The 115,343-nt window shown below is 71.9% G+C and carries 88 protein-coding genes, 1 tRNA gene, 1 rRNA gene, 2 pseudogenes and 1 riboswitch; of the genes and pseudogenes, 31 read left to right on the top strand and 61 right to left on the bottom strand.

Going from position 1 to position 115,343, the window contains the following annotated elements; genetic code table 11:
- Positions 1 to 171: 171 nt before the first annotated feature.
- The 3 genes from AC07FV_RS23865 to AC07FV_RS23855 all read right to left on the bottom strand — a co-directional run bounded on the left by AC07FV_RS23865 (position 172) and on the right by AC07FV_RS23855 (position 4,039).
- The gene (locus AC07FV_RS23865) at positions 172 to 936 is read right to left on the bottom strand and encodes a M23 family metallopeptidase (RefSeq protein WP_479089331.1); all 765 of its coding nucleotides are present in this window, start codon (positions 934 to 936) and stop codon (positions 172 to 174) included.
- A gap of 12 nt (positions 937 to 948) precedes the next feature.
- A riboswitch (cyclic di-AMP (ydaO/yuaA leader) is annotated at positions 949 to 1,113 on the bottom strand.
- A 188-nt stretch (positions 1,114 to 1,301) separates the two neighbouring features.
- On the bottom strand, positions 1,302 to 2,690 hold the full coding sequence (locus AC07FV_RS23860) for a M16 family metallopeptidase (RefSeq protein ID WP_479089330.1): 1,389 nt from the start codon (positions 2,688 to 2,690) through the stop codon (positions 1,302 to 1,304).
- Positions 2,687 to 4,039, bottom strand: a complete 1,353-nt coding sequence (locus tag AC07FV_RS23855) for a M16 family metallopeptidase (protein ID WP_479089329.1) — start codon at positions 4,037 to 4,039, stop codon at positions 2,687 to 2,689. Before AC07FV_RS23855 ends, AC07FV_RS23860 begins: the two co-directional genes overlap by 4 nt.
- 286 nt (positions 4,040 to 4,325) lie before the next feature.
- Here AC07FV_RS23855 and AC07FV_RS23850 point away from each other — a divergent pair, with 286 nt between their 5' ends.
- Positions 4,326 to 6,782 (top strand): DNA gyrase/topoisomerase IV subunit A, encoded by a 2,457-nt coding sequence (locus AC07FV_RS23850; protein ID WP_479089328.1) that lies wholly within the window; start codon positions 4,326 to 4,328, stop codon positions 6,780 to 6,782.
- Here the strand turns inward: AC07FV_RS23850 and AC07FV_RS23845 are convergent.
- Entirely contained in the window at positions 6,779 to 7,951 is a 1,173-nt protein-coding gene (locus tag AC07FV_RS23845) for a CobW family GTP-binding protein (protein WP_479089327.1), read from the bottom strand. The genes AC07FV_RS23850 and AC07FV_RS23845 overlap by 4 nt on opposite strands.
- Before the next feature lie 320 nt (positions 7,952 to 8,271).
- Between AC07FV_RS23845 and AC07FV_RS23840 the strand changes: the two genes are divergently transcribed.
- From AC07FV_RS23840 to AC07FV_RS23820, 5 genes are all read left to right on the top strand, one after another.
- Positions 8,272 to 8,823: a DUF6082 family protein gene (locus AC07FV_RS23840; RefSeq protein WP_479089326.1), complete on the top strand. Its 552-nt coding sequence runs from the start codon at positions 8,272 to 8,274 to the stop codon at positions 8,821 to 8,823.
- A gap of 544 nt (positions 8,824 to 9,367) precedes the next feature.
- Entirely contained in the window at positions 9,368 to 9,604 is a 237-nt protein-coding gene (locus tag AC07FV_RS23835; RefSeq protein WP_356611190.1) for a hypothetical protein, read from the top strand.
- Between the two features lie 315 nt (positions 9,605 to 9,919).
- Positions 9,920 to 10,864 (top strand): sucrase ferredoxin, encoded by a 945-nt coding sequence (locus AC07FV_RS23830; protein WP_479089325.1) that lies wholly within the window; start codon positions 9,920 to 9,922, stop codon positions 10,862 to 10,864.
- A 140-nt stretch (positions 10,865 to 11,004) separates the two neighbouring features.
- The gene (locus tag AC07FV_RS23825) at positions 11,005 to 12,702 is read left to right on the top strand and encodes an ATP-binding protein (RefSeq protein ID WP_479089324.1); all 1,698 of its coding nucleotides are present in this window, start codon (positions 11,005 to 11,007) and stop codon (positions 12,700 to 12,702) included.
- Positions 12,699 to 13,379, top strand: coding sequence for a response regulator (locus AC07FV_RS23820; protein ID WP_479089323.1), 681 nt, complete (start codon positions 12,699 to 12,701; stop codon positions 13,377 to 13,379). The genes AC07FV_RS23825 and AC07FV_RS23820 overlap by 4 nt, the downstream gene beginning before the upstream one ends.
- 25 nt (positions 13,380 to 13,404) lie before the next feature.
- Here AC07FV_RS23820 and AC07FV_RS23815 read toward each other — a convergent pair whose 3' ends face one another.
- The 3 genes from AC07FV_RS23815 to AC07FV_RS23805 form a co-directional block, all read right to left on the bottom strand.
- Entirely contained in the window at positions 13,405 to 14,997 is a 1,593-nt protein-coding gene (locus AC07FV_RS23815) for a solute symporter family protein (RefSeq protein WP_479089322.1), read from the bottom strand.
- A complete protein-coding gene (locus tag AC07FV_RS23810) occupies positions 14,994 to 15,557 on the bottom strand; it encodes a DUF485 domain-containing protein (protein ID WP_479089321.1) in 564 nt (187 codons plus the stop codon). Before AC07FV_RS23810 ends, AC07FV_RS23815 begins: the two co-directional genes overlap by 4 nt.
- Before the next feature lie 280 nt (positions 15,558 to 15,837).
- Positions 15,838 to 17,961 carry a DNA gyrase/topoisomerase IV subunit B gene (locus tag AC07FV_RS23805; protein WP_479089320.1) on the bottom strand — a complete coding sequence of 708 codons (2,124 nt, stop codon included), beginning with the start codon at positions 17,959 to 17,961 and terminating at the stop codon, positions 15,838 to 15,840.
- 440 nt (positions 17,962 to 18,401) lie between these two features.
- On the opposite strand from AC07FV_RS23805, the gene AC07FV_RS23800 reads away from it, so the two are divergent.
- On the top strand, positions 18,402 to 18,632 hold the full coding sequence (locus AC07FV_RS23800) for a DUF7455 domain-containing protein (protein WP_031035360.1): 231 nt from the start codon (positions 18,402 to 18,404) through the stop codon (positions 18,630 to 18,632).
- A gap of 108 nt (positions 18,633 to 18,740) precedes the next feature.
- On the opposite strand, the gene AC07FV_RS23795 is transcribed toward AC07FV_RS23800, so the two are convergent.
- From AC07FV_RS23795 to AC07FV_RS23765, 7 genes are all read right to left on the bottom strand, one after another.
- The gene (locus AC07FV_RS23795) at positions 18,741 to 19,595 is read right to left on the bottom strand and encodes a S1 family peptidase (RefSeq protein ID WP_479089319.1); all 855 of its coding nucleotides are present in this window, start codon (positions 19,593 to 19,595) and stop codon (positions 18,741 to 18,743) included.
- A gap of 134 nt (positions 19,596 to 19,729) precedes the next feature.
- On the bottom strand, positions 19,730 to 21,262 hold the full coding sequence (locus AC07FV_RS23790) for an RNA polymerase sigma factor (RefSeq protein WP_479089318.1): 1,533 nt from the start codon (positions 21,260 to 21,262) through the stop codon (positions 19,730 to 19,732).
- A 425-nt stretch (positions 21,263 to 21,687) separates the two neighbouring features.
- Complete coding sequence (locus AC07FV_RS23785; RefSeq protein ID WP_479089317.1) at positions 21,688 to 22,575, bottom strand: FadR/GntR family transcriptional regulator; 888 nt, start codon at positions 22,573 to 22,575, stop codon at positions 21,688 to 21,690.
- Between the two features lie 160 nt (positions 22,576 to 22,735).
- A complete protein-coding gene (locus tag AC07FV_RS23780) occupies positions 22,736 to 25,018 on the bottom strand; it encodes an ABC transporter ATP-binding protein (protein ID WP_479089316.1) in 2,283 nt (760 codons plus the stop codon).
- 118 nt (positions 25,019 to 25,136) lie between these two features.
- A complete protein-coding gene (locus AC07FV_RS23775; RefSeq protein ID WP_479089315.1) occupies positions 25,137 to 25,895 on the bottom strand; it encodes an NUDIX hydrolase in 759 nt (252 codons plus the stop codon).
- A gap of 141 nt (positions 25,896 to 26,036) precedes the next feature.
- Entirely contained in the window at positions 26,037 to 27,956 is a 1,920-nt protein-coding gene (locus AC07FV_RS23770) for a glycogen debranching N-terminal domain-containing protein (protein ID WP_479089314.1), read from the bottom strand.
- A gap of 785 nt (positions 27,957 to 28,741) precedes the next feature.
- On the bottom strand, positions 28,742 to 30,289 hold the full coding sequence (locus AC07FV_RS23765; protein ID WP_479089313.1) for a DUF4192 domain-containing protein: 1,548 nt from the start codon (positions 30,287 to 30,289) through the stop codon (positions 28,742 to 28,744).
- A 142-nt stretch (positions 30,290 to 30,431) separates the two neighbouring features.
- Here AC07FV_RS23765 and AC07FV_RS23760 point away from each other — a divergent pair, with 142 nt between their 5' ends.
- Complete coding sequence (locus AC07FV_RS23760) at positions 30,432 to 32,597, top strand: RecQ family ATP-dependent DNA helicase (protein WP_479089312.1); 2,166 nt, start codon at positions 30,432 to 30,434, stop codon at positions 32,595 to 32,597.
- Between the two features lie 282 nt (positions 32,598 to 32,879).
- Complete coding sequence (locus AC07FV_RS23755; RefSeq protein WP_479089311.1) at positions 32,880 to 33,494, top strand: hypothetical protein; 615 nt, start codon at positions 32,880 to 32,882, stop codon at positions 33,492 to 33,494.
- 233 nt (positions 33,495 to 33,727) lie between these two features.
- On the opposite strand, the gene AC07FV_RS23750 is transcribed toward AC07FV_RS23755, so the two are convergent.
- From AC07FV_RS23750 to AC07FV_RS23740, 3 genes are all read right to left on the bottom strand, one after another.
- Positions 33,728 to 34,360, bottom strand: a complete 633-nt coding sequence (locus AC07FV_RS23750) for a hypothetical protein (protein WP_479089310.1) — start codon at positions 34,358 to 34,360, stop codon at positions 33,728 to 33,730.
- Positions 34,361 to 34,428: 68 nt separating this feature from the next.
- The gene (locus AC07FV_RS23745; RefSeq protein WP_479089309.1) at positions 34,429 to 35,130 is read right to left on the bottom strand and encodes a ribonuclease HII; all 702 of its coding nucleotides are present in this window, start codon (positions 35,128 to 35,130) and stop codon (positions 34,429 to 34,431) included.
- Between the two features lie 92 nt (positions 35,131 to 35,222).
- On the bottom strand, positions 35,223 to 35,843 hold the full coding sequence (locus AC07FV_RS23740; protein ID WP_479089308.1) for a TetR/AcrR family transcriptional regulator: 621 nt from the start codon (positions 35,841 to 35,843) through the stop codon (positions 35,223 to 35,225).
- A gap of 181 nt (positions 35,844 to 36,024) precedes the next feature.
- Here AC07FV_RS23740 and AC07FV_RS23735 point away from each other — a divergent pair, with 181 nt between their 5' ends.
- The gene (locus AC07FV_RS23735; protein ID WP_479089307.1) at positions 36,025 to 37,572 is read left to right on the top strand and encodes an MFS transporter; all 1,548 of its coding nucleotides are present in this window, start codon (positions 36,025 to 36,027) and stop codon (positions 37,570 to 37,572) included.
- Between the two features lie 414 nt (positions 37,573 to 37,986).
- Here AC07FV_RS23735 and AC07FV_RS23730 read toward each other — a convergent pair whose 3' ends face one another.
- The 3 genes from AC07FV_RS23730 to AC07FV_RS23720 all read right to left on the bottom strand — a co-directional run bounded on the left by AC07FV_RS23730 (position 37,987) and on the right by AC07FV_RS23720 (position 40,287).
- Positions 37,987 to 38,892, bottom strand: a complete 906-nt coding sequence (locus AC07FV_RS23730) for an ADP-ribosylglycohydrolase family protein (RefSeq protein WP_479089306.1) — start codon at positions 38,890 to 38,892, stop codon at positions 37,987 to 37,989.
- Positions 38,893 to 38,904: 12 nt separating this feature from the next.
- Positions 38,905 to 39,564, bottom strand: coding sequence for a histidine phosphatase family protein (locus AC07FV_RS23725; protein ID WP_479089305.1), 660 nt, complete (start codon positions 39,562 to 39,564; stop codon positions 38,905 to 38,907).
- A gap of 117 nt (positions 39,565 to 39,681) precedes the next feature.
- Positions 39,682 to 40,287 (bottom strand): YdbC family protein, encoded by a 606-nt coding sequence (locus AC07FV_RS23720; RefSeq protein ID WP_361014786.1) that lies wholly within the window; start codon positions 40,285 to 40,287, stop codon positions 39,682 to 39,684.
- A 157-nt stretch (positions 40,288 to 40,444) separates the two neighbouring features.
- Between AC07FV_RS23720 and AC07FV_RS23715 the strand changes: the two genes are divergently transcribed.
- Positions 40,445 to 40,978 carry a TerD family protein gene (locus AC07FV_RS23715; RefSeq protein ID WP_479089304.1) on the top strand — a complete coding sequence of 178 codons (534 nt, stop codon included), beginning with the start codon at positions 40,445 to 40,447 and terminating at the stop codon, positions 40,976 to 40,978.
- A gap of 111 nt (positions 40,979 to 41,089) precedes the next feature.
- Here AC07FV_RS23715 and AC07FV_RS23710 read toward each other — a convergent pair whose 3' ends face one another.
- Together AC07FV_RS23710 and nrdR are read right to left on the bottom strand one after the other, a co-directional pair.
- Positions 41,090 to 43,993 carry a vitamin B12-dependent ribonucleotide reductase gene (locus AC07FV_RS23710; protein WP_479089303.1) on the bottom strand — a complete coding sequence of 968 codons (2,904 nt, stop codon included), beginning with the start codon at positions 43,991 to 43,993 and terminating at the stop codon, positions 41,090 to 41,092.
- 160 nt (positions 43,994 to 44,153) lie between these two features.
- The gene (gene nrdR / locus AC07FV_RS23705) at positions 44,154 to 44,705 is read right to left on the bottom strand and encodes a transcriptional regulator NrdR (RefSeq protein ID WP_479089302.1); all 552 of its coding nucleotides are present in this window, start codon (positions 44,703 to 44,705) and stop codon (positions 44,154 to 44,156) included.
- A 595-nt stretch (positions 44,706 to 45,300) separates the two neighbouring features.
- Here nrdR and lexA point away from each other — a divergent pair.
- Positions 45,301 to 46,080: a transcriptional repressor LexA gene (gene lexA / locus AC07FV_RS23700; RefSeq protein ID WP_356611239.1), complete on the top strand. Its 780-nt coding sequence runs from the start codon at positions 45,301 to 45,303 to the stop codon at positions 46,078 to 46,080.
- A gap of 358 nt (positions 46,081 to 46,438) precedes the next feature.
- Here the strand turns inward: lexA and AC07FV_RS23695 are convergent, their stop codons facing one another.
- The 4 genes from AC07FV_RS23695 to AC07FV_RS23680 form a co-directional block, all read right to left on the bottom strand.
- Positions 46,439 to 48,415 (bottom strand): ATP-dependent DNA helicase, encoded by a 1,977-nt coding sequence (locus AC07FV_RS23695; RefSeq protein WP_356611241.1) that lies wholly within the window; start codon positions 48,413 to 48,415, stop codon positions 46,439 to 46,441.
- A gap of 159 nt (positions 48,416 to 48,574) precedes the next feature.
- The gene (locus tag AC07FV_RS23690) at positions 48,575 to 49,264 is read right to left on the bottom strand and encodes a GNAT family N-acetyltransferase (RefSeq protein WP_479089301.1); all 690 of its coding nucleotides are present in this window, start codon (positions 49,262 to 49,264) and stop codon (positions 48,575 to 48,577) included.
- Positions 49,265 to 49,369: 105 nt separating this feature from the next.
- Complete coding sequence (locus AC07FV_RS23685; protein ID WP_479089300.1) at positions 49,370 to 51,553, bottom strand: IucA/IucC family protein; 2,184 nt, start codon at positions 51,551 to 51,553, stop codon at positions 49,370 to 49,372.
- Between the two features lie 40 nt (positions 51,554 to 51,593).
- Positions 51,594 to 52,886, bottom strand: a complete 1,293-nt coding sequence (locus tag AC07FV_RS23680) for an aminotransferase class III-fold pyridoxal phosphate-dependent enzyme (RefSeq protein WP_479089299.1) — start codon at positions 52,884 to 52,886, stop codon at positions 51,594 to 51,596.
- Between the two features lie 462 nt (positions 52,887 to 53,348).
- On the opposite strand from AC07FV_RS23680, the gene AC07FV_RS23675 reads away from it, so the two are divergent.
- Entirely contained in the window at positions 53,349 to 54,584 is a 1,236-nt protein-coding gene (locus AC07FV_RS23675; protein ID WP_479089298.1) for a trypsin-like serine peptidase, read from the top strand.
- Between the two features lie 143 nt (positions 54,585 to 54,727).
- A pseudogene (locus AC07FV_RS23670) lies at positions 54,728 to 55,054 on the top strand (hypothetical protein); the annotation flags it as partial.
- A gap of 66 nt (positions 55,055 to 55,120) precedes the next feature.
- Here AC07FV_RS23670 and hflX read toward each other — a convergent pair.
- From hflX to miaA, 6 genes are all read right to left on the bottom strand, one after another.
- Positions 55,121 to 56,614 carry a GTPase HflX gene (gene hflX / locus AC07FV_RS23665; protein ID WP_383645337.1) on the bottom strand — a complete coding sequence of 498 codons (1,494 nt, stop codon included), beginning with the start codon at positions 56,612 to 56,614 and terminating at the stop codon, positions 55,121 to 55,123.
- A gap of 36 nt (positions 56,615 to 56,650) precedes the next feature.
- Positions 56,651 to 58,291 carry a M1 family metallopeptidase gene (locus tag AC07FV_RS23660; protein ID WP_479089297.1) on the bottom strand — a complete coding sequence of 547 codons (1,641 nt, stop codon included), beginning with the start codon at positions 58,289 to 58,291 and terminating at the stop codon, positions 56,651 to 56,653.
- A gap of 203 nt (positions 58,292 to 58,494) precedes the next feature.
- Positions 58,495 to 60,705 (bottom strand): RelA/SpoT family protein, encoded by a 2,211-nt coding sequence (locus AC07FV_RS23655; protein WP_479089296.1) that lies wholly within the window; start codon positions 60,703 to 60,705, stop codon positions 58,495 to 58,497.
- A 216-nt stretch (positions 60,706 to 60,921) separates the two neighbouring features.
- On the bottom strand, positions 60,922 to 61,791 hold the full coding sequence (gene dapF / locus AC07FV_RS23650; protein WP_479089295.1) for a diaminopimelate epimerase: 870 nt from the start codon (positions 61,789 to 61,791) through the stop codon (positions 60,922 to 60,924).
- A gap of 127 nt (positions 61,792 to 61,918) precedes the next feature.
- Positions 61,919 to 62,419 carry a hypothetical protein gene (locus AC07FV_RS23645; protein WP_479089488.1) on the bottom strand — a complete coding sequence of 167 codons (501 nt, stop codon included), beginning with the start codon at positions 62,417 to 62,419 and terminating at the stop codon, positions 61,919 to 61,921.
- Positions 62,420 to 62,526: 107 nt separating this feature from the next.
- Positions 62,527 to 63,465: a tRNA (adenosine(37)-N6)-dimethylallyltransferase MiaA gene (gene miaA / locus AC07FV_RS23640; RefSeq protein WP_479089294.1), complete on the bottom strand. Its 939-nt coding sequence runs from the start codon at positions 63,463 to 63,465 to the stop codon at positions 62,527 to 62,529.
- A 182-nt stretch (positions 63,466 to 63,647) separates the two neighbouring features.
- Here miaA and AC07FV_RS23635 point away from each other — a divergent pair, with 182 nt between their 5' ends.
- Both AC07FV_RS23635 and AC07FV_RS23630 read left to right on the top strand, forming a co-directional pair.
- Positions 63,648 to 63,914, top strand: a complete 267-nt coding sequence (locus AC07FV_RS23635; protein ID WP_479089293.1) for a hypothetical protein — start codon at positions 63,648 to 63,650, stop codon at positions 63,912 to 63,914.
- A 25-nt stretch (positions 63,915 to 63,939) separates the two neighbouring features.
- On the top strand, positions 63,940 to 64,230 hold the full coding sequence (locus AC07FV_RS23630; protein ID WP_479089292.1) for an antitoxin: 291 nt from the start codon (positions 63,940 to 63,942) through the stop codon (positions 64,228 to 64,230).
- Between the two features lie 204 nt (positions 64,231 to 64,434).
- On the opposite strand, the gene AC07FV_RS23625 is transcribed toward AC07FV_RS23630, so the two are convergent.
- The 4 genes from AC07FV_RS23625 to AC07FV_RS23610 form a co-directional block, all read right to left on the bottom strand.
- The gene (locus tag AC07FV_RS23625; protein ID WP_479089291.1) at positions 64,435 to 65,157 is read right to left on the bottom strand and encodes a class III extradiol dioxygenase subunit B-like domain-containing protein; all 723 of its coding nucleotides are present in this window, start codon (positions 65,155 to 65,157) and stop codon (positions 64,435 to 64,437) included.
- A gap of 70 nt (positions 65,158 to 65,227) precedes the next feature.
- Complete coding sequence (gene miaB / locus AC07FV_RS23620; RefSeq protein WP_384700632.1) at positions 65,228 to 66,745, bottom strand: tRNA (N6-isopentenyl adenosine(37)-C2)-methylthiotransferase MiaB; 1,518 nt, start codon at positions 66,743 to 66,745, stop codon at positions 65,228 to 65,230.
- Positions 66,746 to 66,880: 135 nt separating this feature from the next.
- Entirely contained in the window at positions 66,881 to 67,540 is a 660-nt protein-coding gene (locus AC07FV_RS23615) for a response regulator (protein WP_479089290.1), read from the bottom strand.
- On the bottom strand, positions 67,540 to 68,589 hold the full coding sequence (locus AC07FV_RS23610) for a sensor histidine kinase (RefSeq protein ID WP_479089289.1): 1,050 nt from the start codon (positions 68,587 to 68,589) through the stop codon (positions 67,540 to 67,542). Before AC07FV_RS23610 ends, AC07FV_RS23615 begins: the two co-directional genes overlap by 1 nt.
- 198 nt (positions 68,590 to 68,787) lie before the next feature.
- On the opposite strand from AC07FV_RS23610, the gene AC07FV_RS23605 reads away from it, so the two are divergent.
- Positions 68,788 to 69,273: a cation:proton antiporter regulatory subunit gene (locus AC07FV_RS23605; protein WP_479089288.1), complete on the top strand. Its 486-nt coding sequence runs from the start codon at positions 68,788 to 68,790 to the stop codon at positions 69,271 to 69,273.
- A 4-nt stretch (positions 69,274 to 69,277) separates the two neighbouring features.
- Positions 69,278 to 70,522, top strand: coding sequence for a cation:proton antiporter (locus AC07FV_RS23600; protein WP_479089287.1), 1,245 nt, complete (start codon positions 69,278 to 69,280; stop codon positions 70,520 to 70,522).
- Between the two features lie 119 nt (positions 70,523 to 70,641).
- Here the strand turns inward: AC07FV_RS23600 and AC07FV_RS23595 are convergent, their stop codons facing one another.
- Positions 70,642 to 71,061, bottom strand: a complete 420-nt coding sequence (locus tag AC07FV_RS23595; RefSeq protein ID WP_479089286.1) for a pyrophosphohydrolase domain-containing protein — start codon at positions 71,059 to 71,061, stop codon at positions 70,642 to 70,644.
- 107 nt (positions 71,062 to 71,168) lie between these two features.
- Between AC07FV_RS23595 and AC07FV_RS23590 the strand changes: the two genes are divergently transcribed.
- Complete coding sequence (locus AC07FV_RS23590) at positions 71,169 to 72,164, top strand: TAXI family TRAP transporter solute-binding subunit (RefSeq protein WP_479089285.1); 996 nt, start codon at positions 71,169 to 71,171, stop codon at positions 72,162 to 72,164.
- Here AC07FV_RS23590 and AC07FV_RS23585 read toward each other — a convergent pair.
- Positions 72,143 to 73,585: a sensor histidine kinase gene (locus AC07FV_RS23585; RefSeq protein WP_479089284.1), complete on the bottom strand. Its 1,443-nt coding sequence runs from the start codon at positions 73,583 to 73,585 to the stop codon at positions 72,143 to 72,145. The genes AC07FV_RS23590 and AC07FV_RS23585 overlap by 22 nt on opposite strands.
- A 9-nt stretch (positions 73,586 to 73,594) precedes the next feature.
- A complete protein-coding gene (locus AC07FV_RS23580) occupies positions 73,595 to 74,281 on the bottom strand; it encodes a response regulator transcription factor (RefSeq protein ID WP_356611279.1) in 687 nt (228 codons plus the stop codon).
- Positions 74,282 to 74,569: 288 nt separating this feature from the next.
- Here AC07FV_RS23580 and AC07FV_RS23575 point away from each other — a divergent pair, with 288 nt between their 5' ends.
- From AC07FV_RS23575 to AC07FV_RS23545, 7 genes are all read left to right on the top strand, one after another.
- Entirely contained in the window at positions 74,570 to 75,346 is a 777-nt protein-coding gene (locus AC07FV_RS23575; protein ID WP_356611281.1) for an amino acid ABC transporter ATP-binding protein, read from the top strand.
- 104 nt (positions 75,347 to 75,450) lie between these two features.
- Positions 75,451 to 76,284 (top strand): glutamate ABC transporter substrate-binding protein, encoded by an 834-nt coding sequence (locus AC07FV_RS23570; protein ID WP_479089283.1) that lies wholly within the window; start codon positions 75,451 to 75,453, stop codon positions 76,282 to 76,284.
- 84 nt (positions 76,285 to 76,368) lie between these two features.
- A complete protein-coding gene (locus AC07FV_RS23565) occupies positions 76,369 to 77,034 on the top strand; it encodes an amino acid ABC transporter permease (RefSeq protein WP_383645287.1) in 666 nt (221 codons plus the stop codon).
- Positions 77,031 to 77,927, top strand: a complete 897-nt coding sequence (locus AC07FV_RS23560; protein ID WP_384700613.1) for an amino acid ABC transporter permease — start codon at positions 77,031 to 77,033, stop codon at positions 77,925 to 77,927. Before AC07FV_RS23565 ends, AC07FV_RS23560 begins: the two co-directional genes overlap by 4 nt.
- A gap of 175 nt (positions 77,928 to 78,102) precedes the next feature.
- Positions 78,103 to 79,719, top strand: a complete 1,617-nt coding sequence (locus tag AC07FV_RS23555) for an FAD-dependent monooxygenase (RefSeq protein WP_479089282.1) — start codon at positions 78,103 to 78,105, stop codon at positions 79,717 to 79,719.
- Between the two features lie 308 nt (positions 79,720 to 80,027).
- On the top strand, positions 80,028 to 80,666 hold the full coding sequence (locus tag AC07FV_RS23550) for a cupin domain-containing protein (protein WP_479089281.1): 639 nt from the start codon (positions 80,028 to 80,030) through the stop codon (positions 80,664 to 80,666).
- A complete protein-coding gene (locus AC07FV_RS23545) occupies positions 80,663 to 81,055 on the top strand; it encodes a rhodanese-like domain-containing protein (RefSeq protein WP_479089280.1) in 393 nt (130 codons plus the stop codon). The genes AC07FV_RS23550 and AC07FV_RS23545 overlap by 4 nt, the downstream gene beginning before the upstream one ends.
- A gap of 722 nt (positions 81,056 to 81,777) precedes the next feature.
- Here AC07FV_RS23545 and recX read toward each other — a convergent pair.
- On the bottom strand, positions 81,778 to 82,671 hold the full coding sequence (gene recX, locus AC07FV_RS23540; RefSeq protein WP_479089279.1) for a recombination regulator RecX: 894 nt from the start codon (positions 82,669 to 82,671) through the stop codon (positions 81,778 to 81,780).
- Between the two features lie 3 nt (positions 82,672 to 82,674).
- Positions 82,675 to 83,793, bottom strand: a complete 1,119-nt coding sequence (gene recA, locus AC07FV_RS23535; RefSeq protein ID WP_384700601.1) for a recombinase RecA — start codon at positions 83,791 to 83,793, stop codon at positions 82,675 to 82,677.
- A 278-nt stretch (positions 83,794 to 84,071) separates the two neighbouring features.
- Between recA and AC07FV_RS23530 the strand changes: the two are divergent.
- Positions 84,072 to 84,269, top strand: a pseudogene (locus tag AC07FV_RS23530) (DUF2191 domain-containing protein); the annotation flags it as partial.
- 22 nt (positions 84,270 to 84,291) lie between these two features.
- Here the strand turns inward: AC07FV_RS23530 and AC07FV_RS23525 are convergent.
- Complete coding sequence (locus tag AC07FV_RS23525; RefSeq protein ID WP_479089278.1) at positions 84,292 to 85,587, bottom strand: AI-2E family transporter; 1,296 nt, start codon at positions 85,585 to 85,587, stop codon at positions 84,292 to 84,294.
- A gap of 60 nt (positions 85,588 to 85,647) precedes the next feature.
- A complete protein-coding gene (locus AC07FV_RS23520; protein WP_361014821.1) occupies positions 85,648 to 85,842 on the bottom strand; it encodes a DUF3046 domain-containing protein in 195 nt (64 codons plus the stop codon).
- Positions 85,843 to 85,922: 80 nt separating this feature from the next.
- Between AC07FV_RS23520 and AC07FV_RS23515 the strand changes: the two genes are divergently transcribed.
- Positions 85,923 to 86,876, top strand: coding sequence for a hypothetical protein (locus AC07FV_RS23515; protein WP_479089277.1), 954 nt, complete (start codon positions 85,923 to 85,925; stop codon positions 86,874 to 86,876).
- Positions 86,877 to 86,882: 6 nt separating this feature from the next.
- Here the strand turns inward: AC07FV_RS23515 and AC07FV_RS23510 are convergent, their stop codons facing one another.
- From AC07FV_RS23510 to AC07FV_RS23500, 3 genes are read right to left on the bottom strand one after another with little or no spacing between them, the layout of a single operon-like run.
- Positions 86,883 to 87,191: an AzlD domain-containing protein gene (locus tag AC07FV_RS23510; RefSeq protein ID WP_479025151.1), complete on the bottom strand. Its 309-nt coding sequence runs from the start codon at positions 87,189 to 87,191 to the stop codon at positions 86,883 to 86,885.
- Complete coding sequence (locus AC07FV_RS23505; RefSeq protein ID WP_479089276.1) at positions 87,188 to 87,934, bottom strand: AzlC family ABC transporter permease; 747 nt, start codon at positions 87,932 to 87,934, stop codon at positions 87,188 to 87,190. Before AC07FV_RS23505 ends, AC07FV_RS23510 begins: the two co-directional genes overlap by 4 nt.
- Positions 87,931 to 88,797 carry an AraC family transcriptional regulator gene (locus tag AC07FV_RS23500; protein WP_479089275.1) on the bottom strand — a complete coding sequence of 289 codons (867 nt, stop codon included), beginning with the start codon at positions 88,795 to 88,797 and terminating at the stop codon, positions 87,931 to 87,933. Before AC07FV_RS23500 ends, AC07FV_RS23505 begins: the two co-directional genes overlap by 4 nt.
- Positions 88,798 to 88,980: 183 nt before the next feature.
- On the opposite strand from AC07FV_RS23500, the gene AC07FV_RS23495 reads away from it, so the two are divergent.
- Together AC07FV_RS23495 and AC07FV_RS23490 are read left to right on the top strand one after the other, a co-directional pair.
- The gene (locus tag AC07FV_RS23495) at positions 88,981 to 94,080 is read left to right on the top strand and encodes an ATP-dependent helicase (protein WP_479089274.1); all 5,100 of its coding nucleotides are present in this window, start codon (positions 88,981 to 88,983) and stop codon (positions 94,078 to 94,080) included.
- 18 nt (positions 94,081 to 94,098) lie between these two features.
- The gene (locus AC07FV_RS23490; RefSeq protein WP_479089273.1) at positions 94,099 to 94,938 is read left to right on the top strand and encodes an Fpg/Nei family DNA glycosylase; all 840 of its coding nucleotides are present in this window, start codon (positions 94,099 to 94,101) and stop codon (positions 94,936 to 94,938) included.
- A 110-nt stretch (positions 94,939 to 95,048) separates the two neighbouring features.
- On the opposite strand, the gene AC07FV_RS23485 is transcribed toward AC07FV_RS23490, so the two are convergent.
- The 12 genes from AC07FV_RS23485 to AC07FV_RS23430 all read right to left on the bottom strand — a co-directional run bounded on the left by AC07FV_RS23485 (position 95,049) and on the right by AC07FV_RS23430 (position 111,120).
- A complete protein-coding gene (locus AC07FV_RS23485) occupies positions 95,049 to 95,534 on the bottom strand; it encodes an SRPBCC family protein (RefSeq protein WP_479089272.1) in 486 nt (161 codons plus the stop codon).
- Positions 95,534 to 95,875, bottom strand: a complete 342-nt coding sequence (locus AC07FV_RS23480) for an ArsR/SmtB family transcription factor (protein ID WP_479089271.1) — start codon at positions 95,873 to 95,875, stop codon at positions 95,534 to 95,536. Before AC07FV_RS23480 ends, AC07FV_RS23485 begins: the two co-directional genes overlap by 1 nt.
- A gap of 111 nt (positions 95,876 to 95,986) precedes the next feature.
- Positions 95,987 to 96,283, bottom strand: coding sequence for a hypothetical protein (locus AC07FV_RS23475; RefSeq protein ID WP_479089270.1), 297 nt, complete (start codon positions 96,281 to 96,283; stop codon positions 95,987 to 95,989).
- 7 nt (positions 96,284 to 96,290) lie between these two features.
- Entirely contained in the window at positions 96,291 to 96,761 is a 471-nt protein-coding gene (locus tag AC07FV_RS23470) for a Dps family protein (RefSeq protein WP_479089269.1), read from the bottom strand.
- Positions 96,762 to 96,999: 238 nt separating this feature from the next.
- The gene (locus AC07FV_RS23465) at positions 97,000 to 97,380 is read right to left on the bottom strand and encodes a helix-turn-helix domain-containing protein (protein ID WP_053137999.1); all 381 of its coding nucleotides are present in this window, start codon (positions 97,378 to 97,380) and stop codon (positions 97,000 to 97,002) included.
- A gap of 109 nt (positions 97,381 to 97,489) precedes the next feature.
- The gene (locus AC07FV_RS23460) at positions 97,490 to 98,035 is read right to left on the bottom strand and encodes a CinA family protein (RefSeq protein WP_479089268.1); all 546 of its coding nucleotides are present in this window, start codon (positions 98,033 to 98,035) and stop codon (positions 97,490 to 97,492) included.
- Positions 98,032 to 98,883: a CDP-diacylglycerol--glycerol-3-phosphate 3-phosphatidyltransferase gene (gene pgsA / locus AC07FV_RS23455; RefSeq protein WP_479089267.1), complete on the bottom strand. Its 852-nt coding sequence runs from the start codon at positions 98,881 to 98,883 to the stop codon at positions 98,032 to 98,034. Before pgsA ends, AC07FV_RS23460 begins: the two co-directional genes overlap by 4 nt.
- On the bottom strand, positions 98,880 to 100,367 hold the full coding sequence (gene rimO / locus AC07FV_RS23450; RefSeq protein WP_479089266.1) for a 30S ribosomal protein S12 methylthiotransferase RimO: 1,488 nt from the start codon (positions 100,365 to 100,367) through the stop codon (positions 98,880 to 98,882). The genes pgsA and rimO overlap by 4 nt, the downstream gene beginning before the upstream one ends.
- Before the next feature lie 91 nt (positions 100,368 to 100,458).
- The gene (locus AC07FV_RS23445; protein WP_479089265.1) at positions 100,459 to 101,322 is read right to left on the bottom strand and encodes a helix-turn-helix domain-containing protein; all 864 of its coding nucleotides are present in this window, start codon (positions 101,320 to 101,322) and stop codon (positions 100,459 to 100,461) included.
- 261 nt (positions 101,323 to 101,583) lie between these two features.
- The gene (locus AC07FV_RS23440; protein WP_479089264.1) at positions 101,584 to 104,334 is read right to left on the bottom strand and encodes a DNA translocase FtsK; all 2,751 of its coding nucleotides are present in this window, start codon (positions 104,332 to 104,334) and stop codon (positions 101,584 to 101,586) included.
- A 155-nt stretch (positions 104,335 to 104,489) separates the two neighbouring features.
- Positions 104,490 to 105,167, bottom strand: a complete 678-nt coding sequence (locus AC07FV_RS23435; protein ID WP_383645231.1) for a response regulator — start codon at positions 105,165 to 105,167, stop codon at positions 104,490 to 104,492.
- A 436-nt stretch (positions 105,168 to 105,603) separates the two neighbouring features.
- Complete coding sequence (locus AC07FV_RS23430) at positions 105,604 to 111,120, bottom strand: HAMP domain-containing protein (protein WP_479089263.1); 5,517 nt, start codon at positions 111,118 to 111,120, stop codon at positions 105,604 to 105,606.
- A gap of 392 nt (positions 111,121 to 111,512) precedes the next feature.
- Here AC07FV_RS23430 and AC07FV_RS23425 point away from each other — a divergent pair, with 392 nt between their 5' ends.
- Positions 111,513 to 114,266: a SpoIIE family protein phosphatase gene (locus AC07FV_RS23425; protein ID WP_479089262.1), complete on the top strand. Its 2,754-nt coding sequence runs from the start codon at positions 111,513 to 111,515 to the stop codon at positions 114,264 to 114,266.
- Between the two features lie 58 nt (positions 114,267 to 114,324).
- On the opposite strand, the gene AC07FV_RS23420 is transcribed toward AC07FV_RS23425, so the two are convergent.
- The 3 genes from AC07FV_RS23420 to rrf all read right to left on the bottom strand — a co-directional run.
- Positions 114,325 to 114,400, bottom strand: a tRNA-Thr gene (locus tag AC07FV_RS23420).
- A 77-nt stretch (positions 114,401 to 114,477) separates the two neighbouring features.
- Positions 114,478 to 115,140: a DegT/DnrJ/EryC1/StrS family aminotransferase gene (locus tag AC07FV_RS23415; protein WP_479089487.1), complete on the bottom strand. Its 663-nt coding sequence runs from the start codon at positions 115,138 to 115,140 to the stop codon at positions 114,478 to 114,480.
- A gap of 115 nt (positions 115,141 to 115,255) precedes the next feature.
- A 5S ribosomal RNA gene (gene rrf, locus AC07FV_RS23410) occupies positions 115,256 to 115,343 on the bottom strand; the annotation flags it as partial.

Here is a 115,343-nt window from a genome sequence, read left to right as displayed (position 1 = left end):
GACACTTTTTGGACAACGGCCACACCGGGAACACTCCGGAAATGCGAAAGCCCCGACTCGGGGAGCCGGGGCTTTCGCGTACCGTTCGTCCGTCGTCGGACGTTCACGTCGTCGTCGGACGTTCCCGACGTCCTCAGACGTTCAGGTCGTCGTCAGACGTTCACGCCGTCCTCAGACGTTAACGCCGTGGGAGCGGAGGTAGGCGACGGGGTCCATGTCCGAGCCGTACTCGGGGCTCGTACGGGCCTCGAAGTGCAGGTGCGGTCCGGTGACGTTGCCGGTGGCGCCGGACAGGCCGATCTGCTGTCCCGCGTCGACCGACTGGCCCACCGAGACACCGATGGACGACAGGTGGCCGTACTGCGTGTACGTGCCGTCGTGCATCTTGAGCACGACCTGGTTGCCGTACGCCCCGCCCCAGCCGGCCTCGACGACGGTGCCGACGCCGACCGCGTGCACGGAGGTGCCGGTGGAGGCGTGGAAGTCGATGCCGGTGTGGCTGCCGGAGGACCACAGGGAGCTGCCGGCCTGGTAGGCGGTGGAGACGTAGGAGGCGGTGATCGGCGTGACGAAGGTGTTGAGACGCTTGCGCTCCGCCTCCCGCGCGGCGCGCTCCTTGGCCTCGCGCGCCTCCTGGGCGGCCTGGGCGGCCCGCTCGCGCGCGGCCTCCTGCGCCGCCTCACGGGCGGCGGCGTCCAGGGCGGCCTGCTTCTGCGCGGCGGCCTGGGCGTCGATCTCGTCGGCCAGGGAGTCGCCGATGCTGATGACCGGGGTGAGCCCGCTCTGCTCGACCTGGGGCTCGGCGGCGAGCGCCGGAGCCGCGAGGGTGCCTACGACGCCGGTGGTGGCGAGGGCCGCGACACCCGCCGCGCGGGCGGTGGTGCGGTGCATCCGGCCGGGACGGCGGTGCTTGCCGGCGGCGCGCGTGAACGCCATGTAGTGGCTGGTCCTTTCCTTCCCTCTCGCCTACCGGGTTAGCTGACGGGTTCGGAGGTGGAAGGTCTCCTACGGACCCCCTCGCGGCACGCGCGGGCGTCCGATTCACCCCAGGGACTACGGTGGGTCCCCGGCTCCCCTGGCTCGCGCCGTACGGGGACTCGGCGATGACTGTCCGGTGCCGCGGGTGCGGCGCACTGCCTGACGAACAGCCCGGAAGACGCTAAACGCGGTTGTCTTCAATCCTCAAACGCAACCGGCTTTTTGTAGCGCATGCCACAGCGCAGACAGGCAGCCTCTCCCTCAATTCGGACAAACGGCGGCCCTGGTGACACTCCGGTCACCAGGGCCCCACGCGCGTACCGCTACTCGGCCGCCACCACGGTGACTTCACCGATGCCGAGCGCCTCGACCGGCTCCTTGATCTGTGCCGCGTCGCCGACGAGGACCGTCACCAGACGGTCCACCGGGAAGGCGTTCACGACCGCCGCCGTGGCCTCCACGGTGCCCGTGGCGGCGAGTTGGCGGTAGAGCGTCGCCTGGTAGTCGTCGGGCAGGTGCTGCTCGACCTGGTCGGCCAGCGTGCTCGCGACGGCGGCCGCCGTCTCGTACTTCAGCGGCGCCACGCCCACCAGGTTCTGCACGGCGACGTCACGCTCGGCGTCGGTGAGCCCGCCCTCGGCGAGCTTGCGCAGCACCGTCCACAGGTCCTCCAGGGCCGGACCGGTGTTGGGGGTGTCGACGGAGCCGCTGATGGCCAGCATGGCGGCGCCGGTCCCGTCGGGCGCGGAGCGCAGGACCTGCCCGAAAGCCCGGACTCCGTAGGTGTAGCCCTTCTCCTCGCGCAGGACGCGGTCCAGGCGCGAGGTGAGGGTGCCGCCGAGGCAGTACGTGCCGAGCACCTGCGCGGGCCACACGCGGTCGTGCCGGTCGGAGCCGGTGCGGCCGATGAGCAGCTGCGTCTGGACGGCGCCGGGGCGGTCCACGATGACGACCCGGCCCCGGTCGTCGGCGGTCACCGGCGGCACCGGACGGGGCTCAGCGGCGGAACCGGTCCACGCGCCCAGCGTCTCCACGAGCAGCGCGTCGAGGTCCACGCCGGTGAGGTCTCCGACGACCACGGCGGTGGCCGTGGCGGGCCGGACGTGCTTCTCGTAGAAGGCGCGTACGGCGGCGGAGTCGATGCTCGCGACGGTCTCCTCGGTGCCCTGGCGGGGGCGCGACATGCGCGTCCCGGCCGGGAACAGCTCCTTGGAGAGCTCCTTGGCGGCCCGGCGGGCTGGGTTGGCCAGCTCGTGCGGGATCTCGTCGAGGCGGTTGCGGACCAGCCGTTCGACCTCGCCGTCCGCGAACGCGGGCGCCCTCAGGGCGTCGGCGACCAGGCCGAGGGCCTTGGCGAGGCGCGAGACGGGCACCTCCAGGCTCAGCCGGACGCCGGGGTGGTCGGCGTGCGCGTCGAGGGTGGCCCCGCAGCGCTCCAGCTCGGCGGCGAAGTCCTCGGCGGAGTGCTTGTCGGTGCCCTCCGAGAAGGCCCGCGCCATGATGGTGGCGACGCCGTCGAGACCGGTGGGCTCGGCGTCCAGGGGCGCGTCGAGCAGGACCTCCACGGCGACGACCTGCTGGCCGGGACGGTGGCAGCGCAGCACGGTCAGGCCGTTGTCGAGGCTGCCGCGCTCCGGTGCCGGGAACGCCCACGGCCTGGGCTCGCCGGCCTGCGGCTGCTGGTGGAATTCCATGGTGGCGAGCTCGGTCACTTGGCCGCCTCCTCGTTCTCGTCGGTGGCGTCGTTCACGTCGGCGGGGGCGGTGGGCTCGTAGACGAGCACCGCGCGGTTGTCGGGGCGCAGGCGGGCCTTGGCGACCTCCTGCACCTCCTCCGCCGTGACCTCGAGCACCCGCTGCACGGCGGTGAGGGCGAGCTGCGGGTCGCCGAACAGGACCGCGTAGCGGCACAGTTCGTCGGCGCGGCCCGCGACGGTGCCCAGGCGGTCCAGCCACTCGCGCTCCAGCTGGGCCTGGGCGCGCTCCATCTCCTCGGCGGTCGGGCCCTCCTGGGCGAACCGGGCGAGCTCCTCGTCGATGGCGGTCTCGATGACCGGCACCTCCACGTCGCCGGACGTCTTCACGTCCAGCCACCCCAGGGAGGGTGCTCCCGCGAGCCGCAGCAGACCGAAGCCGGCGGCGACGGCCGTGCGGTCGCGGCGCACCAGCCGGTTGTACAGCCGGGACGACTCGCCGCCGCCCAGGACGGTGAGGGCGAGGTCGGCCGCGTCGCACGCGCGCGTGCCGTCCTCCGGCAGGCGGTAGGCCGCCATCAGGGCGCGGGCCGGGACCTCCTCCTCGACGACCTCGCGCACCTCCCCGCCCATGACGTCGGGCAGCGAGCCGTCCCGGGGCGGCTGCTTGCCGTCGTGCGAGGCGATGGAGCCGAAGTACTTCTCGACCCAGGCGAGGGTCTGCTCGGGGTCGATGTCGCCGACGACCGAGAGCACCGCGTTGTTCGGCGCGTAGTACGTGCGGAAGAACGCGCGCGCGTCCTCCAGCGTCGCCGCGTCCAGGTCGGCCATCGAGCCGATCGGCGTGTGGTGGTAGGGGTGGCCCTCCGGGTAGGCGAGGGCGGTCAGCTTCTCGAACGCGGTGCCGTAGGGGACGTTGTCGTAGCGCTGGCGGCGCTCGTTCTTGACGACGTCCCGCTGGTTCTCCATCGACTCCTCGTCGAGGGCGGCGAGCAGCGAGCCCATGCGGTCGGCCTCCAGCCAGAGGGCGAGCTCCAGCTGGTGGGCGGGCATGGTCTCGAAGTAGTTGGTGCGCTCGAAGCTGGTGGTGCCGTTGAGCGAGCCACCGGCGCCCTGCACCAGTTCGAAGTGACCGTTGCCCTTGACCTGGGCGGAGCCCTGGAACATCAGGTGCTCGAAGAGGTGAGCCAGGCCGGTGCGCCCCTTGACCTCGTGGCGCGAGCCGACGTCGTACCAGAGGCACACCGCCGCGACCGGGGTCAGGTGGTCCTCGGAGAGCACCACGCGCAGGCCGTTGGCCAGGCGGTGCTCGGTCGCTGTCAGGCCGCCGGAGTCTGCCTGGGCTGTGGCCGTGTGACCCATGGGCATGTACGTCCCTTCGCTCGCGGAATCTCGGTGGATTCATGGGGCGGAACTGCGGAATTCCGCCGGTCCCGCCACTGTATGCAAGCGTGCGGGCCACCGGTGAAGTTCCCGCACCTCCTACGCCGAGAGCGAGAACGGGGTTGGCGGTCCGCCGGGGACGAGGGCGTACCCTGCGGGCAGCGCCGGGCCGGGCAGCCCGTGACGGGTCCTGGTCGGTCGCTGTCAGTGCCGCGGTCCACAATGGACCGCGTCAGATCACCGTTCACGCTTCAGCAAGGAGCCGGCAGCGATGGCCCGCCGTAGCACGAAGACCCCGCCGCCCGACGACGCGTACGAGGAGAGGATCCTCGACATCGACGTCGTCGACGAGATGCAGGGCTCCTTCCTCGAGTACGCGTACTCGGTCATCTACTCCCGTGCGCTCCCGGACGCCCGCGACGGCCTCAAGCCGGTGCACCGCCGCATCGTGTACCAGATGAACGAGATGGGTCTGCGGCCCGAGCGCGGCTACGTGAAGTGCGCCCGTGTCGTCGGCGAGGTCATGGGCAAGCTGCACCCCCACGGCGACGCGTCCATCTACGACGCCCTGGTGCGCATGGCCCAGTCCTTCTCCATGCGCGTGCCCCTGGTGGACGGCCACGGCAACTTCGGCTCGCTGGGCAACGACGACCCGCCGGCCGCCATGCGGTACACCGAGTGCCGGATGGCCGAGGCGACCAGCCTCATGACGGAGTCCATCGACGAGGACACCGTCGACTTCGGTCCCAACTACGACGGCCAGGAGCAGGAGCCGGTGGCGCTGCCCGCCGCCTTCCCGAACCTGCTGGTCAACGGCGCCTCCGGCATCGCGGTCGGCATGGCCACGAACATGCCGCCGCACAACCTGCGCGAGGTGATCGCGGCCGCCCGGCACCTGATCCGGTACCCGAACGCCGACCTCGAAGCCCTGATGAAGCACGTGCCGGGCCCCGACCTGCCGACCGGCGGGCGGATCGTCGGCCTGCCCGGCATCCGGGACGCCTACGAGACGGGCCGCGGCACGTTCAAGATCCGCGCGACGGTGTCCGTGGAGACCGTGACGGCCCGCCGCAAGGGCCTGGTCGTCACCGAGCTGCCCTTCGCGGTCGGCCCCGAGAAGGTCATCGCCAAGATCAAGGACCTGGTCGGTTCGAAGAAGCTCCAGGGCATCGCGGACGTCAAGGACCTCACGGACCGCGAGCACGGGCTGCGCCTGGTCATCGAGATCAAGAACGGCTTCGTGCCCGAGGCGGTCCTGGAGCAGCTCTACAAGCTGACGCCGATGGAGGAGTCCTTCGGCATCAACAACGTCGCCCTGGTGGACGGCCAGCCCCTCACCCTCGGCCTCAAGGAGCTGCTGGAGGTCTATCTCGACCACCGCTTCACCGTCGTCCGGCGCCGCAGCGAGTTCCGCCGCACCAAGCGCCGCGACCGCCTGCACCTGGTCGAGGGTCTGCTCACCGCCCTGGTCGACATCGACGAGGTCATCCGGCTCATCCGCTCCAGCGAGAACTCCGCGCAGGCCAAGCAGCGCCTGATGGAGCGGTTCTCGCTGAGCGACATCCAGACGCAGTACATCCTGGACACGCCGCTGCGCCGGCTCACCAAGTTCGACCGCATCGAGCTGGAGTCGGAGAAGGACCGGCTGAACGCGGAGATCGAGGAACTGACCCGGATCCTCGACTCCGACGCCGAGCTGCGCAAGCTGGTCTCCGCCGAACTGGCGGCGGTGTCGAAGAAGTTCGGCACCGACCGGCGTACGGTCCTGCTGGAGTCGTCCGGCGCCCCGGTGGCCGCGGTGCCGCTCCAGGTGGCGGACGACCCGTGCCGGGTGCTGATGTCGTCGACGGGGCTGATCGCCCGTACCGCGAACGACGAGCCCCTGGTCACGGAGGCGGGTGCGAAGCGCGTCAAGCACGACCTGATCGTCTCGGCGGTGGCGGCCACGGCCCGCGGCGAGGTGGGCGTGGTGACGTCCGCGGGCCGCCTCCTGCGGGTGAACGTCGTCGACCTCCCCCAGCTCCCGGAGCCCATGCCCACGCCGAACCTGTCCGGCGGTGCGCCGCTGGCGGAGTTCGTCTCCCTGGAGGACGACGAGACGGTCGTCTGTCTGACCACGCTGGACGAGTCGTCGCCCGGTCTCGCGCTCGGCACCGAGCAGGGTGTCGTCAAGCGAGTCGTGCCGGACTATCCGTCGCACAAAGACGAGTTGGAGGTCATCTCCCTCAAGGAGGGTGACCGGATCGTGGGCGGCGTCGAGTTGCGCACCGGTGACGAGGACCTGGTCTTCATCACGGACGACGCGCAACTGCTGCGCTACCAGGCCGCGCAGGTCCGCCCGCAGGGCCGTCCCGCGGGCGGTGTGGCGGGAGTCAAGCTCGCCGACGGCGCCAAGGTCATCTCCTTCACGGCGGTGGACCCCGCCGCGGAGGCGGTGGTCTTCACCGTCGCCGGTTCACGCGGCACGCTCGACGACTCCGTGCAGACCACGGCCAAGCTCACCCCGTTCGACCAGTACCCGCGCAAGGGGCGTGCCACGGGTGGCGTGCGCTGCCAGCGGTTCCTGAAGGGCGAGGACTGCCTGGCCTTCGCCTGGGCCGGCGCCACCCCGGCGCTCGCCGCGCAGCGCAACGGCTCGCCGGCCCAGCTCCCGGACATGGACCCGCGCCGCGACGGCTCGGGCGTGTCCTTGCCGAAGACGGTGTCCGTGGTGGCGGGACCGGCCTAAACCTCGCCCCGGGGGGCGGGCGGCGGCTGCACTCCGCCCGGCTCCTCGGTCTCGGGGTCTTCGGCCTCGGAGTCTTCGGGCTCGGGGTCTTCGGGCTCGAAGTCCTCAGGCTCGAAGTCCTCGGCGTCGGGGTCCGGTACGTAGCGCAGGACGCCCCACATGCCGTGCTCGTCGGCGGGCGGGGCGTCGGCGGCCCGGCGGCACGCGTCGAGTTCCGCACGGAGGGCGGGCGCGTCGATGCCGGAGCCGATGAGCACCAGCTGGGTGCGGCGGGCGTCGCCGGCCGGCCAGGGCTCCGGGTAGAAGCGCAGGAAGCGCCCGACGGCATGGACGGCGTACCTGTTCCGCGTGTCGTACGGCCCGAAGTCGATGTAGCCCTTGATCCGGTAGAGGCCCTCGGGCCGGCTGTCGAGGAAAGTCATGAGTCGGCGCGGGTCGAGCGGAGCACCCGAGACGAAGGACAGGCTGTCGTAGGCGGCGTGCAGGTGCTCGGCGTGTGCGCTGCCGCCCCCCGAGTGGTCGTGCAGGTCGTCGAAGGACAGCTGCCCCACACGTTCCTCGCCGGGCCGGCAGTCGTAGAGGAACTCCGGGTCGATACGGCCGTAGGTCGCGGGCACGACGGCCGCGCGGTCGCCGAGCGAGCGGACGAGGGAGAGCACCCGCTCGGCGTCCGGCGCCCGGTCCGTCTTGTTGACCACGATCAGGTCGGCGAGCGCCAGGTGCCTGTCGATCTCGGGGTGCCTGAGACGCGTGGCGTCGAACTCGGCGGCGTCGACCACCTCGACCAGTCCGCCGTAGACGACGCCGGGCTGTTCGCTGGCGAGGAGCATCCGCACGAGTTCCTGCGGCTCGGCGAGACCGCTTGCCTCGATGACGATGACGTCGATGCCCGCCTCGGGGCGGGCCAACCGCTCCAGGTACCCGTCCAGTTCACTGGCGTCGACGGCACAGCACAGGCACCCGTTGCCGAGCGAGACGGTCGAGTCGCCGAGCGCGCCGGCGACCGCCATCGCGTCGATCTCGATCGAGCCGAAGTCGTTGACGATGGCACCGATCCGGCTGCCTCCACTGCGGTGCAGGAGGTGGTTGAGCAGGGTGGTCTTTCCTGAGCCGAGGAATCCGGCGAGTACGACGACCGGAATCTGCTGCGGAATCGGGCGTTGCCCCACCGTGCGACCTCTCTCTCACCCACGCGTACGCCGGTCCGCACCAGCGCTTACACCCCTGTACGGAATTGCCTGATCAGGATACGAGCCGGTGCGGTCGACACGGAGTGAACGATTGTCAGCAGCGCTCGCGGGGCAGACGTTGGACAAGGCGCCGGACCGTGCGACCCTCGCTTCCCTCCGTGCGCCTCCTCTCCGCCTCCCCGCCGGTCAGCGCCGCTCGGCACTCTGGAGGCGGCAAGCGCCGCCCCTTGCTCGCCGGTCCCCGTCAGCCGACCCGCACTCGACGACCGGCGGCGGGGCCGCCTGATTCGGGGGTTGACATGGCCACACGGAAGAACGCCACGGGGAGGTTCGGCTCCGCCGCGGCGGGCATGCTGCTCGCCACGGCCGGGGTGACGCTGGCCGTACTTCAGCGCGCTCTGGAAGCGGAACGACTGCGGACACGGCGGCTCGAACTCGAGGAGACCGCCTCCCGCCGCCGGGCGCTGGCACACCAGCAGCGCATGCATTGGGAACTGCTGTCCAGGGCGATCGACGACCCGTCACTGGCCTCGGTGATCGACACGTACGACCCCGCCATCCCGGCGGAGAAACGCCGCCAGTACTTCTACGCCAACGCCTGGTACGTCAACCTCTACCACCTCTACCGCGCGGGTCTCCTGGACCGGGAGGAGCTGTACGGGCACGCCCGGGAACTCTTCCAGAACCCCCTGATGCGGGAGTACTGGGACGCGTCGAGGGGACAGCGGGCGACGCTCAAGCAGTCGTCCGACGAAGCGCGGATCGGGCTCCTGGTCGACGCCCTCATCAACGACCTGGACGAAGCCGACACGGACGAGTGGTGGGTGGTGGGCACGCCTCCGACACCGTGACCCGCCTGGTCCTCCGGTGAAGGGCCCGGCCTTGGCAATTCAACGGCGACGCACTGGTCTCCGTCGATGATTCGCACGGTGCGGGCACCAATACACAGTAAGTTCCCCGGCAGCCGCTGCGCCTGGAACAGCGCACGGTCGCCGACCTGTCCACCGCACCCATTCCACTGACGGCCAGGCGGCAGGGCCAGGAGGTCGTCCATGACTTTGGAAGCCATCGTCTTTCTCGCCGTAGCGGCGGCCGTCGGCTCCTTGGTGTACCGGCGCGAGGGAATCGGGGCGGGCGTAACGGCAGCAGCAGCCGTCATAGGCGTCCTCTGCCTGCTGACGTGGGGCAGCCCGTCATCGCCGCCTACCCCACCCGCCGCCCCGGAGGGAATCCACAGCAGCCCCGCCACGCCCCCCGCACGGACGTGATCGCGCGGTGAACATCGATACCGGGCAGGTATGAGTAGTCTCTCGCCTTGCAGCCACCGCGGGCGAGGAGTCGGCGGTGCGCTGCCTTCACCGAGAGCCCAGATCCGATGTAAGGACCGGTACTACCTTGAAAATCGTGCGCCGTATCGGTGTGCCGCCAAGCGCCCGTGGCAGTGCTTCAGGAGCCAACTGCCCGGACCTGTTCGAACTGAGTGACGGCAACTTCGCCGTCATCGGCACCGAGGCCACCGAGGCGCTGGAGCGCGAACTGCCCGCCGACGCCTCCCGCGCCGACTACGAACGCATCGTGGTCATCAGCCGGGAAACCCTGATCCGCGCCAAGGCGGACATCCCCGACGCCTGACCTCCCGCGGGGCGCCCGCCCACCGGGACCCGCCCCGCCGCACCGGCCCGGCCGCACACGACCTGCCACCGCGCCGGACCGATCGCCCGTCGAGCCCCCGGCACCCCGTCCGCTCGACGACCCCACCGATGAGGCCTGGCGCCGGAACGGCACCAGGCCGCACGGACGCACGTCCCAGGACGCACCTCCCAGGGCTTACCTCCCAAGCCCCGCCACCCGAACTCCGGCGAGACCGACGCACGCCGGACACGACCGGAGTAGCGCTCAGGCACCACTGAAGGTCACCGCGAGCGAAGTCAGGTTAGGCTCACCTCTGTGAGTACGTGCTCAACCGTCTCCAGGGACCTCGACGAACCCGTTGCGGGCACCGCGCCCGTGGCGAGGACCTGGTTGCTGCTCGAACAGCCCGGCCCGTGGGGGGCCAAGGCGCTCACTTCGAGCCACCTGGATCCCGCGCTCGGCCGCGCCCTGGAGACCGCCGCGAAGGGCACGGGCGTTCGCATCGCCCTCATCCGTCGGCCCGGACGCCATGCCGACCGCGGCACCCCGGACGCGCGCCGGGTGTACGCGGCCCACACAGTGCCGGGCCATGTGTGGCTGCACCACACCACGCTCACGGACCCCCGCCGGTTGCTCGACCTCGATCTCGCCGCACTCGGAAGGGGCGACGCCCGCGCCTTCGACTCCGCCCTCGGAGCCGCCCCGCATCGCGGGGAGCCGCTGGCCCTGGTGTGCACCAACGGCAAGCGCGACCGGTGCTGCGCGCTCCTCGGCCGACCGCTGGCCGCCGAGCTCGCCGCCTCCGGAGCGGGCGACGTCTGGGAGGTCACCCATCTGGGTGGCCACCGCTTCTCCCCCACCGTCCTCGTGCTGCCCCACGGATACGTGTACGGACGGGTCCAGGCGCACACCGTCAAGGAGATCATCGGCAGCGCCCGGGAGGGCCGGATCGCCACGGGGGGGTGCCGCGGGAACTCGGCGTGGGAGCGGCCCGGACAGGCGGCCGAGCTGGCCGTGCGCGCGGCCGTCGGCGAGGACGCGGCCGAGGCCCTGCGGGTCGTTCGGACGGAGGGCACCGCGCCGCGCTGGGAGGTGACCCTGGCCCACGGCGACGGGCGGCAGTGGCGGGTCACCGTGGCGCAGGGGCCGTCGGCGCCCCCGCGTCCGGAGAGCTGCGGGGCGTCGGTGCTGGGGTCGCCGGCGCGCATGGAGGTCACGGCGGTACGGGAACTGTCGGTGACGGCGGCGCTCGCCGGCTGAGCGGCGCCCCGGCGCACCCGGCCCCGCCCCGCCCCGCCCCGCCGACGGCAACGGCAACGGCAACGGCAACGGCAACGATCAGATGATCCGCGCCACACCCCTCTACGGCATGCCACCGCCTCCCACGTACCGTCATGGGTATGAGCCCCACTCCCCCCGCACGCCGCCTGCGCCTCGGCCTGCCGCGGCGGGTCTTCTCCCAGGTGCTGCTGATGCAGCTGGCGATCGCCGCGGGAGTAGCCGTCCTCGCGACCGGGTTGTTCCTGGCGCCGCTCGGCGACCAGCTGGACGACCAGGCGATGCGCCGGGCGCTCGCCATCGCGCAGACCACGGCGCAGCAGCCGCGGGTGGCCCAGGAGCTGCGGACCACGCGCCCGGCTCCGGACGGCCCGGTGCAGCGCGAGACGGAACGCATCCGGAAGGCCACGAAGGCGGAGTACGTCGTCGTGATGGACCGGGAGGGCGTGCGCTGGTCGCACACCGACCCGGAGCGGATCGGCGAGGTGGTCTCCACCGATCCCGGGGAGGCTCTGGCGGGCCGCGAGGTGATGGAGATCGACGACGGCACTCTGGGCCGTTCCGCGCGCGGCAAGGTGCCGCTGCGCGACGGGGACGGTTCGGTCGTCGGCGCGGTGTCGGTCGGCATCGCCTACGACAGCGTCCGCGCTCGGCTGGTCCACGCGATTCCCGGTCTGTTCGCGTACGCCGGCGGCGCACTGGCCGTGGGCGCGCTGGCCGCCTGGCTCATCTCGCGCCGGGTGCAGCGGCAGACCCGGGACCTGGCCTTCTCGGACATCGCGGGACTGCTCGCGGAGCGCGAGGCCATGCTGCACGGCATCCGGGAGGGGGTCGTCGCCCTGGACCGCGGCGGTCTGGTCCGGCTGCTCAACGACGAGGCGCAGCGCCTGCTGGGCATCGGCGCCGATGCCGTCGGCCGCTCGCCCGAGGAGGCGCTCGGCGCGGGGCGTACGGCCGATGTCCTGGCCGGCCGGGTGACCGGCACCGACCTGCTCACCGTCCGCGGTCAGCGGGTCCTGGTCGCCAACCGGATGCCGACCGACGACGGCGGTGCCGTGGCCACGCTGCGGGACCGCACCGAGCTGGAGCAGCTCGGCCGGGAACTGGACTCGACGCGCGGCCTGATCGACGCCCTGCGCGCACAGGACCACGAGCACGCCAACCGCATGCACACCCTGCTCGGGCTGCTGGAACTGGAGATGTACGACGACGCCGTGGAGTTCGTCGGCGAGGTGGTGGGCGATCACCGGGTGACCGCGGAACAGATCACCGAGCGGATCGAGGACCCGCTGCTGGCCGCCCTGCTCGTCGGCAAGGCGACCGTCGCGGCGGAACGGGGAGTCGCCCTGTGGGTGTCGGACCGTACGCGGCTTCCGGACCGCCTGGTCGACCCGAGGGGACTCGTGACCGTCGTCGGCAACCTGGTCGACAACGCGCTGGACGCCGCCGCCGGCTCGCCGCACGCGCGCGTGGAGGTCGAGTTGCGGGCGCGGGGGCGCGCCGTCACGCTCACGGTGCGCGACACGGGGCCCGGCGTCCCGGCGGACCGGCGGGAGCTGGTGTTCGCGGCGGGATGGTCGACGAAGGAACGGCCCGCGCACCGGCAGCGCGGCATCGGCCTGTCGCTGGTCCGCAGGCTGGCCGAGCGGCAGGGCGGCAGCGCGACCGTCGAGGCGGCGTACGGCGGCGGTGCGGAGTTCGTCGTCGTCCTGCCCGAGGCACTGACCGGGGCCGAACCGGAACCGGTGCTCACCGCGCCCGCGGCACCCACCGCCCTCGCCCCGATGAACACCACCGCCGTCGAGGAGGAGACCCGATGATCGAGGTCCTGGTCGTGGACGACGACACCCGGGTCGCTCGGGTCAACGCCGCCTACGTCGAGAAGGTGCCGGGCTTCCACGTGGCGGGCCAGGCGCACAGCGCGCTGGAGGCACTGCGCACCGTGGAGGCGCTCCCGCGCGTGGATCTGGTCCTGCTGGACCACTACCTGCCCGACCGGACCGGTCTGGACGTGGTCCAGGAGATGCGGCGACGCGGCCACCAGACCGACGTGATCATGGTGACCGCGGCGCGGGACGTGTCGACCGTCCAGGCGGCGATGCGCCAGGGCGCCCTTCAGTACCTGGTCAAGCCGTTCGCCTTCGCGGGGCTGCGCGCCAAGCTGGAGGCGTACGCGGAGCTGCGGCGCACCCTCGACGGCGGGGGTGAGGCCGAGCAGGCGGAGGTCGACCGGATGTTCGGCGCCCTGTCGGCTCCGTCGGAGCCCGGGCTGCCCAAGGGGCACTCCCCCACCACGGCAGAGCTGGTGCGCCAGTGCCTGATGAAGGCCGACGGCGCACTGTCCGCACAGGAGATCGCCGACCTGACCGGGGTGAGCCGGCAGACCGCTCAGCGCTACCTCAAGCTGCTGGAGCGCACGGGACGGGCCAGGCTGACCCTCAAGTACGGCGACGCGGGCCGCCCGGAGCACCGCTACGCATGGGCGACCCGCACCTGAGCGACCGCGTCGACGGGGCCGCCGCCTACACCGCCCCCGCGCCGGTCAGCGACCGCACCTCCGTCTCGGCGTGCTTGGCCTCGTCCGGCACCTCGGGCGAGGTGACGGTGCCCAGCCAGCCCGCGAGGAAGCCCAGCGGGATGGAGACCAGGCCGGGGTTCTGCAGCGGGAAGAACTGGAAGTCGGCGCCCGGGAACAGCGACTGCGGGCTGCCCGACACCACCGGGGACAGCAGCACGAGGACCACGGCGGGGACGAGGCCGCCGTAGACGGCCCACACGGCGCCGCGCGTGGTGAATCCGCGCCAGAACAGCGAGTAGAGCAGCACGGGCAGGTTTGCGGACGCCGCGACGGCAAAGGCGAGGCCCACGAGGAAGGCCACGTTGAGGTCCCGCGCGAGCAGGCCGAGAGCGATGGCGACGGCGCCGGTCACGACGGCGGCGACACGGGCCACGGCGACCTCACTGCGCGGTGCGGCGTCACGGCGCCGCAGGGACGCGTACAGGTCGTGGGCCACGGACGCGGAGGACGCCAGGGTGATGCCGGCCACCACCGCCAGGATGGTGGCGAACGCCACGGCGGCGACGACCGCGAACAGCACCGTCCCCCCGGTGGAACCCGCGCCGCCGCCCAGGTCGAGGGCGAGGAGCGGGACCGCCGTGTTCCCGGCCGCGTTCGACGCTCGCACGGCATCGGGTCCGACCAGGGCCGCGGCGCCGAACCCGAGCACGATCGTCATCAGGTAGAAGCCGCCGATGAGGCCGATCGCCCAGACGACGGACCGTCTCGCCGCCCGGGCGGTGGGCACGGTGTAGAAGCGGGACAGGATGTGTGGCAGTCCGGCCGTGCCCAGCACCAGGGCGAGTCCCAGGCTGATGAAGTCGAAGCGCGAGATCCAGTCCCCTCCGTAGGCCAGACCGGGTGCCAGGAACGCCTCGCCGTGACCGCTGCGTTCGGCCGCCGTACGCAGCAGCCGGTCGAAGTCCCCGTGGAAGCGCACCAGGACGAGCGTGGTCAACGCGACGGTCCCGCCGATCAGCAGCACCGCCTTCACGATCTGGATCCAGGTGGTGGCCCGCATGCCGCCCAGCGACACGTAGATCACCATGAGGGCGCCGACGCCGATGACCGTCCAGGTGCGCGCCGCCTCGGTGGTGCCGCCGAGCAGCAGCGCGACCAGGCTGCCCGCACCCACCATCTGCGCCACCAGGTACAGGACGGAGACGGTGACCGACGAGGTGCCCGCGGCGATCCGCACCGGCCGCTCACGCATCCGTGCCGCCACGACGTCGGCGAGGGTGAACCGTCCGCAGTTGCGCACCAGTTCGGCGACGAGGAACAGGACGACGAGCCAGGCGACCAGGAAGCCCACCGAGTAGAGCATGCCGTCGTAGCCGTAGAGCGCGATGAGCCCCGAGATGCCGAGGAAGGAGGCGGCCGACATGTAGTCACCGGCGATGGCAAAACCATTCTCCATCGGGGAGAAGAGCCGCCCGCCCGCGTAGAACTCCTCCGCCGAGCCCTGCCGGTGGCGACTCACCCAGGTGGTGATGGCCAGCGTGACGGCGACGAACGCGCTGAACAGGAGCAGCGCCAGGGTCTGGTGGTCGCCCGTCACGACGCTCCCCCTCGCGCTCCGCGGGTCAGTTCCTGGGTGTCCCAGCGCAGTTCCAGTGCGGCCCGGTCCCTGCGCAGCCGCGCGTGCCGGGCGTAGGCCCAGGTGAGCAGGAACGTGCTGAGGAACTGCCCGAGCCCGGCGAGCATCGCCACGTTCACCGCTCCGGCCACGGGCCGGGCCATCAGCGCGGGCGCCGCGGTGGCGGCCACCACGTAGGCGGCGTACCAGCCCAGGAAGGCGACGACCGCCGGCACCACGAACCGTCGGTACCTGCCGCGGACCTCCTGGAAGGCCGCGCTGCGCTGGACCTCCAGGTACACGTCGGCCGCGATCCGGTCCGGGTCCCGCACCCCTTCCCGGCGCGTCGAGGGCAACGCCCCCTCGGTGCCCCGGGGGACGGGCGACTCGCCCCAGCCGGAGGCCAGTGCGTCGTACCAGGGGTCGTCGTATCCCGGATGCGGAGCGCCCTGCGCGGAGGGCGGGTACGGGGCACCGCGGTGATCCACCGCGCTCTCGGGACCGCCTCCGGCACCGTGAAGGCGATCATTGCTTGACTGCATGCCCAAGGATGGACAGAACGGGAAGATCCCCGACTCTTGTTCCCCTCGCGCTTCACCCCATCAGGTGACTGTGCCGGTGCGAGGCCCCACCGTCCCCTTCCCGTACACGTCGTGACCCGGAGGTAGGTGCCAGGTGCGGGCGGCGGGCTCTTCGCTTCCCCCGGGGGACGGACTCCTCACGCGCGTGCGCGTGACGGCCTGCCCCGGAGGCGCCGGCCGGGGGCGTCCGGGGCCGGGCCCCGGTGCGGAGGCCCGGGCCCGGCGGGCCGGCGGCGCGGGGTCAGGCGTCGATGCGCGACCGGTCCAGCGTCGCCGCCGAACTGGAGATGAACTCCTTGCGGGGTGCGACGTCATTGCCCATCAGCAGGTCGAAGACCTGCTCGGCCGATTCCAGGTCGGTCAGGTTGATCCGGCGCAGGGTCCGGTGCCGGGGGTCCATGGTCGTCTCCGCCAGCTGGTCCGCGTCCATCTCACCCAGACCCTTGTAGCGCTGGATGGAGTCCTTGTAGCGCACGCCCTGGCTCTGGAAGTCCATGAGCTTGTCTCGCAGCTCCCGGTCCGAGTACGTGTACACGTACTTGTCCTGGCCCTTCTTCGGCTGCACCAGCTCGATGCGGTGCAGCGGCGGCACCGCCGCGAAGACCCGGCCCGCCTCCACCATGGGCCGCATGTAGCGGTGGAACAGGGTCAGCAGCAGGGTGCGGATGTGGGAGCCGTCCACATCGGCGTCCGTCATCATGATGATCTTGCCGTACCGGGCCGCGTCGATGTCGAAGGTACGGCCGGACCCGGCCCCTATGACCTGGATGATCGCGCCGCACTCGGCGTTCTTGAGCATGTCGGTCACGGAGGACTTCTGGACGTTGAGGATCTTGCCGCGGATCGGCAGCAGCGCCTGGAACTCGGAGTTCCGGGCGAGCTTGGCCGTACCCAGGGCGGAGTCTCCCTCGACGATGAACAGCTCGCTGCGGTCCACGTCGTCGCTGCGGCAGTCGGCGAGCTTCGCGGGCAGCGAGGAGGACTCCAGGGCCGTCTTGCGGCGCTGGGCGTCCTTGTGCTGGCGGGCGGCGATGCGGGTGCGCGCCGCGGCGACAGCCTTCTCCATGACCACGCGGGCCTGCTGGGCGGCGTCGCGCTTGGTGGAGGTGAGGAACGCCTTGAGTTCCTTGCTGATGACGTTGTTCACGATCCGGCGAGCCGCCGAGGTGCCGAGGACCTCCTTGGTCTGGCCCTCGAACTGCGGCTCGGCGAGACGGACGGTCACGACCGCCGTGAGCCCCTCCAGGGCGTCGTCCTTGACGATGTCGTCCTCGGCGACGCGCAGCATCTTCTTGGCCCGCAGCGCCTCGTTCATGGTCTTGGCCACGGCCTGCTCGAAGCCCGCAACGTGGGTGCCGCCCTTGGGCGTGGCGATGATGTTGACGAAGGACTTGAGGGTGGTGTCGTACCCCGTGCCCCACCGCATCGCGACGTCGACCCCGAGGTCGCGGGTGACCTCGGTGGGCGTCATCTGGCCGTGCTCGTCGAGCACGGGGACCGTCTCCTTGAAGCTGCCCTGTCCACTGAAGCGCAGGACGTCGCAGACGGGCCGGTCGGAGGCCAGGAACTCACAGAACTCACTGATGCCGCCGTCGAAGCGGAAGGACTCCTCGCCCTTGCTGCCGCCGTCGCCGAGTCCGAACTCGTCGCGGACGACGATGGTCAGCCCGGGGACCAGGAACGCGGTCTGGCGGGCGCGCTGGTGCAGCGTGTCCAGGGAGAGCTTGGCGTCCTTGAGGAAGATCTGGCGGTCGGCCCAGTACCGCACGCGCGTGCCGTTGCGGCCCTTGGGGATCTTCTTGGCCTTGCGCAGCCCGCTCCTGGCCTCGAACTTCGCGTCCGACCCCGCGCCCGTGAAGGCACCCGGTACTCCGCGCCGGAAGCTGATGGCGTGCGTGTGCCCGCCGCGGTCCACCTCGATGTCCAGCCGGCTGGACAGGGCGTTCACCACGGAGGCGCCCACGCCGTGCAGACCGCCCGAGGCGGCGTACGAGCCGCCGCCGAACTTGCCGCCGGCGTGCAGCTTGGTCATGACGACCTCGACCCCGGACAGGCCGGTCTTGGGTTCGACGTCGACCGGGATGCCCCGGCCGTTGTCGCGGACCTCCACCGAGGCGTCGTCGTGGAGGATCACCTCGATGTGGTCGCAGTAGCCACCGAGGGCCTCGTCGACGGAGTTGTCGATGATCTCCCACAGGCAGTGCATCAGGCCACGGCTGTCGGTCGATCCGATGTACATGCCCGGACGCTTGCGTACGGCCTCGAGCCCTTCGAGGACGAGCAGGTGCCGCGCGGTGTAGTTGGATCCGTCCCGGTCTGCTCCTGCCAGCAGCGCAGTGGACGGCACGGATGTCTCGGCGGTCACGCGGTTCGCTCCTCGCTGAATTTCAGATGGGGCCCCGCTGGGTAAGGGCGCGGCTCGGTTCACCGGTCTGAGGGTACCGAGGCCTGGTAGAGCCGTTGTCACGCCACCCTCGTCGAGGACACACCCTAGTCCAGCCTCGTATAACTGTTCGATCCCTCGATGGGGTGAAGTACACATCACGTTCCCTTCGAGGCATGAACCATTTAGGCTCCGGGCACGTCCTCATGAACAAACCGGCAACCCAGCCGGCGGGACCGACACTGACCGACAGCGCGAACCCGTACGACACAGAGACACGCAATACGGCACATTCGCCGCCAACCGGCAACAGCCGGCCCCTCGGAAAGTTTTTTCGAGGAAAAGCCACGAGCGGGAACGTTTTGGGGCTGGTTGGATGTTGACCCTGGTACGACAGCTCGTCGAGCTAGAGAAGAGGCGACGTGACTACTGTTCTGACTTCCGCAAGCCCGCTGACGGCCGCTGATCGCTGCGACCGCTGCGGCGCCCAGGCATACCTGCGCGTCGTCCTGCTGAGCGGCGGAGAACTGCTCTTCTGCGCCCACCACGGGCGCAAGTTCGAGCCGGAACTCAAGAAGATCGCCGCTGAGATACAGGACGAGACGGAGCGGCTGACGGCCGTTCCCGAATCTTCCGCCGAGGAAGAGCGCTGACGCTACGCGCCCGACGACGAGCCGACTCGGCACAGGCCGAACAACGGGCGGCCGCCTCCGCAACCCGGAGGCGGCCGCCCGTGCTCGTCCACAGGCTCTCAGGGGCCGTCAGGCGCCCCCGCGCGAGCGCGCGGCAATGTCCCATCCCAGCGTCCGCAGAACGGCGGAGACGCGCGTGTAGACCCCCGGGCTCCCCGGGCGCCCGCAGCCGCTCCCCCACGACACGAGCCCGATGAGCCTCCCCTGGGCGACCAGCGGCCCTCCGCTGTCCCCCTGGCAGGCGTCGCGGCCCCCGGCGGTCTCGCCGGCGCAGAGCATGGTGGCGGCGAGATAGCGACCGTCGTCACTGCCCGAATACGCCCGTTGACACTTCGGGTCGGACTGCACCCGCACGCGGGCCGCACGCAGGCCGTTCGCGTAGTCACCCGCCCCCGAGGTGTCTCCCCATCCGTAGACGAGCGCGCTCGTCTCCGGCTCGTACGCGGGGTCGCCCTCGGCCGCCATCCCCAGGGCCGAACCGGCGGGCAGGGCTTCGGAGAGGGTGATCACGGCGAAGTCGCCGGTGTTGTTGGCGTCGTCGTGCCCGGGGTTCACCCAGACGTCGCGGACGGGGATCTCGCGACCCTCGTCCGAGAGCAGGTCCGTGCGGCCCGCGATGACCCTCAGGTCGCGCACCTCCTCGGGCGGCGACCCGAGAACCTCCTCCGTGAGGCAGTGCGCCGCGGTGAGCACGGTGGTGCGGCCGACGGCCACGCCCCCGCAGAACTGTCCCGCCCGGGTACCTCCGAACCGGTCACGACTGGACAGGGCGACGGTCCACGGACTGTCGGACACTTCGACCGGAAAGCCGCCGACGACGATGCTGTCGGCGGACGCGGGGGCGGCGGACACCAGCGGTATCGCGGTCGCCGCGGCCGCCAGGACCAGCGGCCGGACCAGTGCCCGGGCAAAGAGGCGACGCATGCAGACTCCTCACTCTGGGTGTTCATGGAACACCCAGAGTGATCCAGCACGCCGTGCCGCGCACCCGCTGATCAACGCGAAGGCCCGGTTCCCCACCTGGTGGAACCGGGCCCTGTCGCTCGTACGACCGCGATCTAGTCGAGGTAGTCGCGCAGCACCTGGGAGCGCGAGGGGTGGCGCAGCTTCGACATGGTCTTCGACTCGATCTGGCGAATGCGCTCGCGCGTGACGCCGTACACCTTGCCGATCTCGTCGAGGGTCTTCGGCTGACCGTCGGTGAGACCGAAGCGCATGGAGACGACGCCGGCCTCGCGCTCGGACAGGGTGTCGAGGACGGAGTGCAGCTGCTCCTGGAGGAGCGTGAAGCTGACCGCGTCGGCCGGGACGACCGCCTCGGAGTCCTCGATGAGGTCACCGAACTCGCTGTCGCCGTCCTCGCCCAGCGGGGTGTGCAGCGAGATGGGCTCGCGGCCGTACTTCTGGACCTCGATGACCTTCTCCGGGGTCATGTCGAGTTCCTTGGCCAGCTCCTCCGGGGTGGGCTCGCGGCCCAGGTCCTGGAGCATCTGGCGCTGCACACGTGCGAGCTTGTTGATGACCTCGACCATGTGCACCGGGATACGGATGGTGCGGGCCTGGTCGGCCATCGCGCGGGTGATCGCCTGACGGATCCACCAGGTGGCGTACGTGGAGAACTTGTAGCCCTTGGTGTAGTCGAACTTCTCCACCGCGCGGATCAGACCGAGGTTGCCCTCCTGGATCAGGTCCAGGAAGAGCATGCCGCGGCCGGTGTAGCGCTTGGCCAGGGAGACCACCAGGCGGAGGTTGGCCTCCAGCAGGTGGTTCTTGGCGCGGCGGCCGTCCTCGGCGATGATCTCCAGCTCGCGCTTGAGCTTGGGGGCGAGCTTGTCGGCGTTGGCCAGCTTGTCCTCGGCGAACAGACCGGCCTCGATGCGCTTGGCGAGCTCGACCTCCTGCTCGGCGTTGAGCAGGGGGACCTTGCCGATCTGCTTCAGGTAGTCCTTGACCGGGTCCGCGGTGGCACCGGCCGCGGCGACCTGCTGGGCCGGGGCGTCGTCCTCGTCCTCGTCGGACAGCACGAAGCCCGCGTTCTCGGTGCCCTCGGGCTCCTCCGTCGCGGCCTTCGGCTCCTCGATCGCCTCGTCCTCGAGAAGCTCGCCGTCCTCCTTCTTGGAGGTGGTCTTCTTGGCGGCCGTCTTCTTGGCGGTGGTCTTCTTTGCAGTCGTCTTCTTGGCGGTCGTCTTCTTGGCCGCCGCCTTCTTGGCGGGCGCCTCTTCCTCGACCGCCGGGTCGGCGGCGGGCGCCGCCGGGGTGGCGGGGGCGGTGGCCTTCCTGCTGGTCACCGTCTTGGCCGCGACCGTCTTGGTGGCGGTGCGCTTGGCGGGACTCTTCGCTGCGACGCTCTTACGGGTGCGCTTCGGCTCCGCGGCACTGACCATCAGCGTCACACCCTCTTCCTCGAGGATCTGGTTGAGGCTGCGCAGTACGTTCTTCCACTGAGTGGCCGGAATCTGGTCAGCTTCGAAGGCCCGACGCACGTCGTCGCCGGCGATCTGCCCCTCAGCCTTTCCCCGCTCAATGAGAGCCATGACAGAGACGGACTCGGCGATCTCCGGCGGGAGCGTACGGGATGTGCTGGCCGACACGAACAACCTCTCGGAACGTTGGAAAACGGCTTCCGGCTCCGTCCGTGACGGACGGGAGCCGACCACCGGCTTGGAATGGGCCGACGGCGCGGACGGGCCGGGAGAGGCACAGCGCCGTGTACGGCGTCCGTATTCCCTCCGCGGCTGTCACCTCTTAGGTCATCGCGTTGCTCCCACGAGCGTTACGCCCAATCCGCGTGGCCCGAGTCACACCCCGTAAGCGTTCAAAACCGGTCAGAACCGTATGAATGAGGTCACCGGTGAACGCAACCCGCCCACATCGGAGGTCTCACCCTCTCATCACACCGCCGGACCCCGTGGAATCACCGCGATTCCACGGGGTCCGGCGGCGACGGCGCACCGGCCGACCACTGCCGCAGGAGGGGTTCGGCGTGCCCGGCCCGCGCCGTTCCGGTGGGGCGCGATCAGTGCTCGCGAGGGGCGGGCACCACGCGCTCCACCTCGGGGTGGACGGTCAGAAGTTGGCGCATGGCCGCCTCGGCCGCCGCTCCGTCCCCCGTGGCGAGGGCGTCGACGATCCTGCCGTGCTGCGCCAGTGTGACGTCGTTCGGCCGGTCACAGGACGTGACCGGGCCGCCGGAGACGTGCAGGGCGGCGGAGACGATTCCGGAGAGGTGGTCCAGCATGCGATTGCCGGCGACCTGGATGAGGAGCCCGTGGAACTCGGCGTCGGCGCGGGCGAAGGTGAGCGCGTCACCCTGCCCCATGGCGTGGCCCATGATCCCGATCATGTCGGACAGCCGCTGCTGGACCTCCTCGCGCCCGTGCCCGGCGGCGAGGCGCGCGGCGAGCGGCTCGATCGTCCAGCGCAGCTCACTGAGCTCGCGGCGCTGATCGTCACGCTGCGGTCCGAAGGCACGCCATTCGATGATGTCCGGGTCGAGGAGGTTCCAGTCACTGACCGGGCGCACCCGGGTCCCGACGTTCGGGCGGGCGCTGACCAGCCCCTTGGCCTCCAGGACCCGCAGGGACTCGCGGACCACGGTGCGGGACACCTCGAAACGCTGCCCGATCTCCTCGGGCACCAGCGGGCGGTCTGCGCCCAGGTCACCGGAAACGATCATCTGGCCCAGCTGCTGGACGAGTTGTCCGTGCAGTCCCCGGCCCCGGCTGCCCCCGGTGCGCCTGCCCACGCGGCCCAGCTCGGGTTCGGCGCCTTCCCAGGCGGGCATCGCGACGCGGTCGACGGCGGGCGTCTCGGCGAAGGGGTAGCGGTCGAGTTCGCCCGGGTTCGTGAGGCCGGAGTCGGCGGAACGGGCGGCGGTCATCATGGAGTGCGCAAGGGTAGTCACGCATCATTTGTCGGCGCCCTCACCAACTCCCTTGAGGTCTTTGGTGAAAAGCACACGAAAGGGTGATCGCTCACCCCGTCGCAATTGACGCCTTATCGGAAAGAAATGGGCTTTCGACGGGGAGTTGCGCACGCGATCGACCGGAAGGGCACGGCGGACGTCACCGGACCCGGCTACGGAGGGTCATGAGCGCATAGGCGCAGAGCAGAGTGGTCAGGGACAACGTCAGGGCGCCGCCCACGGGTTGGACGATCACGCGCAGCGCCTCGGCCACGTACCGCTCCCCACCGAACGGCCACGTCGTCAGGAGAGCCTCGCGGATCCTCATGGGCAGGTCGGCGGCGGTCCGCACGGACGGCCCCTCCCAGAGCTTCTGTACGAGTGGTACGAGCAGGACGGGAACGGCGAGCACGGCGGCGAGCCCGGCCGTGGTGGACCGGAAGACTCCCGCGGCCAGCAGGCCGGACCAGGCACAGCCGACGACGAGCCCGAGCCAAGCCGCGCCCAGTGCGGGCCAGTCGGCGGGGACCCCCGCGAGTTCCCGTCCGTAGAGGAGGCGGAGCACTTCGGCGTCGCAGGCCACCGTCAGGACGGCCAGCACCGACGCGGTGGCCGCGGAGACCAGGAGTTTGGCGGCCAGCAGCCCCATCCGACGGGGCACGGTGCCGCGGTCCGCCGCCAGGGCGGGGTGGCGGAACTCGTCACCGAAGGCGAGCGCCCCGAGCAGCCCCGCACCGAGGGCCGCGGGCGGCAGCGGCAGTTCCCGCGGCCAGGCGGCCAGGAGGCGCGGCTGCGGGGTGTGCCCGATGCGGGCCAGGACCACGGCGGTGACGGCGGACGCGACGAGCACGACGGCGCCGGTGACGAACGCCGTCCCGATGCCCACCACGCGCCGGAGTTCGTACCTGAGGGGGCGGAGGGGACTGGGGGCGGTACGAACGGTGACGGGAGGCGGCAGCGGGGGCACCGCGCTTCGGGCGGCGGCGGGGGTGAGCGTGGCCCAGGGGCGAGGCAGGGGCCGGGAGGCGGCTTGCGCCGGTGGCGGCTCGCGCCGGGCGCCCGGGGCGGGAGGGTTGCACGGCGCGGCGGCGCCCTCGTCCACGGCCGGCGTGCGCCCGGCAGGGCTGAAGGGCGGCAGGGGGTCGGCGGGGGCGGGGGCGCGGGAGGCCTCGACGAGCGACCGGGGGCCGTCCAAAGCCTGGCGGGGGCCGTCGGAGGCCTGCGGGCGGGGACTGTCCGAGGCCGGCGGCTGTGGGCCGGCGACGGTCAGTGGGTGAGGGGCTTCGGCGGTCGGCGACTGAGGGCTTACGAAGGCACGGCGGGGGGCGCTGGTCGGCCCCGGGGCTTCCGTCGAGGGCTCGGCGTCGGTGTGCGAGGGTCCCGCGTCACGGGTCGCGGACAGCTGCCCGGTGGCCGTTCCGGGTCGCTCCTCGACCGGCCGTGCGGGTGGGGTGGCGGCAGGAAGGGGCGACGGTCCTCCGGCGGCGGTCCCGGCGCCGGAGGACCGTGACGGAGCGCCTGCGGCGAGGTACCCGGCGTTCGTGGCGAGCGGCGCCAGGTCCGCACCCGGTCCCATGTCGCCGACCTCGTCGGCCAGTTGATGTACGAGGATGCCGTGCCGGAAAGCGGTGTCCCCGATGTCGGCGCACGTACTGCCGTACACCGCGAGGCGGTTGCCGCCCTCTCGTACGACCTCGACGGAACGACGCGCCGTGCGTGCCTCCTTGATCAGGAGAGCGGCGAGGCGGGCGGCGTGCGGGGTGCGGACGGCGACGCGCGGCCGCAGTCGGGTACGGGAGAAGTCCGCTGCCACCTGGTCGGCCACGACCCGGCCCCGGTCCAGCGTGACGACGTGGTCGGCGCCGCGCGCGGCTTCCTTCGGGTCCGCGGTGCTGAACAGGACGGTGCCCCCCTGGGCGGCGTGCGCACGCAGCGTTCCGTGGAGCCACCGGGCGTCGCGGACGGACAGCGCGCGGGCGGGGTCGTCGAGCACCAGGGTGTGCGGGTCGGGAAGCAGCGCGCAGGCCAGTCCGAGGCGTCGGTCCATGCCGCGGGAGAGGATCCCCAGATGTTCGTCGCGCAGGCCCACGAGGCCGACCGCCTCCATGACTTCGTCGGCTCGCCGGGCGGGGACCCCGGCCGCCGCGCACAGCATGCGGAGATGGCCCCGGACCGTGCGGGCCGGGTGCCCCGGCACGTCTCCGAGCAGGACGCCGACCTCGCGTGAGGGGTGGGCGATGCGGTGGAGGGGGCGGCCTCTGAAGTACGTGAGACCACGGCCCCGTTGGAGTTCGAGCATGAGTCTGAGCGCCGTCGTCTTGCCGGCGCCCGACGCTCCGAGCAGTGCGGTGACACGCCCCGCGCCTGCCTCGAAGGAGACGTCGTCGACAGCGGGCGGAAGGTCCTTGCGGGGGGTGCTGGTCAGTCCGAAGGCCTGGATCACCGCAGCAAGATAGCCTGTTATGACCGATTTTTCGGGTACCGCTGGGCTTCCTGGTGCGGGCGAGGGGCCCGTCGGCTCCTTGTTCGTCGTCCGGTCCGGGGCCTGTCCGGGCTCGGCCTCACACCTCGGGACGCAGCATCGGCGGATTGAGCAGAGTGGCGCCGCCCGCCCGGAAGAGCTGGGCGGGACGGCCGCCCTGGCGGGTGGTCGTGCCGCCGGTGGGGACGAGGAAGCCCGGCGTGCCGGTCACCTTGCGGTGGAAGTTGCGCGGGTCGAGGGCCACGCCCCACACCGCCTCGTAGACGCGGCGCAACTCACCGACGGTGAACTCGGGCGGGCAGAACGCGGTGGCCAGCGACGAGTACTCGATCTTGGAACGGGCTCGTTCCACCCCGTCCGCGAGGATCTGGGTGTGGTCGAAGGCGAGCGGCGCCACCGGCTCGCCGTCACGGCCGTATCCAGCTTGCTCCAGCAGTTCCTCGACCGGCGCCCAGCGGGCGTTGCTGGCGTCACCGCCCGCCCGTGGTGCGGGCAGGTCGGGAGCGAGCGCGAGGTGGGCGACACTGACCACGCGCATCCGGGGGTCCCGCTCCGGATCTCCGTAGGTCGCGAGCTGCTCCAGGTGAGCGCCGTTGTCCTGAGGGGGCGTGGCGGGGTCGTGGACGCACAGGCCCGTCTCCTCGGCCAGCTCCCGCGCCGCCGCCTGCGCCAGATTCTCGTCGGCCCGCACGAACCCGCCGGGCAGGGCCCAGCGCCCCTGGAACGGCGACTCGCCCCTGCGCACCGCCAGCGCGCACAGGGAGTGGCGACGCACGGTCAGCACGACCAGGTCCACAGTCACGGCGAAGGGCGGAAAGGCTGACGGGTCGTAGGGCATGCGGCGATCATAGTCGTCTGCCTGACGATAAACACTCCCTTCACCGACCGACACCGACGGCTGGTCCACTTCGGCCGGAGCCGTGTCTCCCGTTCCCCTCCGCCCGCTCCCGAGCACCGTGCGGGAGCACGTCGGGCCAGGTCAGGTCCTCAGTTGCAGCCCGTCGGCGGCCTCTTCGACCATGGCCATGCCCAGTCGGCTGACCCGCACGGAGAAGGGCTCTCCGGCGACCCGCAGCCCGGTCAGGCCGATCTCTCCCAGAGGGGCGCTGCGCAGGGGACGCAGGGTGACGCTCCCGGCCGGGGCGTCGGGGTGGATCCCCGCCAGTGTGGTCAGCAGGAGGACCCCGGCGGCGGCCGCGGTGGCGGCGGGACGGCAGGCCGCCGGGTGCGGCAGGGGCGTACTCCCGTCGGTGCGCTGCTCCCCCGCGTACATCTCGGGCAGACGGTGGCCGAAGGCGCCGGCGGCGGCCAGTACGCCGCGCAGCAGCGAGCCCGCCTCGTTCTCGTGGCCGGCGGCGGCCAGACCCGCCACCGCGGTCGCCGTCTCCTGGACGCGTACCGCTCCGGCGCGATGCCCGAAGGGGGTGTATCCGGCTTCCTTCACGCCCAGGCCGCGCAGTCCCCACCCCGAGTCCATGAGCGGGTTGCCCAGCAGCCGGGCGAGCCGGGCGGTCTGCACCGGGTCGAGCAGCCCCGGGGCGGTGGTGCCTCCGCCGAGCAGTCCGGTGTCGAGGAGGTGGGCGGTGGCCGCGGTGAGCGACGGCACCAGGTGTCCGTCCGGGGTGCGGGCCGCCGCGGGTCTCCCTCCCGCCGGGTCGTGGATCCAGAAGTCCCGCCGGAAGGCCTCGCGCAGCTCCCGGGCCCACTGGCGCAGTGCGTCGCCGCCCGGTCTGCCGAAGGCGTCGAGCAGTTCGGCGCCGAGCAGGGCGGCGCGGTGCGCGTGGGCCTGCGTCTCGCAGCGGACGGGGCCGCCGGGGTGCGGGTCGGAGACGTACGTGCCGTCCCCCACGGCTGCCCGCAGCCAGCCCAGGCACCCCTCGGCCGCGGGCAGCAGCTCCCGCGTCTCGCGATCCCCGAGGCCCCAACGGCGGGCTTCCGCGAGGAGCACGGGGAAGAGCAAGGTCGCCTCCGTACCGGTACAGCCCGGTGGCAGGTGGGGGCCGGTGTCGCGGCTCGGTCCGGGAATCATGCCGTGCCCCGGCCCGGGACGGCGCTGTTGCGAGCGGGCGAGAACGCGCAAGGTGCCGGCGGCGAGCCGGGTGCCGAGGGGCAGCGTCATCCGGGCGGCGGCGAGGGCCTCGGCGGGCGCCGGACCGCAGCGCCAGGGGACGCCGGCCGCGAGATGGACGTCGGTGGGGTGCGCCGGATCGCGCAGCAGAAGGGCACGCAGGTCCTCGATGCTGGTCCGCAGAAGGGCGGGGGCTCCTGGGTCGTCACCGGTGGCGTCGGCGGCTGCCAGCGGGTCCGCCGCCGTGCGGGCCACCGCCCGGACCGGGCCCGCTCCGTCGGGCCGCACACGCAGCTCGATGCTCGTGCTGCCACCCGGCGGCACCACGCACTCCCACCGCAGCAGACCGGCGGAGGCGAGGGCATCGCCCGGCGGTGGTACGGCCGTGACCGACGCGGTCCCCGCGGCGCTGGACCACCGCAGCCCCGAGGCGTGAACGCCGGCCAGCAGGTCGGGGCCGGCGCTGCCCGCGGCGATCGACCCGAGGTCGGCCAGGTCCGTGCCGAGCGCCACCTCCACCGGCAGGCGCAGTGGACGGGTCGTCCCGTTGCGCAGAGTGATCCGCTCCGTGCCGTCGGCGTGCCGCATCCGCTCGACCATGACGTCCGGGTCCGGTCCCGGGGCGGACGGCGTCCGGAGCACGCCCACGAAGACGGTTCGGTCGGCTCCTGTCATCCGGGCCTGCAAGGGAAGCGGTTCGCACCCGGACACAAAGAGGCGGCACCGGGAGAGCAGGCGCCGGCCCGCTCGGTAGAACCCCTCCAGCCCCATACCGGTCAGCTGCGCTTGCTCCGTGGAGATCACGAGGCCGGGGAGGGCCACTGCGATCATCGTCCCGTGGTTCGGGGGCAGGTCGCCGGACCGGCGGGCGGACACTGCGGGTGGCGCGCTCCGCGAAGCGCCCGGCTCTCTCCCGGATCGCGTCGACGGCAGGGCGTACGCCGGCCCGGGCCGGACCATCGGCGGGCCGAGGCTCCGGCTTTGCCCGGAGCTGCGCCGCTGGACCGGCGCCATGGGCTCGGCTCGGTACGGCGGAGCGGCCCGCCCGCCGTAGGCGGCGGCACCCGGCGCGGCGGTGGACGAAGTCGGTTGGTGCATGGAGGGCTCCCCCTCTGTACTCGGTGCGCCTCGGAGCTACTCGGTGCGCTTCGGACGGAACTGCTCCGTGCGGTGCTTCGACCGGGCGGATGTGGTGCGGTGCGACGTCGCCGCCGGACGGGTGCGGCGCGGAGCGGTGTCCCGGCCGGCCCGGGCGTTCCGCCACTCAGGTGAACGGAGCGGATGTCCTGCGGGTCACGCCCGCGGTGTCCGGGGGGCCGTGACCTGACGGCGCGGGGCCCGGAACGCGAACCACATCACGAGCTCTGCTCACCGGGCCCCCTCGGCCCGGCCTCGCGCTCGGGTGGCGGCCGCTTCCCGGCCCGGAGCGGCTCGCGTCGGTCAGGCAACGCGCGGTCACGGCGACGCGTTCCGTCCGCGCCTGCGTCTGCGCCCGCGTCCTCCCCCGCACCCTGACCCGCATCTGCGTCGCATCTGCATCTGCATCTGCATCCGTATCCGTATCCGCCCGGTGTCGCCGGCCTCGTGGCTGCCGATGAGCCCCCCAGCCCGCCTCTTCAGACGCCCTCGGTCCTGCCTTCCGTCCCGCTCGTCCCCTTGCGCGCCCCACCCGGACAGGCCTCCTTCCGGCTCGCACTCGGCTTCGCCGAGGCGCGCGGAGGCGTGGAGCCCGTCCGCGGAGCGCCACCGGCGGCCGGGGTACGGGGACGCGTCTGGTTCCCGCCCGGTGCACGGCCCTGCCACCTCTCCCGGCGGCGGACACCGTCGGGCGGGACGACGGAGCGGGTGCGGCGCCGACGGCCGGATGCGGCCGGCACGGTGGCCGAGGACCCGTCCCCTTCCCGCTGCGCAGCCCCGTCCGCCTTTCCGCCCCCGTCCGGAGCGCCGTCTCCCGCGTCCCCCTGGTTCTCTCGTTCCGCGCGCAGGCACCGGCGGACCGACTCGGGGTCGAGGCCCTCGTTGCACGCCTGGTGCAGAAGCCGTGCGAAGAGGTAGTCGGGGTCTGCGCCCAGAGCCATGGCCAAGGCCTCGCGGGCCTCCAGCTCGTCGCCGGTGGACCAGGCGACCCACCCCGCCAGCGTGAGGGGCGCGGCCGCGTGCTCGCCGTAGGAACCGACGCAGCGACGGGCCAGGGCGCGCCAGAGACGCAGTGCGGGAAGAGCCTCGTCACCCTCCATCCACTGGGCCGCGCGGTCGCGTGTCGTACGGTCCTGGAGGCCGAGGATCAGCGCCGCCGCCTCGTCGTTCGCCAGCAGTTGGTCGTCGCGCAGGTCCTCGGCGGGGAGGCCCGACACGGGCCGGGCGCGCGCGAGGCGTCGCATGATCCGCTGTGCCAGGTCCAGCGTTTCCCCGGCCACCTCCGAACGACCGGTGTCGTCGAGGATCCGGGAGACCAAAGGCAACGCGGCCGCGTCCAGGGCGACCTCCTGTTCACCGGCCACGGCGCCCTCCCGGGGGAGCAGCCGCGCCCGCAGGTCGCTCAGCGAGCCGCGTACCTGGATGCCGGCGTAGGTCGCCGCCGCGGCCAGCACCGACGTACCCGGCAGCCCCATGGGGACACCCTCGGGCGGGCAACAGGCCGTGTCGTCGCAGCAGTACGACCAAAAGCGCCCGGCGGAGATGCACAGCGCCTCGACCACCGGAACGTCGAGCCGGCCGCACTCCACTCGCAGCCGCTGCGCCAGAGGCCTCAGTCGCTCCATCACCTGCCGTCCGGTCTCTCCCCGCCCCGGTTCCTGACAGAGATAGGCGACCATCTGCTCGGGGCGCACACCGCGGCGCTCGCTGCCGGTGACCAGGCCTCGCGTCAGCTGTCCGGCCGCACCCGGCCAGTCCTCCGCGTGGGCGGGGATGCCGAGCCGAGCGCGGCCGCCGAAGCGTCCCCGGCCGTTCCTGTCGCGGAGGGCGACCAGGACGATGCTGTCCTCGGGGCGGTACCCGAGGAGGTAGGGCAGGGCATCGGCCAGTTCGGCCGGGGTGCGCAGGGTGACCTGGTGCTCGTCACCAGGACCGTCGCACGGAGTGCGAGCCGCCCGGTTCGGGGGCACGGGGCCCGGGATGTCGCTGTTGTCGGAGGATCCAGTCGTTTCGCTGTGGTTCGTCATGGCCCGACGATCTCGCGGATCGCAAGACTCCGCTTTGCCCTGTGGATAACTTGAATCAGGGCCACGTCAATCCCGAGAGGCGAGGACCACGCCGTCCCGCCCCGCCGCCCGGCTGTCAGTCCCGTCCTGTTGTATGGAACGCATGGAGCACACGAGCAACGCGGATCTCCGGACAGCGGCCGACGCGGTCCTCGCCCGTCTCGTCGGGGACCCGTCCGGCACCGCCCGACTGCGGGACGACCAGTGGCGGGCGATCGAGGCGCTGGTCGCCGACCGGCGCCGGGCCCTCGTCGTCCAGCGCACGGGATGGGGAAAGTCCGCCGTCTACTTCGTGGCGACCGCGCTGCAACGCGAACGCGGCGCCGGTCCCACGGTGATCGTCTCCCCACTGCTTGCCCTCATGCGCAACCAGGTGGAGGCCGCGGCGCGGGCAGGCATCCGCGCCCGGACCATCAACTCCTCCAACACCGAGGAGTGGGAGGCGGTCCAGGACGAGATCACCGCCGGCGAGGTCGACGTGCTGCTGGTGAGCCCCGAGCGGCTCAACAACCCGGACTTCCGCGACCAGGTCCTGCCCAGGCTCTCCGCGGCTACCGGGCTGCTCGTGGTGGACGAGGCGCACTGCATCTCCGACTGGGGGCACGACTTCCGTCCGGACTACCGGCGGCTGCGCACGATGCTCACGGATCTCCCGCCCGGTGTGCCCGTCCTGGCGACCACCGCCACCGCCAACGCGCGCGTGACCGCCGACGTGGCGGAGCAGCTCGGCACCGGAGGCACATCGGACGCGCTGGTGCTGCGGGGACCGCTGGACCGGGAGAGCCTCAGTCTGGGGGTGCTGCGGCTGTCCGACGCGGCGCACCGGATGGCCTGGCTCGCCGACCACCTCGACCGGCTGCCGGGCTCCGGGATCATCTACACGCTCACGGTGGCCGCCGCGGAGGAGGTGACCGCTTTTCTGCGGCAGCGTGGCCACACGGTCGCCTCCTACACCGGAAAGACCGAGAACGCGGACCGCCAGCAGGCCGAGAACGACCTGCTCGCCAACCGGGTCAAGGCGCTGGTCGCCACTTCGGCGCTGGGCATGGGCTTCGACAAGCCCGACCTGGGCTTCGTGGTGCATCTCGGCTCGCCGTCCTCCCCCATCGCCTACTACCAGCAGGTCGGCCGCGCGGGGCGCGGTGTCGAGCACGCCGAGGTGCTCCTCCTGCCGGGCAAGGAGGACGAGGCGATCTGGGAGTACTTCGCTTCTCTGGCCTTCCCTCCGGAGGAGCTGGTCCGCCGCACGCTCGACATCCTGGCCCGCTCGGAGCGGCCCCTCTCCCTGCCCGCTCTGGAGCCGCTGGTGGAGCTGCGCCGCTCCCGCCTGGAGACCATGCTCAAGGTCCTCGACGTGGACGGTGCGGTGAAGCGGGTCAAGGGCGGCTGGATCGCGACGGGGCAGCCGTGGACGTACGACGCGGAGCGCTACGCCTGGGTCGCACGGCAGCGCAAGGCCGAGCAGCAGGCGATGCGCGACTACGCCTCGACGACGGACTGCCGGATGGAGTTCCTGCAACGGCAGCTGGACGACGAGGGGGCCAAGCCCTGCGGCCACTGCGACAACTGCGCGGGCCCGCGCTTCACCGCGGACACCTCGTCCGACGCCCTCGACGCGGCCCGGGTCGACCTGGGCCGGGCCGGGGTCGAGGTGGAGCCGCGGCGGATGTGGCCGACCGGACTCCCGGCGATCGGCGTCGACCTGAAGGGACGCATCCCGGCCGGGGACCAGGCGGGCCCGGGGCGGGCGTTGGGCCGGCTCTCCGACATCGGCTGGGGCAACCGGCTGCGGCCGATGCTCTCACCGCAGGCTCCGGACGGCCCGGTGCCCGACGACGTCGCCAAGGCCGTCGTGGGAGTGCTGGCCGACTGGGCGAAGGGGCCCGACGGCTGGGCCTCGGGGGCGACCGACGCCCCACCGCGTCCCGTCGGCGTGGTGACCGTCGCCTCCCACACCCGGCCCCAGTTGGTCCAGTCCCTCGGGGCGCGCATCGCCGAGGTCGGTCGGCTGCCGCTGCTCGGCTCCGTCGAGTACACGGGCGAGGCGCCCAAGGCGTCCCGCAGCAACAGCGCACAGCGGCTCAAGGCGCTCGACGGCGCCCTGACCGTGCCCCCCGCCCTCGCCGCCGCACTCACCGACCTCGCGGGGCCGGTTCTCCTCGTGGACGACTGCACCGAGACCGGCTGGACCCTCGCCGTGGCGGCCCGACTGCTCCGACGTGCCGGCGCTCAAGGAGTGTTCCCACTGGTCCTGGCCGTGCAGGGGTGATCGACGGCCACGAGCACGCAACACCGCAGCCTGCCCTCGCGAGGCTGTGTCCGGCACGCCCCGTGCGTCACCCGGTCGTCCTCTGGGTAGGGATATAGGACGCGCTTCATCCGATAACGGTCGTCGGCCCCAATTGCTCGTTGCCGCATCCAAGTTCGACAGGAAGAATCGAAGTCCGCTCCCCGCACGGCTCGTCCGTGATCCGGCAGGGCTTCACTGCGGTGCGCGCTCCCCCGAATCCGACCCCGCCCCCAGTGTGGGCGCGTAGCCGAAGGGAGGAACGTGACCTTCGGATTCGCTCCGTCCTCGGCGGCGTCATTGTCATCGTCCGCCGCTTCCGCCACTCGCATGCTCGAACCGGCGGAGTGGGCCGCCGCCGGAATCCCCTTGCTGCGCAATCCGCGGGAGGTGGTCAGCGGGCTGCACGCGAGGCACCACCCGAAGCCGGCGACCGCGATCGTGGCCGTACTCGACGCGGACGAACGACTGCGCGCCAGCGCCTCGTTCACGAGTCGGCCAACCCCGGCCGACGGATGGATGTTCCGCAACGCGCTGCTCTCGCAGCTGCGCCGCGTCATCCCCCACGATCTACGGCGCCGCACTCCGGTGCGTACCGCTGTGCTGGTCTACTGCCGTGAGGGCGACGCGCGTTGGACGGAGGAGGACGGCGCGTGGATGTGGGGGCTGCGGGACGCGTGCACGTTGCACGGGTTGCGCTGTGGCGCCTACATCACCCTGACCAAGGACGGCTGGCAGGTCCTCGGCGAGGGCCGCGGCGGGCGCCGGCCCAACGCGGCGTCGGCGCCCGAGCCGTTCGCCACGTCCGAGGCACCGCTTCCGCCACCGCGCACCGGCGGCGTCGCCTCGGACGTGCTGCGCCGCGCGGCGGCTCGCTGAGCACCGTCCCGCTCCCGCGCCTCGCGGACACCGCCGTGACGACCGGTGCCGACCTGCGTGGACCGATGCCGACCGGTGCCGACCGGTGCCGACGTGCGGCTTACGCGACAGCGTCGATGCCCTGCCGCGCCCCGGAGCGTGCGCCCCGGGGCATGCCGAGCCGACCACCGTGCGGAGCCGGTCCCACGGCCCCCTGGGTCACAGCGACGACCGCCGCACGCGGCGGTACGGGCTCAGACGCCCGCGCCAAGCAGTGAGTTGACGCGCTGCGGGTCACCGCAGACGATCAGCAGGGTGCCGGCCCGGGAGCGGGCTGCGGACAGGGCCGTGACAGCGGCGGCTTCGGGGCCGCCGTTGAGCGCGACCACGACCACGGCCCGTGACACGGCACGGTCGGCGACGGCGGCGTCCGTGTAGAAGACGTCGTCGCCCGCGTCGTGCTGCGCCCAGTAGGCGGCATCGCCGAAGGACAGTTCGTGGGCGGCCCACGGGTGCGGCTCACCAGTGGTGATCACCAACACGTCGCCGGGGGTGCGCCCCGCGTCCAGGAGCAGGTCCACGGCCTCTTCGGCGGCGTCGAGCGCGCCTTCGGGCGAGGCCGGGATCAGCTGGATCTGCGGGGCGGCCGGGGCGGCGGCCGGAGCAGCCGGACGCGACGGGCCGGGGGTGGTTACGGCCGAGTCGCGCGACGCACGCTGCGTCGGCGGCGCCGGCCGCACGGGGCCGGGGCGACCGGGGCGCGGTGGAGCCGCGGGACGGGGGCCGGGTACGGGGCGGGGGGTCGGCGCGGTACGGCCGCTGGCCGGAGTGGCGCGGGGACCCTGGGCCTTCTCGTGAATCTGAGGCTCCTCGGGAATGAGAGGCATGAGCTGATGTTTATCAAACGTTGGTGCGGCTCGCGTCGGCGGGTGGCACATGCCTGCGAGCGGAACTGTCAGAAATCGAAGCCGAGCTGACCCTCGATTTCCGGAACGCTTCCGTCCACCCCGCTGCGGACCTTCTTGAGGTGCTGCCACTGGGGCAGCGCATCAAGATACGCCCACGACAACCGGTGGTGCGGGGTGGGGCCCCGCTCCGCCAGTGCGGCCCTGTGCACGGGCGACGGATACCCGGCGTTGTCCGCGAAGGCGAAGTCTGCATGGTCGATGCCCAGTTCGGCCATCATTTTGTCGCGCTGGACCTTGGCGAGCACCGAGGCCGCCGCGACCGCCACGCAGGACTGGTCGCCCTTGATCACCGTACGAACCCGCCAGGGCGCCCCGAGATAGTCGTGTTTGCCGTCGAGGATGACGGCGTCGGGACGGACCGGCAGAGACTCGAGGGCACGCACGGCCGCAAGCCGCAGGGCCGCCGTCATGCCCAGGGCGTCGATCTCCTCGGGAGAGGCGTGGCCCAGGGCGTAGGAGGTCACCCACGTCCGCAGTTCCTCGGCGAGTTCGGTGCGGCGCTTGAGGGTGAGCAGCTTGGAGTCGGTGAGGCCGACAGGAGCCCGGCGCAGTCCGGTGATCGCGGCGCAGACGGAGACCGGGCCGGCCCACGCACCCCGCCCCACCTCGTCGACACCGGCAATGATCTTCGCTCCGGTCGTGGCGCGGAGAGAGCGCTCGACGGTGTGAGTAGGCGGTTCGTACGGCATGACGCCCTTAGCGTACGCCGCCCCGATCCGTCGGCGACACCCGGTTCCCCCCTATCGGATCGGCACCGCATCGGCGTCCGTACGGGCCGCTGTCAGACGGGGTCGGGGCGCAGCAGCGGGACCATCAGCTGGTCGATCAGTTCCTCGACCTCCTGGTCCGTCCATTCACTTCCGCGAATTTTTGACCGATACATCATCATCGCGGGGACGGCGTCGAAGACGCACCAGTGCATCGCGTCAGATCGCACCTCACCCCGCTCTATCCCGCGGTTGATGACCTCACGAAGCAGGGCGAGGGTCGGCTCGACCACTCCTTTGACAATCACCGAATGGAAGCGCTCCGCCTGCGCGCTGTCGCATTCGTGAATCACTGAGCGCACAGCATGCCCAGGGCGGGAGTACATCGCGTCCCGCGCCCTGAGGCACAGCGCCAGGAGGTCGTCGCGCACGTTCCCGAGATCCGGCGCCGCGTCGAAGCTCGGGAGGCCGGACAGCAGGGCGTCCGCGACGAGGTCCTCCTTGGACGGCCAGCGGCGGTACACCGCGGCCTTGCCGGTCTGGGCGCCGGCGGCCACCCCCTCCATCGTCAGGCCGTTCCAGCCGACGGTGCCGAGTTGGTCGAGGGCGGCCTCGAGGATCGCGCGTTCCAGGACGACGCCTCGTCGGCGCGAGGGCGTCTGGGCGGACGCGGCCGCCCAGTGCGAAGCAACCATGTCGGGGATCTCCAGTGAGCGGGATGTCGGGTGTCGGGCAGGGTGCGCCAGGCGGCCACAACGGGGGACGGACCACACGGCGGCACGGAAAGTGAACGCTTGCGTTCACTGTCTGGGTGTCACTACCGTTGAAGCAACAGTGAACGCAAGCGTTCACTAAGTCATGCGTGGGGGACACATAGTGACAACCTCTTCCTTGGTCAAAGATCGGAAGCCGGGAGCTGCCCGCCGGGAGGGCCATCCCGGCATCGCGCTCACCGTCATCGCGGCCTGCCAACTCATGGTGGTACTCGACGCGACGATTGTGAACATCGCGCTCCCGCACATCCAAGAGGCGCTCAGCTTCAGCACCACCGACCTCACATGGGTCGTGAGCGCCTACACGCTCACCTTCGGCGGCCTGCTCCTGCTCGGCGGCCGAGCCGGAGACATCCTGGGCCGGCGCCGGGTCTTCATGACCGGGATCCTGCTGTTCACCTTCGCCTCCCTGCTCGGCGGCTTCGCCCAGGAACCCTGGCAGCTGCTGGCTGCCCGCGTGCTCCAGGGCGTCGGAGGCGCGATCGCCTCGCCCACCTCGCTGGCGCTGATCACGACGACCTTCCCCGAAGGCCCCGAACGCAACCGGGCCTTCGGCGTCTTCGCCGCGGTGTCGGCCGGCGGCGGCGCCATCGGACTGCTGGCGGGCGGCATGCTCACCGAATGGCTCGACTGGCGCTGGGTGCTCTTCGTCAACGTGCCGATCGGTGTTCTGATCGCCGTGCTCACCCCGTTGTACATCAGCGAGTCGGAACGGCATTCCGGGCGCTTCGACATCGCCGGGGCGGTGACCTCGACGGCGGGCATGGCGTCTCTCGTCTACGGCTTCATACGCGCCGCCGATGAAGGCTGGCGGGACAGTCTGACCATCGGTTCCTTCGCGGCCGCGGTGGTCCTGCTGCTCTCCTTCACCCTCATCGAGTCGCGGGCCAAGGAGCCGATCACCCCACTGAAGATGTTCGCGGACCGGAACCGCTCCGGCACGTATGTGATCATGCTGAGCCTGGCCGCCGCGATGTTCGGCATGTTCTTCTACATCGTGCTGTTCGTCCAGAACGTGCTGGGCTACACGCCCATCCAGGCCGGTCTGGCTTTCCTGCCGGTCACGGTGGTGATCGCCCTCGGTGCGGGGCTCTCGCAGCGGTTCCTGCCCGTCTTCGGCCCGAAGCCGTTCATGGTGGTGGGCTCGGCGCTCGCCGCGCTCGGGCTCGGCTGGCAGGCCCTCATCAGCTCGGACAGCTCCTACGTCGGCGGCGTCCTCGGTCCGATGCTGATCTTCGGCTTCGGCATGGGGCTGAACTTCGTCACGCTGACGCTCACCGCCGTCTCGGGGGTCGCCCAGCACGAGGCGGGCGCGGCGTCCGGCCTGCTCAACGCGATGCAGCAGGTGGGCGGGTCGATCGGGCTCGCCATCCTGACGACGGTGTTCGGCACGGCCAGCAAGGACGAGGCGGAGAAGCAGGTGCAGGACTTCCTCGCCAACGGCTCGGCGGAGCAGAAGGCGGAGTTCGCACAGACGCACCAGCTGCCCGCGCCCTGGGCGCACGACGTACTGGCACAGGGCATATCGGCGGCCTTCATCCCGGCCGCCGCCATGGCCGTACTCGCCCTGGCCACGGCGTGGCTCGTGATCCGGGTACGCAAGAGCGACCTGGAGGCCCTGTCCGGCTCGGCGGGGCCGGGGATCGGCTGAGACCGCGCCGTCGCGGGCCGGGCGAGGGGAGCCGACGGGCGTCACGGAGGCCCGCCGGTCCCCCTCGTGTCGGCCCAGGGTCGACGGGAAGCCCGGGATCGGCACGAGCAGGACCAGGAACAGCCCCACGCCGACCAGCGCGAACAGCGCGCCCACACTCCACCCCCTCGTGACAGTCCCGCCACCGGGCAGGGCCCGGGCGCACACGGCAACACGTCACGACAACGCGCGGGCGGTCACTCGGAGTTCCCGCCGCACACGGAGAGTTCCGACCGTCACATCCGAATAACACCGCACGCGAAGAGCGCCGAACGCCGAGAACGCAGAACGCGGAAGGTGCGGAACCCGGAGGGGGCCGAACACGAAGAGTGCCGAACCCCGTCCCGGCGCGTCGGCCGGCCGGGGGCGAGTCCGCTAGACGGACGCCGCCATCCACTCGGGCAGGACCTCGACCCGCGCCGTCCACTCGGCCGGCGGCGCTCCAGCCCTCTCGGCGGCGACCACTCCGCCCACGATGGCGCAGGTCGTGTCCACGTCCCCGCCGACCTGGGCGGTCGTCCAGAACGCGCGCTCGTAGTCCCCGAGCGCGCGGGCGGCTGACCACAGGGCGAAGGGCACGGTGTCGTGGGCGGTCGTCCGCCTGCCACAGCCCAGTACGGCCGCGACCGTGGCGGCGTCGCCGTAATCCAGCATGTCCCGGGCGCGTCGCAGTCCGGCGCCCACCGCGCTCTTGGGCACCAACGCGATCACCCCGTCGAGAAGCGCGTGCGGGGTCGGCGGACCGCCGGGGTCCGCGGCCAGGGCGGCGGCCGCGGCGACCGCCATGGCTCCCACCACCGCCTCGCGGTGCTGATGCGTGGGGTAGGCCGAGATCTCCGCCTGGTGGGTCGCCTGCTCCGGGTCGTCCGCGTACCAGGCGCCCAGCGGTGCGATGCGCATCGCGGCCCCGTTGCCCCAGGAACCCTGGCCGTTGAAGAGCGCGGCGGCCAGCTCGCGCCAGTCACCGCCCTCCCGGACCAGGCGCAGCAGCCGGTTGACCGCGGGCCCGTAACCCCGGTCGAAGTCGTGGTGGTGGGCGAAGGAGAGCGCCAGGGCGTCCTGGTCCGCACGACCGTGAGAGGCGAGGACGGAGACGACGGAACAGGCCATCTCCGTGTCGTCCGTCCACTGCCAGGTGCCGGGAGGCAGCTCGCGGCGCTTCAGCAGCGGGTAGTTCTCGGGCACGAAGAACTGTGAGCCCAGCGCGTCCCCCACCGACAGTCCGCGCAGGCTGGACAGCGCCCGGTCCAGGCGCTCGTCAGGAGATGAATGAGCGGTCATCGCCCTGCCACTCTATCCGGTGATCCCGAACGGTTCCGGATCTCGCCAGCGTTCGAAGGGACGGTCGAGGGTGTACTTGCCGTCCGAGCCGAGAACGAGCATCCGGACCTCGCCGTTCCCGGGATTCGACAGCGACTCGAATTCCGCGACCGTCCAGTGGAACCACCGCATGCAGAACAACCGCATCGCCAGACCGTGCGTCACCAGGAGCACGTTCGGCGGGTGGTCGGGGTCCTCGAAGCTGCGGAAAAGGCTCTCCAGGAAACCGCCGACCCGGTCGTACACGTCGGCCCCGGACTCGCCCTGGGCGAAGCGGTAGAAGAAGTGGCCGTAGGCGTCCCGGTAGGCCTTCTGCAGGCGCACGTCGTCGCGGTCCTGCCAGTTGCCCCAGTCCTGCTCGCGCAGCCGGGGCTCCTCCCGTATCCGTATGAGCTCGGGATCGAGGTGGAAGCCGCGCAACGTCTCGTGCGTCCGGCGGTACGGGGAGACGTACACGCTGACCCGCTCCGGACCGAACACCTCGCGCAGCCTCTTGCCCGTCTCCTCCGCCTGGGCCCAGCCCTGCTCGGTCAGGGCGAGCGCGTGGTCGGGCTCCCGCTCGTACACGGAGTCGTCGGCATTGCCGATCGACTCTCCGTGCCGGACAAGAACGATGCGCCGTGGTCGTGCCATGTCAGAACCCTAGATCGAGACGGGCGGAACCAAGCACTCGAACCGGCCCCATACGGCGTACCTCACACAGTCCCGCCATCACGGGCGTCGCCCGGCGGCACGGGGTCGGGCCGGATCTCAGACCGTCCAGGACGGCTCCAGCTGCACGATGTCCCCGGTCAGCGCCGCGATGTCGGCCTCCGTCTGGGCGCGCAGGGCGAGGCGCTCCACCCGCTCGGTGCGGTACTTCCCGTGCTCTGCGGCCGACCGCCACATGGACAGGACCAGGTACTCGTGCCCGGGCGCCTCGCCGAACAGCCCGCGCACCATGCCCGGCGAACCGGCCATCGCGGGGTTCCACACCTTCTCCTGCATGAGGACGTAGTGCTCGGCCCGCTCCTCGTGCACGCGGCAGAGAGCCACCCGCAGCAGGTCGGCGTCGGTGAAGCGCGGCTCGAAACCCGTCTTCACGTCGAACCGGTAGTCGAAGAGCCTGACCTGGGCGTCCTTGAAGGTGCCCACCTGGGCCGAGGCGAGGCGGTCGTGGGAGCGGGCCATGAAGGAGTCGTAGAAGGCGCGGCTCTCCCAGAACGCGAAGACGTGCGCCACGTCCTGCCGCCCCCGGCTCCAGCCGCCCCCCTGCCCCCGGAAACCCGGCTCTCCCGGAAGCCCCGCCCACTTCCGCTGCCCCCGCTCGAAACCGCGGCGGTCTACCACGGTGCAGCGAATCCACTTGACCAGCACCGCGCCATGGTAAGGCCAGGAGCGTGGCACCGGTCACTCCCGGGACGACCACTTGCCCGCACCGGCGTCGCTGTGCGTGGCAGGATGGGCAACCGGCCGTCATCGCTCGGCAGTTGTCGCAGCCGGGCGGGGCGGGGGACGTGGGAAGGGGAAGGCTGTGAACGGCCTCAGCAAGGGCGTGGGCAAGGTCGAGGTCGCGCTGCGGTGGGATCCGAGTCCGGCGGGGCAGCCACCCGCCGATCTGGACCTGGTCGCCGGGACGTACACGGTGGACGATCCGTACGGCGATCCCTCTTATGTGGTGCACTTCGACAGCCGCTCCCCCGACGGCACCATCTATCTCAACCGGGACAGCCAGGACGGCAAGGGCTTCGGTTTCGACGAGGTCATGACGCTGGAGCTGGAGCGGCTGGCCCCCCGGTACACGCGCGTGGTGGTGGGCGTCGCCATACAGCAGCGCGCCGAGGACCGCTCGTTCGCCGACGTGTCCAGCCCGGGTCTGCGCATCCGGGAGGGGTACACCGACCTGGCCACGGACGACTTCAGCGGCGTTCAGGGCGCCACGGCGGCCACGGTCGCGGAGTTCGTGCGCGACGAGGCGGGGGCGTGGGAGTTCCGGGCCGGCGTGCACGGCTTCGAGGGCGATCCCGCGGCTTTCACCGCCACCATGGGCGCGGCACGCAGGCCGTGACGACGCGGACGCCGACGCGTGAGTAAGGACGCGTGAACAGGGACGCGTGAGTAAGGGGCGCCCGCCATTGCGGGCGCCCCTTACTCACGGGTTACTACCGGGAGCTACTCGTCAGCTGCAACCGCTGGTCGAGCCGCAGCCCTCGCAGATGTAGCAGGAACCGGCTCGCTGCATCTTCGTGCCACAGGAGAAGCACAGCGGGGCGTCGGCCTGGATGCCCAGCTGCATCTCCACCAGCTCGGCACTGGTGTGCGCCTGCTGCGGAGCGGGCTTGGCCGCCTCGACCTCGGCCTTCGGCGTGGCGACGGCCTTCAGTTCCTGGGCGCGCGGCGCCGACTGGGCCAGGCCCTCGACGTCCAGCTCGTCGTCGGACGGCTCGTACGAGCCGGTCTCCAGGTGGCGCTGACGCTCCTCGGCGGAGTGGATGCCGAGCGCGGAGCGCGTCTCGAAGGGCAGGAAGTCGAGCGCCAGGCGACGGAAGATGTAGTCGACGATCGACTGCGCCATCCGCACGTCCGGGTCGTCCGTCATGCCGGCCGGCTCGAAGCGCATGTTGGTGAACTTCGAGACGTACGTCTCCAGCGGCACGCCGTACTGGAGGCCGACGGAGACCGCGATGGAGAAGGCGTCCATCATGCCCGCGAGGGTCGAACCCTGCTTGGACATCTTCAGGAAGACCTCACCGAGACCGTCGTCCGGGTAGGAGTTGGCCGTCATGTAGCCCTCGGCGCCGCCGACCGTGAAGGAGGTGGTGATGCCGGGACGACCCTTCGGGAGGCGCTTGCGCACGGGGCGGTACTCGACGACCTTCTCGACCGTCTCGCGGATGGCCGCCTCGGTCTTCTCGGTGACCGCCGTCTTCTCCGCCTCCTTGACCGACTTGGTCTTCGCGGAGAGGGGCTGGCCCACCTTGCAGTTGTCGCGGTAGATGGCGAGCGCCTTGACGCCCATCTTCCAGGCCTCGAAGTAGACCTCCTCGACGTCCTCCACGGACGCCGACTCCGGCAGGTTCACCGTCTTGGAGAGGGCACCGGAGATCCACGGCTGGATCGCGGCCATCATGCGGACGTGACCCATGGCGGAGATGGAGCGCTCACCCATGGCGCAGTCGAACACCTCGTAGTGCTCGTGCGCCAGGCCGGGAGCGTCGATCACGTTGCCGTTCTCGGCGATGTGGGCGACGATCGCCTCGATCTGCTCCTCCTGGTAGCCCAGGCGGCGCAGGGCCTGCGGAACGGTGCCGTTGACGATCTGCATCGAGCCGCCGCCGACCAGCTTCTTGAACTTGACCAGGGCGAGGTCGGGCTCGAGGCCGGTGGTGTCGCAGGACATCGCCAGACCGATGGTGCCGGTCGGGGCGATGACGGACGCCTGGGCGTTACGGAAACCGTTCTTCTCGCCGAGGCGCAGCACGTCCTGCCAGGCCTCGGTGGCGGCGGCCCAGATCGGCGTGTCCAGGTCGTCCATGCGGACGGCCTTGGCGTTCTCGTCGGAGTGCTGCTTCATGACCCTGAGGTGCGGCTGCTCGTTGCGGGCGTAGCCGTCGTAGGGGCCGACGATCGCGGCGAGCTCGGCGGAGCGGCGGTACGACGTGCCGGTCATCAGGGAGGTGATGGCACCGGCCAGGGCGCGGCCGCCGTCGGAGTCGTAGGCGTGGCCGGTCGCCATCAGCAGGGCGCCGAGGTTGGCGTAGCCGATGCCGAGCTGGCGGAAGGCGCGGGTGTTCTCGCCGATCTTCTGGGTCGGGAAGTCCGCGAAGCAGATGGAGATGTCCATCGCGGTGATGACGAGCTCCACGACCTTGGCGAAGCGCTCGGAGTCGAAGGACTGGTTGCCCTTGCCGTCGTCCTTGAGGAACTTCATCAGGTTCAGCGAGGCGAGGTTGCAGGACGTGTTGTCCAGGTGCATGTACTCGCTGCAGGGGTTCGAGCCGTTGATGCGGCCGGACTCCGGGCAGGTGTGCCAGTTGTTGATGGTGTCGTCGTACTGGATGCCCGGGTCGGCGCAGGCCCAGGCGGCCTCGGCCATCTTGCGGAAGAGCGCCTTGGCGTCGACCTCCTCGATGACCTCGCCGGTCATCCGGGACGTCAGGCCGAACTTGCCGCCGTCCTGGACGGCCTTCATGAACGTGTCGTTCACGCGGACCGAGTTGTTGGCGTTCTGGTACTGGACGGACGTGATGTCGTCGCCGCCCAGGTCCATGTCGAAGCCCGCGTCACGCAGGGCGCGGATCTTCTCCTCTTCCTTGACCTTGGTCTCGATGAAGCCCTCGATGTCGGGGTGGTCGACGTCGAGGATGACCATCTTGGCGGCCCGGCGCGTGGCGCCACCGGACTTGATCGTGCCGGCGGAGGCGTCGGCGCCGCGCATGAAGGAGACCGGGCCGGAGGCGTTGCCGCCGGAGGACAGCAGCTCCTTGGAGGAGCGGATACGGGAGAGGTTCAGGCCGGCGCCCGAGCCTCCCTTGAAGATCATGCCCTCTTCCTTGTACCACTCGAGGATCGACTCCATGGAGTCGTCGACGGACAGGATGAAGCAGGCGGAGACCTGCTGCGGCTGGGGCGTGCCGACGTTGAACCAGACCGGGCTGTTGAAGCTGAAGATCTGGTGCAGGAGGGCGTAGGCCAGCTCGTGCTCGAAGATCTCGGCGTCGGCGGGCGAGGCGAAGTACCTGTGGTCCTCACCGGCCTTCCGGTACGTCTTCACGATGCGGTCGATCAGCTGCTTGAGGCCGGTCTCGCGCTGCGGGGTGCCCACGGCGCCCCGGAAGTACTTGCTGGTGACGATGTTGACCGCGTTCACCGACCAGAAGTCGGGGAACTCGACGCCGCGCTGCTCGAAGTTGACCGAGCCGTCGCGCCAGTTGGTCATGACGACGTCACGACGCTCCCAGGCCACCTCGTCGTAGGGGTGGACGCCGGGAGTGGTGTGGACGCGCTCGACCCGGAGGCCCTTGCCCGCCTTGGGGCCCTTGGCGCGGGAACTCCGTGCCGGACCGCTCGCCGTCTCTGTCATGCCGCCTCCCTGTACGGGCGAAAACGCCCTGAAGTGCCCCGATTGTTCCCGTGGCACGATGTTCTGTCTGGTGTTGCGGACGTCTCTCGCTCCGCCCGCAACAGGTCTTCCTCACTCGCCGCCGTGCGGCCGGGCCCGGGCACCGGGTCCGGCCCGCCGGTCAGTCGGCGGCGCCCGCGGGCTCGGGGACCTGTGCCGCCCCCGTGGACCCGCGGTCGTTCTCGTGGTTCCCCGCGCCGGCCTCGTCGCCGTCCGGGCCGGGGGGCCTCGTCGCCTCCCTGAGTTCCGCGATCGCGGCCTCGAAGTCTTCGAGCGAGTCGAAAGCCCGATAGACGGAGGCGAACCGCAGATAGGCGACGAGGTCGAGTTCCTGCAACGGGCCGAGGATGGCCAGCCCCACGTCGTGGGTGGTCAGCTCGGCACTTCCGGTGGCCCGCACCGCCTCCTCGACCCGCTGGCCCAGCTGGGCGAGCGCGTCCTCGGTGACGGGGCGGCCCTGGCAGGCCTTGCGCACACCGTTGATGATCTTGGTGCGACTGAACGGTTCGGTGACCCCGGACCGCTTCACCACCATGAGCGAGCACGTCTCCACCGTCGTGAAGCGACGGGAGCAGTCAGGGCACTGGCGGCGGCGGCGGATCGACGTGCCGTCGTCCGTCGTACGACTGTCGACGACACGGCTGTCGGGGTGCCTGCAGAAGGGGCAGTGCATGAACTCCGAACCCTCCTCACAGCAGAATCAACAGCCCCGAAAGGCCACTCGGGCCCCTCGAAGCAGCCCCCAGCATAGGCGATCGCGACGGGCCCGAAGACCCGGGGGACCACAACTTGTGGGCTGTTGATGCAATCCAACCACTAGATATGGGGATTGGCTCTTACATTCACACCCTGCACGCGTGTCGCACCCGTGCGTACACGTGACACCCCCGCGTACGGCCACCCGTGCCGCGGCGGCACGCGCCGACGCGGGGCGGGGGACTCACCCGCACGGCCGTACCACCCCGGAGCATGCGGAGATAGCGTGGGCGCCGCGGGGAGGGGGCGTGGCACTACCGCACAGATGGCGGGACCCGCCCGGTCGAACGGGATGCCGGATGGCAGACTGGAGCGACATCCCCGAGGTTGTCACCACGGCGGTGAAGAGTACAGCAATGAGCCCTTTTGTCCGTCGGGCGCCACGGTAGCCATACACCCATACATGCGTTCCGGACGAGCGATTCGCCTTTTTTCACTCGAACGTGTGTTTGGCGCAACCTTTCGAAAGCTACTACCGTTGTGCAGCAGGGAGACCATCGAGAGGGGCCGACGTGACCACCACCGCCGACAGTGCCATCATCACTGCCCAGGACCGCCCCCAGGGCCGACCTGAGCCGGTGCACGCGATGAGCGACGCCACGAACCCAGAGGGGCACAAGCGCTCCTTGCCGGGCCGACCTCCCGGCATCCGGGCGGACAGCTCGGGGCTCACCGATCGGCAGCGCCGGGTGATCGAGGTCATCCGCGACTCAGTGCAGCGGCGGGGGTACCCGCCGTCGATGCGGGAGATCGGTCAGGCCGTCGGCCTCTCCAGCACCTCCTCCGTCGCTCACCAGCTGATGGCACTGGAGCGCAAGGGCTTCCTGCGCCGCGATCCGCACCGTCCGCGCGCCTACGAGGTGCGCGGCTCCGACCAGGCTTCGTCCGTCCAGCCCACGGACACCGCCGGCAAGCCGGCCGCGTCGTACGTGCCGCTCGTGGGGCGCATCGCCGCCGGTGGGCCGATCCTCGCCGAGGAGTCCGTCGAGGACGTCTTCCCCCTGCCCCGGCAGCTGGTCGGTGACGGCGAGCTGTTCGTCCTGAAGGTCGTCGGCGACTCGATGATCGAGGCCGCCATCTGCGACGGCGACTGGGTCACGGTCCGCCGCCAGCCGGTCGCCGAGAACGGCGACATCGTGGCCGCGATGCTCGACGGCGAGGCGACCGTGAAGCGCTTCAAGCGCGAGGACGGCCACGTCTGGCTCCTCCCGCACAACGCGGCCTACGAGCCGATCCCCGGTGACGACGCGACCATCCTCGGCAAGGTGGTGGCCGTACTGCGCCGCGTCTGAGCGCCACGGCGGACGGGCGCGCCGAGACGGCAGCGCCCCGCCGACCCGACCGGGCCCCGGAACCTCTGCGCCGGTTCCGGGGCCCAGCTCTGTCCCGGGCGGGCCGTTGCAGGGCATCGGGCGGTCGAGGCCCGTGACCGGCGACGGGCGTGCGGGCTCAACGCCCCCGGGTGACGGGCATGGAGTCCCGCGAAAGCACCGGGTGGCGGATGTGGGGCCTGCGAGTCCTACGAGCCGATACGGGGCGTGCGGTCACGTCGGCCGGCCCCCGGTATCGGTGGACGGCCGACGGGCCCCGGTGACGGGTCGTCGGCGGGCCCCGGTGGCCGGTGGCGGGGCCCGGTGGCGGGGCCCGCGGTCAGTCGCCTTCCGTCTGACGGGCCGCCGCGTCGATCGCGGCGAGTGATCTGCGGACCTGATTGCGGTCCGTGGTGAACCAGAAGTCGGGCAGCGACGCCTTCAGGTAGCTCCCGTACCGGGCCGTGGCCAGTCGCTGATCCAGCACGGCGACCACCCCGCGATCGCCCGACGCCCGTACGAGACGGCCCGCGCCCTGGGCCATCAGCAGCGCGGCGTGCGTGGCGGCGACCGCCATGAAGCCGTTGCCGCCCGCCTCCTCGACGGCCTTCTGGCGGGCGCTCATCAGGGGGTCGTCGGGGCGCGGGAACGGGATCTTGTCCATGACGACCAGCTGACAGCTCGGCCCCGGGACGTCGACGCCCTGCCAGAGCGACAGCGTGCCGAAGAGGCAGGTCCGCGGATCGGCGGCGAAGTTCTTGATCAGTTCGCCGAGCGTCTCCTCGCCCTGGAGCAGGATCGGGAACTCCGGGATGCGGGAACGCAGCTCCTCGGCGGCGAGCTGAGCCGCCCGCATCGAGGAGAACAGTCCCAGCGTACGGCCGCCCGCCGCCTGGATCAGCTCCGTGAGTTCGTCGAGCATGTCGCCCCGGTCGCCGTCCCGCGCGGGGCGCGCCAGGTGCTTGGCGACGTACAGGATGCCCTGCTTCGGGTAGTCGAAGGGCGAGCCGACGTCGACGCCCTTCCACTGCGGCAGGTCGTCGCCCTCGGTGCCCTCCGGGGCGAGGCCCAGCGAGGCTCCCACCCCGTTGAAGTCGCCTCCCAGTTTCAGGGTCGCGGAGGTCAGGACGACCGAGCGGTCCGTGAAGAGCTTCTCGCGCAGCAGACCGGAGACCGACATGGGGGCGACGCGCAGGGAGGCACCGAAGCGGTCGTGGCGCTCGTACCAGACGACGTCCCACTCGGAGCCGTTCGTGATCCGCTCCGCCACGTCGTGCACCGACTCCACGGAGGCCAGCGCCTGCTTCCGGATCGCGTCCTCGTCCTGCACGGACTTGTCGCGGGTCGCGCCGATAGCCGAGATGACCGTGCGGCAGGCGTCGCGCAGCGCCATCAGGGCGTAGCCGAGGTCCTCCGGGATCTCCTCCAAGCGGCCCGGCAGCGCCAGCTCCATCAGCCGTTCGAAGCCCTCGGCGGCCGTTTGCAGCTGGTCGGCGGCCTTCTCGTTCACGAGCTTCGCGGCCCGCCGCACCGCACGGTTGACCTGCCCGGGAGTGAGCTCTCCCGTCGCCACCCCGGTGACCCGGGACACCAGCTCGTGCGCCTCGTCCACGATCAGCACCTCGTGCGGCGGCAGCACCGGGGCGCCCTCGATGGCGTCGATCGCCAACAGCGCGTGGTTGGTGACGACGACCTCGGACAGTTTGGCGCGCTCGCGGGCCATCTCGGCGAAGCACTCGGCGCCGTACGCGCACTTCGAGGCGCCCAGACACTCCCGCGAGGACACCGACACCTGGGACCACGCCCGGTCGGAGACACCGGGCGTGAGATCGTCCCGGTCGCCGGTCTCGGTCTCGTCCGCCCAGTCGCGCATGCGCAGCAGGTCCTGGCCCAGCTTGCTGGTGGGGGCGGCGGCCTCGAACTGGTCGAACAGGCCTTCCTCCTCGTCCTGCGGCATCCCCTCGTGGAGCCGGTGCAGGCACAGGTAGTTGGACCTGCCCTTGAGCATCGCGAACTCCGGGCGGCGGCGCAGCTGCGGATGGAGCGCGTCGACCGTCCGCGGCAGGTCCCGCTCCACCAGCTGGCGCTGGAGGGCCAGGGTCGCGGTCGCCACGACGACCCGCTCCCCGTGCGCCAGCGCGGGCACCAGGTAGCCGAGCGACTTGCCGGTGCCGGTGCCGGCCTGGACCAGCAGATGGGAGCCGCCGTCGATGGCTTCCTCGACGGCTTCGGCCATGGCCACCTGGCCGGGACGCTCCGTGCCGCCGACGGCGGTGACGGCGGCGTGCAGGAGTTCGGGGAGTGAGGGCTTCGTCATAGCGCGACCACCCTACGGCCCAGGACTGACAGACGGGTCGGCAAGGCGGACACGTGGGGCCGGTGGGGCCGTGGGTACAGCGGTGGCACGGGGGCTCCTGGGCGGCGGGGCCGATGGGCGGGGACGGTGTGGCGGGGCCGGGCTTGCACGGCGGGCGCGCTACGGCAGTGCACCGGAGGACCGTTCCCGGATCATGAGGGCGGCACGCTTGGCGGGCAGGTCGACCTCGCTGGAGAACCGGTACCCGGCGCCGAGGAACGCGGCGACCGAGGGCGTGTTGCGGACGTCCGGTTCGGCGAGCACACGCGTGCAGGCGGGCCGCCGGGCGAGGACGAGGTCGGTGACGGCCCTCAGCAGCGTCGTGCCGAGGCCCTGCCCGCGGTCGGCGGAGTCGCCGATCAGCAGGTGGAGGCCGGTGTCGTGCGGGCGGACGGGGCAGTACCGGGCCAGCGGGTCGAGGTCGGCCCGGTAGACCTCCCAGTAGCTCATCGGCACGCCCTCCAGCACGCCGACGCAGGGGACGCTGCGTCCGTCGCCCGCGAGCTGGGCCCGTACGTGGTCATCGGTCACGTTCGGCGGGCCGGTCAGCTCCCAGAACGCGGCGACGGCGGGGTCGTTCATCCAGCGGGCGATCAGCGGGACGTCCCGTTCGACGTGGACGGGCACCAGCTGGAACCCGCCTTCGGGGGTCGCGGCCGGCCCCCAGTCGGCGATGCGGTCGAGCAGGTCCTCGCGGGTCGCCGCGTCCGCTTCCGCCCGGTCGCGGCGCTCCTGCCCGAGCAGGGCGACGAACTCCTCGGGCAGCTGGAGGTCCAGGGTGTCTTCGGTGCTCGCATCGGTGGAGGTCACGGTGTCGCTCCTTCGGCGGAGGAAGATCGGGAGAGGGGTCGGGGCGGGGTCGGGCGGGGACTCGGTTCCCGAGTCGGAGGAGGGACGCCACGGGCGGCGGCCCGCTCATGCGCGCAGCGGGTTGGGGATCGTGACGTAGACGGACTGGGTGTCCACCGGGCCGGTGAGTTCGTCGAGGCCGTGCAGCCGGGTCAGCAGGTTGGCCTTGCACCGCAGGACGGACGAGTCGAGGAGACGCTCGGCCGGCGGGCAGCGCAGGGGGTCGGCACCCGAGGCCAGGTCACGGAGGAATCCCCGGAAGGCCGCCAGCAGCAGCCCTTCGTCGGCCAGGCGCTGGGAGCCGAGGGCGCCGATCAGGCCGAAGACGTTGTTGACGGCGAGGTAGTACGTGAGGCGCTCGTCGGTGACCTCGTCGGACACGAACGTGTCGCTGTGCTCGCCGATGCCGGGCAGGCGTGCGTCGAGTTCCGCGCGGCGGGACTCGCGGAAGTAGTAGCCCTGGTTGTCCCGGTAGCGGCCGCCGACCGGCCAGCCGCCGGAATCCAGCAGGACGAGGGTGTTCTGCTGGTGCGCCTCCAGGGCGATACCGGCGCGGGCGTCCAGCCACAGGACGGGGCGTACGACGTGCCGCAGGTAGCGCAGGAACCACTCGACGGTCACGGCTGTGCGTGGGCGACCGCTCCGGCCGGCGAGTCGGGTGAGGATCTCGGCCAGCCGGGAGCGCGGGACGCGGGCGGTGTTCCGGCCCGTGCCGTCCGTCCGCCCGTACGGACGCGGCGCGACGAGGCCGGCGACGCAGGAGACGTCGTCCGAGGGCCGGAACGGGTTGTGCCGGATGACGACGTCGAGCCCGCGCACGGGTCCGCCGTCGGACCCGTCGACGCCGAGCCAGGCCGGATCGCGGACGATGTCGAAGTCCGGGTGGGCGGCCCGCCACTGGCGGGACAGGCCCTTGCGCAGCAGACGGTGGACCTCGACTCCGCGGTGGAGCTCCTTGCGGAGGTTCTCCCGGCGGGAGTTGGTGATGTGCAGGGCCAGCGAGAGCTTGAGCATGGCGGCGGCGCCGGGTCGGTGGACGGTCCGCAGGGAGGAGGTGGGGTGCCAGTCGCCGCCCCCGACGCCGAGGTCCCTGAGCAGTCCCGCGTCCAGCAGGGCCGCGGTGCCCGGCCGGTGCCGTACCGCGCGGAACTGCCAAGGATGCAGGGGCAGTAGCGCGTAGCCGTCCGGCGGCACCGTGCCGTCGCCGGCGAGGCGGGCGGTGAGCCCGGGCGCCGTGACCGGTCGGCCGCGCTCGGTCCAGGCCGAGTCGGTGGCGAGGACGGAGGGGGCGACGGCCAGCCAGTGCAGGGGGAAGGAGCCGCGCAGCTCGGGTGAGTACCGGCGTGCCTCGGCCTCGGTGAGACCCTCCCTGCTCTTCGGGGTGGGATGCAGCGGATGCCCGAGGAGGAGTGCCTGCTCGGCGGTGAGGAAGAGGTCGGGGCCTTCGGTGTCGGGGTGGCTGCGATCGCGGCCTACCCCGCGGTCGTCGCGCTCGTCCCGGCCCTCATCCCGGCCATCCTTCCGGTCATCGCCGCCGCGGACGCCTCCGCACTCAGGCTCGCGCTCCCGCTCGCGTTCGCGTTCGTGGAGGAACACGGCCGTGCGGCGTACGGAGTCGGCGACGCGCGCGACGAGATCGGCTCCGTCGGGACCGGGACCGCCGGCCGTCTCCCGGACGAGCAGCGCGGCGAGCGCGACGGCGTCCACCGGGGGCGTGGCGGCGGGAGCGTCCGCCAGGCGGGGGCGGCCGAAGCGGTGGCAGCCTGTCGGCGACCAGTAGCGGACGGGCACGGTCAGGGAGGTCCCGCTGGCCGGCAGCGGCACACGGAGGCTGCCGCTCCCGGGGGCGGACGCACCGGTCTCGCGGGCCCAGCAGCGCAGCAGGTTCTCCACAGCGGCGGTCTGGGCCTCGGCGTAGGGGCCGGGGCCGGGGTAGGCGCCGGGGGCGAGCCCGAGGTCGGACGCAAGGTCGTCCCGGGCATCGGCCCGTGGCGGGGTCTCGGATGCCGCCGCCGAGGAAAGCACAGGAACTGGCGCAGGATGGGCGGCGGAGGCCTGACCTGGAAGTACGGGCCCAGCGGCGGCCCGGCCGGAGACGCCGGGGTCGGCGGAAGCCTGCCGGGGAAGCGCGGGACCATCGGTGGAGGCCGGCGCGGACCGGGCGAGGTGCCGGTCCGGAGCCGCGGCGGCGGCCGAGGGCGGTTCGGCGAGGTCGGCGGGCGCCCGTTCGGGCAGCGGGTTGGTGTGCAACGCGAGTCCTCATGACGAGCGGGAAGCTGGACGGCGGAGTTCAACGTGCGGCGCGCGCCGCGCCCGGTAAGGCGTGGTCGCCGTGACCGCGCTCGACCGCTTCCAGGGCGTCGGCCAGGCGCTCCAGTACCGCCGACGTCTGCTCCTCCGTGATGATCAGCGGCGGCAGCAGTCGCACGACGTCACGGGCCGGGCCCGCGAGGCCGACGATCAACCCGCGACGCAGGCATTCCCGTTGCACGGCGGCGGCGACCGTGGCGGCGGAACCGAGCGCACGACCCGCACCCGCACCACCCCTCCCGCCACCCGCACCACCCCTCCCCCCGTCACCCGCACCACCGAACGCCCCACCGCCCACGACGTCCCACGCCTCCCCCGTACCGCCGCCGGGCGTCTCGCGCGCGCCCTCGGCCTGCGCCACCAGCTCGATCCCGATCATCAGCCCCCGCCCGCGCACCACGCCGACGCACCGGAACTCCTGGGCCAGGCCGCGCAGTCGGGCAAGCGCCCGGGCTCCCAACGTGGCGGCGTGTTCGGCGAGGCGGTGTTCGCGGACGTGGGCCAGGGTGGCCGCGCCCGCCGCCAGGGCGAGTTGGTTGCCGCGGAAGGTGCCGGCGCCGGGCCCTCCGGTGTGCAGGTCGTCGGCGTACACCACGGCCGCCAGCGGCAGGCTGCCGCCGATCGCGTGGGAGAGGACCAGGACGTCGGGGGTGACGGCACCGTGCTCGACCGCCCAGAAGGCACCGGTCCACCCGACGCCGGTCTCGGTCTCGTCGGCGATCAGCGGGACGGACCGTTCGGCCGTGACGCGGCGCAGGTCCTTCATCCAGACCTCCGGGGCGGGCAGCACACCGGCCGCGCCGCGGACCGGCGCGAAGATCACCCCCGCCGGCCGTCGCGCGGCGCCGGCGGGACCCAGGAGGTCGGTGGTCGCGGCGTGGTCGGACTCGGTGAGGGTGACGATCCGGGTCCGTCCGGTGGCGGCACGGACCAGGGCCGCTGCGGTGGCGATCGGCTCGGCACCGGCCGGTCCGCAGAACCGCACGCGCGGGGGGTGGCCCGGCCGGGCCGGCAGGGTGCGCAGCAGCTCGGTGACGAAGGCGTCCTCCACCGGAGTGGTGAGTCCCCCGGCCTGCAAGGGGGCCCCGGAGTCGAGGACCCTGCGGATCGCCTCCCGCACGACCGGGTGGTTGTGCCCCAGGGGCAGGGTCCCGGCGCCCGATACGCAGTCCAGGTAGCGGCGGCCGTCAGCGCCCTCGATGGTGAGCCCCCGAGCCCGGACCGGCACGAGCGGGAGGGCTTGCGCGTGCGTGCGGGCCGAGGGCTCACGCACCGGGCCGCTCCTGCGCGGAGCGGGGGCTCGCGCGGCAACCTCTGCCGCCGGCCCCGCCGGCCCCGCTCCGGCGTCCCGATCCCCGAACGCAGCCCCGCCGGACACAGCTCCCCCGAACGCAGCTCCCCCGTACGCGGATTCCGCCACGGCTCCCGACCTCCCGGCTGTCCGGAGACGCGCCACCGTGTCGGGGGGCCCACGGCACGAGGGACCGCGTCCGGACAGCGGGCCCCACCGCTACCAACCGCCGCCCGTCGGCCGGGTTACGGGTTGCCCGGAGATCCGTCGGGGACGCCGCCGGCCCGCCGGGTGTCTCCGGACGGGGCGCCCACCGCTGGGCGCGACAGGCCAGGTCAGACGGCTTGTATCCGAACCGTTGCCGTTCCGTCGGAACTCCCCCACAGCGAACCAATAGTGTGTGGTGCCGTTCCAGTGCAGTTCACAGCAGGGGGAGTCAACACCATGCGATCCATACGGCCGTCCTTCACCGGGCGCGGACACAGGCGCGGGCGCGGGCGGCGCAGCACCTCCCCCGTGCCGGTCACCGTGGCGCTCGTCTCGGCTCTCGCCCTCACCGCCACGGCGTGTGATTCCGGTGGCGCCGAGGCGGGCGGCGACGCCTCCGCCTCCGCGACCGCCGCGGACGGTGGCAACGGCGAGATCCGCATCCCGGAGCACATCAAGGACAAGCTCAAGGAACACGGGATCGACGTCGACGAGTGGAAGGACGGCGCCTGGAAGAACTGGAACAAGGACGACTGGCTGCGTGAGGCGCAGGACTTCGTCAACCCGATCATCGAGGACCTGTGGAACCCGGACCGGATGCGGGAGGCCGAGCAGCCGGACCAGCAGGTCGACGACAGCGACCTCTCGGGTGACCAGGGCGTCACCGATCCGGAGCCGGTGCCGGTCGAGGCGCAGGCCGTGCCGCCCAAGTACCACGACAGTGCCGCGACGGCCGGGAAGCTGCTCTTCGATTCCCCCGAGGGCTCGATGGTCTGCTCGGCGACCGTCGTGGAGGACCCCGCCAACCCCGGCAAGTCCAACCTGGTGTGGACGGCGGGCCACTGTGTGCACGCCGGCAAGAAGGGCGGCTGGTACCGCAACATCGCCTTCGTGCCGTCGTACAACGACGCCGGCAAGTCGAACGAGGAACTCCAGAACGCCACCAAGGACGACGTCGCCCCGTACGGCGTCTGGTGGGGTGACTGGGCGCAGACCTCGGACCAGTGGATCGAGCAGGGCGGAGCGACGGGCGGCGACGGCGCCCCGCACGACTACGCCGTCATCCACGTGACGCCGGAGAAGGGCAGCGACGGCAAGTCCCTGGAGGAGACGGTCGGTTCGGCGATCCCGGTGGACTTCGACGCGCCCGCCGTGCCGCAGGTCGAGAACATCAAGGCGATCGGCTACCCGGCCGCGCCGCCCTACGACGGCCAGAAGCTCTTCCAGTGCGAGGACAAGCCCGGGCGGCTGTCGATCAACGCCACCGACCCGACGATGTACCGCATCGGCTGCACCATGACCGGAGGTTCGTCCGGCGGCGGTTGGATCGCGGCCGGTTCCGACGGCAAGCCCGCGCTGGTGTCCAACACCTCGATCGGCCCGGTGACGGCCGGCTGGCTGGCCGGTCCGCGGCTGGGCAAGGAGGCCAAGGGCGTGTTCGACGCGGTGAGCGGCAAGTTCGCCGGCCAGTGATCACGCGCTGAGACACGGCACCGCATGTGGTGAGCGGTGGGGAGCGCAGGGCGAGCGCCCCGCACCGCCACCGCGTGTGCCCACACACCCGTACGTCCGCCCTCACGGGTAGGTCAACGGGGGTCCCCTCACCATGCGTTCTCTCCGCGACGGAGATCGCCGGCATGGGCGCCTGGGGCTGTCCCGCCGCCTCGCACTACAACGGCCTGACCATGTTCAAGTGCGCCGACCGGCCCGGCCGGCTGTCGCTCGGCCCGTCGCTGCCGACGATGTACCGCATCGGCTGCACCATGACCGAGGGCTCGTCCGGCGACGGCTGGTTCCGTGTGGTGGACGGCGAGACGGTGCTGGTCTCGAACACCTCGACCGGTCCCCAGGAGAACACCTGGCTGGCGGGCCCGCAGCTCGGCCGGGAGGCGGAGGCGGAGGCGATGTACCAGATCATGCGCCGGACGTACGGCGGTCAGTGATCCGCACGGGCGAGGGCCCGCTCCCCCGTCGTGGGGAAGCGGGCCCTCGCCCCTGCCGTTCGTGCCTCAGCCGAGCGGCGCCGGAGCGTACGGCGTCAGCTCCGCCGCCAGCTCCTCGTGCACCCGCACCTTGAGGAGGGTGCCCTCCGGGGTGTGCTCCTCGGACAGCACCTCGCCCTCGTCGTGCGCGCGGGCGACCAGCCCACCCCGGGTGTACGGCACGAGCGCCTCGATCTCGACCGACGGACGCGGCAGCTCGTTGTCGACCAGGGCGAGCAGCTCGGCGATGCCCTGGCCGGTGCGGGCCGAGACGGCGATCGATCGCTTCTCCACCCGCAGCAGCCGCTGGAGGACCACCGGGTCCGCCATGTCGGCCTTGTTGATCACGACGATCTCGGGCACGTCGGTGGCGCCGACGTCCCTGATCACCTCGCGCACGGCGGCCAGCTGCTCCTCCGGAGCCGGATGCGAACCGTCCACCACGTGCAGGATCAGGTCGGAGTCGCCGACCTCCTCCATCGTGGAGCGGAACGCCTCGACCAGGTGGTGCGGCAGGTGCCGGACGAAGCCGACGGTGTCCGCCAGCGTGTACAGCCGGCCGCTCGGCGTCTCGGCCCGGCGCACCGTCGGGTCGAGGGTCGCGAACAGCGCGTTCTCGACCAGCACGCCCGCGCCGGTGAGACGGTTGAGCAGCGAGGACTTGCCCGCGTTGGTGTAGCCCGCGATGGCGACGGACGGCACCTTGTGGCGCTTGCGCTCCTGGCGCTTGATCTCGCGGCCGGTCTTCATCTCCGCGATCTCCCGGCGCATCTTCGCCATCTTCTCGCGGATCCGGCGCCGGTCCGTCTCGATCTTGGTCTCACCGGGGCCACGGGTGGCGAGGCCGCCGCCCTTGCCGCCGCCCATCTGACGGGACAGCGACTGACCCCAGCCGCGCAGCCTCGGCAGCATGTACTGCATCTGCGCGAGCGCCACCTGCGCCTTGCCCTCTCGGGACTTGGCGTGCTGGGCGAAGATGTCCAGGATCAGGGCCGTACGGTCGATGACCTTGACCTTGACGACGTCCTCGAGGTGGATCAACTGGCCCGGGCTCAGCTCACCGTCGCAGATGACGGTGTCCGCGCCCGTGTCGAGGACGACGTCCCGCAGCTCCTCGGCCTTGCCGGAGCCGATGTAGGTGGCGGCGTCGGGCTTGTCGCGGCGCTGGACGACACCGTCGAGCACGAGCGCGCCCGCGGTCTCCGCGAGGGCGGCGAGCTCGGCGAGCGAGTTCTCGGCGTCCTGCACCGTGCCCGAGGTCCACACGCCGACGAGGACGACCCGTTCCAGACGGAGCTGGCGGTACTCGACCTCGGTGACGTCCTCGAGCTCCGTGGAGAGGCCCGCCACCCGGCGCAGGGCCGCGCGGTCGGCGCGGTCGAGCTGCTCGCCGTCCCACTCGGACGCGATGTCGTGGCTCCAGGCGACGTCCTCTTCCATCAGGGCATCGGCCCGGAGGCCCTCGGGATAGGTCTGCGCGAGACGCTTGGTGTCCTGGGAGGGGGAAGAAGAGGAGGTCATTGGATCCTTACGTAGCTGGAGTGTGGCGTGCGGCACTCATGCCGCATCACTGTGCACAACGCACGAGCCACCGGGGAGATTCCCGCGGCCCGCACCGTGTCGCCGCGAAGATGGTCGCACGGCACGGGCCGTCTCGTCACCGGCATATTCCCCGTGCGCCCCGGCCGCGACCGGTGCCGATGCCGGCGCCTGGTCGGTCGCGGTGGGCTTCCAGTCCGGGTGGCCGGGCATCGGCGGGGTCTTCTGGCCGTACAGCCATCCCTGGAGGAAGGTGCCCAGGTCACGGCCGGAGACCTCGGAGGCGAGCCGGACGAAGTCGGCGGTGGTCGCGGTACCGTCCCGGTGGCGGGCGACCCAGGTCCGTTCGAGGCGCTCGAAGGCGGTGCGGCCGATCTCCTGGCGCAGGGCGTAGAGCACGAGGGCCGCGCCGTCGTAGACGTTGGCCCGGAAGATGCCGGTCTTGCTGCCGGACGTGGGCGGTTTCGGGGCAGCCGGCGGTCCGCCCTTCGCACGCCAGCGGTCGGAGGCGCCGTAGGCGGCCTTCATACGCGCCTCCATGGGCCTGTCGGCGGTCTCCTCCGCGTAGAGCGCCTCGTACCAGGTGGCGTGGCCCTCGTTGAGCCAGAGGTCGGACCAGGTGGCGGGGCCGACGCTGTTGCCGAACCACTGGTGGGCCAGTTCGTGCACCATGATCGACTCGACGTACCACTCGGGGTAACCGGGCTCGGTGAACAACTCCCGTTCGAAGAGGGAGAGCGTCTGGGTCTCCAGCTCGAATCCGGTGGTGGCGTCGGCCATGAGCAGGCCGTACGTCTCGAAGGGGTAGTGCCCGACCTTGTCCTCCATCCACGTGATCTGGTCAGGGGTCTTCGCCAGCCACGGTTCGAGCGCCGCGCGGTGCCCGGTCGGCACTACGTCCCTCAGGGGCAGTCCGTGCGGGCCGGTGCGGCGCAGCACGGTGGAGCGGCCGATGGACACCTGGGCCAGCTCGGTGGCCATGGGGTGGTCGTGCCGGTACGTCCAGGTGGTCGCTCCGCCGTCGCTCTCCACACTCGCCGGCAGGCCGTTCGCGACGGCCGTGAGTCCGTCGGGGGCGGTGACGCGGATGGTGAAGCGCGCCTTGTCGGAGGGGTGGTCGTTGCAGGGGAACACCAGGTGGGCGACGTCCGCCTGGTTGGCCATGGCGAGGCCGTCGGCGGTGCGCACCCAGCCGCCCTCGCGGTCCTCGGAGTAGACGGGGTCGCTGGTGTGCCGGACGGTGATGCGCGTCCACTCGCCTTCGTCGAGCGCGTCCTCGGGCGTGACGACGAGGTCCTCGCCGGCCGTCGCGAATCCGGCGGGCTCGCCGTCGACCTGGACGGAGTCGACCGTGCCGTGGGCGAAGTCGAGGTTGACCCGGTCCAGGTCGGCCGTGGTCCGGGCGTCGATGGTGGTGACGGCCTTGAGCGGCTCGCTGTTGCTGCCGGTGTAGGTGAAGGACAGGTCGTACGCCGCCACGTCGTAGCCGGGGTTGCCCAGGTGCGGGAAGAGGCGGTCGCCCACGCCGAGGGGGACCGGCGGGGCGCTCGCGGCGACCAGGCAGACGGAGACGGCCGAGGCGAGCAGCGCGGCGAGCCTGAGCCGGCGGCGGGCCCGGCCGGGGCGGCGCGGAGTCGGGGTGTGCGGGGTGTGCGGCATCCCTCACGGCTATCAACGCGCGCGTGCGTCGCGGCGACGGCGCGCGCCCGGGACACCCGAACGTGTAGGTCCGGGCCGCCGGGGCCGGCCCTGCCCGGTGCGGCTCAGCCCTCTGACGACTCGGACCGGTGCGGCTCAGCCTCCTGACGACTCGGCCCCGTGCGGCCCGCCCTGCTCGTGGCTCGGCCCCGGTGGGGTACGGCTCAGACGCCCGTGGTCTGCGGCTGGGCCCGGCTCACGTCGTAGACGCCGGCCACGTCGCGCATGGCGCGCATGAGGGCGGGCAGCCGGGCCGCGTCCGGGAGCAGGACGGTGTAGCTGTGGCGTACGCGCTGCCGGTCGGGGGGCTCGACGGTCGCGGAGACGATCTCGGCGCCTTCGAGGGCCATGGCCTCGGTGAGGTCGGCGAGGAGGTGCGGGCGGCCGAACGATTCGGCGAGCAGGGTGACCCGGCACTGGGTGCTCTCGCCCCAGCCCACGCCGACCTCCGGGCGCCCCGCGCTCTTCATCCGCGCGACCACGGCGCACTCCGCGCGGTGCACGGTCACCACTCCCCCGCGCACGGCGAAGCCGGTGATCTCGTCGGGCGGCACGGGGGTGCAGCAGCCGGCCAGCCGTACGGTCGCCCCCGGCAGGTCCACCAGGACGTCGGCGGACGCGGGGCGGAGGGCCGGCCCGTCGACCGCGGGGCGCGCGGCGGGCGCGTCGCCGGAGAGGGAGCCTTCGGAGCCCTCGGAGTTCTCGGGGTTCTCGGAGGCCCGCTCCGCTTCGGCGGCCGACACCGGCTCCGGCTCCGGCTCCGGGTGGGAGGCGAGCCGGCGCTGGATGGCGATCCGCGCGGCGGGCGTGTGGGCGTGCTCCAGCCACTCCCGGGAAGGTTGCGAGGCCGGGTCCTGGCCCATCAGGAGCTGCACGGTGTCACCGTCCCGGAGCACCGTGCTCATCGTCGCCAGACGGCCGTTGACCCGGGCGCCCATGGAGGCGTGCGCGTCCTCTCCGTACTGGGCGTACGCGGCGTCGACGCAGGTCGCGCCCTCGGGGAGGCCCAGGGCCCGGCCGTCGGGGCGGAAGACGGTGATCTCGCGGTCCTGGGCGAGGTCCTCGCGGAGGGTGGACCAGAAGGTGTCGGGGTCGGGGGCGCCCCGCTGCCAGTCGAGCAGCCGGGACAGCCAGCCGGGCCGGGTCGGGTCGATCCGCTCGCCGTCGCCCGTGGTCTGCTCCTCCGGCGGCTGGGCGTAGGGGTTGCCGAGGGCGACGACGCCGGCCTCCGCGACCTTGTGCATCTGGTGGGTGCGGATGAGGACTTCGACGACCTGTCCGTCGTGCGCGCGGGCCACCGCGGTGTGCAGCGACTGGTACAGGTTGAACTTGGGAACGGCGATGAAGTCCTTGAACTCCGAGACGACGGGCGTCATACAGGTGTGCAGCTCGCCGAGGACGGCGTAGCAGTCGGCATCCTCCTGCACGAGCACCAGGAGACGGCCGAAGTCGGCGCCGCCCAGCGGACCGCGTTTGCGGGAGACGCGGTGGACGGAGACGAAGTGGCGGGGCCGGATGAGGACTTCGGCGGTGATGTCGGCCTCGCGCAGCACCTTGCGCACCTCGTCGGCGACCGATGCCAGGGGGTCGTCCGCGCGGGCGGCGTTCTCATCGACCAGTTTCCGCGTGTGCTCGTACTCCTCGGGGTGCATGACCGCGAAGACGAGGTCCTCCAGCTCGGACTTGAGCGCCTGCACGCCGAGCCGTTCGGCGAGCGGGATGAGCACGTCCCGGGTGACCTTGGCGATGCGCTCCTGTTTCTCGCGGCGCATGACGCCGAGGGTGCGCATGTTGTGCAGCCGGTCGGCGAGTTTGATCGACATCACGCGGACGTCGTTGCCGGTGGCGAGGAGCATCTTGCGGAAGGTCTCGGGCTCGGCGGCGGCGCCGTAGTCGACCTTCTCCAGTTTGGTGACGCCGTCGACGAGATAGCGGACCTCGGCGCCGAACTCCTCGCCCACCTGGTCGAGGGTCACCTCGGTGTCCTCGACCGTGTCGTGGAGGAGGGAGGCGGTCAACGTGGTGGTCTCCGCGCCCAGTTCCGCGAGGATCAAAGTCACGGCGAGGGGGTGCGTGATGTAGGGCTCGCCGCTCTTGCGCATCTGGCCGCGGTGCGAGGACTCGGCCAGGACGTAGGCGCGACGGAGCGGGTCCAGGTCGGCGTCGGGGTGGTGGGCTCGGTGGGCCTCGACGACGTGGCCGATGGCGTCGGGCAGCCGGCCGCGGGCGGTGGAGCCGAGCAGTGCGGCGCGGCCCAGGCGGCGCAGGTCGATCCGGGGGCGGGACTTCCGGCGGGGCGCGGACGGCGCGACGCCGCCGGCGACCGCGGGCGTCATCGGGCCTGGGCTCGCTGGATTCACGGCCTCCGCATTCATGGGCACCTCCGGCTGCGCGGACCGGCGGACGGGGTATCCCAGGGCGGACACGGCTCAGGGGATGGTGTCGGTCCCCCGTCCGGGCCGGTGCTTGATGCTATCGAGCCCATCACGTGCGGCTGACCGCCTCTCGCCGAGCGTGAAACGGATCACCCATTCGAGCGATGGACCAAGGGTTTACGTTTTCGCACTGAGTGTCTTGGACCGGGCTGTGGTTCAGCCGAGTACCCCTTCCATCCAGTCTGCGTCGAACTCGCCCTCGGCGACGATCACCGCGGGGCCCGTCATCTCGATCTCGCCGTCGGGGTGCTCGGTGATCACCAGGGTGCCACCGGGTACGTCGACGGTGTAGGTCACCGGGGTGCCGGTGACGGCCGGGTCGGCGCCGTCCCTGCGGGCGGTGGCGACGGCGACGGCGCAGGCGCCGGTGCCGCAGGAGCGGGTCTCCCCGGAGCCGCGCTCGTGCACGCGCATCGCTACGTGGCCCGGGCCGCGGTCCACGACGAACTCGATGTTCACCCCGTCCGGGTAGGCGGTCGGGGGCTCGAACGGCGGCGGGGCGAACAGGTCGCCCGCGTGGCCGAGGTCCGTGACGAAGGCCACCGCGTGCGGATTGCCCATGTTCACGTTCCGCGCGGGCCAGCTGCGCTCGCCGACGCTCACCGAGACGTCGCCCTCGGGGAGCAGCGCGCGGCCCATGCCCACGGTGATGTCGCCGTTCTTGGCGATGTGCACGGTCTTCACGCCACCGCGCGTGGCGACGGCGAGGTCGCCCTCGGTGGCGAGTCCGGCACGCTGGAGGTAGCGCGCGAAGACCCGGACGCCGTTGCCGCACATCTCCGCGACCGAGCCGTCGCCGTTGCGGTAGTCCATGAACCACTCCGCCTCGGCCGCCATGCTCCTGGCCTCGGGGTGCGCCGCGGAGCGCACCACGTGCAGCAGCCCGTCGGCGCCGATGCCCGCGCGGCGGTCGCACAGGGCCGCGGCCGCTGCGGGGGGCAGGTCGATGGCGTTCTCCGGGTCCGGGACGATCACGAAGTCGTTCTCGGTGCCGTGGCCCTTGAGGAAGGCGATCCGCGTGCTCATTCCTCGATCGTACGGGGTGGCGACGACAGGACGACGGGGGCGGGCGCCGCGACGGCACGCGCCGGTCGGCCCGGCCGCGGACGGGGAACGGGACGGGGTGCCGCCGGACCCGCGGCTGTGCGCCGGGTCAGCCGCGCAGGCGGGCCACCCGCCACACGGCCAGGACGACCACGGCGGCGACCGCGAGGACGTAGACCGCGATCACCCGCCAGTCGGCCCGGCGTCCCGAGCCGCGCTGCGGCAGGCCCGGCCAGGTGTAGCCGACCCGGCGGGCGGCCATCATGCCCCAGCCCGCCGCGCAGGAGCAGATCAGCAGTCCGAGCATCGCGATCACGGCGCCGCTGTCGCCGAAGTCGAAGGCGAGCGGGAAGGCGAACATCAGGGAGCCGACCGCGGCCAGGCACACGATGGGCGCGAGCTGCCAGATCCGCAGTCGCCGCTGCGGGCGCAGCTCGACCTCGACCTCGTCCGGGTACATCTCCTCGGGCTGCGGACCGTCGGCCGCCACACCCGCCGGCGTCTCGTCGGGTCCGTCGGGGCTCAGAGCGGCTCCGGCCGGCTCCGGCCCGTCGGGGTCGGCGGGCTCGTGCTCGGTACTCGGTGCGGTGTCGCGAGGGCCGGCCTCCATCGCCACGCGCCCTCCCAACTAGGACTCACTCGGTCGATCGAAGCTCGATGATGGCACGCCGCCGAAGGCCGCGATGACGGCCGGGGCGTCCCGATGCCATCACGTGATCAGGCTGTAACCGGTCGTTCGACCAACGACAGCGCGCGCTGCGGAAGTTCCGTGCGATCCGCCACAGCCCCACTCAACCAATGCACCCGCGGGTCGCGCCTGAACCACGAATCCTGACGGCGCGCGAAGCGTTTGGTGGCACGGACGGTCTCGGCCCGCGCCTCATCCATCGTGCACTCGCCGGCGAGGGCCGCGAGCACTTGCTGGTAGCCGAGCGCGCGCGACGCCGTACGCCCCCCGCGCAACCCCCGGGCCTCGAGTGCGCGCACTTCGTCGACCAGCCCCGCCTCCCACATCCGGTCGACCCGCAGGGCGATGCGCTCGTCCAGTTCGGGGCGCGCCACGTCCACGCCGATCTGCACGGTGTCGTAGACCGAGTCGTGGCCGGGGAGGTTGGCGGTGAAGGGCCTGCCGGTGATCTCGATCACCTCCAGGGCGCGCACGATCCGGCGCCCGTTGCCCGGCAGGATGGCCCGGCCCGCCTCCGGGTCGGCCGCGGCCAGCCGGGCGTGGAGCGCACCCGGGCCCCGCAGTGCGAGCTCCTCCTCCAGCCGGGCCCTGACCTCGGGGTCGGTGCCGGGGAACTCGAGGTTGTCGACGGCGCCGCGGACGTAGAGACCGGAGCCGCCGACGAGGACGGGCCAGCGTCCCTGGGCGAGCAGGGCGTCGATCCGCTCCCGCGCCATCCGCTGGTACTCGGCGACGGAGGCCGTGACCGTGACGTCCCAGATGTCGAGGAGGTGGTGGGGCACGTCGCCGCGTTCCCCGGGCGTCAGCTTGGCGGTGCCGATGTCCATCCCACGGTAGAGCTGCATGGAGTCGGCGTTGACGACCTCGCCGCCGAGCCGCTGGGCCAGGAAAACGCCCAGATCGGACTTTCCGGCCGCGGTGGGTCCGACGACGGCGATGACTCGGGGGGCGGGATGCGCGCTGCTCACCGCACCAGTCTCGCAAACCTCTCTCTCCGCCCTCGAACGAGTTACGTGACGGTGCGGGTCCGGGGTCGTTGCTCGTTCGAGGTTCCCGCTCCCCGGATCACCGGGGCCATGGCCCCGGCCACGCAAACGGACGCACCGGATGCCGCGGGATTTCGCCCGCACGAGTAACGTATGGAGTTGATATGGGCGTTTTTGCACGGTTCTTCCAGAAGTCGAAGACCTCCGAGGAGGCACCGGTCGCCGAGACGGAGGCCGACACCCCGGACACCGAGCGCGCGGCGGAGGAAGGCGCGGCCGAGACCGCGGAGACGGCCGACGCTGGCCCCCGGAACACGGCACAGCCCGCGGAGGCCGACGAGGCCGCCGACTCGGACAGCGTCGGCATCCCCAAGCAGCAGTCCGCCGGGGAGGCCGTCGACAACGAGGCCGACAAGGGCGCCCGCACCTGACTGCTTCCGTGAGGGAAGGCGAACCATGGGTCTCCTGGACAATCTGAAAGCCAAGCTGGAACCGGCGAAGGGCAAGGTCACCGACCTCGCGCAGCAGCACGGGGACAAGATCGACCGCGGTCTCGACAAGGTGGCGAGGACCGTGGACGAGAAGACCAAGGGCAAGTACAGCGACCGGATCCAGACCGGCACCGGCAGGGCCAAGGGCGCCATGGACCGCCTCGCCCACAAGGACGCCGACGGCACGGACGGCAGCGGAGGCGCGCCGGGCACGCCGGGCGGCACCCCGCCCGCCGGTCCGCCGCCTGCTTCCTGACCGGGTGCGGCCCGAGTACGCCCCGGGCATCGGCCCGCACACGGGTCACCGCCACCGCGGCGGCGGACGGTCACGAGCGGCACGCTCCGGACCGTCCGCCCGCTCGCGCACGGCCGATGCCCTGGGAGGCCCCGCCGATGCCCCGCGGTCTGCCGCGCTCCCTCCGGCCGCCTGCCACGCCTCCCCGGCCCTCCCGGCGCCTCCCTACGACCAGGCGGCCACGACGTAACCCACCCCGTAGGGCGCGTCCTCGTACAGCAGTACGCCGGCGAGACCGGCACCCTCCGCCGCGCCCGCCAGCACCTGCCACGGCGCCCGGCCGGACACCTTCAGCTCGCGGGCCCGCATCACGTCCATCGCCGCCAGGGCGGCCACGTCCGCCTTTCCCAGCGCCCGCCCCACCTCGGCGTCGAAGGGTGCCGCCCGCTCGTCGAGGTACCCCGGAGCCTTGAGCGTGCGGCACGCGCTGGCGTCGCCCAGCACGAGCAGCGCCACCCTCCCGCCCCCTGCCACGACCTCCCGTCCGAGGTCGGCACAGCGCCCGGCGGGAAGGGACTCGCCCACGCCGACGCCCTCGACGGGGACCTCCGCCCACCCGGTCCGTCCGAGGAGCCAGGCGCCGACGGCGAGCCCGTACGGCAGTTCCCGCGCCGTGTGCTCGGTCCGCGCACCGGCCTCCGGGCCCAGGCGCACGTCCGTGTCCACGCCGAAGCCACGGAACGAGCCCGGCGTGCCCTGGGGGAAGACCTCCGGTCCGGGGCCGTCACCGGGTCCGACGACCACCAGCCGGTCGGGCCGGGCGGCCGCGAGCACACCCAGCGCGTCCGTGCACGCGGCCCGTGCGGCGTCCAGCTCGGGTGCGGCGCCCGCGGCGACCTCCGGCACGAGGAGCGGGGGGCAGGGACAGACAGCGGCGGCGACAAGCATGATCGGCAGCGTAGTCCCGTCCCGCGTCCGCGGCCGCCCCACCCGCGGTCGGCCGCCGTCCTCCGTGCGGTCAGTCGCAGCCGCAGCCGCTCGCCACGGCGGGCTGGGGCTCGGGGGCGCCGATCTTCGGCAGGCCCAGCATCACGCCCACGGGCTTCGCCTTCTCGGCCGCGTTGCGCTTCTCCCACGCGTCGCCCGCGCGGGTGCGGCGCACGCCGAGCACCTCGCCCTCGGCGAGCAGGTGGTGCGGGGCGGCGTAGGTGATCGCGACCGTCACGACGTCGCCCGGGCGGACCTCCTGGTCGGGCTTGGTGAAGTGCACCAGGCGGTTGTCGGGAGCGCGGCCGGAGAGGCGGTGGGTGGCCCCGTCCTTGCGGCCTTCGCCCTCGGCGACCATCAGCTCCAGGGTGCGGCCGACCTGCTTCTTGTTCTCCTCCCAGGAGATCTCCTCCTGGAGGGCGACGAGACGCTCGTAGCGCTCCTGGACGACCTTCTTGGGGATCTGGCCGTCCATCTCGGCGGCCGGGGTGCCGGGACGCTTGGAGTACTGGAAGGTGTAGGCCTGCGCGAAGCGGGCCTCGCGGATCACGTGCAGCGTCTGCTCGAAGTCCTCCTCGGTCTCGCCGGGGAAGCCCACGATGATGTCGGTGGTGATCGCCGCGTGCGGGATGGCGGCCCGCACCTTCTCGATGATGCCCAGGTAGCGCTCCTGGCGGTAGGAGCGGCGCATCGCCTTCAGTACCGGGTCGGAGCCGGACTGCAACGGCATGTGCAACTGCGGCATCACGTTCGGCGTCTCGGCCATGGCGGCGATGACGTCGTCGGTGAAGTCGCGCGGGTGCGGAGAGGTGAAGCGGACCCGCTCCAGGCCCTCGATCGACCCGCAGGCGCGGAGCAGCTTGCTGAACGCCTCCCGGTCACCGATGTCGGAGCCGTACGCGTTGACGTTCTGCCCGAGCAGGGTGATCTCGGAGACGCCCTCGGCGACCAGGGCCTCGACCTCGGCGAGGATGTCGCCGGGGCGCCGGTCCTTCTCCTTGCCGCGCAGCGCCGGGACGATGCAGAAGGTGCACGTGTTGTTGCAGCCGACGGAGATGGAGACCCAGGCCGCGTACGCGCTCTCGCGGCGCGTCGGCAGCGTGGAGGGGAACGCCTCCAGGGACTCGGCGATCTCGACCTGCGCCTCCTCCTGGACTCGGGCGCGCTCCAGCAGCACCGGCAGCTTGCCGATGTTGTGCGTGCCGAAGACGACGTCCACCCAGGGGGCCCGCTTCACGATGGTGTCGCGGTCCTTCTGCGCCAGGCAGCCGCCGACCGCGATCTGCATCCCGGGTCGGCTCGCCTTCTTCGGGGCGAGGTGGCCGAGGTTGCCGTACAGCTTGTTGTCGGCGTTCTCCCGGACGGCGCAGGTGTTGAAGACGACGACGTCCGCCTCGCCGTCGGCACCCTCCGGGGCCCGCACGTAGCCCGCGCCCTCCAGCAGACCGGACAATCGCTCGGAGTCGTGGACGTTCATCTGGCACCCGTAGGTGCGTACTTCGTAGGTGCGCGTGCCGCCCACTGACTGGCTCCGGTCGATGCTGCTCATGGCAATAAGGGTAGGCGGTCCGCGGCGATGACCCGGGCCGCCTGTGGACAACCGGGGCGACGGACGGCCGGGACGGGGGACACGGCTGGTCAGAGGCTGTTCGGAGCGGGCGGCCGGACGGGGAGCGCCTGGCGCTCAGGGCTCGATGAGGCCCGCGCGGATCGCGTACCGGGTGAGTTCCAGGCGGTCCCTGACGCCCAGCTTCTGGAGGAGGTTCGCACGGTGGCGTTCCACCGTCTTGGCGCTGATGAACAGCAGCTCGCCGATCTCCTTCGAGGTGTGGCCCTCGGCGACCAGTTTGAGGATCTCCTCCTCCCGCTCGGTGATGGGCCGCTCGGGCAGGCCGCCGCCGCCGTGCAGGCGGTCCAGGTAGGAGCGGACCAGGGCCCGCTCGGCGCCCGGGTAGATGAACGGCTCGTCGCGCACGGCGGCGCGGCACGCCTCCACGAGGTCGCGGTCGGCGACGGACTTGAGGACGTATCCGCAGGCACCGGCCTTGAGGGCCTCGAAGAAGTACTGCTCGTTGTCGTACATCGTCAGTATGAGGATGCGCAGCTCGGGCAGGCGGCGGGAGAGTTCGCGCGCCGCCTGGAGACCGGTCATGCGGGGCATGGCGACGTCCAGGACGGCGAGGTCGACCTCGGTGGCCCGCGCCGCGGACACCGCCTCCGCGCCGTCACCGGCCTCGGCGACGACGGTCAGGTCCGGTTCGCCGTCCAGGATGAGGCGCACCCCGCGGCGCACGAGGGTGTGGTCGTCGGCGAGCAGGACGCGGATCGGGGGCCGTGGGGGCATCAGGGGCGGTCTCCGGTTCGTTCTGCGGTGCGGTCGCCGACGGGGTGTGCGGGGGCGGGATGGGCGGGGGCTGGAGTTGCGGGTGGGGACTGGTACCCGCCGTGCGGTCCCCGGTTCGGGGCGGGGACGCGCAGGCGTACTTCGGTGCCCCGGCCGGGGGCGGGGGCGACGCGGAGATCGGCCCCCGTCAGCAGGGCCCGCTCGCGCATCCCCCGGATGCCGGCGCCCTCGGGGGCCGCGCCGAGACCGGTGCCGTTGTCGCGGACCAGCAGTTCGACACCGTCGGGCAGCGGCCGGAGGCTGAGTTCCGCGCGGTGGGCGGAGGCGTGGCGGGCGGTGTTGGTCAGGCCCTCCTGAGCGACCCGGTAGATCACGAGTTCCGCCTCCGGGCCGAGCCGGGGCAGGTCACCGTGGACGTGGTGGTGGACGGTCAGCCCGTGGTGGGTGAACTCTGCGGCGAGCGAGCGCAGGGCACTGGCGAGACCCAGCTCCTCGAGGACCCCGGGCCGCAGGCGGCGGGCGATGCGGCGGATCTCGTCCAGACCGGCCCGGGTGGCCTCCTGAGCCAGGGACACCTCCTCGCGCAGGTCACCGGGGACCCGGTCGGCGACCCGCTTCAGTTGCAGGAGGACGGCGGTGAGGGTCTGCCCCACCTCGTCGTGGAGCTCGCGGGCGATGCGGTGGCGTTCACGTTCCTGGGCCTGGAGCGCGCGGCCGGCGCCGGCGGCCCGTTCGGCCTGGAGCCGGTCCAGCATCGTGTTGTACGTGGCGATCAGCTCCGCCGCCTCGGCCGGTCCGGCGACCGTGGGGCGGGCCCCGGACACCAGCAGGTCGGCGGTGGCCATGGCCCGGCCGAGCCGGCGCAGCGGGGTGAGCCCGATGCGCAGGACGACCGCGTTGCCCGCCAGCAGCGCGGTGAGGCCCGCCAGCAGGATCAGCGCCTCTCCCGGGAGGACGGGCGTGGACACGGTGACCGGTCCCAGCAGCAGTGCGGTGGCCACGACCAGGCCGGCGGCGTTGAGCGAGAAGATCCGCCAGAACAGCGACACGTTCCTCTTTCCGCTCCTCCCGGCCTTCGCGCATGACACCGCCGCGACCACCTTCGCCGCCCACGGCCGGCTTCGTATATCCGTCGCGACACCCATATCGCCACGGTACGTGCGGATGACAGCATGGCGAGGCCGCGAGCACGTCACACACGTGCGGCAAGCGCGGTCAGGAAAGCAAGACGAATGAGGGGAAAGCTCGTGTCAGCTCCACGCCTGAGGGCGACGCCGCTGCCGGGTATCGGGGTCCAGTACGACCTGGTGACCCGCGAACACCGCCACCTGTCGGTGGTGGCGCACCGCGACGGCGCCCGCACGGTGAACGTGTACCGGACCGACGACCCCGATTCCTGTGCCCACTCACTGCGGCTGGCCGCGGCGGAGGCGGGCGCGCTGATCGACGCGCTGATGCCCTCCCACCACAGCCCGAGCCTGCTCTACACCACCGACCTCGGGCTGGTCGCCGAGCGGATCGAGGTCGCCGCGACCTCGCGGTGGAACGGCCGGCTGCTCGGCGACACGTGCCTGCGGACCGAGACCGGCGCGTCGATCGTCGCGGTGCTGCGCCGGGCCGAGGCCATTCCGTCGCCCGCACCGGACTTCCGGCTGGTGGGCGGTGACACCCTGATCGTCATCGGCACCCGCGAGGGCGTCGACGCGGCCGCGGCGATACTCGGGCAGGAGTGAGCCGGTGCACTCCGCGGTTCTGCTGATCGAGTTCGGTTCCATCATCCTGGGGCTGGGGCTGCTCGGCCGGTTCGCCGGCCGGTACCGCCTCTCCCCCATCCCGCTGTACCTGCTGGCCGGGCTGGCGTTCGGCGAGGGCGGACTGCTGCCGCTGGGCGCTAGCGAGGAGTTCGTCGCGGCCGGCGCCGAGATCGGCGTCATCCTCCTGCTGCTGATGCTGGGCCTGGAGTACACGGCCAGTGACCTGGTGACCAACCTCAAGTCCCACTACCCGGCGGGCCTCGTCGACTGCGCGCTCAACGCCGTGCCGGGCGCGGTGGCCGCGCTGCTCCTGGGCTGGGGTCCGGTGGCCGCCGTGGTTCTCGCCGGGGTGACGTGGATCTCGTCGTCCGGTGTCATCGCGAAGGTCCTCGGTGATCTCGGACGCGTCGGCAACCGGGAGACCCCGGTGATCCTGAGCGTGCTGGTCCTGGAGGACCTGGCGATGGCGGTGTACCTGCCCATCGTGACGGCTCTGGTCGCCGGTGCCGGTCTGATGACGGGCAGCATCACGCTGGCGATCGCGCTGGCCGCGGCGGGCCTGGTGCTCTTCCTGGCACTGCGCTACGGCCGTGTCATCTCGCGTTTCGTCTCCAGCGACGACCCGGAGAAGCTGCTGCTGGTGGTGCTGGGCCTGACGATCCTGGTCGCGGGTGTCGCACAGCAGTTGCAGGTGTCGGCTGCGGTGGGGGCCTTCCTGGTGGGCATCGCGCTGTCCGGCGAGGTCGCCGAAGGCGCGCACACCCTGCTCAGTCCGCTGCGGGACCTGTTCGCCGCGGTCTTCTTCGTCTTCTTCGGCCTGCACACGGACCCGGCCAGCATTCCGCCGGTCCTGCTGCCCGCTCTCGCGCTGGCTGTGCTCACCGCCGTGACGAAGATCGCCACCGGGTACTGGGCCGCGCGGCGGGCCGGGATCTCGGTCAAGGGCCGTTGGCGCGCGGGCGGCGCGCTGGTGGCACGCGGCGAGTTCTCGATCGTCATCGCGGGTCTGGCGGTCTCGGCCGGCATCGAGCCCTCCCTGGGCCCGCTGGCCACGGCCTACGTCCTCATCCTGGTCGTGCTCGGTCCGCTCACCGCGCGCTTCACGGAACCTCTGGCGTCGCGCCTGTTCCGCCCCCGCAACGACCCCGACGGCCCCGGCCGCCCGGGCGGCGTACCCGACCGGGCCGACGGAGCGCCTCGCACGGCAGAGGCGTCGGTGGGCGACTGAACCCCCCGCTCCGTGCCCGGGACGTCCTCCCGCCGGCCACCGCACGACCCCGGTACGCAGGTACCGGGGTCGTCGTGCTTCGGCGTCGGCGGAGGCCGCGCCGGGCGCTCCGACCCGTGTCAGGCGCCCTGCGTCCGCGCGTCCGTCGGCGTCCAGCCCTGTCTGCGCAGGACGCCCGAGACGTCCGGCGCCTCGTAGTGCTCGCCCTTGAGCACCTTGCCGTCGGCCCTGCGGCTCACCCGGCCGTCCGGGCCCACTTTCGTCATGTTGGAGCGGTGGACCTCGGCGATCACCTCGTCGAGGTCGATGCCGTGGACGAGGGCCGTGCCGTAGGCGACGTAGACCACGTCGGCCAGCTCGTGCGCGAGCCGGTCGAGCGGGCCCCGCACCGACACCTCGGCGACCTCGGCGGCCTCCTCGGCCAGCAGCTCCCCTCTGTGCGCGGCGAGGTCCGGGGCGACCTCGGTGGGGGTGGAGCGCGCGTCCAGCCCGAAGGCACGGTGGAATGCACGGACCAGGTCGGCGGGCGAAGAGCTCATGCCGACGACTGTAGCGAGCACCACTGACAGTGGACGCCCGCCTCCGTGCGGTCGCCGTGTGAGTTCGGCCCTGGTCAGCGCCCTTGCGGACTGGCAGGATCGCGCCCATGTCCACGCTGTTCTCCCGCATCGGCGGGCGCCGGGCCGTCCAGGGCGCGGTCGCCGGTGCCGTCGCCCTCGGGCTGCTGCTGTGGTGGGTGCTGCCGCTGGGCGAGGAGCCGCCGAGCGGGACGATCACCTTCAGCACCGGCACGCGCGCGGGGGTCTACCAGAAGTACGGCGAGCTGCTCCGTGCCGAGCTGCGCAAGGACATGCCGGGCCTGAAGGTGCGGCTGATCACCAGCGCGGGCTCGCAGGAGAACGTGGAGCGGGTCGCCTCCGGGAAGGCCGACTTCACGATCGCGGCGGCCGACGCGGTGGAGACGTACAAGATCGCCGGCAGGCCCGGCGCCGAGGGGCTGCGCGGCGTCACCCGCCTCTACGACGACTACGTGCAGCTGGTGGTGCCGAGCGACTCGGACATCCAGTCCGTCGCCGACCTGCGCGGCAAGCGGGTGGCCATCGGGCTGCCGAACTCGGGTGTCCGGCTGATCGCCACCCGGCTGCTGAAGGCCGAGGGCATCGACCCGGAGAGGGACATCACGCCCCGCGCGGACGGTATCGACACCGGCCCCGGGCGGCTGGGCGGCGAGCTGGACGCGTTCTTCTGGTCGGGCGGGGTGCCGACGGACGGGCTGCGGCAGATCGCCGAGAACTCCGCCTTCCGGTTCGTGCCGATCGGCGAGGACCTCGTCACCAGGCTGCACGCGTCCGGCGGGGCGACCCGCTACTACCGGACCACCAACATGCCCGAGTCGGCGTACCCCACCGTGCAGAACGGCGCCGTGGTGCCCACGATGGCCGTCTCCAACCTGCTGATGACCCGCGCGGACATGGATCCGCGGCTCACCGAGTGGCTGACCAGGACGGTGCTCGACAGCCGCGACGGCATCGGGGCCCACGTCCACTCCGCGCAGCTCGTGGATCTGCGGACGGCGATCTACACCGACCCGCTGGAGCTGCACGAGGGCGCCCGGCGCTACTACCGGTCCGTCAAGCCGTAGGGCAGCTCCGGCCCGGGACGCGGGGCCGACCTCGGCACGGTGACCGTCACCTCCAGGCCGTGCGGTGCGTGGTGGCCGAAGGAGACCGAGCCGTCGCCCGCCGCGAGCAGCGCCCGGCAGATGGACAGGCCGAGGCCGGACCCCTTGACGTTCTGGTGCCTGCCGCTGCGCCAGAAACGGTCGCCGACGCGCGTCAGCTCGTCCTCGGTCAGTCCGGGGCCGTTGTCGGTGACGACGACCGTGACGGCGTCCCCGTTGGAGGCGACCACGACCCGGACGGTCTCCTCGCTCGGCGTGAACTTCACCGCGTTGTCGATGACCGCGTCCAGGGCGCTGGACAGCGTCACCGGGTCGGCCCAGCCCGTGGTCGGCGGGCAGTCCCCCACCAGCCGTACGCCCTTGGCCTCGGCCGTCGGTGACCAGGCCGCCACGCGCTCGGCGGCCAGTGCGCCGATGTCGGTGACATGGAGGTCCGCCTCGCTGTGCTCGGCGAGGGCCAGGTCGAGCAGGTCGTCCAGGACCCGGGCCAGACGCTTGCCCTCGGCCTGGACGGAGGCGATCTCCTGGTTGCCCTCGGGCAGTTCCAGGGCCAGCAGCTCGATGCGCAGCAGAAGCGCCGAGAGGGGGTTGCGCAGCTGGTGGGAGGCGTCGGCCACGAAGGCGCGCTGCTGCTCCAGCACGTCCTCCACGTGGTCGGCCATCTCGTTGAAGGAACCGGCCAGACGTCTGAGTTCCGGCGGTCCTCCGGCCGGTGCCACCCGGGACTTGAGCCGGCCGGTGGCGATGTCGTGGGTGGTGGCGTCGAGCACCCGTACCGGCTTGAGCACCCACCCGGTCAGCCGGAGCGCGGCGCCCACCGCGAGCAGCATGGCGGCGATCTCCCCGGCGCCGATGACCAGCCAGCCGCGCAGGGTGCGCGACCGCATGGAGTCGGTGGGTGACTCGGTGACCACGACCGCGACCACGTCGCCGTCCCGGATCACCGGTGAGGCGACCACGAGCGTGCCGTCCTCCCAGGGCCACACCTGCTGGGGATCGTGGCTGCGCCGGCTGAGCAGGGCCTCGTCGAAGGAGTCGCGGACCTCGCCGGTCTGCGGGAGGAACCAGGTCGTCGGCGCGTTGGCCATGGGGATGTGGTTGCGGTAGAAGACGCCCGCCTTGATGCCGTAGACCTCGTGGTAGCTGATCAGCTCGGTCTGGAGGGTCTCCAGGCGCTCGTCGGTGGTCGTCCGGCGCGAACCGCCCGGGGCGTCCTCGGTGACGAACTGGGCGAGGGCGGCGAAGCGCGCCGTGTCGTCGATGCGGTCGATGACGACCTTCTGCTGCTCCGCGCGGGCGACGGTCACGCCCAGGGGCACCCCCAGGGCGAGCAGGACGGCCGCCATCAGGACGATGAGCAGCGGAAGCAGGCGTGTGCTCACCCGGCCCCGCTACGCGGTGGGGGCGACGAGGCGGTAGCCGACGCCGCGGACGGTCTCGATGAGCGCCGGCATGCGCAGCTTGGCCCGCAGCGACGCGACGTGTACCTCCAGCGTGCGCCCGGTCCCCTCCCAGCTGGTGCGCCACACCTCGCTGATGATCTGCTCGCGCCGGAAGACCACGCCGGGGCGCTGGGCGAGCAGGGCGAGGAGGTCGAACTCCTTGCGGGTGAGCTGGACGGCCGCGCCGTCCACGGTGACCTGGCGGGTCGGCAGCTCGATGCGCACGGCGCCGAGGCGGACCACGGTCTCGGTGCTTCCGGTGGCGTCCTCGTGGGCGGTGCGCCGGCTGACGGCGTGGATACGGGCGAGCAGCTCGCCGGTGTCGTACGGCTTCACCACGTAGTCGTCGGCGCCCAGGTTCAGCCCGTGGATGCGGGAGCGGACGTCGGAGCGGGCGGTGACCATGATGACCGGGGTGGCGGTGCGCTTGCGGATCTTGCCGCAGACCTCGTAGCCGTCCTGGTCGGGCAGGCCGAGGTCGAGGAGGACGACGCCGAAGCAGTCGCTCTCGGGGACGAGCGCCTGGAGCGCCTCCTCGCCGTTGCGCGCGTGGGTGACGTCGAAGCCGTGCCGTGCCAGGATCGCGGACAGAGCGGCGGCTACGTGGTTGTCGTCCTCGACGAGCAGCAGTCTCATCCGGGCCCCCTTCGGTTCATCGGCCGTACGTTCGGGATGGGTACAAAGAAGCGGGCACGCGCGCGTGCACCTTGTGCAGTGACGCCGATGGAGGGGGACGGCGTCAAGTGGGTTCCGGTTGCGGCCGCTCGAAGTTATCCGGCCGATATGCGCCCTGCTCACAAGTGCTACGACTCGTGTCCGATTGCTATCGGATCGTGATGCTCAGATTCCCCTCAGATGTAGAGACGCAGGTCGTTCCCCGTCACTACTGTCCTCCGAAACCGAGGAGGACGGAGCCCGAGAGCGATGACCGAAGTATCGGTGGCCAAGGAAGATGTGGCCGCGACCGGCGAACTGGTCGTCCTGAAGAGTGTCAACAAGCACTTCGGCGCGTTGCACGTGCTCCAGGACATCGACCTGACGATCACCCGCGGCGAGGTCGTCGTGGTCATCGGGCCCTCCGGGTCCGGCAAGTCCACCCTGTGCCGCACCATCAACCGCCTGGAGACCATCGACTCAGGGTCGATCACGATCGACGGCAAGCCCCTCCCGGCGGAGGGCAAGGAGCTCGCGCGGCTGCGGGCGGACGTCGGCATGGTGTTCCAGTCCTTCAACCTCTTCGCGCACAAGACCGTGCTCGAGAACGTGACCCTGGGACAGATCAAGGTCCGCAAGGTCGACTCCAAGAAGGCCGAGGAGAAGGCGCGCGCCCTGCTCGACCGGGTCGGCGTGGCCGCCCAGGCGGACAAGTACCCCGCGCAGCTCTCCGGTGGTCAGCAGCAGCGCGTCGCCATCGCGCGGGCGCTGGCCATGGACCCGAAGGTCATGCTCTTCGACGAGCCGACGTCGGCTCTCGACCCGGAGATGATCAACGAGGTCCTGGAGGTCATGAAGCAGCTCGCCGAGGACGGCATGACCATGATCGTGGTGACGCACGAGATGGGCTTCGCCCGCTCTGCGGCCAACCGCGTGGTGTTCATGGCGGACGGCCGCATCGTCGAAGAGGCCACGCCGGACCAGTTCTTCAGCAATCCGCGCAGCGACCGTGCCAAGGACTTCCTGTCGAAGATCCTGCACCACTGACACCGTCCGGCTCCGGCGCCCGGCGCCTCCCGCGCCCGGCCGGCCCGGTACGCCTCTCGCATCTGATCGTCTGATCGTCCGATCACAGTCAAAGGATGTTCACCATGAAGCTCCGCAAGGTCTCCGCCGCCTCGGCCACCGTGCTCGCGCTCGCCCTGACCGCCACCGCGTGCGGCGGCGACGACAAGGACGGCGGCTCCTCCGGTGGTGACAAGAAGATCACCATCGGCATCAAGTTCGACCAGCCGGGCCTCGGCCAGAAGACCCCCGACGGCTACGCGGGCTTCGACGTGGACGTCGCCACGTACGTCGCCAAGAAGCTCGGCTACTCCGAGGACCAGATCGAGTGGAAGGAGTCGAAGAGCGCCGACCGCGAGACCATGCTCCAGCGCGGTGACGTCGACTTCATCGCCGCCACGTACTCGATCACCCCGGAGCGCCAGGAGAAGGTCGACTTCGCCGGCCCGTACCTCCTCGCCCACCAGGACGTGCTGATCCGTGCCGACGACGACAAGATCAAGACGCCGGAGGACCTGAACTCCGCGAAGCTCTGCTCGGTCACCGGCTCGACCTCCGCGCAGAACGTCAAGGACAAGCTGGCGCCCAAGGCCCAGCTCCAGCCGTACCCGACGTACTCCGCCTGCCTGCCCGGCCTCCAGAACGGCGCCATCGACGCGCTGACCACCGACGACTCGATCCTCGCCGGTTACGCCGCCCAGTCGCAGTTCAAGGGCAAGTTCAAGCTCGGCGGCTTCAAGCTGACGAACGAGAACTACGGCATCGGCGTCAAGAAGGGCAGCGACCTCAAGGACAAGATCAACACCGCCCTCGAGGAGATGGTCTCCGACAAGTCCTGGGACAAGGCCGTCGAGGACAACTTCGGCCCGGCCAACTACCAGAACGAGCCGGCGCCCAAGATCGGCGACATCAAGAGCTGAGGCAGCGCCTGACAGAGTGCGCCGCCCTCCGGAAGGGGCGGCGCACTGGGGCGGGCATCCCTACACGCGGAAGCGCGGGAGATCGTGTTCGACTTTCTTAAGGATTACGACCTGCTGGGAGCCTTCTGGACGACGGTGCAGCTCGCTGTGCTGTCGGCCGTCGGCTCCCTGATCTGGGGCACCGCACTGGCGGCCATGCGGGTCGGCCCGGTGCCGCTGATGCGCGGCTTCGGAACCGCCTACGTGAACATCGTGCGGAACATTCCGCTCACCGTCATCATCCTGTTCACGTCGCTGGGCCTGAACCAGACCCTGGGAGTGTCCCTCGGCGCGAACGATGTCGAGACGATCAACTTCCGGCTCGCCGTCCTCGGCCTGATCCTCTACACCTCGTCGTTCGTCTGCGAGGCGCTGCGCTCCGGCATCAACACGGTGCCGGTCGGCCAGGCGGAGGCGGCCCGCGCGATCGGCCTCAGCTTCGGTCAGGTGCTCAGCCTGGTCGTGCTGCCGCAGGCCTTCCGCTCGTCCGTCGTCCCGATGGCGAACGTGCTGATCGCGCTGATCAAGAACACCACGGTGGCCGCCGCGATCGGCGTGGCCGAGTCGGCGCTCCTGATGAAGGAGATGATCGAGAACGAGGCACAGCTGCTGCTGATCTCCGCGGTCATCGCCTTCTGTTTCGTGGTTCTGACGCTGCCGACCGGCCTGATCCTCGGCTGGGTGGGCAAGAAGGTGGCGGTGAAGCGATGAGTTCCGTTCTGTACGACGCCCAGGGCCCCCGGGCCAAGCGGCGCAACATCGTCTTCACGGCGGTCTTCGTGGTGGCCCTCGCGGCCCTGCTCTGGTGGGTGTTCGGCACCCTCAAGGACAAGGGCCAGCTGGAATGGGCCCTGTGGGAGCCGTTCTTCTCCGGTACCGAGGCGTGGTCCACGTACATCTGGCCGGGTCTGGAGAACACCCTCAAGGCCGCGGCGCTCGCGGTGGTCATCGCGCTGCCGCTGGGTGCGGTCCTCGGCATCGCACGCCTGTCGGACCACGTGTGGGTGCGGGTCCCGGCCGCGATCGTGGTCGAGTTCTTCCGGTCCATCCCGGTGCTGGTCCTGATGATCTTCGGGCTCGCCCTGTTCGCCGAGTACACCAACGTCAGCTCGGACGACCGTCCGCTGTACGCGGTGGTCACCGGCCTGGTGCTGTACAACGCCTCGGTCCTCGCGGAGATCGTCCGGGCGGGCATCCTGGCCCTGCCCAAGGGCCAGTCCGAGGCCGCGATGGCGATCGGCCTGCGCAAGGGCCAGGTGATGCGGACCATCCTGCTGCCGCAGGCGGTCACCACGATGCTGCCGGCCATCGTCAGCCAGCTCGTCGTGATCCTGAAGGACACCGCGCTCGGCGGCGCCGTCCTCACCTTCCCCGAGCTGCTCGCCTCGGCCAACACGATGAGCGGCTACTACGGTGCCAACGTCATCGCCAGCTTCACCGTGGTCGCCGTGATCTACATCGCGCTCAACTTCGCGCTCACCACCTTCGCGAGCTGGCTGGAGCGCAGGCTGCGGCGGGCCAAGAAGTCGACCGGAGCGGTGCTCAAGGCGGACGACGCCGGGATGGCCGGCACGGGCGCGACCGGCGCGGGCGGCGCGGCCTGACAATCGGTCAGTTCATATGACCATCATGGAGGCAGTGGCGTGATCGCCACTGCCTCCGTCGCTTGACGCAAGCAGCGGCAATAGGTTGCATACGTTCTGTGACCGTGCACCCTGCCCCAATGTCCTGCTCACCCACGTCCCCCGGGACACCGTCACGGGCAGGGGGCGCCGCGCCGTGGACCCGGTGATCATCACCGGAGCGGGGCCCGTCGGGCTCACGCTCGCCCTGGCGCTGGCGCGGCAGGAGGTGCCCAGTGTCGTCCTCGACGAAGGTCCGGGCAAGGACGAGCCCCGCCCCTCGCGCACGGTCGTGCTGCGCGAGGACACCGTCGCCCTCGTCGAGCGGCTGACCGGCACGCCCCTGGCGGGGCTGGGTTCCCGTTGGGCCGGATGGCGGTCGATGCGGCGCAAGCAGGTGATCCGCCAGGTCGAGTTCGGCGAGGCCGACCCGGCGCCGCTGCACATCGCCCAGCACGAGCTGACCGGCGTCCTGCGCACCGCGATCGCCCGCGAGCCGCTCGTCGAGACGGCGGTGGACAGCCGACTCGACACCGTCGAGCAGGAGACCTCGGGCGTCACCGCCCACACCCGCGGCCCCGGCGGTACCTGGTGGCGCGGCAGTTACCTGGTCGGCTGCGACGGCGCACGCTCGACCGTGCGCAAGCTCCAGGACATCCGGTTCCCCGGCCGCACGGCGGTGGAACGATACGCCGTCGCCGCGCTGCGCACCGAACTGCCGTGGTCCGATGAGGCCGTGCTCCACCGCATGCCGCCGTGGCGCACCTCCGGTCCGTCGGCCGGCGAGATCGTCGCCCGCCCGCTGCCGGACGGCGTGTGGCGCCTGGACTGGCTGCTGCCCCCCGGAAAGGACCTCGTCACCCCGGAACTCCTGGTGAACCGGGTCCGCGAGACCCTCACCGGCTGGGCCGAGGGAACGACCCCGTCCTACGAACTCCTCGACACCGGCGTCCACACGGTCCACCACCGGTTGGCCCGCCGCTGGCGGGTGGGGCGCGTGCTCCTCGCCGGGGACGCGGCGCACCTGCTGGGCACCCTGGGCACGCAGGGCTTCGAGGAGGGGCTGCGGGACGCCGACAACCTCGCCTGGAAGCTCGCCCTGGCCTGGCACCACGGGCAGCACGAGGCCCTGCTCGACAGTTACCAGGAGGAGCGGCGCACCGCGATCGCCGCGCGGCTGCGCGCCGCCGACCAGGTGCTTCCGCTGCTGCGCGGCGGCGGTGGCCTGCGCTCCTACGTCCCCGGCTCGGCCCGCGGCAACGACGTGCTGCTCGCGGACGGTCACCTGGGGCGCGGAGCGCTCGGGACGCCGGGGACGTACGCCGAGTCGCCGCTGGCGCCTGCCGGGCTCGCCGGGGAAGTGGCCGTCGGCACCCCGCCCGGGGAGCCCGTCACCGATGTGCGGGTCACGGCGGAGGACGGCACCTTCGTGCGGCTGCGCGACCGGCTGGGGCGCGGGGCTCTGCTGGTGCTGCTGATCGCGCCGGGTACGGGGGTGTGGGACCGCAAGCACTGGGTGACCGCCGGGATCATGCCCCGGCTGGCGGCTGCGGTGACGGCCCTGCCGTGCCGGGCCGAGCTGCTGGTGACCGAGGCCTACCCGGGCGCCGCGGCGCACACGGTGCTGTTGGTGCGGCCCGACGGACATCTGGTCACGGCGCTGGGCGGGGTGCGGCCGGCCGACCTGTACGCGGCGGCGGAGGCGGTGCTCGGCGGGGCGCCGACGGCTGCGCAGGAGGCGGCGGAGGCGGGCGCGGGGACCGGGCCACGCTGACCGGGGCCTCGCTTCGCAGGTCTTCGACTGTCGGCGGTCGTGCCGTCGGCATTCGTGCCGTCGGCATTCGTGCCGTCGGCATTCGTACCGGCGCCGGTCGTGCTGTCGGCACGGGTATCCGCCGCCAGGTACCCGTGCCCCTCCGGGAGGTGACTGCATCGGTCGGTCACTGCCGTCGGTCACTGCCGTCGGTCACTGTCCGTATGGTGACGGTGAGTTGACCGGTCGAATCCGCCATGGTCTACTCCGGATCGTGACCGACACCTATGTGCGCCTGTGGCGGAGGGTCCATATGGACCTCGTCCGCTATGCGGGCTGCGTGTGTCGCCCGTCCTGCTGACTTCGCACTACGTTCCCCGCGCGCGCCGCTCCGGCGGACCGCCGCGCGCTCCCTTTGCGAAACCTCCAGGACGGTACCCGTGTCTGTCTCCTCACCCGCCCCTGTGTCCGCATCCGCTCCCACCCAGGCCGAACTCCTCGCTTTCGCACGGCGCACGGCCGCCGACGCGGACCTGATCGACTCCCTGCCCCTCGACCCCGAGGGCCGCACCTGGGTGCGGCTGGCCGGACCGGGCGGCAGCGAGGCCTGGCTGATCGGCTGGCCGCCCGGCACGGGCACCGGCTGGCACGACCACGCAGAGTCCGTCGGCGCCTTCGTGACCGCCGCGGGCGAACTCACGGAGCACGCCCTCGCCGCCCGCCTCCCCTCCGACGGCTGGAAGACCCTGGAACTTACCGACGGTGTGGACCGGGAGCGTCGGCTGTCGGCCGGAGAAGGGCGTGCCTTCGGCCGGCACCACGTGCACGAGGTGCTCAACGAGTCGCCCGACCGGCACGCGGTCTCCGTGCACGCCTACTACCCGCCCCTGCCGCAGATCCGCCGTTACAGCCGCAGCGGGCAGACCCTGCGGCTGGAGCAGGTCGAGCGCCCGGAGGACTGGCAGTGAGCGAGCCGACCGGAATCGACACACTGCTGGAGCGGGTGCGCAGCGGCTACCGCCGGATCGAGCCGGACGCCGCGCACGAGGCCTCCGAGGCGGGTACGGCGCTGCTGGTGGACATCCGGTACGCAGCCCTGCGCGATCGGGACGGCGTGATTCCCGGCGCCCTGGTGATCGAGCGCAACGAGCTGGAGTGGCGCCTCGATCCGCAGGGCAGCCACCGTCTCCCCGAGGCCACGGGCCATGACCTGCGCGTGGTCGTGGTGTGCAACGAGGGCTACGCCTCCAGCCTGGCGGCGGAGTCCCTGCACCGCCTGGGTCTGTACCGGGCCACCGATCTGATCGGCGGGTTCCAGGCCTGGCGGGCGGCCGGACTGCCGGTGACCGCTGCTTGACCGGGCTGTCCCGGTCCGGAGGCCGGCGGCGCGTGCGCCGACCCCTTGGAGCCGGCCCGGGACGCCGACCCGCGTCCCGCCCGGACCGTGAAGCCACCCCAGGCTCCGCCCGGACGGGGCACCGGCCCAACCTCTGTCCGGACCGGGCACTGGCCCGGGCTCCGTCCGGACCGGGCACCGACCCAGGCTCCGTCCGGACCGGGCACCGACCCAGGCTCCACCCTGACCGGGGCGTCGCCCCGGGTCCCGCCCGGACCGGGCACCGACTCAAGCCCCGCCCCGACCGGGACACCGACTCGGGTCCGAACCGGCCCTGGTCCACGCGTCGCCCGGCCCGTCGCGGTCCCGATCTGCGCGTCACCCGGTCCCCACGCAACCTCGTCCTGCGCCTTGCCCGGGCCGGATCGACCCGTGCCGCGTCCTCCTACAGGCGCAGCCCCGTACACCCGTGCCGCGTCCTCCGTCCAAGCGGAGCCCCCTACACCCGTGCCGCGTCACGGTAGGCGCAGCCCCACGCACCGTGCCGCATGCCGATCCAGGCGCGGCCTCGTAGACCGTGCCGCGTGCCGGCGCGGACTCGTCCTCGGGTCCACAGCGCAGTCCGGTCCACCCCCTGCCCCTCTGCCCGCGTCACACGCCACTGCGGCGTGAGCGGTCGAAGCGTGCGCCGGCCCTGCGCGACGTCGATCGCCAGCCGGCCGCGCCCCAGCGGGCGTCGGGGATCAGATCCCCTCCTCACCGAGGAAGTCCGTGTCCTCGCCCTCCTCCTCCAGCGCCTGGCGGACCACCCGGAGGGCCATGCCTTCGGGGTAGCCCTTACGTGCCAGCATGCCCGCGAGGCGACGCAGCCTCTTGTCGCGGTCGAGGCCACGGGTGGCGCGCAGCTTCCGGTCGACCAGGTCCCGCGCCGTCTCCTCCTCCTGTTCGGAGTCCAGCTGGGAGACCGCCGCGTCGATGAGTGTGGGTTCGACACCCTTGGTGCGCAGTTCTCTGGCGAGCGCGCGGCGGGCCAGCCCGCGCCCGTGGTGCCGGGACTCCACCCAGGCGTCGGCGAAGGCGCCGTCGTTGATCAGCCCGACCTCCTCGAACCGGGACAGCACCTCCTCTGCGGCCTCGTCGGGGATCTCCCGTTTACGCAGAGCGTCGGCGAGTTGCTTACGCGTGCGCGGGGTCCCGGTGAGCAGGCGCAGGCAGATCGCCCGTGCCTGCTCGACCGGGTCCCGCGGAGGCTCCCCCTGCTCGGCCCTCGACGAGAAGACGTCACCTCCGTCCTCGGCGGACGACTCCGCCCGCTCGCGCCGTCGGCGCCCCCGCCCGCCGCGACGCGCCCCGCCGTCACCGCGGCGCGTCGGGCCGCCGTCGGGCGAACCGGCGTCGTGCATCTCCCCCGTGGCGTACCGGCCCCCGGCGTCGTCCGTGCCCCTCTCGCCGGTCGGCGCGAAAGGGTCGACCCGGTCATCCGCGGCGGCGGACAGGCCCGTCCCGTACGGGGCCGCAGCCACCCCGTACGCGCCGTCGTCCGCCCCGGAGCCGCGGCCGCCCGGTCTCCTCCGCTCACCCTCCCGCGTGGCGGCATCCGGAACGGCGTACTCGGCCCAGTCGGTTCGTCGTGTCACGGGTCAGCTCTTGGCTGCCGCGGCCTTGGCCTTGGTGACCTTGGCGGTCGCGGGCGCGGGCACCGCCGGTGCGGATTCGGCCGTCGCGGCGGCCGGTCCGGACTCGGTGGCCGTCGGCTCCTCGGGACGGACTCCGACGCCCAGCTTCTCCTTGATCTTCCTCTCGATCTCGTTGGCGAGGTCGGGGTTGTCCTTCAGGAAGTTGCGCGCGTTCTCCTTGCCCTGGCCGAGCTGGTCGCCCTCGTACGTGTACCAGGCACCGGCCTTGCGGACGAAGCCGTGCTCCACGCCCATGTCGATCAGGCCGCCCTCGCGGCTGATGCCCTGGCCGTAGAGGATGTCGAACTCGGCCTGCTTGAAGGGCGGCGCGACCTTGTTCTTGACGACCTTGACGCGGGTGCGGTTGCCGACCGCGTCGGTACCGTCCTTGAGCGTCTCGATGCGTCGGATGTCGAGTCGCACCGAGGCGTAGAACTTGAGCGCCCGGCCACCGGTCGTGGTCTCCGGGGAGCCGAACATGACGCCGATCTTCTCGCGGAGCTGGTTGATGAAGATCGCGGTGGTCTTGGACTGGTTGAGCGCACTGGTGATCTTCCGGAGCGCCTGGCTCATCAGCCGGGCCTGGAGACCGACGTGGCTGTCGCCCATCTCGCCCTCGATCTCCGCGCGCGGGACGAGCGCGGCGACGGAGTCGATGACGATGAGGTCGAGGGCACCGGAGCGGACCAGCATGTCCACGATCTCCAGGGCCTGCTCACCGTTGTCCGGCTGGGACAGGATCAGGTTGTCGATGTCGACGCCGAGCTTCTGCGCGTACTCGGGGTCGAGGGCGTGCTCCGCGTCCACGAACGCCACCTGGCCGCCGGCCTTCTGCGCGTTCGCCACGGCGTGCAGGGTCAGGGTCGTCTTGCCGGAGGACTCCGGACCGTAGACCTCGATGACACGGCCGCGCGGCAGCCCGCCGACGCCGAGGGCCACGTCGAGCGCGGTCGACCCGGTCGGGATGACCTCGATGGGCTCCTTCGACCGGTCGCCCATGCGCATGACCGCGCCCTTGCCGAACTGCCGTTCAATCTGTGCGAGTGCGGCATCGAGAGCCTTCTCGCGGTCGGTTCCTGCCATGGGTTCCACCCGGTTTGCTTGATTCGATCGCTTCACGTCAAAGACGCTAATGCCTGCCACTGACAATCCGCCCTGATGCGGGTCCGGCCTGTGGATAACTCGGGCACTTATCCGCCCGAACCCAGTCGAATCGCCCGTCACGAGCCTCGCCAGAGCCTCCATGAGAATGGATGTTCGATTTTTGTGTCAAGCGCACCACGCGGCCCTTCCGAGCGTACGTCCGCCCGGCAGGTGACCGGGTGGCCGGAGTGCGGAGGCGACGTGAGGAGGGGGTCACCATGGCCAAGGTCAACGTCGGTCTCGACGCCGAACTGGTGGTGGAGGTGATGGTCCTGGCCGGTATCGGCTCACCCCAGGACGCCGTCGAGGCGGTGGTACGGGACTACGTCGCCCGCGGACATCGCACGGAGACCCGCACCGAATCCGAGGACCGGAACCTGCGGGAGGTCGACGCCGAGCCGCAGGAGCCGCAGGGCCGACCCGTTCATCCGGCCGGCTTCACGTGTCGGCGCGGCCCTGACGGGAACCGGAATCGTCGTCTCCCGCCCCGCCCGTTCCAGGACTCCCGGCTTCCGGGCGCCGGGCCCACAGCTTCCGCAGCCGCGTCGGGCCCCCGGGCACCGAGCGGCGGACCCGGCGCCCGTGGACACGCGGGTCGTCCGTGACGTCGTAGCGCTTCACGTAGGCCCCGAGGAACGCCTGCAGCGTGGCGATCGCCGGGATGGCGATCAGCGCGCCCACCGCACCGAGCAGGGCGGTGCCCGCGATGACGGAGCCGAAGGCGACCGCGGGGTGGATGTCCACGGTCTTGGAGGTGAGCTTGGGCTGGAGCACGTAGTTCTCGAACTGCTGGTAGATCACGACGAAGATCAGCACCCACAGCGCGTACCAGGGGTTCACCGTGAAGGCGATCAGCATGGGCAGGGCGCCCGCGAGATAGGTGCCGATGGTGGGGATGAACTGCGACACCAGGCCCACCCACACGGCGAGTGCGGGGGCGTAGGGCACCTCCAGAACCTCCAGGAGGACGTAGTGCGCCATTCCCGAGATCAGCGCCATCAGACCCCGGGAGTACAGATAGCCGCCGGTCTTGTCGACGGCGATCTCCCAGGCGCGCAAGACCTCGGCCTGCCGGGCGGGCGGCAGGATCGAGCAGAGCCCGCGCCGCAGCCGGGGACCGTCGGCGGCGAAGTAGAACGAGAACAGCAGGACCGTCAGCAGTTGGAAGAGTCCGCCGAGGACCTGAGCCGACACGTCCAGGACGCCCGTGGCGCTGTTCTGCACGTAGTTGCGCAGCCAGTCGGAGCGGAGCAGGCCCTCCTGGATGTCGACCCGCCGCAGCTCCGTGTGGAAGTGGCCGTTGATCCAGTTGATGACGGAGTCGAGGTAGTCCGGGAAGTCCTCGACCATCTTGACGATCTGGCCCGCCAGCATCGAACCGAGCAGTGTGACGAACCCCGCGGCGGCGACCAGCACGGCGAGGAAGACGAGGAAGGTGGCCAGCCCGCGGCGGAGTCCGCGTCCGGCCATCCAGCTCACCGCGGGTTCGATGGCGAGGGCCAGGAAGAACGCGATGAGGATGTTGATCAGCAGACCGGTGAGCTGGTGGAAGGCCCAGCTGCCCAGCTGGAAGACGGCGATGAGCGTGAGGGCCAGCACCATGGCCCGCGGCAGCCAGCGCGGCATGCGGGCGCCCGGCCCTGCGGTGCCGCCGGCCGGGGGCCCGGAGGGCGGCGTCGTGCCGGTCGGGGATGCGTGCCGGGTCGCCTGCCCGGTCTCGTCAGTGGGTGCCACGGAGCAAGTCTCGCCCACGCCGGCGGCGGCGGAGGCCAGTCCGGCGGTCTTCGTGACCGGTCAGCGATGTTCCCGGGGCACGTTCATGACGGTGCAGACCACCTGCCACACGTCCTTGGCGTCCCAGCCGGCGTCCAGCGCCTCGTGCACCGTACGCCCGCCCAGCTCCGACATCACGTGATCGTGCGCGAAGGTGTCGGCGTAGCCCGGACCGAAGTGATCCGTCATCCGCTCCCAGAAGACCGTCAACCGCATGACTCCAGTATCCCGCCCCTGAGGGTGGGCCCTGGGTCGGGACCACATGCCGGTACCGCTTTCCGCCCTACGGTCTGACCATGGCCGAAAACGGAGCTTCCCCACTCCCCCCGTCGCCCCCGACCTCCATGACGCGCTCCCCGCTCGCGCGCGCGGAGCACTTCGTCTGGCTCACCGCGCGCGTGCTGGAGCAGCGCCTCTTCGCCTTCCACTTCCGCGGCGGCGGCGCCGACCCGGTGGAGACCGCGCTGGACGCCTACCGCAACGAGGACGGTGGATACGCCCACGCGCTGGAACCCGACCTGCGCGGCCCGGTCAGCCAGCCGCTGCACACCGCCCACGCCCTGCGTGTCCTGGACGCCGTGGGACGCTGCGGCGGACAGCGCGTGGAACGGATGTGCCGCTATCTCACGTCCGTGTCCACGTCGGACGGTGCCCTGCCGGCGATCCGTCCCAGCCAGCGCGGGTACCCCACCGCGCCCTTCGTTCCGGTCGTCGACGACCCGCCCGGCGAGCTTCTCGCCACCGGTCCGGTGGTCGGTCTGCTGCACCGCAACGAGGTCTGGCACGCCTGGCTCTTCCGGGCCACGGACTTCTGCTGGCGGGCGGTCGAGTCGCTGACGACCTCGCACCCGTACGAGGTCGAGGCCGCCGTGGCCTTCCTGGACGCCGCCCCCGACCGCCCCCGCGCACAGGCGGCGGCCGACCGGCTGGGCCGCCTGGTGCGCGAGCAGCGCCTCGCGGCGCTGGACCCGGACGACCTCGACGCCTACCCGGTGTCCCCCGGCTATGCCCCGGGCGAGCACCACTTCCCCCACGACTACGCGAGGCATCCGCGCTCCCTCGCGCGCGCGTGGTTCACGGACGACGAGATGACCCGCTCCCTCGACTCCCTCGCGGCGGCGCAGGACGAGGACGGAGGCTGGCCCGTCCGCTGGCGCCGCTGGGCGCCCGCCCCCGCCCTGGAAGCCCGCCCGGGGGTGACGCTGGAGGCCCTGCGCACGCTCCGGGCGTACGGCCGCTCCCTCGGCTGACCCGGTTCAGCCGCCCATGGCGCGTACGCCCGCGGTCACCACGACGGCCGCCGCGACGACGAGCAGGAACGGTGCGCGCAGCACCAGGGCGACGGCGGCCGCGGCGACCCCCGCGGCCCGGGCGTCCAGCACGAGCGCCTGCCCGTCGGCGAAGGTCTGCTGGGCGGTGAGCGCGGCGAGGAGAGCAACGGGGAGCAGGGCGGCCAGGCGCCGCACCAGGGGCCGCTCCATGGCGCCCGCGGGCACCAGCAGGCCCAGCAGCTTGACGGCGTAGCAGCCCACCGCCGTCGCCCCGATGGCGATCCAGACGTTCACCGCTCGCCCTCCCGCGGGGCGCCCTCTGCGGCGTGACCCGCGCGGCGACCGCGCGCCCACAGCACGACCGGTGCCGCCGACGCGGCCACCAGGACGGGCACGCCCGCGGGCAGCACGGGAAGCAGACCGAGCCCCAGGAGGACGGCGAGCGCCGCGACCGCACGCTCGGTGGTGGTGGTGAGCATCGGCGCCAGCAGGGCGAGGAAGACCGCGGGGCCGGCGGCGTCGAGTCCCCAGGCGTCGGTGTCCCCGATGGCCTCCGCCCCCAGCGCGCCGAGCAGCGTGGTCAGGTTCCACAGGAGGTACAGGGTGAGCCCGGTGACGGTGAACCCGATCCGGGCGCCGCGCCGCGAGGGCTGGGCGAGGGCCACGGCCGTGGTCTCGTCGATGACCCACTGCGCGGCGAACGGCCGCACCGCGCGCGGGAGGGCCAGCACCTGCGACAGCCGCAGTCCGTAGAAGGCGTTGCGCACGCCCAGGAAGAAGGCTCCCGCCGCGGCGGTCAGCGGGTTGCCGCCGGCCGCGAGGGCCCCCACGAGGGCGAACTGGGACGCTCCGGTGAACACCAGGAGGCTGAGCGCGCAGGTCTGCGGCAGTGTGAGTCCGCTGCCTGCCGAGGTCACCCCGAAGGCGAACCCGGACAACCCGACGGCGACTCCCACCCCCAGGGCGTCCCGTACGACGGCGGCGTCCGGTCTGGCTTCGGCGGCACGCGTGCCGGGATCGGCTGTCTGTTCTGTCACGCCCCGCACGGTAGGAGAGGCCGCCACCGCGCGTCTTGTACGTTCTTGCGTTCGCGTTGGTACGCCCCGGGAGGCACGCCCACGATGCGCGTGAAGTGCCGGTTCAGATGAGGCTGGTCGGTGAACCCCACGGCGACGGCGGCCTCGGCCGGGCTCGTCCCGGCGTCCAGCAGTCGCCGTGCCCGGCGCACACGGGCGTCGGTCAGCCAGGCGTGGGGCGGCATGCCGTAGGTGGCCCGGAAGGCGCGCAGCAGCGCGAAAGGGCTGGTCTCCAGCTCTCCGGCGAGGCGCTCCAGGCTCGGCGGGTCGGCCATCCGCTCCTCCAGCGCGGCACGCGCGCGTGCCGCACTCCTGGACCCTGCCGTCCGCACCTGCCGCCGCGGGAGCGGGCCGCCGTTCAACCGCAGCAGCCGGGTCACGGCCACCCGCAGCAGCGTGTCGGCGGCCAGCGCGTTCCCCTCGTCGGCGGCCCGCAGCACGCGGTGCACCAGCTCGACGGCGTACGGGTCGTCGAGCACCGGCCGCACGAAGCCGGGCGTCCCGCGCAGCGTGGTCGTCTCCGCCGCGATCCCGGCCACGAGTTCGGGCGCCGGGTAGACGGCACCGTAGCGCCATCCCTCCGGCCCTCCGGCCCGCCCCGTGTGCGGGGTGTCCGGGTTGACCAGGGCGAGTGATCCCGCTCCGGCGTACTGATCGCTGCCGCCGTGGTGGAAGACGTCCACTCCGTCGGCGATGGCGGCGATGACGAAGTGCTCGTGGGTGTGGCGTACGAAGGTCTTCCGTATGTACCGGGCCCGCAGCAGGTCGACGTGGGGCAGCTCCGCATACCGCCAGTGCCGTGCCCGCTCACCCGATCCCGCCATGTGTCCATTCTCCGTCACCGGGCGCGGCCACCGGCCTCCGCCGGGCGCCCCCACCCCCTCCCCACCCGGGCCGTGCCGCTGCCCTGCCTGCCGTCGTGATCGGCCCGGACCAGCCGGATCACCCGGATCGGCCGGATCACCCGGATCGGGCCGATTGTCAGTGCCCGGGTGCACGATGGATCCATGGTCAGCTCCGCGCACCGAGCCCTGGACGGCTTCTCCCCCGCGACCCGCGGTTGGTTCACGGGTGCCTTCTCCGCGCCCACCGCAGCCCAGGCGGGCACGTGGAAGGCGATCTCGCAGGGCTCGGACGTCCTGGTGGTCGCCCCGACCGGCTCCGGCAAGACGCTGGCCGCCTTCCTCGCCGCCCTGGACCAGCTGGCCTCGACGCCCCCACCGGCCGACCCCAAGAAGCGCTGCCGCGTCCTGTACGTCTCGCCGCTGAAGGCGTTGGCCGTCGACGTCGAGCGCAATCTCCGCAGCCCCCTGACCGGCATCCGCCAGGAATCCGTCCGGCTGGGCCTGCCCGAGCCCGAGGTCAGGGTCGGCATCCGCTCGGGTGACACCCCGGCCGCCGAGCGCCGCGCCCTGTCCACCCGCCCGCCGGACATCCTGATCACCACGCCGGAGTCCCTGTTCCTCATGCTGACGTCGGCCACGCGCGAAGCGCTGACCGGCATCGAGACGGTGATCCTGGACGAGGTGCACGCGGTCGCGGGCACCAAGCGCGGCGCCCACCTCGCGCTCACCCTGGAGCGGCTGGACGAGCTGCTGCCGAAGCCCGCCCGGCGCATCGGTCTGTCGGCGACGGTCCGGCCGGTGGACGAGGTCGCACGCTTCCTCGCCCCGCGCGGCAAGGTGGAGATCGTCCAGCCGGCCTCGGGCAAGGAGTTCGACCTCTCCGTGGTGGTCCCGGTGGAGGACCTGGCCGAGCTGGGCGGGTCCCCGGTCGCCGACGGAAACGAGGGCGCCGAGCGACCGTCCATCTGGCCGCACGTCGAGGAGCGGATCACCGACCTCGTCCAGTCGCACCGCTCCACCATCGTCTTCGCCAATTCCCGGCGCCTCGCCGAGCGCCTCTGCAACCGGCTCAACGAGATCGCGTACGAGCGTGCGACCGGCGAGTCCCTGGAGGAGCACCACTCGCCCGCCGAACTCATGGGCGGCTCGGGAGCCGCCCAGGGCGCCCCCTCGGTGATCGCCCGCGCCCACCACGGATCGGTCTCCAAGGAGCAGCGTGCCCTGGTCGAGGAGGACCTGAAGGCGGGCCGCCTCCCCGCGGTCGTCGCCACCTCCAGTCTCGAGCTGGGCATCGACATGGGCGCCGTCGACCTCGTCATCCAGGTCGAGTCGCCCCCCTCCGTCGCCTCCGGCCTCCAGCGCGTCGGCCGCGCGGGACACCAGGTCGGCGCCGTGTCCACGGGCGTCGTGTTCCCCAAGTACCGCGGCGACCTGGTGCAGGCCGCCGTGGTCACCGAGCGGATGCGCAGCGGTGCCATCGAAGCCCTCAGGGTCCCCGCCAACCCGCTGGACGTCCTGGCCCAGCAGCTCGTGGCGATGACCGCGCTGGACTCCTGGCAGGTCGACGACCTGCTCGCCACCGTCCGCCGCGCCGCCCCGTTCGCCTCACTGCCGGAATCCGCCTTCACCGCCGTCCTGGACATGCTCGCGGGCCGCTATCCCTCCGACGCCTTCGCCGAGCTGCGCCCGCGCGTGGTGTGGGACCGGGTCACCGGCACCGTCACGGGCCGCCCGGGCGCGCAGCGCCTCGCCGTCACCTCGGGCGGCACCATCCCCGACCGCGGGCTCTTCGGGGTCTTCCTCGCCGGCGCCGACCCGAAGAAGGGCGGCGGCCGGGTCGGCGAGCTCGACGAGGAGATGGTCTACGAGTCACGCGTGGGTGACGTCTTCACCCTCGGCACCAGCTCCTGGCGCATCGAGGACATCACGCGCGACCGCGTCCTGGTCTCCCCCGCACCAGGGGTGCCGGGGCGCCTGCCGTTCTGGAAGGGCGACCAGCTGGGCCGCCCGCTGGAGCTGGGCCGGGCTCTGGGCGCGTTCCTGCGCGAGGTCGGCTCGCTCACCGAGGAGGACGCGCGGCTCCGCCTGGTCACCGCGGGCCTGGACGCCTGGGCCGCGGACAACGTGTTGGCGTACCTCCACGAGCAGCGCGAGGCCTGCGGCCACATCCCCGACGACCGCACCATCGTCGTGGAGCGCTTCCGGGACGAGCTGGGCGACTGGCGGGTCGTGGTCCACTCCCCCTTCGGTGCCCAGGTCCACGCCCCCTGGGCTCTCGCTCTCGGCGCCAGGCTCACCGAGCGGTACGGGATGGACGCCCAGGTCATGCACGCCGACGACGGGATCGTGCTGCGCCTGCCGGACGCCGACCTGATGAGCCTGGACCTGCTCGACGGGGAGCCGGCGAAACCCGGTCTCGAGTACGACGCCGAGCAGGCGCCCGTCGGCGCGGGCGACGTGGTCTTCGACAAGGGCGAGGTCGACCGGGTCGTCACCGACCAGGTGGGGGGCTCGGCCCTGTTCGCGTCCCGCTTCCGCGAGTGCGCCGCCCGCGCCCTGCTGCTGCCGCGCCGCAGCCCCGGCAAGCGGACCCCGCTGTGGCAGCAGCGCCAGCGCGCCGCGCAGTTGCTGGAGGTCGCGAGCGAGTACGGCTCGTTCCCGATCGTCCTGGAGGCGGTCCGCGAGTGCCTCCAGGACGTCTTCGACGTCCCCGGCCTGGTGGAGCTGATGGGCGACCTGGAGTCCCGCAAGGTGCGCCTGGTCGAGGTCACCACGCCCGAGCCGTCCCCGTTCGCCCGCTCCCTGCTCTTCGGATACGTCGCCCAGTTCCTGTACGAGGGCGACTCGCCGCTCGCCGAGCGCCGTGCCGCCGCCCTCTCCCTGGACTCACGGCTGCTCGCCGAGCTGCTCGGCCAGGCGGAGCTGCGCGAGCTGCTCGACGCGGAGGTGCTCACCGAGCTGGAACGCGAGCTTCAGTGGCTCACCGAGGACCGCCGCGCCAAGGACTCGGAAAGCGTCGCGGACCTGCTGCGCCTGCTCGGCCCGCTCACGGACGCCGAACTCACCGAGCGGGGCGCCGAGCCCGCCTGGGCACAGGAGCTGGCCGCCGCCCGCCGGGCGATCCCGGTGCGCATCGCCGGTGCCGACCACTGGGCGGCCATCGAGGACGCCGGCCGGCTGCGCGACGCGCTGGGCACCGCGTTGCCCGTCGGCGTACCCGAGGCCTTCACCGAGCCGGTCAAGGACCCGCTCGGCGACCTGCTCGCCCGGTACGCCCGCACCCACGGCCCCTTCACGTCGGTCACCGCGGCGGCACGCTTCGGGCTGGGCGTCGCGGTGACCGAGGGTGCCCTGCAACGGCTCGCCGCGGCGGGGCGGGTCGTGCAGGGCGAGTTCCATCCGGCCGGGATCGGCCAGGAGTGGTGCGACGCGACGGTGCTGCGCAGGCTGCGGCGCCGCTCGCTGGCCGCGCTGCGCCACGAGCTGGAGCCGGTGCCGCCGGCCGCGCTCGGCCAGTTCCTGCCCCAGTGGCAGCACATCGGCAAGGGGCACGCCTTGCGCGGGATCGACGGCCTCGTCCGCGCCGTCGAGCAGTTGCAGGGCGCCTCCGTGCCCGCCTCCGCCCTGGAGAAGCTGGTCCTGCCCTCACGCGTGGCGAACTACAGCCCGGCGATGCTGGACGAGCTCACGGCCGCCGGGGAAGTGGTGTGGGCGGGCGCCGGCTCGCTCCCGGGCAAGGACGGCTGGGTGTCGCTCTACCTGGCGGATGCCGCTCCCCTGCTGCTGCCACCCCCGCATCCCCTGGAGACGACCGCCCTCCACGAGTCGGTCCTCAGCAGCCTCTCGGGCGGGTACGGGCTGTTCTTCCGGCAGATCGCCGACCAGGTGCGCGCCACCACCCACCCCGAGGCCACCGATCCCCAGCTGGCCGACGCCCTCTGGGAGCTGTCCTGGTCCGGCCGGCTGACGAACGACACGCTCTCGCCCCTGCGTTCCCTGCTGGGCTCCGGCCGCACCGCCGGGTCCACCGCGCACCGGGCGAAGCGCGGCGTGCCCCGCGGGCGCTACGGCTCGCTGACGGCCGCCGCCCGCACCGCGTCCCGCACCGGCCCGCCGACCGTGGCGGGGCGCTGGTCGCTGCTCCCGGACCGCGAGGCCGACGCCACGGTACGCGCGCATGCCCTGGCCCGTACCCTGCTCGACCGGCACGGCGTGGTGACCCGCGGTGCCGTCGCCGCCGAGGGGGTCGAGGGAGGTTTCTCCGCGGTGTACCGCATCCTGGCCGCCTTCGAGGAGAGCGGGCAGGCCCGGCGCGGGTACGTCGTGGAAGGACTGGGCGCGGCGCAGTTCGCCATGGAGGGCGCCGTCGACCGACTGCGCGCCGTTTCCAACGCCCGGGACCGTGGGGAGAGCCCACCGGGACGGCCCGACTTCGGCGGCGGTCTCCACGACTCCGCCGCTCGGGTCGGACCGGATTGGTCCGGCGGTTCGAGCGAGGCCGACGGGCCCGACGGAGCTGATCGGCGCGACGGGACCGACGGGCCGGGCGGGGCCGACGGGGCGGGTGACCCGGCCATCGGTGACTTCCCCTTCGACGACTTCCCGTCCGGCGGTGACGGCAACGACAGGGGCGCAGGCACCCCGGGCCGTTCCGGCGACGGTTTCCCGTCCGCACAGCACCATCCCTCAGCCCGGGGTGACTACGTCTCCCCTTCGGACTACGCGGAACCGGGTGCCGGCGGACCGCGCGGAGGCGGCGCACAGGGCGGCTTCGGTGGACCTCGGGGAGGCGGCGCACAGGGCGGCTACGGCGGGCCGCGGGGCTCGTTCTCCACCAGCTTCCCCGGCCGCCGCGACCGCCCCTCCAGCGGCCCACGGGCGGTCGTCCTGGCCGCCGCCGATCCGGCGAACGCGTACGGCGCCGCCCTCACCTGGCCCGAGCCTCCGGCCGGCGCCACGCACAAGCCGGGACGCAAGGCCGGGTCGCTGGTGGTGCTCGTCGAGGGTGAACCGGCGCTCTACATGGAGCGCGGCGGCAAGACGCTGCTGCTCTGGCCCTCCGATCCGGACGCCTCGCCCGGCGACGACCTCCGCCTGCGCGCAGCCGCGGAGGCGCTCGGCTCGGCCGCCCGCGCCGGCTCCCTCGGCACGGTGACGGTGGAGCGCGTCAACGGAACGGCGGCTCTGACGTCCCCCTTCGGCCCCCTCCTGGAGGAAGCGGGCTTCATCGCCACCCCGCGCGGACTGCGCATCAGAGCCTGAGCCTGTCACCCTTGACCCATGCCCGAAGGAGACACGGTCTGGCAGGCCGCCCGGCGGTTGCACGAGGCCCTCGCCGGCAAGGTGCTGATCCACAGCGACTTCCGCGTGCCCCGGTACGCCACGGCCGACCTCACCGGTCGCACGGTCCTGGACGTCACCGCGCGCGGAAAACACCTGCTCACCCGGGTCGAGGGAGGCCTGACGGTGCACTCGCACCTGCGGATGGACGGCTCGTGGAAGGTGTTCGCGGCCGGACAGCGCTGGAGCGGCGGCCCGGCGCACCAGATCCGGGTGATCCTCGGCACCGCCGACCGCACCGCCGTCGGCTACCGCCTCCCGGTGCTGGAGCTCCTGCGCACCGCCGACGAGGAGCGTGCCGTCGGTCACCTCGGCCCCGACCTGCTGGGCCCCGACTGGGACCCGGAGCAGGCCCTGGCCAACCTGCGCGCCGACCCGGCCCGTGCGCTCGGTGAGGCCCTGCTCGACCAGCGCAATCTCGCCGGCATCGGCAACGTCTACAAGTGCGAGCTCTGCTTCCTGCTCGGCGTCACGCCCTGGCTCCCCGTCGGGGACCTGCCCCCCGCTCTCGCGGTGAAGGTGCCCGTACTCGCTAAGAAGCTCCTGGAAGCCAACCGCGACCGCCCCGTCCGCCGTACGACGGGCCTGCGCGGTCAGGACCTGTTCGTGTACAGCCGCGCGCCGCGCCCCTGCCTGCGCTGCGGCACATCGATCCGCCTGGCGGACCAGGGAGACGGGTCCCGCGAACGCCCCACGTACTGGTGCCCCACCTGCCAGGCCGGCCCCGCGCCACGCCCTGGCGGCTTCGCGGGTTCCGGGCGGCGGCGCGGGGCGCGCTGACACACCCCACCGGTACCCCCGCCGACCTGTACACCTGGTCGACCTGTACGCCCAGCTCACCTGTACACCCAGCCGACCAGCAGCCTCGGCCGGCACCCACCGGCCCCGGTTCAGCCCGCCAGCAGACCGTCCATCTGGCCGACCGCCTCCCGCAGCCCTTCCTCCATGCCCATCTTCATGAGCTGTTCCATCTGTTCCGTGGTGTCGAAGACCGACCGCATCTCCATCCGGGTGCCGCCGTCGTGCTCGGTGAGCGTCACGCGGGTGGAGGTCGTCGGCATGTCCGCACTCGGCACCCCCTTGGCGTCGGCGAAGCCGTCGGTGAACTCCAGGGACGTCGGTGCGTCCACCGAGGTGATCCGCCACCAGCCCCGGTACTGGTCACCCTCCGGGCCGGTCATGAAGTAGGTGACCTCGCCGCCGGGCGTCAGGTCGTACTCCTCCACCGTGGCCGGGTAGGTCGGCGGACCCCACCAGCGCTCCAGTTGCCGGGGGTCGGACCACAGCTGCCACACCCGAGCGACGGGCGCGGTGAAGTCGGCGATCAGGGTGAGGGTCAGACGGTCCAGATCCTTGTCCAGGCTCGTGACAGTCATCAGTCCTGTCCTTCCGTGGGGTCGGGCACTTCGCGTCCCGCGTCCTCGTCGAGCAGCGCGGACATCCGCTCCACGCGGCCGCGCCAGGCGGTCTCCAGTTCGTCGAGGGCCTGTCGCGCCCGTCGCACGGCATCCGGATCGGTGCGCACGAGTTGCTCCCGTCCGCGACGCCGCTTGACCACCAGGCCGGCCCGCTCCAGCACCGCGACGTGCTTCTGCACCGCGGCGAAACTCATCGGATAGGCCTCGGCCAGGCGCGACACCGAGAGGTCGTCCTGTACGCAGCGACGGACGATGTCGCGGCGCGTGGTGTCCGCCAGGGCGTGGAACAGACGGTCCATGCCCTCGTCGGCTTCCTCAGGAACACTATATACAACCATTTGGTTGTACGTTAGTTCAGGCCGGCCCCGCTGTAAAACGCTCCCGCCACGAGCCACCCGCGCACCCGCGCCTCAGGGCTCCCCACCGAAGCTCGACCGGTCCTGGACCACACCCGCCCCCGACGCCGCCCCGCCTTTCCCCCTGACCGCACGCAGAGCCCCACGCCACCGTCCCTCACCGAGGGCCCCCGCGGCGCGACGCCGGGGCACGCAGTGCACCGGCAGCACACTCAGCCCCCACCCGCCGACCGCGACGGCTCCCTCCAGCACCCCCGCGCCTGGCTCCAGCGCCAGACGCACCACCGCCCACCACCACAGCGCACCGAGACCCAGCGCGGCCACCCAGCGAGCAGCCCGCACCGGCGTCACAACCGCGTCATCCGTTCCCGGCCTGGAACATCCAGTGCTGCTTCTCCAGGTCGGCCGTGATCTGAATGAAGATGTCCTGGCTCACCGGGTCCGGATCCCCGGTCGCGGTGATCCGCTCCCGCATCCGCGAGATGACCGCGCCCAGGGCGTCCACGATCGTCTGGACGGCGGTGGTGTCGTCGACCCAGCCCTCCGGGGTCACGTCGATGCCGCTGCCCACGGCCACGGTCGCGGCCCGTCCGTCCGGGGACACACCGAGCGCCGAGGCGCGTTCCGCCACGGTGTCCGAGTGCGTGCGCGCGGTGTCGACAAGCTCGTCGAGCTGGAGGTGTACGGAGCGGAACCGCGGACCGACCACGTTCCAGTGGATCTGCTTCGCCACCAGCGCCAGGTCCACCAGGTCCACCAGACCACCTTGCAGCGCGTCGGAGACGATCTTCAGGTCGGCGTCGGACAACGGGCTCTTCACGACGTACATGCACACCTCCGTCGGTCGGCCCCCCGGCCATGTCCCTCCACGATGACCGCACGACCAGGGACCGGCAAACCGGGCAGAACCGCGCACGGGCCCCTCACCTGCTCCGGAGCCGCCCGCGCCCACAAGCGAAATACCCCGCACCCACGCGGCTCCCCCACCACGCAAAAACCCCGACCGCACCTCTCCGGTCTCCCGGAGAGACCCCGGCCGGGGCCTCACACGCACACGTTCTCGGCGCTCAGGCGGCGACGACGTCCACCGCCTCCGCGGGCGCCTTGATGGTCACCCGCTCCGGTGGCACACCGGTCACCGACACGGAACCCAGCATCGGGCGCACCGGCGCGGGCACGGTCTCGCTGGACGTGGCGGCAGCGGACTGCGCCAGTTCGGCGAGGGCGAGTTCGTCGCTGACTTCCCGCATGAGCTCGGACATCCGTACGTCCAGCGCGTCGCAGATGGCGGAGAGCAGCTCGGACGACGCCTCCTTCTGCCCCCGCTCCACCTCGGAGAGATAGCCGAGTGAGACTCGGGCGGACGAGGAGACTTCGCGCAGAGTACGGCCCTGGCGTTGGCGCTGCCGACGCAGCACGTCACCCAGCAGGCGACGGAGCAGAATCATCGGTGGCTCCCTCCTCGGACCGTGTAACCGCATCCTTCACGCCCCACCGTACCGCCTCGCGCCGCGGCCGTGCGGGGAGCGATGTCGTGTTCACTCAGGGCTGCAAACATCAAAACCCCCCGTTCCGTTCCGTATCCTGTGCCCGCTCATTCCCGGTCTGTTCGCCCGCAAGCTCCCTCAAAAGGAGTGCGAGTACGCTCCGTACACTCTCCATACGAATTTCCGCGCGGTCGCCGTTCAACCGCAGCGCCTCCACTTTTCCGCCAGAGGCGGAACCGTTTTCTTCTCCGAAAGGCCCGTCGACGGCCACGAAAACCGTGCCGACGGACTGTCCGTCCTGCGGGTCCGGGCCGGCCACGCCCGTCGTCGCGATGCCCCAGTCGGCGCCCAGCGCCGCCCGGACTCCCGCCGCCATCTGGGCCGCGACCTGCGGATCCACCGCTCCGCGCGCCGTGAGCACCGCCCCGTCGACACCGAGCACATCCCGCTTCAGCTCCGTCGCGTAGGCGGTGACCGATCCTCGGAAGGCGCGCGACGCCCCGGCGACCGAGGTGATCTCGGCCGCCACCAGCCCACCGGTGAGCGACTCGGCGACCGCGAGGGTCTCGCCCCTCACCGTCAGTAGTCGCACCACGTCGGCAGCCGTGGAACTCAAGCTTCCGTCCCCTTCAACGCCGCTCTGCGCTCGGCGATTCCCCGGCGGCGCAGCACAATGGCCTGCTTCACGTAGTCCAGCCCGGTCACCACGGTCAGCACGACCGCCGCCGCCATCACCCAGAACCGCAGGGTCGCCAGGGGCCCCGTCAGCGCCAGGACGTACATGCCGACGGCCACACCCTGGGTGAGGGTCTTGAGCTTGCCGCCGCGACTGGCGGGGATGACGCCGTACCGGATGACCACGAAACGCAGGACGGTGATCCCGAGTTCCCGGCCCAGGATGACGGCCGTCACCCACCACGGCAGGTCGTCCAGCGCCGACAGGCAGACGAGCGCCGCCCCCATGATCGCCTTGTCGGCGATGGGATCGGCGATCTTCCCGAAGTCGGTGACGAGGTTGTAGGTGCGCGCCAGATGACCGTCGAAGAGGTCGGTGATCATGGCGACGGCGAACGCGGCCCACGCGAACGAGCGCCAGGCCGGGTCGTACCCGCCGTTGCCGAGCATCAGCGCGACGAAGGCCGGCACCAGGAGCAGCCGGAGCATCGTGAGCAGGTTGGCGACGTTCCAGACGCTCGCCTGGTTGACGGCCGCGGCCGCGATCTTGCCACCGCGCCCGGTCGCACCGCCCTCGGTGGCACCTCGTTCCGCGGGGCGCCTGTCCCCCGCGCCCCGGTCCGGGGCGCCCTTGGACGCGGTACCCGCGGCACCTGCGGCGCCCCGTTCCGTGGCTCCGCCCGGAGTCGTCCGTTCCGCCGGTTCCTGCGCGGCTCCCGAGGTCCCGCGCGGGCCGGCCCTGCGCGCACCGGAGGAGCCGCCCGCCGCGGACGTCGGGACTCCGGTCATCTGCCGGCCTCCTCACTCCACTCGGGCGACCCCAGCAGCGGCTCGGCCACCAGGTCGACACCCTCCGTACCGACCACCTTCGCGTCGACCATACGACCGACCGTGAGGCCTTCGCCGCTCGTGAGCAGCACCTGGCCGTCCGTCTCGGGTGCCTGGTGCTCCGCGCGGCCGCGGACACCGTCACCGTCGTCGGCGGAGTCGGCGTCCACGGACTCGACGAGCACGCGCACGGTCGCGCCGACGCGCTCCTCGGCCCGCTGCGAGACGAGTTCCTCGGCCAGGCGGGACACCCGCGCCAGCCGCTCGGCCACGACGTCCTCGTCCAGCTTGTCGCCGTAGGTCGCCGCCTCGGTGCCCTCCTCGTCGGAGTAACCGAAGACGCCGATGGCGTCCAGCCGCGCGTGGTTCAGGAACCGCTCCAGCTCGGCGAGGTCGGCGGCGGACTCACCGGGGAAGCCCACGATGAAGTTGGAGCGCACGCCCGCCTCGGGGGCCTTGCTCCGGATGGTGTCCAGGAGCTCCAGGAAGCGGTCGGTGTCGCCGAAGCGGCGCATCGCGCGCAGCACGTTCGGAGCGGAGTGCTGGAAGGAGAGGTCGAAGTAGGGCACGACCTTGGGCGTCGAGGTCAGGACGTCGATGAGGCCCGGGCGCATCTCGGCCGGCTGGAGGTAGCTGACGCGCACCCGCTCGATGCCGTCGACCTCGGCCAGGTTCGGCAGCAGGGACTCCAGCAGGCGGATGTCGCCGAGGTCCTTGCCGTAGGAGGTGTTGTTCTCGGAGACCAGCATGACCTCCTTGACGCCCTGCTCGGCCAGCCACCGCGTCTCGTTCAGCACGTCGCTCGGGCGGCGCGAGATGAAGGACCCGCGGAAGGACGGGATGGCGCAGAAGGAGCAGCGCCGGTCGCAGCCGGAGGCCAGCTTCACCGAGGCGACCGGGGAGCCGTCCAGGCGGCGGCGCAGCGGCGCGCGGGGCCCGGAGGCGGGGGCGACGCCCTCGGGGAGGTCGGTGGGGCCGTGCCCCGGCAGCGCGACGGCGGCTCCGGCCTCCTGCCGCTCGGCGGGGCTGATGGGCAGCAGCTTGCGACGGTCCCGGGGGGTGTGGGCGGCGTGGACGCCACCGCTGAGAATGGTCTGCAGGCGGTCGGAGATGTCCGCGTAGTCGTCGAAGCCCAGGACGCCGTCGGCCTCGGGCAGGGCCTCGGCCAGCTCCTTGCCGTACCGCTCGGCCATGCAGCCCACCGCCACGACGGCCTGCGTTCTGCCGTGGCCCTTGAGGTCGTTGGCCTCCAGGAGGGCGTCGACGGAGTCCTTCTTGGCGGCCTCGACGAAGCCGCACGTGTTCACGACGGCGACGTCCGCTTCCTCGGCGTCCTCTACGAGCTTCCAGCCGTCCGCCTCCAGACGGCCTGCGAGCTCCTCCGAGTCCACCTCGTTACGGGCGCAGCCAAGGGTGACGAGTGCGACGGTACGGCTTTCAGGCATGGGCTCAAGACTACTTCGTCCCGCCGACAGCCCATGTCGACGGGGTTGGCCGATCTCGGCCAACCCCGTGGTGACTCGCCCTCCGGGCCCGCTAGCCGACCTGCGGGTCGCCCTTCGTGTACGTGAGACGCTCCACGGAGCCGGGCTGGAAGTCGTCCTCGATCTTCTTGCCGTTGACGTACAGCTGGATGGCGCCCGCGTCGCCGAGGACGAGGTTGATCTTCTCGTCGTCCTGGAAGGTCTCGGAGTCGCCCTCCTTGAGCAGCCCGTCGAAGACCTGCCGGCCGCTGTGGTCCTTGACGGAGATCCAGCTGCGGCCCTCGGTGGCGCTGACCTTGACGGTGACCTTGTCGCGGGGCGCGGCGGCGATCGCGCTCTCGGTCGGGTCCGGCGCGGGGTCGGCCGGCTTCTTCGGCGGGGCGCTCGCCGACGCGGACGCGCCGGCCGACGCCTGGGAGCCCTCGGCGACGCTCGCCTCGGAGCCGCCGCCGTCGCCGCCCTTGACGAAGGTGAAGCCGACGAAGCCGATCACCGCGACGATCGCGGCGACCATGGCGGCCGTCCAGTTGGGTCCGCGCCGCTCCGGACGGATGCGTTCCGCCTCGAACAGGGGTGCGGCGGGTGTCGGTGCCGGGCGTCCGCCGTGGGCGGCGTCGAACCGGGCGAGCAGTTCGGCGGGGTCGAGTCCGACGGCCTTGGCCAGGGTCCTGATGTGCCCGCGCGCGTAGACGTCGCCACCGCAGGGGGCGAAGTCGTCCGCCTCGATGGCGTGCACGATGGAGATCCGGACACGGGTGGCGGAGCTGACGTCGTCGACGGTCAGTCCGGCGGCGATCCGCGCCTGCTGAAGGGCACGGCCGACGGAAGGGCGGGATTCCTCGGAAACGTCCTCGGGAACGTCGTGGGACACGTCATCGATCGGACGCTCGTCTTCAGGGGAGTTGCCTTTGGACACGGGGGCGCCTTTCGAGCGTATGACCGCCTGCGCTGGACGTTCAGTCTAGGGGGGGTACGAACGGGTGGGGCAACCGGGCGATACGACTTTGTACGCCATCGGAATGGCCCGGCATCCCGACGGTGGACTACCTGTTCGTCGCTTCCCTCAACTTGACGTGCGCCTTGGGGAAACGGTTGCTCAATGATCCCTAACGGGTGAGTCACGATCAGCCATCGCCGTCGTGACCCTCCGTCGACGGAACCCCTCGCGTACCGTCTCCTACCCCTCAGACTCCCCCCGGATCACCGCGAGCACTCCGTCCAGCTCGTCAGGCTTCACGAGAACGTCACGGGCCTTCGAGCCCTCGCTCGGTCCGACGATGCTCCGGGACTCCATCAGGTCCATCAGGCGCCCGGCCTTGGCGAAGCCGACGCGCAGCTTGCGCTGGAGCATGGAGGTCGACCCGAACTGCGTCGAGACGACCAGCTCGGCCGCCTGGCACAGCAGGTCGAGGTCGTCGCCGATGTCCTCGTCGATCTCCTTCTTCTGCTTGGTCCCGACGGTGACGTCCTCCCGGAAGACGGGCGCCATCTGGTCCTTGCAGTGCTGGACGATGACGGCGACCTCCTCCTCGGTCACGAACGCGCCCTGCATACGGGTCGGCTTGTTCGCGCCCATCGGCAGGAAGAGGCCGTCGCCCTTGCCGATCAGCTTCTCGGCACCGGGCTGGTCGAGGATGACCCGGGAGTCCGCCAGGGAGGACGTGGCGAAGGCCAGCCGGGAGGGCACGTTGGCCTTGATCAGGCCGGTGACGACGTCCACGGAGGGCCGCTGGGTGGCGAGCACCAGGTGGATGCCCGCCGCGCGCGCGAGCTGCGTGATGCGCACGATGGCGTCCTCGACGTCCCGCGGCGCGACCATCATCAGGTCGGCCAGCTCGTCCACGATCACCAGCAGGTACGGATACGGCTGGAGTTCGCGCTCACTGCCCTCGGGCGGCTTGACCTTGCCCTCGCGCACCGCGCGGTTGAAGTCGTCGATGTGCCGGTAGCCGTAGGCCGCCAGGTCGTCGTAGCGCAGGTCCATCTCGCGGACGACCCACTGCAGCGCCTCGGCGGCCCGCTTCGGGTTGGTGATGATCGGCGTGATCAGGTGCGGGATGCCCTCGTACGCGGTCAGCTCGACGCGCTTGGGGTCGACCAGGATCATCCGGACGTCCTCCGGGGTCGCCCGCATCATGATCGAGGTGATCAGGCAGTTGATGCAGGACGACTTTCCGGACCCGGTGGCGCCGGCGACCAGTATGTGCGGCATCTTCGCCAGCGAGTGCATGACGTAGCCGCCCTCGACGTCCTTGCCGAACGCGACCAGCATCGGGTCGTCGTCCTCCGCGGACTCCGCGAGGCGCAGCACGTCACCGAGGTTGACCATCTCCCGGTCGGTGTTGGGGATCTCGATGCCGACCGCGGACTTGCCGGGGATCGGGCTGATGATCCTGACGTCGGGGCTGGCGACGGCGTAGGCGATGTTCTTGGTGAGCGCGGTGATCCTCTCGACCTTGACGGCCGGTCCGAGTTCGACCTCGTAGCGCGTGACCGTGGGGCCGCGGGTGAAGCCGGTGACCCGGGCATCGACCTTGAACTCGGTGAAGACGGTGGTCAGCGAGTCGACTATGGCGTCGTTGGCGGCGCTGCGCGCCTTGCCGGGGCCGCCCCGGGTGAGCAGGTCGAGGGCCGGCAGCGAGTAGGTGATGTCGCCGGCGAGCTGGAGCTGCTCCGCCCGCGGCGGCAGGTCCCGCTCCTTGGGCAGCGGGGTCTTGGTCAGATCGGGGACGCCGCCCGCCGGTTCGGGTACGGGTGGTGCGGGTGCTTCCTTCCTGAGCTTCCCGGGCTGCGGACGCGCGGCCGGGACGGGCGTCGGTGTCGGCGTGGTCGGCTCCCGCTCCCCGGTGCTCACCCCCTGGGTGAGGTCCGCGACCAGCGGCGAGGGCGGCATCCCGTGCATCACGGCGCCGTCCAGGGCGGCGGCCGCCGCCGCGGCGACGTCCACGGCGTCCATCGGCCGGTTCATATCGGGCTGCGCCACCGCGGACCGCCGGGGCCTGCCGCGGCGCTTGGTGAGCGCCTCCTGCTCGGCGGCGTCGGGGTCGTACGGCTCGTCGGCGGCCGGTCCGCCGCGCCTGCGGGGCCGGGCGGGCAGCGCCTCGCGCCACTGCTCCTCGTACCGCTCGTCGTCGTCGAGGAACTCGTCCACTTCCACGTCGCGGACGAGGCCGAGCCGCACCCCCAGCTGCCGCAGCCGCTGCGGGATGGCGTTCACCGGCGTGGCCGTGACGACCAGCAGCCCGAAGACCGTGAGCAGCACCAGCAGGGGCACCGCCAGGACGTCGGTCATCGTGTACGACAGCGGGGTCGCCGCGCCCCAGCCGATGAGGCCGCCGGCGTCCCTTATGGCCTGCATGCCGTCGCCGCGCGCCGGTGAACCGCAGGCGATGTGCACCTGGCCGAGGACGCCGACGACGAGTGCGGAGAGGCCGATCACGATGCGGCCGTTGGCCTCGGGTTTCTCCGGGTGCCGGATGAGGCGCACGGCGACGGAGCCCAGGAGGATCGGCACGAGCAGGTCCAGCCGGCCGAAGGCGCCGGTCACGAGGATCTCGACGAGGTCGCCGACGGGGCCCTTCAGGTCGGCCCAGGTGCCGGCGGCGACGATCAGCGCCATGCCGAGCAGCAGCAGCGCGACGCCGTCCTTGCGGTGCGCCGGGTCGAGGCCCTTCGCGCCCTGTCCCACACCGCGGAAGACGGCGCCGACGGCGTGCGCGATGCCCAGCCAGAGGGCGCGTACGAGCCGGTAGACGCCTCCGGTGGGGCTGGGCGCCGGACGGGGCGCGGGCTTCTTAGCTGCGGCCTTCCGGACCGGCGCCTTCCTCGGAGGTGCCTTTTTCGCGGCCACCTTCCTCGCCGGACCCTTCGCGGGAGCGACCGCCTTCTTCGCGGGCTGCTTCTTGGCTGCGGAGGGACGTGAGGCCATAGGTGTGAGGTTACCGGGGGAGACGCCGGTCGACACGTGTGCCTACCGCTTCACCCGTTCGTGTCGCCCGGACGGTACGTCGGAACTGACGCTTCCGGTACGTCCTCTGACGCGCGTTCACCGACGAACCGCCGGCCCGCTCCGGCGATCGGCCCTCAGTTGACCCCGGCCTGGCTCCCGGACGAGCCCGGCTCCAGGGCGTCCAGTGCCCGTCGCAGTCCGGTGAGCTTGCGCTCCAGGTGGGCCGCCGTCGCCACGGCCGCCGCGTCCGTCGACTCGTCGCCCAACTGCTTGGAGAGCGCCTCGGCCTGCTCCTCGACGGCCGCGAGCCGCGCCGACAGCTCGGCGAGCAACCCCGCCGGCTCCTTGGCCGCCTCACCCGCCGCGTCCTTGCCGCCGCCCTCCAACTGGAGGCGGAGCAGGGCCGCCTGCTCGCGCAGCTGGCAGTTCTTCATGTAGAGCTCGACGAAGACGGAGACCTTCGCGCGCAGCACCCACGGGTCGAACGGCTTGGAGATGTAGTCCACCGCGCCCGCCGCGTACCCGCGGAAGGTGTGGTGCGGCCCGTGGTTGATCGCGGTGAGGAAGATGATCGGGATGTCGCGGGTCCGCTCCCGTCGCTTGATGTGGGCGGCGGTTTCGAAACCGTCCATGCCCGGCATCTGGACGTCCAGCAGGATGACCGCGAAGTCGTCCGTGAGCAGTGCTTTGAGCGCTTCTTCCCCGGACGATGCCCGTACCAGCGTCTGATCGAGCGCCGAGAGGATCGCCTCCAGCGCCAGCAGATTCTCCGGCCGGTCATCGACCAGGAGGATCTTGGCCTTCTGCACCATGGCCCGCCCTCCTCGCCCCGGCGTGGGGCCTCCCCTGTCCGCAGGACTTGGGGCAGGCCCGGCGGGCGCCGCCCCAGGGGACGGCTCCCTTGCGCCGTCCGTCCTTGTGCCGGTCATCGTAGCCGCACCCCGCCTGTCGACACACCCTGTCACCGCGATGTCACTGTGCACGTAGCAGAAACGCGGCGGGAGACCAGAAGGTTCCCCGAATCCCGTGCTTCTACACGACTGCGGGCACACTCAGTCAGCAACTCCGGGTGCGCTCCGAAGGTTCCCGCCACTCGCGTACACCCCACGTTCGCACACTGCACGAACGTCCCGCGCGGGTGGTGCCCGGACCACGCACCACGGGCCAGGCGGCCGGGCAGACCCTGCTGGTGCCCGCCCGCGACCGACGCTGCCCGTCCGCGCCGTACGGCACGGACGGGCGCGGGCCTCACTCCTCCCGCATCCACTGCCGCATCACCGTCAGCAGATGGTCGGGGTCGACCGGCTTCGTCACGTAGTCGGACGCTCCCGACTCGATGGCCTTCTCCCGGTCCCCCTTCATCGCCTTGGCGGTCAGCGCGATGATCGGCAGCCCCGCGAACTGGGGCATCCGGCGGATCGCCGTGGTCGTCGCGTATCCGTCCATCTCGGGCATCATGATGTCCATCAGGACGACCGCCACGTCCTCGTGCTGTTCCAGCACCTCGATGCCCTCACGACCGTTCTCGGCGTACAGCACGGACAGGCCGTGCTGCTCCAGGACGCTGGTGAGGGCGAAGACGTTGCGGATGTCGTCGTCGACGATCAGCACCTTCTGCCCGGCGAACCGGATGCCGCGGTGCGTCTGCGGCATCGCCTCGTGCTCGACGGCCGTCTGATGCTCCTGCCGCGCCGCGGGCCCGTCCTGCCGCACCGCGGACCGGTCCTGCTGTGCCGCTGAGCGGCCCTCGGCCTCCGGAGCACCCCGGCGCCGCCGCCTGAACAGCGTCGCGGCTCCGTTCTGCGCGTCCCGGTACGACCTCGCCTCGGCCGGCGACTGGACCGGCGGCGCCTCCTCGGCCGATGCACCCCCGGAGGGAAGCGACTCGCCCGGCGCCAGCGGCGGCAGGGCCTGCTGGTAACCGTGGGCGGGCAGCTCACTGGGGTGCAACGGCAGGTAGAGCGTGAACGTCGACCCTCGGCCCGGCTCGCTCTGCGCGTGGATCTCGCCGCCCAGCAGCTGCGCGATCTCCCGCGAGATGGAGAGTCCGAGGCCCGTGCCCCCGTACTTGCGGCTGGTGGTGCCGTCGGCCTGCTTGAAGGCCTCGAAGATGACCCGCATCTTGCTGGCCGCGATACCGATGCCGGTGTCGCTCACCGAGAACGCGATCAGCTCGGCGTCCGGCTCGGTCATCGAACCGGCCTCCAGCAGCTGCTCCCTGATGGCGTTCGGCACGTCGTCCCGGGCCGGCCGGATGACCAGCTCGACCGCTCCCGAGTCGGTGAACTTCACCGCGTTGGAGAGCAGGTTGCGCAGCACCTGGAGCAGCCGCTGCTCGTCGGTGTGCAGCGTCGCGGGCAGCTCCGGCGACACCCGCACCGACAGGTCGAGGCCCTTCTCCGCGGTCAGCGGCCGGAAGGTGGCCTCCACGTAGTCGACGAGCTGGACGAGCGCGATACGCGTCGGGGAGACGTCCATCTTGCCCGCCTCGACCTTCGACAGGTCCAGGATGTCGTTGATGAGCTGGAGCAGGTCGGAGCCGGCGCCGTGGATCGTCTCGGCGAACTCGACCTGCTTCGGGGACAGGTTCGCGTCGGCGTTGTCGGCGAGCAGCTTGGCGAGGATCAGCAGCGAGTTGAGCGGCGTCCGCAGCTCGTGCGACATGTTGGCCAGGAACTCGCTCTTGTAGCGCATGGAGACCGCGAGCTGCTCGGCGCGCTCCTCCAGGACCTGCCGCGCCTCCTCGATCTCGGTGTTCTTCACCTCGATGTCGCGGTTCTGCTGCGCCAGCAGCTCCGCCTTCTCCTCCAGTTCGGCGTTGGACGACTGGAGCGCCTTCTGCCGCTGCTCCAACTCCTCGGACCGGTCGCGCAGTTGCTCGGTCAGCTCCTGCGACTGCTTCAGCAGCACCTCCGTCTTGGTGTTGACGGAGATCGTGTTGACGCTGGTCGCGATCATCTCGGCGATCTGGTTCAGGAAGTCCTTCTGGATCTGCGTGAACGGGGTGAAGGACGCCAGCTCGATCACGCCGAGCACCTGCCCCTCGAAGAGCACCGGCAGGACGATCACCTGGGCGGGCGGCGCCTCCCCGAGGCCGGAGGAGATCTTCAGGTAGCCGCTCGGCGCGTTCTCCACGAGGATCGTGCGCTTCTCCTGGGCGGCCGTGCCCACCAGCGCCTCCCCCGGCCGGAAGGACGTCGGCATCGAGCCCATCGAGTAGCCGTACGACCCGAGCATGCGCAGCTCGTACTGGTCGTGCTCGGCGCCCGCCTGCTCCTGGCCGTCGACCAGCGGCATGGCGAGGAAGAAGGCGCCGTGCTGCGCGGAGACCACCGGGGTCAGCTCGCTCATGATCAGCGAGGCCACGTCCTGGAGGTCCCGGCGGCCCTGCATCAGCGCGGAGATCCGGGCGAGGTTGCCCTTGAGCCAGTCCTGCTCCTTGTTGGCGATCGTGGTGTCGCGCAGGTTGGCGATCATCTTGTTGATGTAGTCCTGGAGCTCGGAGATCTCCCCCGAGGCGTCCACGTCGATCTTCAGGTTCAGGTCGCCGCGCGTCACCGCGGTCGCCACGCGCGCGATGGCACGCACCTGCCGGGTCAGGTTCCCGGCCATCTCGTTCACCGACTCGGTGAGGTCCCGCCAGGTGCCGTCGACGTCCCGCACGCGTGCCTGACCGCCGAGCTGCCCCTCGGTGCCCACCTCGCGGGCGACGCGGGTGACCTCCTCGGCGAAGGACGACAGCTGGTCGACCATCGTGTTGATGGTCGTCTTCAGCTCCAGGATCTCCCCGCGCGCGTCGATGTCGATCTTCTTGGTGAGGTCGCCCTTGGCGATCGCCGTCGTGACCATGGCGATGTTGCGCACCTGGCCGGTCAGGTTGGACGCCATCTGGTTCACCGACTCGGTCAGGTCCTTCCAGGTGCCCGCCACGCCCGGCACCTGCGCCTGGCCGCCGAGGATGCCGTCGGTGCCCACCTCGCGGGCCACCTTGGTCACCTGGTCGGCGAAGGACCGCAGCGTGCGCACCATGGTGTTGAAGGTGTCGGCGAGCTGCGCGACCTCGCCGCGGGCCTCGATCGTCACCGTCCGCGTGAGGTCGCCGTTGGCGACGGCCGCGGCCACCTGGGAGATGTTCCGCACCTGGACGGTGAGGTTCTTGGCCATCAGGTTGACGTTGTCGTTGAGGTCCTTCCAGATGCCCACGACGCCGGGCACGCTCGCCTGGCCGCCGAGGATGCCCTCGGTGCCCACCTCGCGGGCCACGCGCGTGACCTGCTCGGCGAAGGACGACAGCTGGTCGACCATCGTGTTGACGGTGGTGACCAGCTCGAGGATCTCGCCCTTCGCGTCGACGGTGATCTTCTTCGACAGGTCGCCCTTGGCGACCGCCGTCGTCACCTCGGCGATGTTGCGGACCTGCATGGTCAGGTTGTTCGCCATGCCGTTCACGGACTGCGTGAGGTCCTTCCAGGTGCCGGAGACGCCCTGCACCTCCGCCTGGCCGCCGAGGATGCCCTCGGTACCGACCTCCCGCGCGACGCGGGTGACCTCCTGGGCGAACGACGACAGCTGGTCCACCATCGTGTTCAGGGTGTTCTTCAGCTCCAGGATCTCCCCGCGCGCGTCCACGGTGATCTTCTGGGACAGGTCACCGCGGGCCACCGCCGTCGCGACCTGCGCGATGTTGCGCACCTGAGCGGTCAGGTTCCCGGCCATGCCGTTCACCGAGTCGGTCAGGTCGCGCCACACGCCGGCGACGCCGGGCACCTGGGCCTGACCGCCGAGGCGGCCCTCCGTACCCACCTCGCGGGCGACCCGGGTGACCTGCTCGGCGAAGGCGGAGAGCTGGTCGACCATCGTGTTGATGGTGTTCTTCAGCTCCAGGATCTCCCCGCGCGCGTCGACGTCGATCTTCTGCGACAGGTCGCCCCGCGCCACCGCCGTCGTCACCTGGGCGATCTGCCGCACCTGGGAGGTCAGGTTGCCCGCCATGAAGTTGACGGAGTCCGTCAGCTCCTTCCACGTGCCCGACACGCCGTCCACCCGGGCCTGACCGCCCAGGCGGCCCTCGGTGCCCACGTCCCGGGCCATCCGCGTCACCTGGTCGGCGAAGCTGGAGAGCTGGTCCACCATCGTGTTCACGGTGTTCTTCAGCTGGAGCATCTCGCCGGAGACGTCCACGGTGACCTTCTGCGACAGGTCACCGTTGGCGACCGCCGTCGTCACCTGGGCGATGTTCCTCACCTGACCGGTGAGGTTGCGGAACGCGGTGTTGACGGAGTCCGTCAGGTCCTTCCACGTCCCGGCCGCCCCCGGCACCTGCGCCTGACCGCCCAGCTCACCCTCGACACCGACCTCGCGGGCCACCCGCGTGACCTCGGCACCGAAGCTGGAGAGCTGGTCCACCATCGTGTTGACGGTGTTCTTCAGCTCCAGCATCTCGCCGGCCACGTCCACGGTGACCTTCTGCGACAGGTCACCGCTCGCGACGGCCGTCGTCACCGCGGCGATGTCCCGCACCTGGGTGGTCAGGTTCCGGAAGACCGTGTTGACGGAGTCCGTCAGGTCCTTCCAGATCCCGGCCGCACCCGGCACGTTGGCCTGTCCGCCGAGCTGCCCCTCGGCACCGACCTCGCTGGCCACCCGGGTGACCTCGTCCGCGAAGATCCGCAGCGTCTCGGTCATCTGGTTGATCGTCTCGGCGAGCTGCGCGACCTCGCCCCGCGCGGGCACGGTCACCTTGCGCGAGAGGTCACCGTTGGCGACCGCCGTCGTCACCTCGGAGATCCCGCGCACCTGGGCCGTCAGGTTCCCGGCCATGGTGTTGACGGAGTCGGTCAGCTCCTTCCACACCCCGGCCACGCCCGGCACCTGCGCCTGCCCGCCCAGGGCGCCCTCGGTGCCCACCTCGCGGGCCACCCGCGTCACCTCGGAGGAGAACGCGGAGAGCTGGTCCACCATCGTGTTGACGGTGTTCTTCAGCTCCAGCATCTCGCCGGCCACGTGCACCGTGACCTTCCGGGACAGGTCGCCCTTGGCGACCGCCGTCGTCACCAGCGCGATGTCCCGCACCTGCGCGGTCAGCCGGTACGCCATCGTGTTGACGGAGTCCGTGAGGTCCTTCCAGGAACCGGACATGCCGCGCACCCGGGCCTGGCCGCCCAGCTTGCCCTCGGTGCCGACCTCGCTGGCCACCCGCGTGACCTCGTCCGTGAACGTCGACAACTGGTCGACCAGGTTGTTCACGGTCCGCCCGACCTTGAGGAACTCGCCGCGCAGCGGCTGGCCCGCGCCCTCCGCCGACTGGGTCCGCAGTTCCATGCGCGGCGACAGATCACCGTCCGCCACCGCCGACAGCACCCGGCTGACCTCGGAGACCGGCCGTACGAGGTCGTCCACCAGGGCGTTCGAGTTGTCGATCGCGGCCGCCCAGGACCCCCCGCAGGCGCCCGTCTCCAGCCGCTCCGTGAGCTTTCCTTCACGGCCCACCATGCGCCGCACCCGCGCCAGCTCACCCGTGAGGTGGAGATTGCGGTCGGCCACCTCGTTGAAGACCGCCGCGATCTCCGACATCACGCCGTCGCCGGAGACCGTGAGCCGTTTGCGGAAGTTGCCCTCCCGCATCGACACCAGGGCCGCCAGCAGGCGGTTCAGCGCGGCCGTGTCCACCGTCGTACTGCCACCCCGCGTCCTGCCCTGGTTACTCGGGGACTGTCCGCCCTTCGCGCGCGCCTCAGTGCCACGCGTCGCTGCGCCAGACTCCACTGTGTCCCTCCCGCAGGGGTCGACCGTTACCGCTGTGCCCGGCTGCCACCGCTCGGCGGACCGGTTACTGCCGCGTACTTCCTGTGCTGCCGTGCGGTCCGGACCGGTTCACCGGGCCGCTTCCAGGGCTGCTGCCCGCCGCACTCGCTGCGCATTCAACCTGCCCGGACCCTCATGGGAAGCCTGCCCAGTGTTTCACCCCGGCCGAACCAGGCCATAACAGTTCGGCAGCTTCGCACATCGTCCGCACACCCTCTGGGCGGAAACACTGCAGACCGGCATCCGCGTGGACGGCGAAGGTAAGTAACCTTGCATGCGGCTGTCCAGCCATACCGGTCCGTCCGGCCTGGGCGGTGGCACGGAGACGAGCGGGCATCGGAGGGGCGGCCGGAATGACCACCGGACTGATCCCGGGGGAGCAGCCCCCGGATTCCGGGCCGACGGGGGATCTGCCGCAGCAGCGGCGCGAGCCGGTCGGCCAGGAGGCCGTGCAAGGGGAGAGAGGGTCGAGGAGTTCTGTGATCACCGCGCGCGCGGCCGCCAGCTTCGAGCCCGTCGGACGATCGGTGGCGAGCGCCCGGTCCTTCGTCCGGGACACGCTCCAGGGCTGGGGCCATGCCGACATCGTCGACGACGCCGTGGTGCTCACGAGCGAACTGGTGACCAACGCCGTGGTGCACGCCGGCACCACCGCCGACGTCATGTGCCTGCGCAGCGACGACGGCGTACGCATCGAGGTGGCCGACCACTACCCGGAGCGCGAGGTCCCCCTCCAGGGCTCCCCCGCCGACATGGGCAGCCCGGACCGTGAGGGCGGGCGCGGCCTCCAGCTCTGCGCGGCCCTCGCCGACCGCTGGGGCGTCGAGTACACGCCGACGCTGAAGAACGTCTGGTTCCACCTCCACCTGCCGGAGCGCGCGGTCGGCACCCGCAGCGCCGGCCCCGCCCTGCCCGCCGAGCTGCTCCCCCTCGCCGACGGCCGGGTCCGCGTCGCCGTCGTCCAGATCGACCGCACCGGCGCCCTCACGTCCTGGAACGAGGACGCCGAGTGGCTCTTCGGCTACCCCGCCGAGCAGGTCACCGGCAAGCCGCTGACCGACCTGGCCGCCTGGCCGCACACCCCGGGCACCAGCACCGGCATCGCCGAGGCTCTCCAGCTCTCCCGCTGGGAGGGCAGCTACGGCATACGGCACGCCGACGGCCGCGTCACCCCGGTCTACGCCTCCCATCTCCGGGTCCGCGACGCCGGCGGGGAGCCCTCCACGGTCTGCCTCCTCGTCCGCGACCACGAACGCGCCGTGCTGCAGACACCGTTGCGGGTTCCGGCTTCCGACTCGGGCTCCTCCGCCGAGGGACAGAGCAGCGACCCCTTCGAGGTGTTCATCGGTTCGCCCGCCCCGGACGACCTGGACGGCCTTCTCCAGCGCACCGTCGAACGCGCCCGCGACATGCTGGACGCCGACGCGGCCTTCCTCCTCCTGGCGACCGACGACGAGACGGAGCTGGAGGTCCGCGCCTCCACCGGTCTGCCCTCCGCGCGCCAGCGCTTCGCCCGCGTCCCCGTCGAGGCCGGCCCCGGCCGCTACGGCTCCGCGCGCATGCCGGCGGTCCACGACGACCTGGCCGCGGTCCCGGGCGCCGTCCCGCTGCTGAACGGCACGGGCATGCGCTCGGTCGTGACCGTCCCCCTCAAGGTCGAGGGCCGTCTCACCGGTTCCCTCGGTGTCGCCGCGGAGGCGTCGGGCCGGTACTCCAACGAGGAGGCGCTGCGCCTGCAGTTCGCCGCCGACCGCATCGCCCTGGCCGTCGAGTCCGCCCGCCTGGGTGAGCTGGAGCGTCTGCGCCGCGGCTCGCTGAGCTTCCTCGTCGAGGCCTCCGACCTCCTCGCCGGCACCCTGGACCGCGACCAGACCCTGGCCCTGATGGCACAGATGACGGTCCCGACCCTGGCCACCTGGTGTGCCGTGTACACGATCGCGGACCAGGCGTCGGAGCCGTACCTCTCCTACGTCCTGCACGAGGACGAGGAGCTCATCGACGGCATCAAGTCGCTGCTGTCCAAGATCGCCCCACCCGACCCGGTGCCCACTCCGGGCGCCCGTGTCTGGTCGGCCCCGGCCGAGATGGCCCACCAGGCGGCGCTGCGCACGTCCATGCGCGACCTCGGTCTCAGCGGCAACCCGTCCCGCCAGTTGCGCACCGGCATCGGCCCGACCCTGGCGACGGCCTCCGCGGTCGGCGGCGAGACCGTGGTCCTCCCGCTGGTCGCCCGCAACCGCGTCATCGGCATGCTGACGCTCGGCAAGCCGACGGACGAGCACTTCCGCCAGGAGATCCTCGAACTCGCCGAGGACCTGTCCCGCAGGGCCGCCCTGGCCCTGGACAACGCCCGCCTGTACTCGGAGCGCACGGCCATCAGCCAGTCCCTCCAGCGCAGCCTCCTGCCGCCGGAACTCCCCGTCATCGACGGCGTGGAGGTCGAGGTCATCTACCGCGCGGCCGGCGAGGGCAACGAGGTCGGCGGTGACTTCTACGACGTCTTCCCCATCCGCGACGACGCCTACGGGTTCGCCATCGGCGACGTCTGCGGCACGGGCCCGAACGCGGCGGCGGTCACCGGCCTGGCCCGGCACGCCCTGCGCCTGCTGGCCCGCGAGGGCCTCAGCGGTCCGGCGGTCCTGGAGCGCCTGAACTCCGCGATCCTCGACGAGGGCGCCCGCAGCCGCTTCCTCACCCTGCTGTACGGGGAGATGCGTCCGCAGGAGGACGGCAGCGCCGAGCTGAAGGTGGTCTGCGCCGGCCACCCGCTCCCCCTGCGCCTGCGGCAGGACGGCACGGTCGAACCCGCGGCGGAGCCGCAGCCCCTCCTCGGCGTCATCGAGGACCTGGAGCTGTACGAGCAGACGGTCACCCTCGACCCGGGCGATGTCCTGCTCTGTGTCACGGACGGCGTCACCGAACGCCGCGAGGGCACGCGCATGCTGGGTGACGACGGCCTCGCCGACGTCCTCACGGCCTGTACGGGTCTGACGGCGGGGGCGGTGGCCGCCCGCATCATGCGCGCGGTCGAGCGTTTCGCGTCGGACGCCCCGTCGGACGACATGGCCATTCTCGCGATGCGGGTCCCGGAGCCCCACGTGGACTAGCGCGCCGACCGTCCGGGCATGCGAAAGGCCCCGCCCATTCGGGCGGGGCCTTCTGTGCTGGAGCCCCCAAACGGAATCGAACCGTTGACCTTCTCCTTACCATGGAGACGCTCTACCGACTGAGCTATAGGGGCCTGTCGCTTTGCGGGGTTTCCCTCGCGGCAACGGAATAGATCATACCCCGAACAGAGCGGTGCTCCCAACCACGCCGTCAGAAGGCGGGCTGGAGCAAACCTCCCAGGGCGTTGCAGGCGGACACGATCCGCTGCATGTCCCGTTTGGTCAACGAGGCGTCGACCGGCAGTGCGAGGGTCTCGTCCGAGGCGCGTTCCGTCTCCGGCAGGGACACGCATCGCCGAAAGGCGGGCATCCGGTGCACGGGCGTCTTCACCGGTACCCGGCACTCGACTCCCCTGCCCCGCACGGCTCGTGCGAACGCGTCCCGGTCCGGCCGCCCGTTGCCGGGGACGCGCACCACGTACTGCTGATAGGTGTGCCCGTCGCCTCCGTCCGGTGTGCGCACGCCTCGCAACTTCCCGTCCAGATAGGCCGCCCGCTGCCTGCGCCGCGCCGTCTCGTCGTACGACGCCTCGGATTCGCCCTGTTCCAGCACGAGCAGCCCGTGCCGCTGCCCCACTCCGTGCAACGACCCCATGTCGGCCGGCCGCCCGAAGCGGTGCACGGCGACCAGGGCCACGGTCTTGGACGTCACCGACGCCTCCACCGCGGAGGCGTCCAGGCAGTACGTGTCCTGATCTATGTCGGCGAACACCGGCAAGGCGCCGACGGCGACCACGGCCTCGGCGACCTCGACGTTGCCGAAGGCAGGTACGACGACCTCGTCACCGACGCCTACGCCGGCGGCCCTGAGCATTGCTGCGGTACCCATACGTCCGATGGTCATAGCGCAACGTGAACTCCAAGTGACGGAGAACAAAAAAGGGTTGGACCCGGAACCGAAGTTCGGGGTCCAACCCTTTTGAATGATTGTTCGGCGGCGTCCTACTCTCCCACAGGGTCCCCCCTGCAGTACCATCGGCGCTGAAAGGCTTAGCTTCCGGGTTCGGAATGTAACCG

The sequence above is a fragment of the Streptomyces sp. NPDC045956 genome (assembly GCF_056430705.1).
The sequence above is the reverse complement of the archived record's forward strand: the minus strand, read 5'-3'. Positions and strand labels throughout refer to the sequence as shown.

Coding starts and splice junctions, on each gene's coding strand:
- AC07FV_RS23865 (WP_479089331.1), bottom strand. CDS start 936: ATGGCGTTCACGCGCGCCGCCGGCAAGCACCGCCGTCCCGGCCGGATG.
- AC07FV_RS23855 (WP_479089329.1), bottom strand. CDS start 4,039: ATGCCCATGGGTCACACGGCCACAGCCCAGGCAGACTCCGGCGGCCTG.
- AC07FV_RS23850 (WP_479089328.1), top strand. CDS start 4,326: ATGGCCCGCCGTAGCACGAAGACCCCGCCGCCCGACGACGCGTACGAG.
- AC07FV_RS23840 (WP_479089326.1), top strand. CDS start 8,272: ATGGCCACACGGAAGAACGCCACGGGGAGGTTCGGCTCCGCCGCGGCG.
- AC07FV_RS23825 (WP_479089324.1), top strand. CDS start 11,005: ATGAGCCCCACTCCCCCCGCACGCCGCCTGCGCCTCGGCCTGCCGCGG.
- AC07FV_RS23820 (WP_479089323.1), top strand. CDS start 12,699: ATGATCGAGGTCCTGGTCGTGGACGACGACACCCGGGTCGCTCGGGTC.
- AC07FV_RS23810 (WP_479089321.1), bottom strand. CDS start 15,557: ATGCAGTCAAGCAATGATCGCCTTCACGGTGCCGGAGGCGGTCCCGAG.
- AC07FV_RS23795 (WP_479089319.1), bottom strand. CDS start 19,595: ATGCGTCGCCTCTTTGCCCGGGCACTGGTCCGGCCGCTGGTCCTGGCG.
- AC07FV_RS23775 (WP_479089315.1), bottom strand. CDS start 25,895: ATGCCCTACGACCCGTCAGCCTTTCCGCCCTTCGCCGTGACTGTGGAC.
- AC07FV_RS23770 (WP_479089314.1), bottom strand. CDS start 27,956: ATGATCGCAGTGGCCCTCCCCGGCCTCGTGATCTCCACGGAGCAAGCG.
- AC07FV_RS23765 (WP_479089313.1), bottom strand. CDS start 30,289: ATGACGAACCACAGCGAAACGACTGGATCCTCCGACAACAGCGACATC.
- AC07FV_RS23760 (WP_479089312.1), top strand. CDS start 30,432: ATGGAGCACACGAGCAACGCGGATCTCCGGACAGCGGCCGACGCGGTC.
- AC07FV_RS23750 (WP_479089310.1), bottom strand. CDS start 34,360: ATGCCTCTCATTCCCGAGGAGCCTCAGATTCACGAGAAGGCCCAGGGT.
- AC07FV_RS23745 (WP_479089309.1), bottom strand. CDS start 35,130: ATGCCGTACGAACCGCCTACTCACACCGTCGAGCGCTCTCTCCGCGCC.
- AC07FV_RS23740 (WP_479089308.1), bottom strand. CDS start 35,843: ATGGTTGCTTCGCACTGGGCGGCCGCGTCCGCCCAGACGCCCTCGCGC.
- AC07FV_RS23730 (WP_479089306.1), bottom strand. CDS start 38,892: ATGACCGCTCATTCATCTCCTGACGAGCGCCTGGACCGGGCGCTGTCC.
- AC07FV_RS23725 (WP_479089305.1), bottom strand. CDS start 39,564: ATGGCACGACCACGGCGCATCGTTCTTGTCCGGCACGGAGAGTCGATC.
- AC07FV_RS23710 (WP_479089303.1), bottom strand. CDS start 43,993: ATGACAGAGACGGCGAGCGGTCCGGCACGGAGTTCCCGCGCCAAGGGC.
- nrdR (WP_479089302.1), bottom strand. CDS start 44,705: ATGCACTGCCCCTTCTGCAGGCACCCCGACAGCCGTGTCGTCGACAGT.
- AC07FV_RS23695 (WP_356611241.1), bottom strand. CDS start 48,415: ATGACGAAGCCCTCACTCCCCGAACTCCTGCACGCCGCCGTCACCGCC.
- AC07FV_RS23675 (WP_479089298.1), top strand. CDS start 53,349: ATGCGATCCATACGGCCGTCCTTCACCGGGCGCGGACACAGGCGCGGG.
- hflX (WP_383645337.1), bottom strand. CDS start 56,614: ATGACCTCCTCTTCTTCCCCCTCCCAGGACACCAAGCGTCTCGCGCAG.
- AC07FV_RS23660 (WP_479089297.1), bottom strand. CDS start 58,291: ATGCCGCACACCCCGCACACCCCGACTCCGCGCCGCCCCGGCCGGGCC.
- AC07FV_RS23655 (WP_479089296.1), bottom strand. CDS start 60,705: ATGAATGCGGAGGCCGTGAATCCAGCGAGCCCAGGCCCGATGACGCCC.
- dapF (WP_479089295.1), bottom strand. CDS start 61,791: ATGAGCACGCGGATCGCCTTCCTCAAGGGCCACGGCACCGAGAACGAC.
- AC07FV_RS23645 (WP_479089488.1), bottom strand. CDS start 62,419: ATGGAGGCCGGCCCTCGCGACACCGCACCGAGTACCGAGCACGAGCCC.
- AC07FV_RS23635 (WP_479089293.1), top strand. CDS start 63,648: ATGGGCGTTTTTGCACGGTTCTTCCAGAAGTCGAAGACCTCCGAGGAG.
- AC07FV_RS23630 (WP_479089292.1), top strand. CDS start 63,940: ATGGGTCTCCTGGACAATCTGAAAGCCAAGCTGGAACCGGCGAAGGGC.
- AC07FV_RS23625 (WP_479089291.1), bottom strand. CDS start 65,157: ATGCTTGTCGCCGCCGCTGTCTGTCCCTGCCCCCCGCTCCTCGTGCCG.
- miaB (WP_384700632.1), bottom strand. CDS start 66,745: ATGAGCAGCATCGACCGGAGCCAGTCAGTGGGCGGCACGCGCACCTAC.
- AC07FV_RS23615 (WP_479089290.1), bottom strand. CDS start 67,540: ATGCCCCCACGGCCCCCGATCCGCGTCCTGCTCGCCGACGACCACACC.
- AC07FV_RS23595 (WP_479089286.1), bottom strand. CDS start 71,061: ATGAGCTCTTCGCCCGCCGACCTGGTCCGTGCATTCCACCGTGCCTTC.
- AC07FV_RS23590 (WP_479089285.1), top strand. CDS start 71,169: ATGTCCACGCTGTTCTCCCGCATCGGCGGGCGCCGGGCCGTCCAGGGC.
- AC07FV_RS23580 (WP_356611279.1), bottom strand. CDS start 74,281: ATGAGACTGCTGCTCGTCGAGGACGACAACCACGTAGCCGCCGCTCTG.
- AC07FV_RS23575 (WP_356611281.1), top strand. CDS start 74,570: ATGACCGAAGTATCGGTGGCCAAGGAAGATGTGGCCGCGACCGGCGAA.
- AC07FV_RS23570 (WP_479089283.1), top strand. CDS start 75,451: ATGAAGCTCCGCAAGGTCTCCGCCGCCTCGGCCACCGTGCTCGCGCTC.
- AC07FV_RS23560 (WP_384700613.1), top strand. CDS start 77,031: ATGAGTTCCGTTCTGTACGACGCCCAGGGCCCCCGGGCCAAGCGGCGC.
- AC07FV_RS23550 (WP_479089281.1), top strand. CDS start 80,028: ATGCGGGCTGCGTGTGTCGCCCGTCCTGCTGACTTCGCACTACGTTCC.
- recA (WP_384700601.1), bottom strand. CDS start 83,793: ATGGCAGGAACCGACCGCGAGAAGGCTCTCGATGCCGCACTCGCACAG.
- AC07FV_RS23520 (WP_361014821.1), bottom strand. CDS start 85,842: ATGCGGTTGACGGTCTTCTGGGAGCGGATGACGGATCACTTCGGTCCG.
- AC07FV_RS23515 (WP_479089277.1), top strand. CDS start 85,923: ATGGCCGAAAACGGAGCTTCCCCACTCCCCCCGTCGCCCCCGACCTCC.
- AC07FV_RS23500 (WP_479089275.1), bottom strand. CDS start 88,797: ATGGCGGGATCGGGTGAGCGGGCACGGCACTGGCGGTATGCGGAGCTG.
- AC07FV_RS23495 (WP_479089274.1), top strand. CDS start 88,981: ATGGTCAGCTCCGCGCACCGAGCCCTGGACGGCTTCTCCCCCGCGACC.
- AC07FV_RS23490 (WP_479089273.1), top strand. CDS start 94,099: ATGCCCGAAGGAGACACGGTCTGGCAGGCCGCCCGGCGGTTGCACGAG.
- AC07FV_RS23485 (WP_479089272.1), bottom strand. CDS start 95,534: ATGACTGTCACGAGCCTGGACAAGGATCTGGACCGTCTGACCCTCACC.
- AC07FV_RS23480 (WP_479089271.1), bottom strand. CDS start 95,875: ATGGACCGTCTGTTCCACGCCCTGGCGGACACCACGCGCCGCGACATC.
- AC07FV_RS23470 (WP_479089269.1), bottom strand. CDS start 96,761: ATGTACGTCGTGAAGAGCCCGTTGTCCGACGCCGACCTGAAGATCGTC.
- AC07FV_RS23465 (WP_053137999.1), bottom strand. CDS start 97,380: ATGATTCTGCTCCGTCGCCTGCTGGGTGACGTGCTGCGTCGGCAGCGC.
- pgsA (WP_479089267.1), bottom strand. CDS start 98,883: ATGACCGGAGTCCCGACGTCCGCGGCGGGCGGCTCCTCCGGTGCGCGC.
- rimO (WP_479089266.1), bottom strand. CDS start 100,367: ATGCCTGAAAGCCGTACCGTCGCACTCGTCACCCTTGGCTGCGCCCGT.
- AC07FV_RS23440 (WP_479089264.1), bottom strand. CDS start 104,334: ATGGCCTCACGTCCCTCCGCAGCCAAGAAGCAGCCCGCGAAGAAGGCG.
- AC07FV_RS23435 (WP_383645231.1), bottom strand. CDS start 105,167: ATGGTGCAGAAGGCCAAGATCCTCCTGGTCGATGACCGGCCGGAGAAT.
- AC07FV_RS23425 (WP_479089262.1), top strand. CDS start 111,513: ATGACCACCGGACTGATCCCGGGGGAGCAGCCCCCGGATTCCGGGCCG.
- AC07FV_RS23415 (WP_479089487.1), bottom strand. CDS start 115,140: ATGCTCAGGGCCGCCGGCGTAGGCGTCGGTGACGAGGTCGTCGTACCT.